Source organism: Streptococcus cuniculi, from assembly GCF_001921845.1.
In the GTDB taxonomy this organism is placed as follows: domain Bacteria; phylum Bacillota; class Bacilli; order Lactobacillales; family Streptococcaceae; genus Streptococcus; species Streptococcus cuniculi.
This window is the reverse complement of the sequence record NZ_MSJM01000001.1, coordinates 1-115,343: the sequence shown is the minus strand read 5'-3', so window position 1 is coordinate 115,343 and position 115,343 is coordinate 1. Positions and strand designations below refer to the sequence as shown.

At 42.9% G+C, this 115,343-nt stretch carries 110 protein-coding genes, 5 pseudogenes and 1 other annotated feature (1 of these 116 running past the window's edge); of the genes and pseudogenes, 109 read left to right on the top strand and 6 right to left on the bottom strand.

Annotated features, from left to right (window positions below; all coding sequences use genetic code 11):
• The 11 genes from atpD to BU202_RS00515 all read left to right on the top strand — a co-directional run.
• Window positions 1-1,321: the 3' portion of a F0F1 ATP synthase subunit beta gene (gene atpD, locus BU202_RS00565; RefSeq protein WP_075103863.1), read on the top strand. It extends 86 nt beyond the left edge of the window; 1,321 of the gene's 1,407 nt are visible here — the last part of the coding sequence; its start codon lies off the left edge, out of view; it ends in the stop codon at window positions 1,319-1,321.
• 9 nt (window positions 1,322-1,330) lie between these two features.
• Window positions 1,331-1,747 (top strand): F0F1 ATP synthase subunit epsilon, encoded by a 417-nt coding sequence (locus BU202_RS00560; protein WP_075103862.1) that lies wholly within the window; start codon window positions 1,331-1,333, stop codon window positions 1,745-1,747.
• A gap of 113 nt (window positions 1,748-1,860) precedes the next feature.
• Window positions 1,861-2,091 (top strand): DUF1146 family protein, encoded by a 231-nt coding sequence (locus BU202_RS00555; protein ID WP_075103861.1) that lies wholly within the window; start codon window positions 1,861-1,863, stop codon window positions 2,089-2,091.
• A gap of 77 nt (window positions 2,092-2,168) precedes the next feature.
• Entirely contained in the window at window positions 2,169-3,443 is a 1,275-nt protein-coding gene (gene murA, locus BU202_RS00550) for a UDP-N-acetylglucosamine 1-carboxyvinyltransferase (RefSeq protein WP_075103860.1), read from the top strand.
• Window positions 3,443-3,637: a DNA-directed RNA polymerase subunit beta gene (locus BU202_RS00545; protein ID WP_075103859.1), complete on the top strand. Its 195-nt coding sequence runs from the start codon at window positions 3,443-3,445 to the stop codon at window positions 3,635-3,637. Before murA ends, BU202_RS00545 begins: the two co-directional genes overlap by 1 nt.
• Window positions 3,638-3,667: 30 nt before the next feature.
• Entirely contained in the window at window positions 3,668-4,504 is an 837-nt protein-coding gene (locus tag BU202_RS00540; protein ID WP_075103858.1) for a DNA/RNA non-specific endonuclease, read from the top strand.
• A gap of 396 nt (window positions 4,505-4,900) precedes the next feature.
• Entirely contained in the window at window positions 4,901-5,947 is a 1,047-nt protein-coding gene (gene pheS, locus BU202_RS00535) for a phenylalanine--tRNA ligase subunit alpha (RefSeq protein WP_075104062.1), read from the top strand.
• A 9-nt stretch (window positions 5,948-5,956) separates the two neighbouring features.
• On the top strand, window positions 5,957-6,475 hold the full coding sequence (locus BU202_RS00530) for a GNAT family N-acetyltransferase (protein ID WP_075103857.1): 519 nt from the start codon (window positions 5,957-5,959) through the stop codon (window positions 6,473-6,475).
• A 9-nt stretch (window positions 6,476-6,484) separates the two neighbouring features.
• Window positions 6,485-8,887: a phenylalanine--tRNA ligase subunit beta gene (gene pheT, locus BU202_RS00525; RefSeq protein WP_075103856.1), complete on the top strand. Its 2,403-nt coding sequence runs from the start codon at window positions 6,485-6,487 to the stop codon at window positions 8,885-8,887.
• 5 nt (window positions 8,888-8,892) lie between these two features.
• A complete protein-coding gene (locus tag BU202_RS00520; RefSeq protein WP_075103855.1) occupies window positions 8,893-9,180 on the top strand; it encodes a DUF2087 domain-containing protein in 288 nt (95 codons plus the stop codon).
• A complete protein-coding gene (locus BU202_RS00515; protein WP_075103854.1) occupies window positions 9,155-9,586 on the top strand; it encodes a cytidine deaminase family protein in 432 nt (143 codons plus the stop codon). Before BU202_RS00520 ends, BU202_RS00515 begins: the two co-directional genes overlap by 26 nt.
• A gap of 142 nt (window positions 9,587-9,728) precedes the next feature.
• Here the strand turns inward: BU202_RS00515 and BU202_RS00510 are convergent, their stop codons facing one another.
• Window positions 9,729-10,031: a hypothetical protein gene (locus tag BU202_RS00510; protein WP_083605716.1), complete on the bottom strand. Its 303-nt coding sequence runs from the start codon at window positions 10,029-10,031 to the stop codon at window positions 9,729-9,731.
• Window positions 10,032-10,191: 160 nt separating this feature from the next.
• On the opposite strand from BU202_RS00510, the gene BU202_RS00505 reads away from it, so the two are divergent.
• From BU202_RS00505 to BU202_RS00465, 9 genes are all read left to right on the top strand, one after another.
• Window positions 10,192-10,935: a polyphosphate polymerase domain-containing protein gene (locus BU202_RS00505; RefSeq protein WP_075103852.1), complete on the top strand. Its 744-nt coding sequence runs from the start codon at window positions 10,192-10,194 to the stop codon at window positions 10,933-10,935.
• Window positions 10,916-11,599 (top strand): DUF4956 domain-containing protein, encoded by a 684-nt coding sequence (locus BU202_RS00500; RefSeq protein WP_075103851.1) that lies wholly within the window; start codon window positions 10,916-10,918, stop codon window positions 11,597-11,599. Before BU202_RS00505 ends, BU202_RS00500 begins: the two co-directional genes overlap by 20 nt.
• A 355-nt stretch (window positions 11,600-11,954) precedes the next feature.
• A complete protein-coding gene (locus tag BU202_RS00495) occupies window positions 11,955-12,959 on the top strand; it encodes a GA module-containing protein (protein ID WP_075103850.1) in 1,005 nt (334 codons plus the stop codon).
• Complete coding sequence (locus BU202_RS00490; RefSeq protein ID WP_075103849.1) at window positions 12,937-13,935, top strand: G5 domain-containing protein; 999 nt, start codon at window positions 12,937-12,939, stop codon at window positions 13,933-13,935. Before BU202_RS00495 ends, BU202_RS00490 begins: the two co-directional genes overlap by 23 nt.
• A gap of 199 nt (window positions 13,936-14,134) precedes the next feature.
• A complete protein-coding gene (locus BU202_RS00485; RefSeq protein ID WP_075103848.1) occupies window positions 14,135-15,406 on the top strand; it encodes an FtsX-like permease family protein in 1,272 nt (423 codons plus the stop codon).
• A gap of 21 nt (window positions 15,407-15,427) precedes the next feature.
• Window positions 15,428-16,795 carry an FtsX-like permease family protein gene (locus BU202_RS00480; protein WP_075103847.1) on the top strand — a complete coding sequence of 456 codons (1,368 nt, stop codon included), beginning with the start codon at window positions 15,428-15,430 and terminating at the stop codon, window positions 16,793-16,795.
• A gap of 11 nt (window positions 16,796-16,806) precedes the next feature.
• Entirely contained in the window at window positions 16,807-17,433 is a 627-nt protein-coding gene (locus tag BU202_RS00475) for an ABC transporter ATP-binding protein (RefSeq protein WP_075103846.1), read from the top strand.
• A gap of 266 nt (window positions 17,434-17,699) precedes the next feature.
• The gene (locus BU202_RS00470; RefSeq protein ID WP_075103845.1) at window positions 17,700-18,353 is read left to right on the top strand and encodes a response regulator transcription factor; all 654 of its coding nucleotides are present in this window, start codon (window positions 17,700-17,702) and stop codon (window positions 18,351-18,353) included.
• Window positions 18,353-19,714 carry a sensor histidine kinase gene (locus BU202_RS00465; protein WP_075103844.1) on the top strand — a complete coding sequence of 454 codons (1,362 nt, stop codon included), beginning with the start codon at window positions 18,353-18,355 and terminating at the stop codon, window positions 19,712-19,714. The genes BU202_RS00470 and BU202_RS00465 overlap by 1 nt, the downstream gene beginning before the upstream one ends.
• 80 nt (window positions 19,715-19,794) lie before the next feature.
• On the opposite strand, the gene BU202_RS00460 is transcribed toward BU202_RS00465, so the two are convergent.
• Complete coding sequence (locus tag BU202_RS00460; protein WP_075103843.1) at window positions 19,795-20,946, bottom strand: cobalamin-independent methionine synthase II family protein; 1,152 nt, start codon at window positions 20,944-20,946, stop codon at window positions 19,795-19,797.
• Window positions 20,947-21,150: 204 nt separating this feature from the next.
• Here BU202_RS00460 and BU202_RS00455 point away from each other — a divergent pair, with 204 nt between their 5' ends.
• A complete protein-coding gene (locus BU202_RS00455; RefSeq protein ID WP_075103842.1) occupies window positions 21,151-22,317 on the top strand; it encodes an MFS transporter in 1,167 nt (388 codons plus the stop codon).
• A gap of 1,137 nt (window positions 22,318-23,454) precedes the next feature.
• Here BU202_RS00455 and BU202_RS00450 read toward each other — a convergent pair.
• The gene (locus tag BU202_RS00450; protein ID WP_075098970.1) at window positions 23,455-23,625 is read right to left on the bottom strand and encodes a DUF3042 family protein; all 171 of its coding nucleotides are present in this window, start codon (window positions 23,623-23,625) and stop codon (window positions 23,455-23,457) included.
• A gap of 68 nt (window positions 23,626-23,693) precedes the next feature.
• On the opposite strand from BU202_RS00450, the gene miaA reads away from it, so the two are divergent.
• The 35 genes and pseudogenes from miaA (at window position 23,694) to BU202_RS00280 (ending at window position 57,621) form a co-directional block, all read left to right on the top strand.
• Window positions 23,694-24,584: a tRNA (adenosine(37)-N6)-dimethylallyltransferase MiaA gene (gene miaA, locus BU202_RS00445; RefSeq protein WP_075103841.1), complete on the top strand. Its 891-nt coding sequence runs from the start codon at window positions 23,694-23,696 to the stop codon at window positions 24,582-24,584.
• A complete protein-coding gene (gene hflX / locus BU202_RS00440) occupies window positions 24,581-25,831 on the top strand; it encodes a GTPase HflX (protein ID WP_075103840.1) in 1,251 nt (416 codons plus the stop codon). The genes miaA and hflX overlap by 4 nt, the downstream gene beginning before the upstream one ends.
• Window positions 25,818-26,444: a cystathionine beta-lyase gene (locus BU202_RS00435; protein ID WP_075103839.1), complete on the top strand. Its 627-nt coding sequence runs from the start codon at window positions 25,818-25,820 to the stop codon at window positions 26,442-26,444. The genes hflX and BU202_RS00435 overlap by 14 nt, the downstream gene beginning before the upstream one ends.
• Before the next feature lie 10 nt (window positions 26,445-26,454).
• Window positions 26,455-27,384: a ribonuclease Z gene (gene rnz / locus BU202_RS00430; RefSeq protein ID WP_075103838.1), complete on the top strand. Its 930-nt coding sequence runs from the start codon at window positions 26,455-26,457 to the stop codon at window positions 27,382-27,384.
• Window positions 27,381-28,136 (top strand): SDR family NAD(P)-dependent oxidoreductase, encoded by a 756-nt coding sequence (locus BU202_RS00425; protein WP_075103837.1) that lies wholly within the window; start codon window positions 27,381-27,383, stop codon window positions 28,134-28,136. The genes rnz and BU202_RS00425 overlap by 4 nt, the downstream gene beginning before the upstream one ends.
• 438 nt (window positions 28,137-28,574) lie before the next feature.
• On the top strand, window positions 28,575-30,122 hold the full coding sequence (gene cls, locus BU202_RS00420) for a cardiolipin synthase (RefSeq protein ID WP_075103836.1): 1,548 nt from the start codon (window positions 28,575-28,577) through the stop codon (window positions 30,120-30,122).
• 163 nt (window positions 30,123-30,285) lie between these two features.
• Window positions 30,286-30,642 carry a hypothetical protein gene (locus BU202_RS00415; protein WP_075103835.1) on the top strand — a complete coding sequence of 119 codons (357 nt, stop codon included), beginning with the start codon at window positions 30,286-30,288 and terminating at the stop codon, window positions 30,640-30,642.
• Between the two features lie 17 nt (window positions 30,643-30,659).
• Window positions 30,660-31,025, top strand: coding sequence for a hypothetical protein (locus BU202_RS00410; protein ID WP_075103834.1), 366 nt, complete (start codon window positions 30,660-30,662; stop codon window positions 31,023-31,025).
• Between the two features lie 92 nt (window positions 31,026-31,117).
• Window positions 31,118-31,831, top strand: a complete 714-nt coding sequence (locus tag BU202_RS00405) for a class I SAM-dependent methyltransferase (protein ID WP_075103833.1) — start codon at window positions 31,118-31,120, stop codon at window positions 31,829-31,831.
• A gap of 123 nt (window positions 31,832-31,954) precedes the next feature.
• Window positions 31,955-33,674 (top strand): annotated as a pseudogene (gene recJ / locus BU202_RS00400) (single-stranded-DNA-specific exonuclease RecJ); the annotation flags it as partial.
• Window positions 33,668-34,174 (top strand): single-stranded-DNA-specific exonuclease C-terminal domain-containing protein, encoded by a 507-nt coding sequence (locus tag BU202_RS10760; protein WP_482984223.1) that lies wholly within the window; start codon window positions 33,668-33,670, stop codon window positions 34,172-34,174. The pseudogene recJ and the gene BU202_RS10760, both read left to right, overlap by 7 nt.
• Before the next feature lie 147 nt (window positions 34,175-34,321).
• The gene (locus BU202_RS00395; RefSeq protein ID WP_075103831.1) at window positions 34,322-34,834 is read left to right on the top strand and encodes an adenine phosphoribosyltransferase; all 513 of its coding nucleotides are present in this window, start codon (window positions 34,322-34,324) and stop codon (window positions 34,832-34,834) included.
• A 90-nt stretch (window positions 34,835-34,924) separates the two neighbouring features.
• Complete coding sequence (gene metA / locus BU202_RS00390) at window positions 34,925-35,866, top strand: homoserine O-acetyltransferase MetA (RefSeq protein WP_075103830.1); 942 nt, start codon at window positions 34,925-34,927, stop codon at window positions 35,864-35,866.
• Between the two features lie 161 nt (window positions 35,867-36,027).
• Window positions 36,028-36,705 (top strand): DnaD domain-containing protein, encoded by a 678-nt coding sequence (locus tag BU202_RS00385; RefSeq protein WP_075103829.1) that lies wholly within the window; start codon window positions 36,028-36,030, stop codon window positions 36,703-36,705.
• 3 nt (window positions 36,706-36,708) lie between these two features.
• Window positions 36,709-37,395, top strand: coding sequence for a tRNA (adenine(22)-N(1))-methyltransferase (locus tag BU202_RS00380; protein WP_075103828.1), 687 nt, complete (start codon window positions 36,709-36,711; stop codon window positions 37,393-37,395).
• Complete coding sequence (locus BU202_RS00375; protein WP_075103827.1) at window positions 37,382-38,176, top strand: Nif3-like dinuclear metal center hexameric protein; 795 nt, start codon at window positions 37,382-37,384, stop codon at window positions 38,174-38,176. The genes BU202_RS00380 and BU202_RS00375 overlap by 14 nt, the downstream gene beginning before the upstream one ends.
• A 73-nt stretch (window positions 38,177-38,249) precedes the next feature.
• Complete coding sequence (rfbA, locus tag BU202_RS00370) at window positions 38,250-39,119, top strand: glucose-1-phosphate thymidylyltransferase RfbA (protein WP_075103826.1); 870 nt, start codon at window positions 38,250-38,252, stop codon at window positions 39,117-39,119.
• Window positions 39,119-39,712: a dTDP-4-dehydrorhamnose 3,5-epimerase family protein gene (locus tag BU202_RS00365; protein ID WP_075103825.1), complete on the top strand. Its 594-nt coding sequence runs from the start codon at window positions 39,119-39,121 to the stop codon at window positions 39,710-39,712. Before rfbA ends, BU202_RS00365 begins: the two co-directional genes overlap by 1 nt.
• Before the next feature lie 24 nt (window positions 39,713-39,736).
• Window positions 39,737-40,783 carry a dTDP-glucose 4,6-dehydratase gene (rfbB, locus tag BU202_RS00360; RefSeq protein WP_075103824.1) on the top strand — a complete coding sequence of 349 codons (1,047 nt, stop codon included), beginning with the start codon at window positions 39,737-39,739 and terminating at the stop codon, window positions 40,781-40,783.
• A 449-nt stretch (window positions 40,784-41,232) separates the two neighbouring features.
• A complete protein-coding gene (locus BU202_RS00355) occupies window positions 41,233-41,928 on the top strand; it encodes a glycosyltransferase family 2 protein (RefSeq protein WP_075103823.1) in 696 nt (231 codons plus the stop codon).
• A gap of 3 nt (window positions 41,929-41,931) precedes the next feature.
• The gene (locus tag BU202_RS00350; RefSeq protein WP_075103822.1) at window positions 41,932-42,276 is read left to right on the top strand and encodes a DUF2304 domain-containing protein; all 345 of its coding nucleotides are present in this window, start codon (window positions 41,932-41,934) and stop codon (window positions 42,274-42,276) included.
• The gene (locus BU202_RS00345) at window positions 42,260-43,546 is read left to right on the top strand and encodes a lipopolysaccharide biosynthesis protein (protein ID WP_208604240.1); all 1,287 of its coding nucleotides are present in this window, start codon (window positions 42,260-42,262) and stop codon (window positions 43,544-43,546) included. Before BU202_RS00350 ends, BU202_RS00345 begins: the two co-directional genes overlap by 17 nt.
• Window positions 43,527-44,315 (top strand): glycosyltransferase family A protein, encoded by a 789-nt coding sequence (locus BU202_RS00340; RefSeq protein ID WP_244148989.1) that lies wholly within the window; start codon window positions 43,527-43,529, stop codon window positions 44,313-44,315. The genes BU202_RS00345 and BU202_RS00340 overlap by 20 nt, the downstream gene beginning before the upstream one ends.
• Window positions 44,316-44,411: 96 nt before the next feature.
• Window positions 44,412-44,735: pseudogene (locus BU202_RS00335) on the top strand (glycosyltransferase family 2 protein); the annotation flags it as partial.
• 110 nt (window positions 44,736-44,845) lie between these two features.
• Window positions 44,846-45,697, top strand: coding sequence for a dTDP-4-dehydrorhamnose reductase (gene rfbD, locus BU202_RS00330; protein ID WP_075103820.1), 852 nt, complete (start codon window positions 44,846-44,848; stop codon window positions 45,695-45,697).
• 90 nt (window positions 45,698-45,787) lie between these two features.
• Window positions 45,788-46,936, top strand: coding sequence for a beta 1-4 rhamnosyltransferase Cps2T (gene cps2T / locus BU202_RS00325; RefSeq protein ID WP_075103819.1), 1,149 nt, complete (start codon window positions 45,788-45,790; stop codon window positions 46,934-46,936).
• On the top strand, window positions 46,933-47,868 hold the full coding sequence (locus BU202_RS00320) for a glycosyltransferase family 2 protein (protein ID WP_075103818.1): 936 nt from the start codon (window positions 46,933-46,935) through the stop codon (window positions 47,866-47,868). Before cps2T ends, BU202_RS00320 begins: the two co-directional genes overlap by 4 nt.
• Before the next feature lie 2 nt (window positions 47,869-47,870).
• Complete coding sequence (locus BU202_RS00315; RefSeq protein WP_075103817.1) at window positions 47,871-48,677, top strand: ABC transporter permease; 807 nt, start codon at window positions 47,871-47,873, stop codon at window positions 48,675-48,677.
• A complete protein-coding gene (locus BU202_RS00310) occupies window positions 48,677-49,879 on the top strand; it encodes an ABC transporter ATP-binding protein (protein ID WP_083605715.1) in 1,203 nt (400 codons plus the stop codon). The genes BU202_RS00315 and BU202_RS00310 overlap by 1 nt, the downstream gene beginning before the upstream one ends.
• 4 nt (window positions 49,880-49,883) lie before the next feature.
• Window positions 49,884-50,927, top strand: coding sequence for a LicD family protein (locus BU202_RS00305; protein ID WP_075103816.1), 1,044 nt, complete (start codon window positions 49,884-49,886; stop codon window positions 50,925-50,927).
• 9 nt (window positions 50,928-50,936) lie between these two features.
• Window positions 50,937-52,169 (top strand): rhamnosyltransferase WsaF family glycosyltransferase, encoded by a 1,233-nt coding sequence (locus BU202_RS00300; protein WP_075103815.1) that lies wholly within the window; start codon window positions 50,937-50,939, stop codon window positions 52,167-52,169.
• A complete protein-coding gene (locus tag BU202_RS00295; protein ID WP_075103814.1) occupies window positions 52,162-53,142 on the top strand; it encodes a glycosyltransferase family 2 protein in 981 nt (326 codons plus the stop codon). The genes BU202_RS00300 and BU202_RS00295 overlap by 8 nt, the downstream gene beginning before the upstream one ends.
• A 3-nt stretch (window positions 53,143-53,145) precedes the next feature.
• On the top strand, window positions 53,146-54,624 hold the full coding sequence (locus BU202_RS00290) for a DUF2142 domain-containing protein (protein WP_075103813.1): 1,479 nt from the start codon (window positions 53,146-53,148) through the stop codon (window positions 54,622-54,624).
• Window positions 54,625-54,641: 17 nt separating this feature from the next.
• Window positions 54,642-57,062: an LTA synthase family protein gene (locus BU202_RS00285; RefSeq protein WP_075103812.1), complete on the top strand. Its 2,421-nt coding sequence runs from the start codon at window positions 54,642-54,644 to the stop codon at window positions 57,060-57,062.
• 82 nt (window positions 57,063-57,144) lie between these two features.
• Window positions 57,145-57,621, top strand: coding sequence for an EbsA family protein (locus BU202_RS00280; RefSeq protein ID WP_075103811.1), 477 nt, complete (start codon window positions 57,145-57,147; stop codon window positions 57,619-57,621).
• Here the strand turns inward: BU202_RS00280 and BU202_RS00275 are convergent, their stop codons facing one another.
• Window positions 57,622-57,819 carry a ferredoxin gene (locus BU202_RS00275; RefSeq protein ID WP_075103810.1) on the bottom strand — a complete coding sequence of 66 codons (198 nt, stop codon included), beginning with the start codon at window positions 57,817-57,819 and terminating at the stop codon, window positions 57,622-57,624.
• A gap of 50 nt (window positions 57,820-57,869) precedes the next feature.
• Here BU202_RS00275 and BU202_RS00270 point away from each other — a divergent pair, with 50 nt between their 5' ends.
• The 5 genes from BU202_RS00270 (at window position 57,870) to rplT (ending at window position 60,398) form a co-directional block, all read left to right on the top strand.
• A complete protein-coding gene (locus BU202_RS00270; protein ID WP_075103809.1) occupies window positions 57,870-58,379 on the top strand; it encodes an SAG1386/EF1546 family surface-associated protein in 510 nt (169 codons plus the stop codon).
• A gap of 8 nt (window positions 58,380-58,387) precedes the next feature.
• Window positions 58,388-59,065: a (d)CMP kinase gene (gene cmk, locus BU202_RS00265; RefSeq protein ID WP_075103808.1), complete on the top strand. Its 678-nt coding sequence runs from the start codon at window positions 58,388-58,390 to the stop codon at window positions 59,063-59,065.
• A gap of 26 nt (window positions 59,066-59,091) precedes the next feature.
• Window positions 59,092-59,221 (top strand) — a sequence feature (ribosomal protein L20 leader region).
• 15 nt (window positions 59,222-59,236) lie between these two features.
• Window positions 59,237-59,767, top strand: a complete 531-nt coding sequence (gene infC, locus BU202_RS00260) for a translation initiation factor IF-3 (RefSeq protein ID WP_075098933.1) — start codon at window positions 59,237-59,239, stop codon at window positions 59,765-59,767.
• A gap of 26 nt (window positions 59,768-59,793) precedes the next feature.
• The gene (rpmI, locus tag BU202_RS00255) at window positions 59,794-59,994 is read left to right on the top strand and encodes a 50S ribosomal protein L35 (RefSeq protein WP_003025048.1); all 201 of its coding nucleotides are present in this window, start codon (window positions 59,794-59,796) and stop codon (window positions 59,992-59,994) included.
• A 44-nt stretch (window positions 59,995-60,038) separates the two neighbouring features.
• Window positions 60,039-60,398 (top strand): 50S ribosomal protein L20, encoded by a 360-nt coding sequence (gene rplT / locus BU202_RS00250; RefSeq protein ID WP_000124834.1) that lies wholly within the window; start codon window positions 60,039-60,041, stop codon window positions 60,396-60,398.
• A gap of 103 nt (window positions 60,399-60,501) precedes the next feature.
• Here rplT and BU202_RS00245 read toward each other — a convergent pair whose 3' ends face one another.
• On the bottom strand, window positions 60,502-62,676 hold the full coding sequence (locus tag BU202_RS00245; protein ID WP_425274618.1) for an LTA synthase family protein: 2,175 nt from the start codon (window positions 62,674-62,676) through the stop codon (window positions 60,502-60,504).
• Window positions 62,677-63,015: 339 nt separating this feature from the next.
• On the opposite strand from BU202_RS00245, the gene BU202_RS00240 reads away from it, so the two are divergent.
• The 9 genes from BU202_RS00240 to BU202_RS00200 all read left to right on the top strand — a co-directional run bounded on the left by BU202_RS00240 (window position 63,016) and on the right by BU202_RS00200 (window position 72,059).
• Window positions 63,016-64,179 carry a class I SAM-dependent rRNA methyltransferase gene (locus tag BU202_RS00240; RefSeq protein WP_075103807.1) on the top strand — a complete coding sequence of 388 codons (1,164 nt, stop codon included), beginning with the start codon at window positions 63,016-63,018 and terminating at the stop codon, window positions 64,177-64,179.
• The gene (aroD, locus tag BU202_RS00235; protein WP_075103806.1) at window positions 64,176-64,850 is read left to right on the top strand and encodes a type I 3-dehydroquinate dehydratase; all 675 of its coding nucleotides are present in this window, start codon (window positions 64,176-64,178) and stop codon (window positions 64,848-64,850) included. Before BU202_RS00240 ends, aroD (BU202_RS00235) begins: the two co-directional genes overlap by 4 nt.
• On the top strand, window positions 64,851-66,017 hold the full coding sequence (aroC, locus tag BU202_RS00230) for a chorismate synthase (RefSeq protein ID WP_075103805.1): 1,167 nt from the start codon (window positions 64,851-64,853) through the stop codon (window positions 66,015-66,017).
• Window positions 66,018-66,019: 2 nt separating this feature from the next.
• Complete coding sequence (locus BU202_RS00225; protein WP_075103804.1) at window positions 66,020-67,123, top strand: prephenate dehydrogenase; 1,104 nt, start codon at window positions 66,020-66,022, stop codon at window positions 67,121-67,123.
• A 9-nt stretch (window positions 67,124-67,132) separates the two neighbouring features.
• Window positions 67,133-67,471 carry a YlbF/YmcA family competence regulator gene (locus BU202_RS00220; RefSeq protein WP_075103803.1) on the top strand — a complete coding sequence of 113 codons (339 nt, stop codon included), beginning with the start codon at window positions 67,133-67,135 and terminating at the stop codon, window positions 67,469-67,471.
• 864 nt (window positions 67,472-68,335) lie between these two features.
• Window positions 68,336-69,307, top strand: coding sequence for an ABC transporter substrate-binding protein (locus BU202_RS00215; protein ID WP_075103802.1), 972 nt, complete (start codon window positions 68,336-68,338; stop codon window positions 69,305-69,307).
• Between the two features lie 21 nt (window positions 69,308-69,328).
• The gene (locus BU202_RS00210; protein WP_075103801.1) at window positions 69,329-70,303 is read left to right on the top strand and encodes an ABC transporter substrate-binding protein; all 975 of its coding nucleotides are present in this window, start codon (window positions 69,329-69,331) and stop codon (window positions 70,301-70,303) included.
• 45 nt (window positions 70,304-70,348) lie between these two features.
• A complete protein-coding gene (locus BU202_RS00205) occupies window positions 70,349-71,245 on the top strand; it encodes an ABC transporter permease (protein ID WP_075103800.1) in 897 nt (298 codons plus the stop codon).
• A 13-nt stretch (window positions 71,246-71,258) separates the two neighbouring features.
• Complete coding sequence (locus BU202_RS00200; RefSeq protein ID WP_075103799.1) at window positions 71,259-72,059, top strand: ABC transporter ATP-binding protein; 801 nt, start codon at window positions 71,259-71,261, stop codon at window positions 72,057-72,059.
• Window positions 72,060-72,322: 263 nt separating this feature from the next.
• Here the strand turns inward: BU202_RS00200 and BU202_RS00195 are convergent, their stop codons facing one another.
• Complete coding sequence (locus BU202_RS00195) at window positions 72,323-73,228, bottom strand: LysR family transcriptional regulator (RefSeq protein WP_075103798.1); 906 nt, start codon at window positions 73,226-73,228, stop codon at window positions 72,323-72,325.
• Between the two features lie 156 nt (window positions 73,229-73,384).
• On the opposite strand from BU202_RS00195, the gene BU202_RS00190 reads away from it, so the two are divergent.
• The 39 genes and pseudogenes from BU202_RS00190 to BU202_RS00010 all read left to right on the top strand — a co-directional run bounded on the left by BU202_RS00190 (window position 73,385) and on the right by BU202_RS00010 (window position 115,078).
• Complete coding sequence (locus BU202_RS00190) at window positions 73,385-74,221, top strand: sugar phosphate isomerase/epimerase family protein (RefSeq protein WP_075103797.1); 837 nt, start codon at window positions 73,385-73,387, stop codon at window positions 74,219-74,221.
• A gap of 26 nt (window positions 74,222-74,247) precedes the next feature.
• Window positions 74,248-75,105 carry an SDR family NAD(P)-dependent oxidoreductase gene (locus BU202_RS00185; protein ID WP_075103796.1) on the top strand — a complete coding sequence of 286 codons (858 nt, stop codon included), beginning with the start codon at window positions 74,248-74,250 and terminating at the stop codon, window positions 75,103-75,105.
• Window positions 75,106-75,132: 27 nt separating this feature from the next.
• Complete coding sequence (locus tag BU202_RS00180; RefSeq protein WP_075103795.1) at window positions 75,133-76,449, top strand: MFS transporter; 1,317 nt, start codon at window positions 75,133-75,135, stop codon at window positions 76,447-76,449.
• A gap of 132 nt (window positions 76,450-76,581) precedes the next feature.
• A complete protein-coding gene (locus BU202_RS00175) occupies window positions 76,582-77,787 on the top strand; it encodes an MFS transporter (protein ID WP_208604239.1) in 1,206 nt (401 codons plus the stop codon).
• A 17-nt stretch (window positions 77,788-77,804) separates the two neighbouring features.
• Window positions 77,805-78,692: a shikimate dehydrogenase gene (locus tag BU202_RS00170; protein ID WP_075103793.1), complete on the top strand. Its 888-nt coding sequence runs from the start codon at window positions 77,805-77,807 to the stop codon at window positions 78,690-78,692.
• 536 nt (window positions 78,693-79,228) lie between these two features.
• Entirely contained in the window at window positions 79,229-80,185 is a 957-nt protein-coding gene (locus BU202_RS00165; RefSeq protein WP_075103792.1) for an alpha/beta hydrolase, read from the top strand.
• Window positions 80,186-80,194: 9 nt separating this feature from the next.
• Entirely contained in the window at window positions 80,195-81,520 is a 1,326-nt protein-coding gene (locus BU202_RS00160; protein WP_244148988.1) for an SLC13 family permease, read from the top strand.
• 633 nt (window positions 81,521-82,153) lie between these two features.
• Window positions 82,154-82,927: a type I 3-dehydroquinate dehydratase gene (gene aroD, locus BU202_RS00155; protein WP_075103791.1), complete on the top strand. Its 774-nt coding sequence runs from the start codon at window positions 82,154-82,156 to the stop codon at window positions 82,925-82,927.
• Between the two features lie 3 nt (window positions 82,928-82,930).
• On the top strand, window positions 82,931-85,837 hold the full coding sequence (locus BU202_RS00150; RefSeq protein ID WP_075103790.1) for an oxidoreductase: 2,907 nt from the start codon (window positions 82,931-82,933) through the stop codon (window positions 85,835-85,837).
• 178 nt (window positions 85,838-86,015) lie between these two features.
• Complete coding sequence (gene aroA, locus BU202_RS00145; RefSeq protein WP_075103789.1) at window positions 86,016-87,302, top strand: 3-phosphoshikimate 1-carboxyvinyltransferase; 1,287 nt, start codon at window positions 86,016-86,018, stop codon at window positions 87,300-87,302.
• A 1-nt stretch (window position 87,303) separates the two neighbouring features.
• Window positions 87,304-87,795 (top strand): shikimate kinase, encoded by a 492-nt coding sequence (locus tag BU202_RS00140; protein ID WP_075103788.1) that lies wholly within the window; start codon window positions 87,304-87,306, stop codon window positions 87,793-87,795.
• Window positions 87,786-88,613, top strand: a complete 828-nt coding sequence (pheA, locus tag BU202_RS00135) for a prephenate dehydratase (RefSeq protein ID WP_075103787.1) — start codon at window positions 87,786-87,788, stop codon at window positions 88,611-88,613. The genes BU202_RS00140 and pheA overlap by 10 nt, the downstream gene beginning before the upstream one ends.
• A 13-nt stretch (window positions 88,614-88,626) precedes the next feature.
• A complete protein-coding gene (locus BU202_RS00130) occupies window positions 88,627-89,916 on the top strand; it encodes an LCP family protein (protein WP_075103786.1) in 1,290 nt (429 codons plus the stop codon).
• Window positions 89,917-90,251: 335 nt separating this feature from the next.
• Complete coding sequence (gene rlmD / locus BU202_RS00125) at window positions 90,252-91,622, top strand: 23S rRNA (uracil(1939)-C(5))-methyltransferase RlmD (protein WP_075103785.1); 1,371 nt, start codon at window positions 90,252-90,254, stop codon at window positions 91,620-91,622.
• 713 nt (window positions 91,623-92,335) lie between these two features.
• Window positions 92,336-93,319, top strand: coding sequence for a helix-turn-helix domain-containing protein (locus BU202_RS00120; protein WP_075103784.1), 984 nt, complete (start codon window positions 92,336-92,338; stop codon window positions 93,317-93,319).
• Between the two features lie 551 nt (window positions 93,320-93,870).
• Window positions 93,871-94,074: pseudogene (locus BU202_RS00115) on the top strand (cell filamentation protein Fic); the annotation flags it as partial.
• Between the two features lie 112 nt (window positions 94,075-94,186).
• Window positions 94,187-94,573: a barstar family protein gene (locus tag BU202_RS00110; protein WP_075103783.1), complete on the top strand. Its 387-nt coding sequence runs from the start codon at window positions 94,187-94,189 to the stop codon at window positions 94,571-94,573.
• An 8-nt stretch (window positions 94,574-94,581) separates the two neighbouring features.
• On the top strand, window positions 94,582-94,860 hold the full coding sequence (locus BU202_RS10500) for a hypothetical protein (RefSeq protein ID WP_167364724.1): 279 nt from the start codon (window positions 94,582-94,584) through the stop codon (window positions 94,858-94,860).
• A complete protein-coding gene (locus BU202_RS00105) occupies window positions 94,809-95,156 on the top strand; it encodes an SMI1/KNR4 family protein (protein ID WP_075103782.1) in 348 nt (115 codons plus the stop codon). Before BU202_RS10500 ends, BU202_RS00105 begins: the two co-directional genes overlap by 52 nt.
• 135 nt (window positions 95,157-95,291) lie before the next feature.
• Window positions 95,292-95,507: pseudogene (locus BU202_RS10800) on the top strand (RHS repeat-associated core domain-containing protein); the annotation flags it as partial.
• A 99-nt stretch (window positions 95,508-95,606) separates the two neighbouring features.
• Entirely contained in the window at window positions 95,607-96,770 is a 1,164-nt protein-coding gene (locus BU202_RS00095; RefSeq protein WP_075103781.1) for a pre-toxin TG domain-containing protein, read from the top strand.
• A gap of 15 nt (window positions 96,771-96,785) precedes the next feature.
• On the top strand, window positions 96,786-97,238 hold the full coding sequence (locus BU202_RS00090; RefSeq protein ID WP_142354753.1) for a hypothetical protein: 453 nt from the start codon (window positions 96,786-96,788) through the stop codon (window positions 97,236-97,238).
• Window positions 97,222-97,632, top strand: a complete 411-nt coding sequence (locus tag BU202_RS00085; protein WP_075103779.1) for a hypothetical protein — start codon at window positions 97,222-97,224, stop codon at window positions 97,630-97,632. Before BU202_RS00090 ends, BU202_RS00085 begins: the two co-directional genes overlap by 17 nt.
• A 311-nt stretch (window positions 97,633-97,943) precedes the next feature.
• Window positions 97,944-98,021: pseudogene (locus BU202_RS10750) on the top strand (ribonuclease domain-containing protein); the annotation flags it as partial.
• Window positions 98,022-98,033: 12 nt separating this feature from the next.
• Window positions 98,034-98,585 (top strand): hypothetical protein, encoded by a 552-nt coding sequence (locus tag BU202_RS00075; protein ID WP_075103778.1) that lies wholly within the window; start codon window positions 98,034-98,036, stop codon window positions 98,583-98,585.
• Window positions 98,586-98,624: 39 nt separating this feature from the next.
• On the top strand, window positions 98,625-99,047 hold the full coding sequence (locus tag BU202_RS00070; RefSeq protein ID WP_075103777.1) for a hypothetical protein: 423 nt from the start codon (window positions 98,625-98,627) through the stop codon (window positions 99,045-99,047).
• Between the two features lie 340 nt (window positions 99,048-99,387).
• On the top strand, window positions 99,388-99,549 hold the full coding sequence (locus BU202_RS10495; RefSeq protein ID WP_167364723.1) for a hypothetical protein: 162 nt from the start codon (window positions 99,388-99,390) through the stop codon (window positions 99,547-99,549).
• A 1-nt stretch (window position 99,550) separates the two neighbouring features.
• Complete coding sequence (locus tag BU202_RS00065; protein WP_083605713.1) at window positions 99,551-99,979, top strand: hypothetical protein; 429 nt, start codon at window positions 99,551-99,553, stop codon at window positions 99,977-99,979.
• Window positions 99,980-100,000: 21 nt separating this feature from the next.
• Window positions 100,001-100,609: a pre-toxin TG domain-containing protein gene (locus BU202_RS00060; protein ID WP_083605712.1), complete on the top strand. Its 609-nt coding sequence runs from the start codon at window positions 100,001-100,003 to the stop codon at window positions 100,607-100,609.
• A gap of 14 nt (window positions 100,610-100,623) precedes the next feature.
• Entirely contained in the window at window positions 100,624-101,013 is a 390-nt protein-coding gene (locus BU202_RS10745; RefSeq protein WP_075103775.1) for a YxiG family protein, read from the top strand.
• Between the two features lie 111 nt (window positions 101,014-101,124).
• Window positions 101,125-101,856: a TipC family immunity protein gene (locus BU202_RS00050; RefSeq protein ID WP_075103774.1), complete on the top strand. Its 732-nt coding sequence runs from the start codon at window positions 101,125-101,127 to the stop codon at window positions 101,854-101,856.
• 777 nt (window positions 101,857-102,633) lie between these two features.
• Window positions 102,634-108,276: a Tle-like phospholipase domain-containing protein gene (locus tag BU202_RS00045; protein WP_075103773.1), complete on the top strand. Its 5,643-nt coding sequence runs from the start codon at window positions 102,634-102,636 to the stop codon at window positions 108,274-108,276.
• Window positions 108,277-108,430: 154 nt separating this feature from the next.
• A complete protein-coding gene (locus BU202_RS00040) occupies window positions 108,431-108,916 on the top strand; it encodes a hypothetical protein (RefSeq protein WP_075103772.1) in 486 nt (161 codons plus the stop codon).
• A gap of 226 nt (window positions 108,917-109,142) precedes the next feature.
• On the top strand, window positions 109,143-110,840 hold the full coding sequence (locus BU202_RS00035) for an FAD-dependent oxidoreductase (protein WP_075103771.1): 1,698 nt from the start codon (window positions 109,143-109,145) through the stop codon (window positions 110,838-110,840).
• A 2-nt stretch (window positions 110,841-110,842) separates the two neighbouring features.
• The gene (locus tag BU202_RS00030; protein WP_075103770.1) at window positions 110,843-112,159 is read left to right on the top strand and encodes an APC family permease; all 1,317 of its coding nucleotides are present in this window, start codon (window positions 110,843-110,845) and stop codon (window positions 112,157-112,159) included.
• A 74-nt stretch (window positions 112,160-112,233) separates the two neighbouring features.
• Entirely contained in the window at window positions 112,234-113,493 is a 1,260-nt protein-coding gene (locus BU202_RS00025) for a YeeE/YedE family protein (protein ID WP_075103769.1), read from the top strand.
• A 100-nt stretch (window positions 113,494-113,593) separates the two neighbouring features.
• Entirely contained in the window at window positions 113,594-114,256 is a 663-nt protein-coding gene (locus BU202_RS00020) for an ArsR/SmtB family transcription factor (RefSeq protein WP_075103768.1), read from the top strand.
• Between the two features lie 12 nt (window positions 114,257-114,268).
• A complete protein-coding gene (locus tag BU202_RS00015; protein WP_075103767.1) occupies window positions 114,269-114,667 on the top strand; it encodes an HAD family hydrolase in 399 nt (132 codons plus the stop codon).
• Between the two features lie 12 nt (window positions 114,668-114,679).
• A complete protein-coding gene (locus tag BU202_RS00010) occupies window positions 114,680-115,078 on the top strand; it encodes an HAD family hydrolase (RefSeq protein ID WP_075103767.1) in 399 nt (132 codons plus the stop codon).
• The last annotated feature ends 265 nt before the right edge of the window (window positions 115,079-115,343 follow it).

The following is a 115,343-nucleotide window of genomic DNA, read 5'->3' as shown; positions in this document are numbered from 1 at the left end:
CGCACTTGTCGTTTATAAGAACGATGAATCAAAACAAAAAGTCGTGCTTGAAGTTGCTTTGGAGCTAGGTGATGGTGTCGTTCGGACCATTGCCATGGAGTCTACAGACGGCTTGACTCGTGGAATGGAAGTGCTAGACACTGGTCGTCCTATTTCGGTCCCTGTCGGAAAAGAGACCTTGGGTCGTGTCTTCAATGTCCTAGGGGACACCATTGACTTGGAAGCACCGTTTGACGAGGCAGTAGAACGCCAGCCGATTCATAAAAAAGCTCCTACATTTGATGAATTGTCAACCGCGACAGAAATTTTAGAAACAGGGATTAAAGTCATTGACCTTTTAGCCCCTTATTTGAAAGGTGGGAAGGTCGGACTCTTTGGTGGTGCGGGAGTTGGTAAAACCGTCCTTATCCAAGAGTTGATTCACAACATCGCGCAAGAACACGGTGGTATTTCAGTATTTACTGGTGTTGGAGAGCGGACACGTGAAGGAAATGACCTTTACTGGGAAATGAAAGAATCTGGCGTTATTGAAAAGACCGCCATGGTCTTTGGTCAGATGAATGAGCCACCGGGAGCTCGGATGCGGGTTGCTCTTACTGGTTTGACCATTGCGGAATACTTCCGTGATGTCGAAGGTCAGGATGTGCTCTTGTTTATCGATAATATCTTCCGTTTCACGCAGGCTGGTTCAGAAGTTTCTGCCCTCTTGGGTCGGATGCCGTCAGCCGTAGGATACCAGCCTACCCTAGCAACGGAAATGGGACAATTGCAGGAACGGATTACCTCTACTAAGAAAGGTTCTGTAACCTCTATCCAAGCGATTTACGTTCCAGCCGATGACTATACAGACCCAGCGCCAGCGACAGCCTTTGCGCATTTGGATTCGACAACCAACCTAGAGCGGAAATTGACCCAGTTGGGAATTTATCCAGCCGTGGATCCACTCGCTTCCAGCTCTCGTGCCTTGGCACCTGAAATCGTTGGTGAAGAACACTATGCGGTTGCAATGGAAGTGAAACGCGTACTGCAACGCTACCAAGAATTGCAGGATATCATTGCGATTTTGGGAATGGATGAATTGTCTGAAGAGGAAAAGACGCTGGTTGGTCGCGCTCGTCGGATTCAATTCTTCCTGTCACAAAACTTCAACGTTGCGGAGCAATTTACGGGTATGTCAGGTTCTTATGTACCTGTTGCTGAGACTGTGCGTGGCTTTAAGGAAATCTTGGATGGTAAGCATGACAAGTTACCAGAAGATGCCTTCCGTAATGTGGGTTCCATTGATGATGTGATTGCCAAAGCAGCCAAAATGGGATTTTAGAGGTGTTTTATGGCACAAATGACAGTACAAATTGTAACGCCAGACGGTATTCGTTATGATCACCATGCGGCTTTCGTACTGGTTCGGACGACAGAAGGTGAGCTGGGGATTTATCCAGGGCACGTCGAACTGATTGCCGTTTTGGCCATTGATGAAATCAAGGTTCGTCGGATTGATGATGAAAATCACGTAGACTGGATTGCGGTCAATGGTGGGATTATTGAAATCTCCAAGGATTTTATCACCATTGTTTCAGATTCGGCCGAGCGTGCACGCGATATTGATGTTAGCCGTGCGGAACGTGCGAAACTCCGTGCTGAAAAAGCGCTGGAAGAAGCACAAAGCGCTCGTAACATTGACATGGAAAAACGGGCAGCCATTGCATTGCAACGTGCGATTAACCGCATTCGTGTCGGAAATAAATAAGGGTAGGATAGCTACTCAAAATACAGATGATGAGAGGTTAGGAGATATTCTAGCCTCTTTTTGCCCTCGTCGTCAAACTACGACATTTTTGAAATTTTTGGTATAATAGAAACATGGTTTTATCATTCGTAACGATTTGTAGTCATCTCTTGTTTATCTACTTGGCCCACCATTTGCTACTATCAGTAGTGGATTGGTCGAAGTGGTTAAAGGGGACGGCGGACAATCAGAAACATATTCAACTCTTTATGCTCTTTTTAGCGATTGCCTTGGGCTACTTGGTATCGGCTTTCTTTTTGGACATTTTGTCCATCAGCCGAAACCTAGCGGAAGCCTTTCGCTAGAGCTAGTTAGAAACCTATCTCAGGCCTGTTTTTAAGAACGGTCTGTCAGAAAAATCGAATAGTTAAAGGAACAATCAATGGATAAAATTATTGTCAGAGGTGGAAAGACGCGCTTAGAAGGTCAAGTGGTGATTGAAGGAGCTAAGAATGCGGTCCTGCCCTTGTTAGCAGCCACTATTTTAGCAAGTGAGGGGCAGTCACGCTTGTCCAATGTGCCCATCTTATCAGATGTCTTTACCATGAATCATGTGGTGGGCGGTTTGGGTGCACAGGTTGCATTTCACCAAGAGGATAAGGAGATTGTGGTGGACGCTAGGGGGGAACTCGGTAGCGAAGCACCGTATAAATATGTCAATCAAATGCGAGCTTCTATCGTGGTGCTAGGTCCCATCTTGGCTCGCAATGGCTACGCCAAGGTTTCCATGCCTGGAGGCTGTACGATTGGCAGTCGACCGATTGATTTACACCTAAAAGGTCTGGAATCCATGGGGGCAAGCATTCACCAGCGAGCAGGCTATATTGAAGCACGGGCCGAGCGTTTGCACGGGGCTCATCTTTATATGGATTTTCCAAGCGTGGGTGCAACACAAAACTTGATGATGGCAGCGACCCTAGCTGAGGGAACCACCGTGATTGAAAATGCGGCGCGTGAACCAGAAATTGTGGATTTGGCTATTTTCCTCAATAAAATGGGAGCCAAGGTCAAGGGAGCAGGTACGGAGACGATTACGATTAAGGGCGTTTCTGTGCTACATGGTGCAGATCATCAGGTCGTTCAAGACCGTATCGAGGCAGGAACCTTTATGGTGGCGGCAGCTATGACAGGTGGCGATGTCCTTGTCAAGGATGCAATCTGGGAACACAATCGCCCCTTGATTTCCAAAATGCAGGAAATGGGTGTTGAGGTGACCGAGGAAGAAGAGGGCATTCGCATTCGTTCATCGGTTGAGAAATTGAAGCCTGTGACAGTTAAAACCTTGCCGCATCCAGGGTTTCCAACAGATATGCAGGCCCAATTTACAGCCCTTATGGCAGTAGCTAAGGGCGAATCAACCATGATTGAGACGGTCTTTGAGAATCGTTTCCAACATTTAGAAGAATTGCGCCGTATGGATTTGCACTCGGATATTCTGCGTGATACCGCGATTATCACAGGTGGAAATCCTCTTCAAGGAGCAGAAGTCATGTCAACGGACTTGAGAGCTAGTGCTGCCTTGATTCTAACAGGGTTAGTGGCAGAAGGTGTCACGACCGTAGGGAAATTGACCCATCTCGATCGTGGCTATTATCGTTTCCATGAAAAGCTGGCAGCTCTAGGAGCGGATATTGAACGCATCAAAGGAGAAGACTGATGGATCAGAAAGAAAATCTACGTTTTGTCGGTAATCAATTATTGTTGATTCTCTTTGTTGTTCTGTTAGCCCTGATTCTCTTTGCGATTGGTTTAATGGTCGGCTACGGTGTCATTGGTGATGGCGATAATGTCTGGGCGATTTTATCGGCAGAGAAATGGCAAGAATTGATTGGCAAATTTACAGGAAAGTAGGAGTATCCTACTTTTTTCAATAGGAGAACAATGGTAAGGAAAAAAACAAAAAAACAGAGCGTTGGCATTAGTCTGGCTAGTTTTCTAGCTACGCTGTTACTGGTGGCGGGAGGATATGTTGTCACAGAGCAACCTGCTCCAGTCTCAAATGAGCAAGTAGCAAGAATCAGTGACAATGGTCTAGCCCCTTCAGAGGACTTGGCGAGCTCGGTTCTGACCGACACGGTGCGAAAGCAGCTAGGTACAGATGTTGTCTATAATGGAGCAGGTGCCTTTATTGTCAACGGAAATCGGACCAATCTCGATGCTTCTGTGGCGAGTAAGCCCTATGCGGAAAATAAAACCAAGACTGCGCAAGGCAAGGTTGTTCCAACGGTAGGGAATGCTCTGTTAAGCAAGGCCACGCGCCAGTATCAAAAGCGGAAAGAAACAGGAAATGGCACTACCAGCTGGAAACCTGCTGGCTGGCATCAGGTAAAAATTTTGGAAGGTGAGTACAATCACGCCGTTGACAGGGGGCATGTGCTGGCCTATTCCTTGGTTGGTGGCTTGAAGGGTTACGATGCCTCTACCAGCAACCCTAAAAATATCGCTGTCCAGACGGCTTGGGCCAATCAAGCCAATCGTCAAGATGCGACAGGGCAAAACTATTTTGAAACGCAGGTGCGTAGAGCCTTGGATCAAAACAAACGGGTGCGGTATCGTGTAACCCTGATTTATCAGTCCGCAGAAGACTTGGTACCTGTCGGCAGTCATTTGGAAGCAAAAGCAGCGGACGGAAGTTTGGAGTTCAATGTCTTTGTCCCCAATGTCCAGCGGGGCTTAAGGATGGACTATCATAGCGGGGAGGTTCAGCTTACCCCGTAGGAGAGAATGGCAAAAGCTGGGCTCACGCTCAGTTTTTTTCTTTGTCTTCCAGCTGAAAAGGTGTGGTGATGGGTGCAGTTTGGAAATCTTGTTGGCGTTAGTCACTTTACTTGAAAATGCTGGTTCCTGTGTCCAAAGTCTGGGATAATTTCTTGCCAAATCCTGCTATTTTTGCTAGAATGGAAGTAATTGAATAGAAGTCTGCGAGACTAGTACATCTAGGGAAACTGTCCAGGGAGATGAGCCGTGACTGAAAGCTCATTCAGTGAAAATAGGTCGAATTCACTCGCACAAGGACTTAAAAATAAAGGTTTGCGACAGGCAAATGAAAACGGATGGTACCGCGTGACAACGCTCCGATTGGGTGTGGTCATGCGTTTTTATTTTGGAGGAAATATGTCAACAATTGAACAACAATTAGCGGAATTAAGACAATCAACGCTGGATGAATTGAAAAAGATTCGTCATGAAAATGCCAAAGACTTGCAGGACTTGCGGGTCGCTGTACTCGGGAAAAAAGGCTCTCTGACGGATTTACTAAAAGGCCTCAAAGACCTATCAAATGAGATGAAGCCAATCGTCGGCAAGCAGGTCAATGAGGTCCGCGATGTCTTGACCAAGGCTTTTGAAGAAACAGCAGCGCTGGTTGAGGCAGAAAAAATTAAGGCGCAACTTGCCCAAGAATCCATCGATGTGACCTTGCCAGGACGTGCGGTCAAACAAGGTTTTCGCCATGTCTTGACCCAGACCAGTGAGGAAATCGAGGATATCTTCCTCGGCATGGGCTTTCAAATTGTGGACGGCTTTGAGGTGGAAAAAGATTACTACAACTTTGAGCGCATGAACTTGCCGAAAGATCACCCAGCCCGTGATATGCAAGACACCTTCTACATCACAGAAGAAATCTTGATGCGGACTCACACCAGTCCCGTGCAAGCGCGGACCATGGACCAGCATGATTTTTCAAAAGGTGCTTTGAAGATGATTTCTCCAGGGCGGGTCTTCCGTCGGGATACAGACGATGCAACCCACAGCCACCAATTCCATCAGATTGAGGGCTTGGTTGTCGGGAAAAATGTTTCCATGGGGGACTTGAAAGGCACCCTTGAGATGATTATCAAGAAGATGTTTGGTGCTGACCGTCAGATTCGTCTCCGTCCTTCTTATTTCCCATTTACGGAGCCATCTGTTGAGGTGGATGTTTCTTGTTTCAAGTGCGGAGGAGAAGGCTGTAATGTCTGCAAGAAGACAGGCTGGATTGAAATCTTGGGTGCCGGAATGGTCCATCCTCATGTCCTTGAAATGAGTGGCATTGACCCAACTGAATACTCTGGCTTCGCCTTTGGACTTGGTCAGGAACGGATTGCTATGCTCCGTTATGGAATCAATGATATTCGCGGTTTCTACCAAGGAGATGTCCGCTTTTCTGAACAATTCAAGTAAGGTGCTATCATGATTCGCAGTGTTGAGAAACAGGAATTGCCCTTGCTTCGGGAAATGGCTATCAAGACTTTTCGGGAGACTTTCGGAGAATTTATCAAAGAGGCGGATTTGGACTATTTTTACACCCATGATCTGGCTCTTGAGACCTTGGAAAAAGAGTGGAGCCATCCCGAGTCTGCCTACTATTTTGTTCTCCATGATCATCAGCCCGTTGGGTTTTTGAAGGTCAATTGGGGTGAGGCACAGACCGAGCATGAATTGGAGAATGCCTTTGAAATTCAACGGATTTATGTCTTGAAATCCCACCAAGGTTATGGTTTGGGTAAGGCCTTGTTTGAATTTGCCCTTGAAAAAGCAGTAGCAGGTGGTTTTAGCTGGGCTTGGTTAGGTGTTTGGGAGAAGAATTTCAAGGCGCAGAAGTTTTATTTCAAGTATGGCTTTGAACGCTTTAGTGAGCACGAATATGTGACGGGAGAGACGGTGGATATTGACTGGCTCCTGAAAAAGCGGATAAATGAAGAAAAATGAGGAAGTAAGATGTTAGTAAGTTATAAATGGTTAAAAGAATTAGTGGACATTGAGGTGCCGAGTAAGGACTTGGCCGAGAAGATGTCAACGACAGGGATTGAGGTAGAAGGGGTTACCTCTCCAGCAGCTGGTCTGTCAAAAATCGTGGTTGGTGAAGTCCTGTCCTGCGAAGATGTGCCAGAGACACATCTCCATGTCTGCCAAGTGGATGTAGGTGAAGAAGCACCGCGCCAGATTGTCTGTGGCGCACCGAACGTCCGGGCGGGTATCAAGGTCATGGTGGCACTGCCTGGCGCACGCATTGCTGACAATTACAAGATTAAAAAAGGGAAAATCCGTGGTTTGGAGTCGCTCGGCATGATTTGCTCGCTCGGAGAGCTCGGGATTTCGGACTCTGTTATTCCAAAAGAATTTGCGGACGGCATTCAGATATTGCCAGCAGATGCGGTCAATGGCGATGAGGTATTCCCTTATCTTGATTTGGATGATGAAGTGATTGAGCTTTCGATTACGCCCAACCGTGCGGATGCACTTTCCATGCGGGGGGTGGCCCATGAAGTGGCTGCCATCTATGACAAGGCGGTGCAGTTCAAGGAATTTCCACTCGTTGAGGCAGAGAAAAAGGCTAGTGATGTGATAGAGGTTGCGATTGAGTCTGAAAAGGTTGCGACCTATCAGGCACGGGTGATTGAAAATGTCACCATCGCACCAAGTCCCCAGTGGTTACAAAATCTCTTGATGAATGCAGGGATTCGTCCGATTAACAATGTGGTCGATGTGACCAATTATATCCTCTTGTATTTCGGCCAACCCATGCACGCCTTTGACTTGGATAAATTTGATGGCAAGAAGATTGTAGCGCGTGATGCTAGAGACCATGAAACCTTGGTGACCTTGGACGAGGTGGAGCGTGAATTGGTCGCTGATGACATCGTTATCTCTGTTGCCGATAAGGCTGTAGCACTCGGTGGTGTTATGGGAGGCGCTGCGACAGAAATCGATGACCAGTCGAAAAATGTCGTCTTGGAAGCAGCTCTTTTTGATGGAAAATCCATCCGTAAAACCTCTGGTCGCTTGAATCTGCGTTCGGAATCCTCTTCTCGTTTTGAAAAAGGTGTCAACGTGGCAGATATTACAGTAGCGATTGACACGGCAGCTAGTATGATTGCAGACCTAGCAGGTGGTCAGGTCCTTGCAGATGTCGTTTCTGCGGGAGCAGTCGAAACGAGCCCAGTACCTGTTTCAGCTAGTCTGGACTATGTCAATCGTGCCTTGGGTACGAGCCTCGTCTATCGCGATATTGCAGATATTTTCCGCCGTTTGGGCATGGAAATTGCAGGTGATGAAGAGACCTTTACCGTTCAAGTGCCACGCCGCCGTTGGGATATTCGCATTCCAGCAGACTTGGTCGAGGAAATTGCACGTATCTATGGTTATGACAAGCTCCCAACAACCCTGCCCAAAGAAGACGGAACTGCGGGTGAATTGATAGCCAGCCAAACACTTCGCCGTCAGATACGAACAGTAGCTGAGGGGGCTGGTTTGAGTGAGATTATCACCTATGCGCTGACAACTCCTGAAAAAGCAATCGAGTTTAGCCTAACACCTACAACTGTTACCGAATTGATGTGGCCGATGACGGTGGATCGTTCTGCCCTTCGTCAAAATATGATTTCAGGCATGCTAGAAACGGTGGCCTACAATGTAGCGCGCAAACATAAAGATTTGGCCTTGTATGAAATCGGAAAAGTCTTTGAACAGACAGGTGACCCAAACCAAGACCTACCACAGGAAATCACCAAGTTTGCCTTTGTCTTGACAGGATTGGTGGCTGAAAAAGATTTCCAAACACCAGCCGTACCTGTTGATTTCTTCCATGCCAAAGGCATATTGGAAGCCTTGTTTGCCAAGTATTCGCTTGATGTCAGCTATGTAGCAACTAGTGACCTAGCAGCCCTTCATCCAGGTCGGACTGCGCAGATAGAACTGGATGGTCAGGTGATTGGTGTTGTCGGTCAGGTTCATCCTCAACTTGCAAAAGACTACGGTATTCCAGAAACCTATGTGGCAGAGGTGAATGTGGATGCGATTGAGGCGGCACTTTCTCCAGTCAAGCCATTTACAGAGATTTCTAAATTCCCAGCTGTTAGCCGAGATATTGCCCTCTTGGTGGATCGTGAGACCCAGCACCAAGCTATTCTTGATGCCATTGCTTCTGCCAATGTGAAGCGTCTGACCAAGGTGAGCCTCTTTGATATTTACACCGGTAGCAACATCGAGGCAGGCAAGAAATCCATGGCCTACAACTTGACCTTCCAAAATCCGAGCGATAGTTTGACCGATGAGGAAGTAGCTAAGTATATGGAAAAAATCTCTGCAGCTCTTGGTCAATTGGGAGCAGAAATTAGGTAAAACTCATGAATCCAGCAGACATTCAAGAAAAATATGTTAAGAATGGGCGATTGCTGACCATTCCTAGAAAAGAGAAGGCCAAATTGCAACTGTTTCGCTATTTTCAGGAAGAATTAGCAAAGCAGGGGCAAGAATTTACAGAAAAACAAATCAACGATTTTTTCAGGACTTACTATGATGACCCCGCGATTTTGCGGCGGTACTTGGTTGATTATGGTTTTTTAGAGCGTGATGCCTACGGTCAAACCTATACGATAGGAGAAAGAAATGGACATTTGGACGAGATTGTATGAAGTAGCTAAAGAGCAGTATGCACCTGAAGAAGTAACACCCTTTGTTTATGCCCATCATGTGGTGGCGGCTTTTGAAGCAGAAAATGGAGAGATTTTCACGGGCTTTTGTATGGAGGGAACGGCAGGCGTCTTTCATCTGTGCGCAGAACGTGCAGCTGCTTTTAACATGTACCAACAATCGGGGCAGACGACCATCAAGCGCATGATTGCTTTCCGTGACAAACCTCCGTATGGAGGTGGGTCAGGTATGCCTTGCGGTGCCTGTCGTGAATTTCTCATGCAACTATCGCGTGATAACAAAAATATGGAAATCATGCTCGACTATGACAAGCGTGAGATTGTGACCTTAAAAGATCTCATGCCTTACTGGTGGGGCGAAGAGCGCTATCAAGCAGATGAAGTATAGTCTTTTGAATGATTTGATACATCGTCTGCTGTTGATTTTCGAAGAGTATCAAGTACTGTCCATACCACCTAAGAAAAGTATCATAAAAGAAAGAACTTTTTCTTCAAACAAAAAAACTTGGAAATCCAAGTTTTTTGTTTTCTTATAATAAAAATAATTCAATCTTAATCTTCTCTGTCTCGCCGTATTTGGCGAGGAGTTGTTCGGCAATCTCGTCATAGAGTTCATGAATGACTGCGATTTTCTCTGGGAATTGCTTGCCGATGTAGTCGAACTTGCATTCAATGGTCAGAAATAACTCATGAAACAGTTGGTTGATGTGCTCTAGTTGGGCAATCAAGTCCTCATCATCTGTTAGAAAATCAGGGATTTCCTTGCGGTGATCGGCAAAGTCATCAATTTTTTTAACGGGAAAACAGCCGTATTCAAGGCAAAATTCGTACATGATACTTCCTCAATTCTTAAAATGTAAGTGGGTTACTTCACTATACCATGTTTGGTAGCAGAACCCAACTATTCTGTTTAAGATTTCTTTAATGAAACTTTCAGTTTTCTTTCATCTTTCTTTGGTACCCTAGTTTCATCAAGGATAAAGGAAGTGAGACATGAAAACGAGAATCGTCCAGAAACAATTTAGACGGAAAGAATCAAAGTATATTGTAGACAAAAAGGTATTTGCCCAGTTTGAACAGGAATTGCGCGCCTACATGGTGGCAGATGATTATGCCAAGTCCACCATTACCAATCTCTATTTTGATAATGAACAGTTTGACATGATTCAGGATGCCATCGAAAAGAAAAACGGTCGAGAAAAAGTGAGGATGCGGGTCTATGATGCCACACCGTCTCCAGATAGTCAGGCTTTTTTAGAAATCAAGAAAAAAGAAAACGGCATAGGGTTCAAGTACCGCCTGACCTCAACGCCGCTTGCAGTGATGAATTATGTGGAAAAAGGAACGGTGGATGAGGCCATTTGCGATGAAAAGGTGACATCTGAACTAGTAACCTTGCGGGAACGCTATGGTGCCATCAAGCCCAAAATGTATATCTACTATGACCGTGTGTCGTTCAAAGGAAAAGAGGATAGAGGGGTACGCGTAACGGTGGATCAGAATCTTCTGTATCGTGATGTCCATGTCGATGTGTTTGCAGGGAAATTTGGTGAGCCGTTGCTTAATCCCGATAAAGTCATCATGGAAATCAAGGTGCCAGAAGAGCAACCCGCTTGGTTGGTTGCGTTATTAGCCAAATACCAGATTGAAAAGCAATCTTTTTCAAAATATGGAACTGCCTATCGTCTAGCGCAGGCAAGTAGGGGAGGTGAGCGCCATGGAAACGCAGTTGTTTAGGAGTATTTTCACCAGCAGTACGACCAATGTCACGGTAGGACAGCTAGGGCTTAGTTTGGCTGTCAGTCTCATTCTGGGGCTGGTGCTTGCAGGGATTTACAAGTACAAGACTAGCTACACCAAGGAATTTGTGGTGACCTTGAGTCTGTTGCCCAGTTTGATTGCGGTCATCATCTTTTTAATCAATGGAAGCCTTGGTACCAGTGTCGCAGTTGCAGGAACCTTTAGTCTGATTCGTTTTCGTTCAGCAGCAGGGAGCTCAAAGGAGCTCTTGGCGGTCTTTATGGCGACAGCGATTGGTCTTGCGACGGGAATGGGGCATGTGACGCTAGCGATTGCAGTCACCCTCCTCTTGGGTTTGATGGTGCTGATATTAGAGAATACACGTTTTGCCCAAATCAATCAAGAGAGACGTTATCTGTTGATTAGCCTTCCGAAAGAGTATGAAAACCAAGGCTTTGTGGACCATCAATTGGGCAAGGTTTGCCAGCAGGTCGAATTGCTATCCGTCCAGTATAAGAAAAAGAAGGAGGTCCTGATCTTGGAGTATCAGGTGCTTCTGAATCGGAAGATGAGCGATCAGCAGTTGATGGATAGCTTACTTGCGGTAGAGCCTATCAGCATTCATCTCCACAAACAAGCTCCTAAGAAAAAATACCTATAGTTTCTAAAATACCTATCCTTCAGCTCATTCTGGGGGATTTTTTAAGTTTCATTTGTAGACGAAGTAAAGGCTTTCTGTGTTTTGTCTGTAGTTTGAGAGGAAAAATGAAGCCGAATCACTAGATAACAGAGTAATGTTTGTTATTTGTTCATAAAAATATTCAAACAGATAAAAAGGTTAGTTTTTTGTAAAAATATTGCTAAAATAAATAAAAAATGTTCGCCATTTATAAAACACAGGTATTTTAGGATTGATTTGTCACTCTTTCCCTTTTTATATATAATGGTGGTAAGAATCGGCTTAGATTGGCTATGTATCCTCATAGCTTGTCTTTAGAAAGGTAGAACCTATTATTATGAAAAAACAATTATATGCTGCAGCAGCAGTCGCAACCTTACTAGCACCACATGTTGTGCAGGCACAGCAAGCTGCTCCAAGTACAGGAGTTCAACAGCCAGATGCTCAATTGAAGGCGGAGCTTAACAGTCTCTATCAAAAGGTTAAGGAGTTAAGCGATTACGCAGTGACAGAGGCAAAACTAGCATATTACAAGCAACAAGTGGGAGCAGCGTATTTTACCGCTCTTGCCAAGGGAGAAAATCCAACTACGGTTAAAACCCAGCTAGAAGCAGCAACGAAAAAGCCGCTAGCTACTTTCAAGGCGGAAGTCGAAGAGGATTATGCAAAAGCTCGTGCGAATCTTATTTTTGGGGTAAAAAGTGTTTTACCACCTAAACTGGCTGAAGAGTTTAACAATTTTGCGAGCAACTCGTCCAAAACCATTATGGAGCTCCAAGCTTTTGGCAAACAGTTAATAGCCAAACAAGAAGAAGAGGCTAAGTTAGCAGAAGCTAAGAAACAGGCTATTGCAGAAATTGGTCAGATGAACGAACTACCAAATGCTATCAAAAATCAATATTATACCAAGGTCAACAATGCAACGACGATGGAAGCAATTGAGATGGTCAAGCAAGAAGCCGCGCAAGATGTAGCCACTCGGAAACAGATTGCAGCTAAAAAAGCAGAAGCTGAAAAGATACTGAAGTCAAAAAATGACTTAGATGTAGGTGAACGTTCAGATTATTTGACTCGTCTGGAGAATGCAGGGACAGAGTCAGAGATTGATAGTATTCTCAAGGAAGCTGAAGCTACTGCGGCAGCCAACAAAGTTGTCTTTGACAAGAGACAGAGCGTTTCTGATACGATTGAAAAATTGCGTTATTTACCTAAGGAACAGAAAGTAGACTTTAAAGGTCGCTTAGAACACTTGCAGACAGTGAATCAGCTAGAGGCTGTTTTGCAAAAAGCGAAAAAAGCAAATGTTCAAGCCTTGAAAGATGAAGAAAAAAGCAACACTTGAAAAAACAAAACGGATTTTAAGCGGTATTAAGCAGTTGCCAGAAGTGACAGATGAGTCCTTATACAAGGGTCAGATGGATGTTTGGAAGGAAGTTGGTCACCTGTTAGATGGCTATATGCAGTTCTTTGAAAGTTTGAATCCTGAAAAGGATGCGAACCTGACCGATGCTGAACTAGACCAACGTGTATCCCGCCTGTATGACGCGGTTCACTATGGAGAGATGGAATACATCGCGCGGGATTTGGAGCAGAAGCGTAAGGAATATCCAGATAATCAAGAGATGAGAGAGTTATTGAACAAGATGTTCTATACTACTTATGCAACGATTGAAACTGGTGGTAAAAATAGTGATTTTGTAGGATTTCTTAGGGACGATATTTATCCGAAGCAAAAGCGGTTCAACGAACTGTATCGTTCATTGTCCAGCAAACCGTGGACTCCACTTGTTCCAGCCAAACCAATTGCAAAACCAAGTGTGCCGCTAACTCCGCTCGTTCCAGCTCAACGAATCCAGAAGCCAGAAACACCAGAAACACCTGAGATTACCACTCATCAGGAAACACGTGAAGAAGCAGTTCCATACCAAACAATCACCAGAGAAAATGCGGACTTGCCAAAGGGTGAAAAACGCCTTGTCACAAAAGGTGAGGCAGGTGTACGGACAGTTGTTGAAGAAGTGAAAATGCAAGGGGAAGAACTTGTATTTCGTACGGTCATTTCAGATACCATCACCAAGCCCGCTATTGATGAAGTAGTGGAAATCGGTACCAAAGAAGTCAACAAGAAAGTTGCGAAAACACCAGCCCCAGACAAAAAAGGCGATGGAAAGACAGTCGCTGGCAAGAAAGGCCAACAAGCTCGAGGAAAGAACGGTCGCGTTTTACCAAGAACCAATGCAGTGCCTAGTCTCCTATCCTTTGTTGGAGTCGCTTTGGCAGGTCTGACAGGTTTGTTTGCCAAAAATCGTAAAAAATAATCTGACACAGAGGTTTTCCCAAAGAGAGTAGATAGTAAAATCTGCTCTCTTTTATCTGTCCGTAACAGATGTTTGAGTGGTGCGATGTCTAAGCAACATCGGAAGAACATAAAACGTAGAGAAAAAACAGAGGAGTGTTAGAGAAAGAAGATAGGCGTTTGATATACTGAAATTATATTAGGGAAAGGAAGGAGAACTCATGCATCCGTTTACTCGTGCGGTTCTGTACCTCAAGCGACATCCGATGAAAAGTGCCCTCTTGACAGGCTTGCTTTTCTGTATCAGTCTAGCTCTTAGTGTGGCAGTTGCCCTCAATACCAGCTTGACAATGGATATGAAGCGCTTATCAGACCAGCAATCCAAGCAGTTTTTGACAACATTACTGGAGGACGGTTCCTCCTCACCTGCTACAGCTTCTAGTCGAGCAGAGTTTGAAAAGATGATGTCGGAGTATGGGCTGGCTGCTCGCCACTTGATAGCAGAAGAAGTGACGGTCGCGTCTGATACATCAGAAGCCAGTAGATTGTACAGCTTGGTCAATCAGGATTTTTTTGAAAACAGCCAGCTACTAGAGAAACAAGCACCCCTTGAGACAGGTGCCTATCCAGCAAACAATAGTAGCGGACAGGCCTTGATTAGTCGCACGCTTGCGGACAAATACGGGCTGACTGTCGGAGATACCCTGCCCATTCGATTCAAAAATGGGGTGGCCTACGAGTTGCACATCGTTGGGATTTTTAAAAGCAGTTCGCTTCCAACTGTCTCAAAGGAAAGCCATTCTTTTGAAAATAATATTGTGACGACAAAAGAGACCATCGCACACGTCAACCCTGATTATCCTTACCATACCAGTATCTATGAAGCAAAAACACCCGCCCTGGCCTCACAAGCGCAGGCTGCTTTAGAAGCCAATCCAGAAATCCGTCAGGCCTATCAAATCAAGGCAAATTCGAACCTGCAAACACAGTTAAAAACGCTCCACAATCAGCAGCAGTTGTTGAAAGTCGTTGTATGGGGGACTCTCCTACTCACTCATCTCCTTCTTCTCTTTTTCCTCCATCTATGGATGAAAGGGCGGCAATTGGAAATCGGTATTTTACAATCCCTCGGTAAAAGCCGCCTCGAGATTGTCTGTCAATACCTAATCGAGGTGCTGGTTTTAGCTAGCATGACGCTGGTGCTCGCTCTTTGCATAACAGCTTTTGTCTTACCTTACGTGAGGGAGAGCCTGATGCGGGATATGCTGACGACCACCTATGCCAATGCAGATAATGGGGAATTTCTGCCAGCAGTCTTTTTAACCAATCACCATAGTCTGGAAAGCCTGATGGCGCATTCGGTAGGAGTAACGCTGCTAGATATCCTCGTCATTGTAGGGAGTGATTTGGCCTTATCGCTCGGTGCGGTATTGGTATCTTGTCTGGCCTTGCTGAAGTATCCGCCGAAAAAAATCTTTGCCACGATGTCTTAGAAGAAAGAGAAAGGAGACCCTATGTCATTTATCACGCGCGCTATGTATTATATAAGACGCAAAAAAACGAAAAATGTAGTGACCTTTTTACTATTTGCGACCGTTGCTAGTTTTTTAGTGGCTGTGCTCGCCTTATCCAATTCCATGTCAGGGGTTGCAGTGGAAAAGGGCAATGTTGCTCAAACCGTGACCTTATCGGCTAGTCATATCTTTGTCGGAGATGGGTATGGTTCAGGAGAATTATCTGAAAAAGCCATTCAAGAAATCGCCCATTATCCAGAGGTCGAGAACTATGTCTCATCTGTCTCTTCCTATACAGGATTAGAAGATGCGAAGCCTGTACCGATTGGTACTGTTGAAGGCGACTACCGTAAACCGGGGATTGAAAACGTTGTGAATGTGGAGGGAATTTCAGATAGTCACAAAGATAATCGCTTTGCAACAGGTATGCTGAAGCTAAAGAGCGGTCGGCATATTCAAAACGGGGACCGTCACAAGGTCATTGTCCATGAAGATTTTGCCAAGTACAATAAACTCAAGGTGGGCGACCATTTATCACTGGGACGAGACCCTTTACGTTATATTGGTCAAGATAAGACACCGATTAGCGCCGAAGTCATTGGGATTTTTCAAGGAAAGACCTTTAATCGGCCATACTATAGTGCTGAACTAGTGTCTAACACCCTGCTATCTGATACCTCTTTGTCAAGTGAACTCTTTGGCTATAAAGAAGGGGAAACCCTCTATAGCGAAGTCACCTATACCTTGAAAAAGTCTGTGGATACCAAAGAATTTATCACCAAGGTCAAGCAACAAGTCGGAAGTGTCAATTGGCAGAATTATCAGTTGACCGAACAAAATCCAGCTCTTAAATCCTACAACCGCAGTGTTCTTCTGCTCCAAAAAACAGTCAAGCGCCTCTTGGTGATTGCCATCATCATGAGTGCGGTCCTGCTGATTCTTTTGTTAGTGTTTACCATTCACGGACGAAAGCAGGAAAGCGGTGTACTCTTATCCCTAGGAAAATCCAAAATCGACATCGTTTCCCAGTACATGGTGGAGCACTTGGTCTTGCTTGTTCCAGCCCTTGCTGTAGCAGGCATCATAGGGCGCAATTTGGGGCAATTCTTTGCCAATCAAACGGTTGACTCTGTCGCAACAACAGTCCGTGGCGACATTATGAAGCAACTTGGAGGGTATCGTCTAGGTGCGGACAGTCAGACGGATTTGATTATGCAAACCGTTAAGCACTTCCAAGTACAGTTGACTACAGCAGAGCTGGTGAAGATGATGCTTCTTTGTACTGGCTTGATGGTGATAGGCATCCTCATCGCAAGTGTACCGATTATGCGTTCAAAACCCAAAGACATTTTAAACCATATTTCATAAGGAGAGGAAAAATGTTAGCAATCAAAGACTTATCCTATACCTATGCGGGTATGAGCCGACAGCAGATTTTTCAGAATTTGAATTATCAATTTGAAGAAGGGACCTTTTATTCCATTGTCGGGCATTCAGGCGCAGGAAAAACCACCCTGCTATCTCTGCTCGCAGGGCTAGATCAGCCGACATCCGGCCAACTCTTACTAAACGGTAAAGATGTGAGAGAAATCGGCTATCAGACCTATCGTCGTCACCATGTGTCTCTAGTCTTTCAAAATTACAACTTGCTGGACTATCTGACACCGCTAGAAAATATCCGTCTGGTCAATAAAAAGGCGGACCCCAAGGTCCTGCTTGATTTAGGCCTATCTCAAGAACAGATTAATCGCAACATTTTGCAACTATCAGGTGGACAACAACAGCGGGTTGCCATCGCTCGCTCCTTGGTGTCAGGAGCCAGTATCATGCTGCTAGATGAACCGACAGGCAATTTGGATGAAGAAATTGCGGTGGATATTGTCGAGCATCTGAAAACCATTGCCCACGAGGAAGGAAAATGCGTCATCATGGTAACCCATAGCAAGGCCTTGGCTGGTATGGCAGATGTCCAGTTGACGCTTAGAAATGGGCAATTTCGGTCATAATATAGTGAATTGAATCAAGGTTAGGACATCGTTCAGTCGCTTTGATGAACGCTAGTCCTATCTGTATACATAAATAGAAGCTAGAGAGACTATTCAGCTACCATTTTATACGGAAATTCGGATAATCAGCAAAGCAGGGAATCTGTACTTTATCTGTTTTTTTTGAGTAGTCGACAGACACTTTTCTGAAACTGGTGTATAATGAAGAGGGGTGTTGTTTCAAAAAACAGACAGGAAGACATTAAGATAGGAAAAGGAGAAAGATAATGTATAAGATTTTAGTGGTAGAAGATGATGTAACCATCAACCAAGTCATTTGCGAATTTTTAAAAGAACATGGGTATCAAGTAACATCTGTCATGGACGGTGGAGAGGCCTTGGAGTGCTTCGCGAAAGACAATTTTGACTTGATTATTTTGGATATCATGCTACCGACAGTCAACGGTCTTGATGTGTTGAAAAAAATCCGACTTCATTCTCAAGTTCCAGTCATGATGTTGACAGCTTTGGATGATGAATATACACAATTAGTCAGCTTTAACCATTTGATTAGCGATTATGTGACCAAACCATTTTCACCGCTCATCTTGGTCAAGCGGATTGAGAACATCTTGCGCCGTACAGCGACCTATTCTGAAATCGTGGTAGACGAACTCCGCGTTTCCTTGGAAGATTGTACGGTTTATTGGAAAGGGGAAAAAATGTCTCCTACAAAGACCGAGTACGAGTTGATTGAAACCTTGGCCAAACGCAAATACCATCTAGTCACGCGGGAGCAATTGATGGACGTCATTTGGGGTTATAGTGAGCTTGATACGCGGGTCTTGGACAACCATATCAAAAATATTCGCAAGAAAATTCCAGGAATTCCTTTGGTCACAATTACAGGGATGGGCTATCAACTAGGGAGAGATGAATAGTGAAAATCGCGAAACGACATTTTCTCTGGACCAGTAGTTTAATCTTTCTGGTCGTGACAGCCTTGCTGACGACCTTGTATTTTGTGATGCCGGTTTATTATCAATCTGTCAAAATCACCGAGGTCAAACAGGAATTCGACTATGTATCGAAAAGTTTGCAGGGAAAGTCCATATCGGATATTGAAGTCCTCTTAAAGCGATACGACCAAAAAAATAGTCGGATGTGGTTCAGCCTATCTGATAAAGAAGGCAGTATCTACTATCCCAAAGTGGAGGTCGAGGGTCTAGGCCAGCCGATTACCTTGGAACAGAACCCATTTTTTTCAGAAAATACAGAATGGGAGAAGATGAACGAGACCGTCTTGGATAAGGATGGGAAAATCTATACCCTAGAGGGGGAGTATTCTTTACAACCTATTTCAGATGCAAGTCAGATTTTATTTCATCTGTCACCGTATTTCCTCATTTTTTTCCTATGTTTAGGGACAGCTCTATCGTATATTTATAGTCGCGTTGCGACCAAGCGTCTCCAGCAGATTTCTGAAACCACACGCAAGATGGTCAGCCTCTCACCCGATGTAGCCTGTCAGGTGGAAGGACGAGATGAGATTGCAGATTTGGCCCAAGATGTCAACACGCTGTATGACAGTCTCTTGCGCAATATGGCCGCCCTGCGGCTTGAAAATGAGAAAGTGGCAGAAAGTGAGCGGAGCAAGGCAGAATTTTTACAGATGACTTCTCATGAATTAAAAACCCCCATCGCAGGCATGATGGGCATCGTCGATGGGATGATTTATGGCGTTGGAGAATTTAAAGACCGTGAGAAATGCTTAAAAAAATGCCGTGACATTTTAGAACACCAATCGCAATTGGTGCAATCGATTTTAGACATGTCTAAGTTAGAAATGCAGGTTGCAGATGGTTTGAATCAGAAGTTTTCCTTGTCGGATACCTTGATGGAACAGGTCGGTTTTTACCAGACCTTGGCGGAAGTTCAGGGCTATCGCTTTTCGGTAAAACTAGAGCCACTAGATGTAGAAGGCAACCAAACCTACCTTCTCAAAGCCATTAAGAACCTGCTGGATAATGCTTTTCATTATACCCGTGCAGGTGGAGCAATTGTACTCCGACTAGAGGGGCATCAGCTCATTGTTGAAAATGAAGCGGAAAAGTTGTTGACAAAAGAGCAGGTAGAGAAGATTTTCCAACCATTCTATCGGCCAGACTACAGCCGTAGTAGAAAAGACGGAGGGACTGGCTTGGGACTCTTTATCGTCCAGCAGATTTTGGACCAGCACCAGCTGACCTATCGTTTTGAAGCGGTTGAAGATAGATGGATGCGGTTTAGTATTTTCTTTTAGATGATAAAAAGCATAGAAACGAGGTTTCTATGCTTTTGTTGTAGAGCAAGGCTCCAAACAGGATTGTGCTATTTTAACTCTTATAGATTTGCCCAGAATTTGTCAGCAATTTCTTGGCCTTGTTTGATTTTGGCCCATTGTTCCGCTACAGACAGTTCATTTCCAGAATCACATGAGGCAAAGCCACATTGGTGGGAGAGGTAGAGGCGTTCTTTTGGAATGATGGTGCTAGCTTGCTCGAGCAATTGGTAGACACGCTCTTCGTCATCGAGGGTATTGGTCTTACTAGAGAGGAGACCTAAGACGATTTCAGCCTTGGAATCTTTGAGGCTTTCAAGCGCCTTCAAATCACCTGCCCGCTCGTCATCCCACTCAAGGAAGAAGCGGTCATAGTGTTGGTCACGCAGGAATTTCTGTGCAATGGCTTCATAGGTACCGCCTGCTGCATGGCGACTTTCGTAGTTTCCACGGCAATTGTGGGTCCAGACCGTCAAACCAAGCTCATGGGCAAAGTCAACGACTTCATTATTGAGGGCGACAAAGGCATCTGCCAAATCAGCCAGACCAGCATTTCCATCCGCAAAGAAGCTAGCAGGGTTGTTCTCGTCAAACAATTCCCAGAGACAGTCATCAAATTGGATAATGCTGCCACCTGCCGCCTTGTAGTCTTCGAGGAATTCTTTGTAGGCTTGGATAAGTCCTGCTTTTAAAGCATCGGCTGTTGGATAGACCTGACCTTCTCCATACAAGCCATCAAAGACCGCTAACTCGGTATAGGCATGGGCAGGCCCCCAAACGGTTAATTTGGTAGCTGTATCACCTGCCTCTGCTTGAACCAATTTGTAAATCTCGATAAAATGATGGTTCTTTCCAGAGAGGGGTTCAGTGATACGGATTCCGATGTCTTTTCGTGTCTCAAAATGCCCGCCGTCATGGTCTTTAAAGGTATAACCATGTTCAGCGATGTAGCGCTCAATTCCTTTAAGACCCCAGACAAAGTCAAGGTGCCACATGGATTTGGAATATTCACCGTCCGTCACGATGTCAATGCCCTTTTCTTTTTGTTCAGCGATGATAGTTTTGATGTCCTTGGTCTCTGTTTCTTGGTAGCCAGGGAAATCTTGGTAAAAAGGATAGCGGATGTCATCGCGGTGTTCAATCTGTGTCTTGTATGTCCGTAAATCTGCTGGACGTAAGAGGGAACCTACTAGTTGAAATCGTGATCTTGTCATATTCGTTCTCCATTTCTCGTTGATGTTCCTATTGTAGCGGATTTATCGATAAATGAAAAATAGTTATTTTGAAAGAAGTGATATAGTCAGAAACTATACCTAGGGAGAAATGTCTTGGTAGCGCTATCTTCTTCGCCTGAATTATGATATAATGGCGTGAGTATCATCAAAGACAAAACTCCCATTGAATAGAATGAGGTATCCATGAAGAAACAAACTTTTTTTATTGCACTCGGAATCGTGATGTTGGGCGCGGTGATGCGCGTGCCCATTACTGCCATTCCGCCTATTTTAACCGATATTGCGAGTAGCCTGGGTGTGTCGGTTAGTGAGTTGGGAATTCTCACTTCTATTCCCTTGCTGATGTTTGCCCTCTGCTCGTCTCTTGCTCCGAAATTGGCAAGTATGCTGGGCATGGAGCGCTTAATGGGTGGCGTCTTGTTCCTCATGGTGCTTGGTTCGCTGTTGCGGATTATCAATCTTCCGTTTTTATACCTAGGAACGATTGTGGTGGGGGCAACGATTGCGGTCATCAATGTACTCTTGCCTAGTATTGTAGCAGCGAATTTCCCGCAACGAATCGGTCTGTATACAACTCTCTACATAACAGTCATGGGGGTTACATCAACGCTTGCTTCCATGGTAGCAGTTCCGATTGTCTCTGCGACTTCTTGGCAATTTTTTATCCTCCTAGTGACGGGGCTCATCGGTCTTGCTTTTGTCTGCTGGCTCCCCAATATGAAAGAAAGTCATCGGGTGGAAGAAAAGGTGCAGGAGAAGACAACGGTGTCGCTTTGGAAGAACAAGGCGGCTGTGGTTTTTCTTGTCTTTAGTGGTCTTCAATCCATGCTCTTTTATACGGAGCTGACCTGGCTCCCGACCATGGCACAAACCGCAGGGCTAGAACAGGCACAGGCAGGATTTTTAGCAGGGATTTTTAGCTTGGTGAGTATTCCCATGTCCATGATTACGCCCGGCATCATCTCTCGCCTGAAGAAAGAACAGCGGGCTATTATGATGATTGGCCTATCGTGCTTGACCTTGTTGGGCTTGGTCTTGATATTATTTGCACCAGCTAGTTTTACCATGTGGCTGATGATTCATCTCTTCTTAGGAGTATCGGTCAGCGCCCTCTTCCCTTATATGATGCTGTCGCTATCGCTCAAAACCAGCAACAGTCAGGCAACAGCTCGCCTTTCTGGTATGGTGCAGACAGGTGGCTATCTCATTGCGGCGGTGGGGCCTGCAGCCTTGGGCTATAGCTATTCTGTAGCGGCCTCTTGGTTCCCCCTTGTCATCAGTCTCATCATCGTCACCCTTGCCATGATGGTGACGATTTACGTGATTGAAAAAGAAGATGTGATTGTGTAATCAAACAAAAAGAGAGTGGGAGTAGGGAGTGGGACAAAAATCGTGATTTCGTAGAAATCGATTTTGTAGTCCTCGCTCTCTAGTTTCTAGGCTCGGGTATCAACAGTCACTCCCCTGACTGTTGATATCCGCAAGTTGACTAGCTTCCACAATCGAGAATTGTGGAAGGTTGGAAATAAGGTTAGCGAAGAATTGTTCGCTAGCCTCTTCTAATAGAATGTTGATTTATCAACGTTTTACAAACCAGACAACTACTGCGTCAACCTGTTAAACCTATGAAACGTAACGAGGCAAGGACTTTTGTCCCAGCCTCTAGCCCGAACCTAGAAATAAAGGAGTGAGGCTAATCGAACTCTTACGAGTTATCGATTTCTGTCCCACTCTCTTTCTTTTCTTTGTCTGCTTGATGAGAACTGCGATTGATGACGCGTTTTTCCTTTAAAATATTACTATTTTGATATTTTCTTAGATAGTGTGGTCGTAAGTAACCTCCTCTTGGAACTTTTGTCTCAGGTTCATTTTTCAGAACGTAGATAAACTCAAAATTTATTTAAACAAGTTCTAATTATTTGAATGCGAGCTAAAATCTCGGAAAATAGACGAGCCGTCCTAGAAATACGCTTTCTTCGTCCGCCTCCCTAATTTTCTGTCGATTTTTTAACGCTCTTATATCATGATTATTTGAATGAATTTTGATACATCATCACTTTCGACTTGCCAATTTTCGCGAGCGGAGCGATCCTCATCAGACTTTTTCGCTGTGGTAAAAGTAGCGTCATGACCAGTCATGACGCTACTCGGAAATGTTGAGACCTTAGGCTCAACATTTATAGTGGATTGAGAAAGGGATAGGACAAGGCAAGGAGCTGCAGATAGAACTGGCGTTCATCAAAGCAACTTAACGATGTCCTAACCTTTATTCAATTCACTATAGGTATGGAATTCCGCAGGAAGTCGCTACAGTCCGCACCACCTAAGAAAAGGATTGCAAAAGAACTTTTTCGTCAATCTGAACAATGCTCCACTAGAGCATAACTCGCCTTCTTGTTTTTGAGCTCATGAAAAAATGCTCCACTGGAGCATAACTCGCTTTCTTGTTTTCAAGCTCATGAAAAAATACCCCACTGGGGTATTTTTTTAATGTGCGACGCGACGGCGTGCTGCTTTTTTCCGATTTTCTTCGATGAACGCTTCTTTCTTTTCTTCAGGTTCGATAATTGTTTTATGAATGGTAAAAATCGCACCTGCGGCAAGAGCAACTGTGCTAGCAACTCCTGTCAAGAAACCTTTTCCAAAACCTTTAGCCATAGTTGTTTCTCCTTTACTTGTGTTATAATAGATTGTAGCGAAAAAACAAAAAATTTTCAAGGAAAAAGATGAAAACAAAGATAATAGTAGTGGTGGGGCCTACTGCGGTAGGAAAAACAGCCCTAGGAATCGAGCTGGCACGGCAGTATAATGGTGAGATTATTAGTGGTGACAGCCAGCAAGTTTACAGGCAACTGGATATTGGAACAGCTAAGGCGACCAAGGAAGAGCAGAGCCTTGCGCCCCACCATTTGATTGATGTACGTGATGTGACAGAAGGCTATTCGGCCTATGATTTTGTAGCAGAGGCTAGTCGCTTGATCAAAGAGATAGCAGGCAAGGGCAAGCTGCCGATTATCGTGGGTGGTACGGGGCTCTACATTCAAAGTCTGCTCGAGGGCTATCATCTGGGCGGTCAGGTGGCACATGAAGAGGTTCTCGCCTATCGCAAGGAGCTAGACACCTTGTCAGATGAGGAGTTATTTGGGAAAATAGCAGAGCTGGGAATCGAGATTCCTCAAATCAACCGCCGGCGTGCCATGAGGCAGTTGGAGCTGGCACAGTTTGACCAAAACTTGGAAAATCAAGAACCACCCTATGAGGCCTTGGTGATTGGTCTATCTGATGACCGTGCTGTCCTCTATGAACGAATCAACCAGCGGGTGGACCAGATGATGGAAGCAGGCTTATTAGAAGAAGTCAAATGGCTCTATGAACATCATCCGACAGTCCAAGCCAGCTTGGGGATTGGCTACAAGGAGTTCTTTCCTTATTTCGCAGGTGAAGTGGCGCTTGAAGATGCTATTGAAAAGGTCAAACAACAGACCCGCCGCTTTGCCAAACGCCAATTGACCTGGTTTCGCAACCGCATGCAGGTGGCATTTCACATGGTGTCGGAACCAGATGTCAAGAATGAAATCAACCAACGCGTAGCGGACTTTCTAGGAGATAAATCATGATCGAAACAAGAAAAGAAGAAGAGCGGGTCTTGCTGATTGGGGTAGAACTACAGCAGACAGAAAACTTTGCCATGTCCATGGAGGAGCTTGCGAGCCTTGCTCAAACAGCTGGTGCGGTGGTAAAAGGAACCTACACCCAGAAGCGGGAAAAGTATGATAGCAAGACCTTTGTCGGCTCTGGTAAATTAGAAGAAATCAAGCTCATGGTTGAGGCTGATAACATTGATACTGTTGTGGTCAACAATCGCCTGACACCGCGCCAGAATGTGAATTTAGAGGAGATTTTAGGTGTCAAGGTCATTGACCGTATGCAGTTGATTTTGGATATTTTTGCCATGCGGGCCAGAAGCCATGAGGGCAAATTGCAGGTGCATTTGGCGCAGTTGAAATACATGCTGCCCCGCTTGATTGGCCAAGGAATCATGCTTAGCCGTCAGGCAGGTGGGATTGGTTCGCGCGGGCCAGGTGAGAGCCAGCTTGAGCTCAACCGTCGTAGCATTCGGAACCAGATTGCAGATATTGAACGTCAGTTGAAAGTGGTGGAGAAAAATCGGGCAACGGTGCGGGAGCGTAGGCTCCAGTCAGGCATTTTTAAAATCGGCTTGATTGGCTACACCAATGCGGGTAAGTCAACCATTCTGAATGCCCTGACCGACAAGCGCCAGTATGAAGCGGATGAACTCTTTGCGACCTTGGATGCAACGACCAAGCAGGTCCACTTGTCTGATACCTTTCAGGTGACGGTGACCGATACGGTTGGCTTTATCCAAGACTTGCCGACAGAGTTGATTTCTGCCTTTAAATCGACCTTAGAAGAATCGATGAATGTCGACTTGTTGCTCCACGTGATTGATGCTTCTGACCCCAATCACGCAGAACAGGAAGAAGTGGTCTTGAGCATTTTACAAGAGTTAGAGATGTTGGACATTCCCCGCCTCGCTCTTTATAATAAATTAGACAAGACGGATGACAGCTTTACACCGAGTCAATTTCCGCATGTCATGTTGTCTGCAAAAGACAAGGATGCCAAATCGCATATTCAGATGATGATTTTGGCTAAGATTAAGACCATGTTTGAACCCTTTGATATTCGAGTTCACTTAGCAGATACTTACAAGATTCATGACCTTGGACGGGTGGCTCTGATTGACAAGCGGTTTTACGAGGACGATGTCGAAATCATCAAGGGCTATATTGCCAAGGAACACAAGTGGAAATTAGAGGAGTTTTCGGATGGATTATATTGACTTAGCCTTGAAATACGGTGGCTTCACCAGTCTTGATAAGGTCTATCTGTCAGGGAAATTGCTTGATTTGACAGAGGAGCAGAAGCTCGCCTTTATTACGCCACCACCTTCCGTCATCAATGCCTATTTTGCAGAAATCTATCAAAAGCAGGGTCCGCAGGCTGCGACGGCTTATTATCTCGACTTGTCACGCCAGCTCCGTCTGTTTTGCGACTCTCCGTCCTTTGCAGAAGATAAGCCCTTTGTCCGCTTGAATTTATCTGGAAAGTCCTTTGGCTTTGCCTATCAAAATGAGGAAGAATTGGCGCGTGTCTTTGCAGAAAAAGAGGAAGACATCACTCCTGCCCTACTCTTTGAGATTGCACAGATTTTCCCGCAGTATAAGATTTTTGTGACAGATGGGAAGATACAGATGCGACCTGTAGCGGTTGATGAAGAGCGTCTTGAAGGTCTTGAAAGTGATTTTCTCTTGACCGAACTGGCTGAAAGTGCGGACTGGGTGCGGATTTCGGGCTTGAATCAAGAGGAGGTTGTAGAGGCTGCAAGTGCCTATCAGGGTCAAGCCTACTACGCTTGGTCAGGACGGACAGCGATAATCTATATTCAACAATAGAAAGAAGTATATGTATATTCAATTTTTAGGAACTGGAGCGGGTCAACCCTCCAAATCACGAAATGTGTCCAGTTTGGCACTGAAATTACTCGATGAAATCAATGAGGTCTGGCTCTTTGACTGTGGAGAGGGAACGCAGAATCGGATTTTAGAGACCAGTATTCGCCCACGAAAGATTAGCAAGATTTTCATTACCCACCTGCATGGGGATCATATCTTTGGACTGCCAGGCTTTTTATCCAGCCGTTCCTTTCAAGGAAATGAGGAGCAGACCGACATTGACATTTACGGACCGACAGGCATTCGTCAGTTCGTCTTGACCAGTCTGAAAGTATCTGGTTCGCGGCTACCGTATCGGATTCATTTTCATGAGTTTGAGGTGGAGGAGGTCGAAAAGGTACTAGAGACAGACAAATTCACGGTATTTGCAGACAAGTTAGATCATACGGTACCTTGTGTCGGCTATCGTGTCATGCAAAAGGATTTGGAAGGGACACTAGATGCAGAAGCGCTTCGTGCGGCGGGTGTACCATTTGGCCCCCTCTTTGGACGAATTAAAAATGGGGAAAATGTGGTCTTGGAAGATGGAACGGAAATTGTTGCCAGTGACTACGTGTCACCGCCACGTCCAGGGAAAATTGTGACCATTTTAGGGGATACGCGGAAATGCCATGCCAGTGTGCGGCTTGCGGTCAATGCGGATGTGTTGGTGCATGAGGCGACCTACGGCAAGGGGGATGAGGTCATTGCTCGCAAGCACGGGCATTCGACCAATATGGAGGCGGCTCTGGTCGCAAAAGATGCGGGTGTCAAGCGCCTGTTGCTCAACCATATTAGTCCGCGCTTTTTGTCCAAGGATGTGAGCCAGCTTCGGAGAGACGCAAGCAGGGTGTTTGAACATGTGCATATTGTCAAAGATTTAGAAGAGGTTGAAGTGTGAGAACGATTTTGATAACGGGCGCATCAGGTGGTCTGGTGCAAAAGATGGTACCGCTTTTGGCCGATGATTTTCTGGTTTTGTTGGGGCGTGATCAGGCAAAGCTGGAGCGTCTCTATGCGGGTCATGCCAATAAACTGATTTTAGATACCGATATTCGGGATGAAGCGGCCTTAAAAGAAATGCTGGGTCAGCTAGAGGAACGTGTCGGGACGATTGATATCTTGGTTAATAATGCAGGCTATGGTCGCTTTGCGGATTTTGAAGATTTTTTCAGTCAGGAAGTGCGGGAGATGTTTGAAATCAATACTTTCGCCCTGATGACCTTGTCCCGTTTGGTCGGTGAGCAGATGAAGCAGGTACAAAAAGGGCAAATTATCAACATCGTCAGCATGGCAGGTTTGATTGCCTCTAGCAAGTCATCGGTCTATTCAGCGACTAAATTTGCGGTCATCGGTTTTTCAAATGCCCTGCGTTTGGAACTAGCAGCGTATAATGTCGTGGTAACCACAGTCAATCCGGGTCCAATTGCGACAGCTTTCTTTGACCAGGCTGACCCAGATGGTGCCTATCTGAATTCTGTCAAGGCTTTCTTGTTGCAGCCTGATGATGTGGCTAAAAAGATTGTCGGAGTGATGGGAACGAGAAAACGAGAGCTCAACCTGCCTTGGACCTTGGCCTTGGCCTACAAATGCTATACTTTGTTTCCAACTTTAGCGGATTTTCTTGCGCGAACGGTTTTTAATTATAAATAATCAATAGTATGGATGAATTGAATTCGGGCTAAAAGCTCGCTGACAATCATGGTGGGGTTAGAGTTACCAAATATTGGTCACAGTAGGCATCTGATTGTTGCTTTCACAACAATCTAGTTGCCTTTGTGGGGGTCTCACGACGAAGCCTAGAGGCTTTCTGTTCGGCCGCCTATTTTGTCTAGGAGTTGCTTAACGCCCTCATATCTTATGAAATTGAATTCGGACTAAAAATGCTGGAAAAAAGAGACGCAGGTGTTCCAACTTTAGTTGGTTACAGCTGGGGCTCCCTTTAGGGATAGATTGCCTTGTGTTCATCGAACACATCGTCAATCTCCTATTTTGCTGTAGCTGTTACGAGCTTGCTCGTTTTACAGATACGGATGCCCTAGGGGTATACTTTGCTCTTTACGTCCTTTGTATCTTATGAAAGGAGATGACATGAAAAAGCTATGGCGTTTGATTTATAGTCGTACCTTTATTGTACTTTTACTGATTGCGGTGACGGTTGGGGCGGTGTTATGGACCGTCACTTCGGCGACAGTCTTAGCCCCTGCCCTCCTCTCTGTGCTACAAATCTTTTCGATTATCGTAGCGATTTCGGTCATTAACCGACCGATGAATACGAGTTTTAAGCTGACTTGGATTATCTTTATTATTGGGATTCCTATCTTTGGCGCTCTTTTTTACTTTATCTTGCAGTCCAATATCGAAACCAGACGCTATCGCAAGACCTTTAAGCGACAAAGTTTGCTCTTGCGCCAGTATGGGCACACCTCGCACAAGGTCTTAAATGCACTAGCAGAGCAGGATAAGGATCAGTTAAAACTCGCCCATTATATGAATCAATATGTCGGCTACGCCCTGCATTCCAATACAGATGCTACCTATTTTTCTTCTGGCGAAGCGAAATTTGAGGCCTTGTTGAATGAATTGCGCAAGGCAGAAAAATACATCTTCATGGAGTATTTTATCGTTGATTTTGGCTACATGTGGGATTCGATTTTGGAGATTTTAAAGGAAAAAACAGCTCAGGGAGTGGAAGTCCGTTTCATGTATGACGGGACCAATTCCTTGACCCTCCTGCCTTACAATTATTACAAGACCTTGCGAACATACGGTATCAAGGCCAAGGTCTTTTCACAGATTATCCCAGCCTTGTCAACGGTTCAAAACAATCGTGACCACCGAAAGATTGCGGTGATTGATGGGAAAGTAGCCTTTACAGGCGGTGTCAATATTGCAGACGAATACATCAACCGCAAAGAACGCTTTGGCTACTGGAAAGATGCGGCCATTATGATTAAGGGAGAAGCAGTTGCTAATTTCACCCTCATGTTCTTGCAGATGTGGAATTTCAATGAAAAAACGCAAAACAATGACTTGAAATATCTGAAAGAACACCATGACCAGGAAAAAGCTGTCATTGACTCGGAAGGCTTTTTCTTGCCGTATGGTGAAAGTCCTTTTGACGGAGACGAGGTGGCCAAACGCGTCTGTCTCGATATGATTCAGTCGGCCACCAAGTATATCTATATCATGACCCCTTATCTGGTCTTGGACGATGAGATGTTGGACAATCTGACTTACGCAGCCAAGCGCGGGGTGACGGTTCGCCTCTTGTTGCCACACATCTATGATAAGCAGTCAGCCTATCTGGCAGCGCGCACAGATTTTCCGACCTATCTGGAAGCAGGGATTGAGATTTACGAATACACGCCAGGATTTGTTCATTCAAAGGTCGTCCTCGTTGATGACAAAAAAGCGACGGTCGGCACGGTCAACATGGACTTCCGCAGTTTCTATCTCAATTTTGAATGCGGGCTTTACATCTACAAACACCGCCAAGTCCTAGCCGATATTCACAAGGATTTTGAAGAATCCTTTGCCCAGTCAGAGAGAATTACGCTGATCAACTTCGCGCGGACCTATCCGTGGTACAAGCGCTTTGCTGGTGCGCTCATGAAGATTGTTGCACCGCTTTTATAAACGAAAACAGTTCTTCATTGAGGAACTGTTTTATGATTGAAAATACATTCTTTTCCATCATAAAACACTTGCAAAACGTGGGGGAAGTGCTATACTAGATATAGTATTTCCTTTAATAAGCAAGGGGATGCATCGTTTGATTTGCTAGAAGGAGGCAAGCATCATGAACAAGCAAGTGCGAAATATATTTGTCATCGTTTTATCCATCATTTTCCTTGTCCTACTGGGAATGGTCATGCAGGTTCCAAGCGGGAAGATGATAGCAGTCCTAGCCTGCAGTTTGGCAGTCAATGGGCTTGTCTTATGGTCGGCTGTGCGGTCTTCTTCCTCTAATCAAGCCCGAGGAGAGCTACCTTATTTTGGAGAATTTGTCAAAAAAACATGGCCTTTCTTGGCTCTAGCCCTTGTCCTGATTGGTTGGAATATTCTCCATCAAGGGGACATCTTTACGAGATTTTTCTATGTCGTGGTGGTCTGCTTGGTCTATACGACTGGTTTTATCAAAACGGCTAAACGATAGAAATGGAGAAAAAGAATATGGAAAAACAATTGCAAAAAGGAAATTGGATGGTGGTATTGCTGAACTTAGCTCTCCTTTTGGTGTGGGTTTTTGGGAAAAAATTTGCTTTTGCTTGGCTACCTATTTTCGCTTTGGCAGTATTTTTAGTGACATTGGTTATCACTATTCAGGCTTATCGCCTGCTGAAAGCGCAGCAACAGACGTATCGGGTACCGACTTACCAAAAATGGACGGTTGGGATAATGTCTGTTGCAACCATCCTTTTTCTTGCCTATGCCCTTTATGCGGGAGAATCACTGACAGAGTCCCCATTGATTTTTTTGGCAGAAATAGTGATGTTAGCTTACCCTGCAAGACTAGGTTATGAGAAGCAAGAACGTTAGTCTACGGTACTTCTAGAGAGGATAGTATACGATTTTCCCGCGTTTGTGGGATTTTTTAGCGAGCAATCTATTTCATTACAAGGGAGGTTTTCATGGATATAAAGGCTTATCAAGCTCATATTGAGCAGCCGTGGGGCAAGATTTATTACCAGATTTTATTTGAGCTGTTAAAGGATGTGAGGGGAAAGAAGGTGCTCGATTTTGGCAGTGGATTTGGCTATGTCGCTCAATTTCTAGTCAGACACAATCAGGTTTTAGCGATTGAACCAAATGCGGAGATGATTGAGGAACGTGTGCTAGACTTAGATTCTCCATATGAGCAAAAACAAGGTAGTTTAGAGCTCTTAGAGGCGCTACCTCCTGCGTCTTTTGATGTCATTGTTTGCCATAATGTCTTAGAATACGTGGATGAACCAGCTTTGTATATACGTGCTTTTCATCGGATGCTGAAAGAAGATGGACAGCTTTCGCTTGTGAAACATAACGAAGTTGGGCGTATCATGCAGACTGCTGTGTTTGAATGTGATATTCCCAAAACGATGCGACTTTTGGCAGGAGAACGCTATCAAAGTCATTCCATGGGGCAAGCCAGGTTCTATGAAATCGATGAGGTGATAAGCGCAGATGACTTTTTGTTGGAGCATTACCAAGGACTTCGTGTCTTTTATGGCTTGCAACCAAACAGTGTAAAAATGGATCCTAACTGGCTTGAGGATATGACGCAGCTAGAGTTAGCTGTTGCAAACCAATCTCCTTATCGAGATATGGCAGCCTTTCAACATCTTTGGTTGAGGAAGAAGAAGTAGGTGCTTGCTATTTCTCCTGTTTGGTGTGGCTCCTTTTTCGTGATATAATGGTAGGTAGACATCATACTCATTTGAACGTGTCATTAAATGGGGAGCTGTTCAAAGGGTATAAGGAGAATAATAGTGATACAATCAACGTATGAGTGGACCTTGGTTCCAACGATTTCAGATGAAACATTTGTAAAAGCAGCTAAAAAAGAGGGCTTGGACTTGGCTGCTGCTCAACTCCTCTATACACGGGGGATTCAGACAGCAGAAGCTCTCAAGAATTTTTTGCAGCCTAGTTTAGACGATTTGCACGATCCTTATTTGCTCCATGGCATGAAGGAGGCCGTGGAGCGGATTCGCCTTGCGATTGAACAAAATGAACAAATCTTGATTTATGGAGATTACGATGCTGACGGGATGACCTCTGCCTCCATTGTCAAAGAAGCCTTGGAAGAATTAGGGGCGGAGTGCTTGGTTTATTTGCCCAATCGGTTTACAGACGGTTATGGGCCCAATCAGTCGGTGTACAAATATTTTATTGAACAGCAAGGGGTGTCCTTGATTGTCACGGTGGATAATGGCGTTGCAGGACATGAAGCGATTGACTATGCCCAAAGTGTGGGCGTCGATGTGATTGTGACAGACCACCATTCGCTGCCCGAAACACTACCAAATGCCTATACGATTGTTCACCCAGAACATCCAGACGGAGACTATCCTTTTCCTCATCTGGCAGGTTGTGGTGTGGCCTTTAAACTAGCGTGTGCCTTATTGGAAACGGTGCAGGTGGAGTGGCTCGACTTGGTGGCAATTGGTACGATTGCGGACATGGTCAGCCTGACAGATGAAAATCGCATCTTGGTCAAGTATGGCCTATCCATGCTCAAGCAGACAGAGCGGATTGGCTTGCAGGAGCTGATGACCTTAGCCGAGATTCGTCCCGAAAGTCTGACGGAAGAAACGGTCGGTTTTCAAGTAGCACCGCGTTTAAATGCCTTGGGACGTCTCGATGATCCCAATCCTGCCATCGACTTACTGACAGGGTTTGACGAGGAAGAAGCACAGGCCATTGCTCAGATGGTCGACCGTAAAAATACAGAACGTAAAGAGATTGTCCAAGCGATTTATGACGAAGCAAGGACCATGATTGACAAGGAAAAACCTGTTCAGGTCTTAGCAAAAGCTGGCTGGAATCCAGGCGTTCTGGGCATTGTTGCAGGGCGGTTGCTGGAGGAGTTACAACAGCCGATTATTGTCTTGTCTATCGAGGAGGGAAGAGCCAAGGGCTCTGCTCGTTCCGTTGCTGCTATCGATATTTTTGAAGCCTTGAAAGAACACCAAGAGTTATTTATTGCCTTTGGAGGGCATGCGGGCGCTGCGGGCATGACCTTGGAAGTGGACAAGTTAGAGGCGCTTTCTGACACCTTGTCGGCCTATATTTTGGAGAATGGCTTGGATCAGGTTCGTAAGGGTGAACTCTTGCTGGATGAGGAATTGGACTTAGAAGAGTTGACCCTTGACACCTTAAAATCGTTTGAAAGTCTCGCACCTTATGGCATGGACCATAAAAAACCAGTCTTTTATATCAAGGATTTTCAGGTCGAATCTGCACGAACCATGGGGCAACAAAATGCCCACCTCAAGTTCCGCATCAGTAAAGGACAGGCTAGTTTTGATGTAGTGGCCTTTGGGCTCGGCCATCTCGCGCTTGAAATTTCACAGAGCAAGCAGTTGGAATTGGCGGTCAGTCTATCGGTCAATCAATGGAATGGGCAAACAGCTCTGCAATTGATGCTCGTTGACTTGCGGGTTCAAGGTGTCCAGCTCTACAATCTGCGCAGTAAGCAAATGACCTTCCCAGAGCATCTTGTCGTGGTGGACTTTGCTCAAGCATTACCAGAGGTGACGGGGCAGCAAGCAATTGGGATTGCGACAGTGCCCGATGATGTACAAGTCTTAAAGGATTTCTTGCAGGCACACGATTTTCAAGCCATCTATTTCAAAAATGATATTGCCACCCCCTACTATTTGGACGGCTATGGCAGTAGAGAGCAATTCGCACGCCTATACAAGACCATTTACCAGTTTAAGGAATTTGACGTGCGGTACAAATTAAAGGAGCTTGCAGTCTATCTCAAGATAAAAGAGTCTCTCTTGATTAAGATGATTCAAATTTTCCAAGAATTAGGCTTTGTCACGATTACAGACGGGGTCATGACGGTGAATAAGGAAGCAGAAAAACGCGAGATTAGCGAAAGCAGCATTTACCAACAACTGAAGCGACAGGTGGCAGAGCAAGAGCTACTGGCGCTTGGTACCGTTCAGGAAATGTATGACTACCTTATGGAAAACTAGTCTGAAAACCCAGTCCCTAAAATCTCCCAAATCTGGAAAAACATGATATAATAAAGAGTAATGCTCTTTACAAATCATCTGCTGATGTCCTTTGGCATAGTGATGTTTGAGAGTATGAGAATAGAACAATGATAAAGTGAGAATACGATGAATTTAAAAGATTATATTGCTTCGATTGAAAATTATCCGCAAGAAGGAATTACCTTCCGTGATATTAGCCCCTTGATGGCCGATGGAAATGCCTACAGCTATGCGGTTCGTGAGATTGTGCAGTATGCGACGGATAAAAAGATTGACATGATTGTAGGACCTGAAGCGCGTGGCTTTATCGTGGGCTGTCCAGTTGCTTTTGAATTGGGCATTGGCTTTGCCCCTGTTCGTAAGCCGGGCAAATTACCGCGCGAAGTGATTTCAGCGGACTATGAAAAAGAATACGGTGTAGACACCCTTACCATGCATTCAGATGCCATCAAACCTGGACAGCGTGTCTTGATTGTCGATGACTTGCTTGCAACAGGTGGAACTGTCAAAGCAACCATTGAAATGATCGAACGCTTGGGCGGTATTGTAGCAGGCTGTGCCTTCTTGATTGAATTGGATGACTTGAAAGGTCGCGAAGCGATTGGCGATTACGATTACAAGGTCTTGATGCACTACTAATTATAGTTTGAAACTATAAGAATCCCTATTTTTATTCTAATTGAACGGCATAGCCTCCTGTTATATAATGTAAAAAAGGAGGAGTGAACGATGCCGATTAAGTTAGAAAAATCCTTACCCGCTGTTGAACAATTAAAAGCAGAGAATATCTTTGTCATGGACGATGACCGTGCCAGTCACCAAGATATTCGCCCCTTAAATATCTTAATTTTAAATCTTATGCCGCAGAAGATTGTGACCGAAACGCAGTTGTTGCGCCTCTTGGCCAACACTCCTTTGCAGTTGGAAATCGACTTTCTCTACATGACCAGTCACCGTTCCAAGACGACCCAGGCGGCTCACATGGAGAAATTCTACCATACTTTTGAGGAGGTCAAGGACCGGTATTTTGACGGCTTGATTGTCACGGGAGCGCCTGTTGAAAATCTAGCCTTTGAAGAGGTGGATTACTGGGAAGAGTTGCTTGCAGTCTTTCAATGGGCAAAGAGTCATGTCTACTCAACGCTCCATATCTGTTGGGGAGCGCAGGCGGGACTCTATGCCCGCTACGGAATTGAAAAGCACAGCCTGCCTCGGAAGCTGTCAGGGGTCTATTGTCAGGAAGTAGTCGATGACCGTAATCCTTTAATGCGAGGCTTTGATGATGAATTTCGCTCACCCCATTCGCGCCATACGGATATAAAAGTGACAGATATTGAGCATTTGGACAATCTTCATGTCTTAGCGCAGGGGGCAGAAGTAGGGCTTTCTATTGTGGCAAGTAGTGATTTGCGTGAGGTGTATAGTTTTGGGCATTTGGAGTACGACCGTGACACACTTGCCAAAGAGTACGAACGGGACTGCCTAGCTGGCCTAAATCCTGCTCTTCCCGAGCATTATTTTAAGGGAAATGACCCGACAGCTCGTCCAGCCCTGTCATGGAATTTACCAGCAGCCCAGTTTTTCACCAACTGGATCAACTATGCTGTATATCAGGAAACGCCGTACGACTGGAAAATCTTTGAGCAGTCAGCCTTGTCAGCCAGCCTATAATCGTCTATAAGCCTCAACATCTGATGGACTTTCATGCTGGAGAATGCGCTTAAAATAGCAGGAAATGCCCCGCTCTCTGGTCGCTAGGGTCAGAAACAACTGTTCAGCAAGGTGAGTGAGCAAGGTCAACAATTGATTTGTGACGAGGAGAAAGAGGAACGATGAATTATTTACAGCAGTTTCAGAAAGGCTATCTGGTCTTGCCACCAGATTTGCTCTTTCATTTTAAGGACTTATTTCCCTCAGCTGATGACTATGTCGTTTGGCAATTCTTCTTTTATCAACATACCAGCAATATCGAAGGGCTAGCGCCTAGCCAGATTGCTCAGGCTTGCGGTAAGACCATTTCTGAAATCAATCGCTCAATTGAACACTTGCAAGAAGCAGGATTGCTGGATTTTAAAACCATCAATCTCTCTGGAGAAATCGAGATGATTTTTGATGCCTCACCTGCCTTGGAAAAGCTAGATGCTCTCTTACAGCCTAAGAAATCAGAAGAGGAAGCGCGGCCAATTTCCTATGATTTGAAGCAATTAGTGGCGGATTTTGAAGCAGAATTGGGCAGGTTGCTCTCTCCGCTTGAGATTGAAGATTTGCAAAAAACGCTGAAGGATGATCAGACAGCGCCGGAGTTGGTGCGAGAAGCCTTGCGGGAAGCTGTATTTAATAACAAAACAAATTGGAAGTATATCCAGGCTATTTTACGAAATTGGCGTCGTGAAGGAATCACGACAGTGGCACAGGTAGAGGCAAAGCGGGCGGAGCGAGAAGGTCAGCAACCTCGAAATGTCAAAGCGTCAACGGATTTCTTGGAAGCTATGGATTATTGGAAAGAGTAGAACATGAATCAGAAAATCTCAAAACGATTGGAAATGGTGGCGCAGTTTGTGCCACAAGATGCTCGTTTGGTAGATGTAGGGAGTGACCATGCTTATCTCCCTCTTTTTTTGGTAGAAAAGGGTGTGATTTCCTATGCCATTGCAGGGGAAGTTGTCCAAGGTCCCTACCAATCAGCCCTGCAAAATGTAGCGGATTCCCGCTATAAGGACCGCATTGAGGTTCGCTTGGCAAATGGCTTAGCAGCCTTTAGTGAGGTTGACCAGATGACAACAATCACGATTGCTGGTATGGGCGGACGATTGATTGCTGACATCCTAGAAGCTGGAAAAGACAGGCTCGGTCAGATTGAACGGCTCATTTTACAGCCCAATAACCGTGAAGATGATGTGCGGACATGGCTAGAAGCACATGATTTTCAGTTAATTGCTGAAAGTATCTTAGAAGAACATGGCAAGTTCTATGAGATTTTAGTTGCAGAGCAAGGCAAGCAATCCTTAACTGTTCAGGAAAAGCGTTTTGGACCGCATCTCTTGAAGGAAACGTCCCCAGTCTTTCAGAAAAAATGGCAGAAGGAAGCAGAGAAATTACAGTTCGCCCTCGCACAGATTCCTGAAGAGCGTGAGCTAGAACGCGCCCGCCTACAAGAAAAGATTCAGCACATCAAGGAGGTACTCGATGTTAGCAAGTAAAGTCATTGAACGGTATCAGGCTTTTTGTCCTCCGAGCCTGTCTATGGAAGGCGATGTATCAGGCCTTCAGATTGGTACCTTGCAGAAGGACATTCAGACCGTTATGGTAGCGCTCGATATTCGGGAAACCACAGTCGCAGAAGCGATTGAAAAAAAGGTGGATTTGATCATTGTCAAGCATGCACCGATTTTTCGTCCCATTAAGGATTTGGTGGCAGATAACTTGCAGACGAAAATCTATCTGGACTTGATTCAGCATGATATTGCAGTCTATGTCAGCCATACGGATATTGATGTGGTGACAGGTGGTCTAAATGATTGGTTTTGTGAAGCCTTGGACATCACAGATACAGACTATCTTCACGAAACGCAGGTAGGTCAAGGCATCGGTCGCATTGGAACTGTGGAGCCGCAGACCTTGGAAGAGTTGGCGCTCAAGGTGAAGAAAGTCTTTGGCTTAGATGCTGTTCGCCTCGTAACTTATGGGCATCAGGCCCAGCAATATGTGGAGCGCGTTGCACTCTGCGGAGGAAGTGGCGACAGTTTCTACAAGGATGCACTGGCAAAAGGGGCAGATGTCTACATTACAGGAGATATTTACTACCATACGGGGCAAGAAATGCTGACCCAGGGCTTACTAGCGATTGATCCGGGACATCACATCGAAGTGTTGTTTGTGGAGAAAATTGCCCAACAATTAAAAGAATGGAAAAAAGAGGAGAACTGGGACATCACGATTGAGGCCTCAACTGTGTCGACCAATCCATTTCGTCATCTATAGACCGAGCAACAGGTGACAGTTCGACTTAAAAATGGTAAAATAAAGCAAATAAGATTGAAAGGTTTTTGCAACTATGAAAGGTATAATTCTTGCAGGAGGTTCTGGGACACGTTTGTACCCATTGACCCGTGCTGCATCCAAACAATTGATGCCCATTTACGATAAACCAATGGTTTATTATCCCTTGTCAACTCTCATGTTGGCAGGTATCAAGGACATCTTAATCATCTCCACACCGACAGACCTACCTCGTTTTGAGGAAATGTTGGGAGATGGCTCTGAACTTGGTATTTCGCTTTCTTATGCAGTTCAACCAAGTCCGGACGGTCTTGCGCAAGCCTTTATTATTGGGGAAGAGTTCATCGGTGATGACCATGTTGCCCTCATCTTAGGGGACAACATTTATCACGGAAATGGCTTGACCAAGATGCTTCAACGCGCCGCAAGCAAGGAAAAGGGAGCGACTGTCTTTGGTTATCAAGTAAAAGACCCAGAACGCTTTGGTGTCGTGGAATTTGATGCAGACATGAATGCTGTCTCAATCGAAGAAAAACCAGAAACACCAAAATCCAATTTTGCGGTGACAGGGCTTTATTTCTACGACAATGATGTCGTTGAGATTGCCAAAAACATCAAACCATCTCCTCGTGGTGAACTAGAAATTACTGATGTTAACAAGGCGTACTTGGAGCGTGGTGACTTGTCTGTCGAGTTGATGGGACGCGGTTTTGCTTGGCTTGATACAGGTACGCATGAGAGCTTGTTAGAAGCAGCCCAGTACATCGAAACCGTGCAACGCTTACAGAACGTTCAAGTGGCAAACCTTGAAGAAATTGCCTACCGCATGGGCTACATTACCAAAGAGCAGGTCTATGAACTCGCTCAACCACTGAAGAAAAATGAATACGGACAATACTTGCTCCGTCTGATTGGAGAGGCTTAATGACTGAACAATTTTTTGATAAAGAGCTAGCTTGTCGCGAAATTGAGGCAATTCCAGGATTATTAGAGTTTGATATTCCTGTCCGCGGTGACAACCGTGGCTGGTTTAAAGAAAATTTTCAAAAGGAAAAAATGGTGCCGTTAGGCTTTCCAGAGAGCTTTTTTGCAGAAGGAAAATTGCAAAACAACGTCAGCTTTTCCCGCAAACATGTCTTGCGTGGGCTTCATGCAGAGCCGTGGGATAAGTATATTTCTGTTGCAGATGGCGGAAAAGTGCTGGGCTCTTGGGTGGATTTGCGCGAGGGCGATACCTTTGGCAATGTCTATCAAACAGAGATTGATGCCAGCAAGGGCATCTTTGTGCCGCGCGGTGTTGCAAATGGGTTCCAAGTCTTGTCAGATACCGTAGCCTATAGCTACTTGGTCAATGACTACTGGGCCTTGGAATTAAAACCCAAATACGCCTTTGTCAACTATGCTGACCCAAGTTTGGGAATCGAATGGGAAAACCTTGAAGCAGCAGAAGTATCGGAAGCAGATAAAAATCACCCAATGCTCAAGGATGTTAAACCATTGAGAAAAGAAGATTTATAAACTATCATCATTATCGGAGAAATCATGTCTGAATTTAAAAATATCATCGTTACAGGTGGAGCTGGCTTTATCGGCTCAAACTTTGTGCATTATGTCTATAACAATCATCCAGATGTCCATGTGACGGTCTTGGATAAGTTAACCTACGCTGGAAACCGTGCGAATCTGACTGAGATTCTTGGGGATCGTGTCGAACTAGTCGTCGGCGATATTGCAGACGCTGAATTGGTGGACAAACTAGCAGCAAAAGCAGATGCTATTGTTCACTATGCGGCTGAAAGCCACAATGATAACTCGCTCAACGATCCAAGTCCCTTTATCCATACCAACTTTATCGGGACCTACACCCTTTTAGAAGCGGCTCGTAAATACGATATTCGCTTCCACCATGTCTCAACAGACGAAGTTTACGGAGATCTTCCGCTTCGTGAAGATTTGCCAGGAAACGGAGAAGGTCCAGGTGAGAAATTCACCGCTGAAACCAAGTACAACCCAAGCTCGCCTTACTCATCAACCAAGGCAGCTTCTGACTTGATTGTCAAGGCCTGGGTGCGTTCATTTGGTGTCAAAGCAACGATTTCCAACTGTTCAAACAACTACGGTCCATACCAACACATTGAAAAATTCATCCCACGTCAGATTACCAATATCTTGAGCGGTATCAAGCCAAAATTGTACGGCGAAGGCAAAAACGTCCGTGACTGGATTCACACCAACGACCATTCATCAGGTGTCTGGACGATTTTGACAAAAGGACAAATCGGTGAAACCTACCTCATCGGTGCTGACGGTGAGAAGAACAACAAGGAAGTCTTGGAATTGATTCTAGAGAAAATGGGTCAACCAGCTGATGCCTATGACCACGTGACAGACCGTGCAGGTCACGATTTACGCTATGCGATTGACGCAAGCAAGCTCCGTGACGAACTCGGTTGGAAACCAGAGTTTACCAACTTTGAAGCAGGTCTTGAAGAAACCATCAAATGGTACACAGACAATGCTGACTGGTGGCAGGCAGAAAAAGAAGCCGTTGAAGCCAACTACGCCAAGACGCAGAAGGTCATTAAATAATCACAAATCTGCCAATCAGTATATTGTGAATTCCTTTCTTTAATAGTGGAACGTGATAAACCAAACATGTGGTTGAGCAAAGGCAGGTAGATATCTACAAGACGGATGCTGATAGTAAAATCGTGTCGCTTCGCTATTTTAATCCATTTAGTGCGGAGACTTAGGATAAGATGTAACTCGAAGTGCAGGTATTTAGAGATGCCTATCTTACTGTTGAAGACGTAATTACCTCCCTATTTTGGCCTTAGTAAGAGACTCTGCTGTTGCCTAGAACTCTAACTTAAAGATATGCAACTTAGGAACTGAAATGGGTGAGGAAGCATAGTTGTAGCAAAATAAACACTCAAATGGTTTTGCTAATTGTAGTTTTTTTATGTTTACATCTGATTTTGCAAAAATTTATCTACTATAGTATAATGAATCTATATTAATTTTAAGGAGTTAGCGTAGTGAAGTCTTCAGATTTACTCATCATCATTCCTGCGTATAATGAGGAAGGATCGATTGAGCAAGTTGTTAGTAATCTTATCACCCATTATCCTGAATATGATTATGTAATTATAAACGATGGATCTAAGGATCGTACATCAGAAATTTGCCACCAAAACGGGTTTAATATCATTGATTTGCCTGTAAACTTAGGTTTAACAGGTGCGTTTCAGACAGGTCTAAAGTATGCGTATGAACATCAGTATCAAAAAGCAGTACAATTTGATGCTGACGGGCAACATTTACCAGAGTATATAGCAGCACTTGACATGAAGATGGATGAAGGGTATGATCTTGTCATTGGTTCTCGATTTGTAAAGGAAAAACGAGAAAATTCCATGAGAATGTTGGGAAATAGTTTGATTAGTGCTGCTATCAAGTTAACGACTGGCAAAACTATCAATGACCCGACTTCAGGAATGCGTATGTTTTCTGAAGGATTAATCAAAGAATTTGCACTAAATGTAAACTATGGCCCAGAACCAGATACAGTATCATATCTTATTCGAAATGGTGCAAGAGTTGCTGAGGAGCAAGTCTATATGCAGGAGCGTCAAGCAGGAGAAAGCTACTTGACGCTCTCGCGCTCTATTCACTATATGACTCATATGTTTGTATCTATCTTATTGATTCAAAAGTTTAGAAAGAGAGGCTAAAAGATGACAATTTGGTTTCAAGTAGTATTGATTGTTGTCTCTGTTTTGACTTGCGCTTTTATTTTGAAAAATATCCGTAAATCTCATGTGCAGATTTCGGATGCTCTTTTTTGGGTGTTTTTCTCGCTAATTTTGCTTGTTTTTAGTATTTTTCCACAGCTAGCAGAAATCTTATCTAGAGCTTTGGGTATTGTTTCAGCAGTGAATTTTATCTTTCTTTTCATGATTTTCTTACTCTTAATCAATCAGTTTCAATTGACTATTCGACTGTCAAAGTTGGATTCAAAATTTAAAGATTTAGTCCAAGTAATGGCACTAAGAGGCAGAACTTATGAAGATGAGGAGTAATCCTACGGATAAGTCCATTTATATTTGGAACTTACTTGGCAATTTAGCAGCGGCAGGGGTATCAGTGTTATATCTTTTGCTTGTCACACGATTAACTTCTGATCAGGTTGCAGACCAATTTAGTTTAGCCATTTCTATTGGAAATTTATGGGTAATTATCGGACTTTTTCAGGTACGTAATTATCAAGGAACGGACATCAGTCAGCATTATTCCTTCACTAGTTATTTTTTTTCACGATTATGGACAATAGGAATAATGCTCGGGACGATTATCCCCTATCTTTATATAATTCATTATGACATGTCTGTTTTTCCATTATCAATTCTATTATTTATTATTTTGTATAGAGCAAGCGATGCCCTATCAGATGTATTTCAAGGCTTATTTCAACAAAATGGTAGATTAGACATTGCAGGAAAGTCCATGTTTTTTCGCTATATTCTGAGTGTATTAATTGTATGGGTTGGGCTGCTACAGACAAAATCTTTACTTGTATCACTAGTGGCACTAGCAGTATTCAACATTCTGTTCATTTTATACTATGATTATCGTTATTCCAAGTGCTTTGTAGAAATTGACTGGCAATGTTTAGGCGATAAAACATACAGGCAACAAAGTCTCCAAATTTTGAAGCAGTGCTTTTCTCTATTTTTTTATGGATTTTTATTGAACCAAATTTTTAACGAGCCTAGATTAGTTATTGCAGATGGCTTGAGGTTAGGAATTTTAGAAGATGGTTTGCAGAGAGATTATAGCATTCTCTTTATGCCTGTTTTTTTTATGAGTTTATGTGTATTAGTGATACGTCCCTTGATTACTCAAATTGCTGTTTTTTGGCAGGAAAGGAATATGGAACAATTTGATAAAATTGTCAAAAAAATATTACTGGTTTTAAGTGGGATTGGTCTTTTAGTTATTGGTTTGACTTTTTTGATTGGTCCAGAGGTAATGACACTTATTTTTGGAGTTGATTTACATTCTTATCGATTTACATTAACGATACTTGTTTTTTCAGGGTTTCTTTATGCATTATCGGTAGTGTTTGAAAATATTCTCATTATCTTTCGTAAACATTCAAGGCTGTTTTTGGTTTATATCCTCATGTTTGTATGTTCTAAATGGCTAACTTTTTCTCAAGTAATGGAGAAGGGACTATTAGGAGCAGCCATGAGTTTTATGATGACAATGATGATTTATGTAATAGGAACGTATGTCATCTTTTACTATTTCAAGAAAAAAGGAGAAAAGAATGGAGATGGCTTGGGATAAACACACTTTTGTGATTTGTGCCTATGGAGATAGTCCTTATCTGGAAGAGTGTATACAATCACTCATCCATCAATCACTACAGACAAACATCATCTTATATACCTCCACACCTAGTTCAAATATAGAAAAACTATGTAGACAGTATCAAATCTCTTGTTATACTGGCCAAGGAGGAGGGATTGGAAAAGATTGGAATTCTGCCCTTTCTTTTGTAAAGACAGATTATGCCACAATTGCCCATCAAGATGATTATTATCACAAGGATTATGCAAAATATATTTTTGAAAGTAGCCAGAAATATAAAGATTCCTTACTTCTATATTCCGATTATTTTGAAGAAAAAGCCGATAAAAAGATTGCGAGAACTCTGAATCTAAAGATTAAAAATCTGATGCTAAAGACTCTATCTATTTTTCCGAGTAGTCCTTTTTGGCGAAAAAGAGTTCTTGCCTTTGGAAATGCAATCTGCTGTCCTGCGGTTACTTATCATTTAACCAAGCTAAAAGATTTTCGGTTTGATGAAACATTAAAAGGTAATCTTGACTGGGTAGCTTGGTATAAGATTGCAGATTACAAAGGATACTTTACGTTTGTAGATAAAGAACTCATGTGTCATAGGATACATGAAGGTTCAGAAACATCTAAAACAATTGAAGATAACACCAGAACGACAGAAGATTTTGAAACCTTATGTTTATTTTGGCCAACATGGTTCGCAAAGTTTCTTATGAAATTTTATATCAAGAGCCAGAAAACAAATTATCAGTAATAATTATTTACAAAAAGTAGAACACGGTTTCCCGTTCAACAATTGTCCCCTATTACAATGAGTAAAAAACATTCCTTGTTTTTTTGAAGCAGTAGAGAAAGCCACTATCCACTCGGTAAAATGCTAGGCCTTGCCATTGATGGTATTACAAGCCTAAGTGTCAAACCCTTGCGTTTTCTCACTGGTTTAGGGGTGCTCACCTCTCTTGTTTCCTTCTTCTTTATTCTATGGACTATTTTTCGGTACTTTTTTGGCTTTACTGTATCAGGCTGGGCTAGTACCGTCATCATTGTAGCCTTTATTGGTGGCATTCAGCTTATCTCTACCGGTATTATTGGGGAGTACATTGGAAAAATTTACCTAGAAACCAAAAAACGCCCTCGTTATATCATTGATAAACGAACAGATGATTCACACTAGACTGTAACTTACCTTGCTCTTTAGTTACTATTAAATTATCTAACATCAAATAAGGCACTTCTCTATTTTTTTGGTATAATAAAACAAGAAATGCAGAAAAGGAGTCAATCATGATTTTAATTACAGGTAGTAATGGTCAATTAGGAACAGAGCTACGTCATCTTTTGGATGAACGTGGTGTTGAATATGTCGCCGCAGATGTGGCAGAAATGGATATTACCAACGCGGAAAAAGTAGCGGCATTCTTTGAAGAAGTAAAACCGAGCATCGTCTATCACTGCGCAGCTTACACAGCGGTGGATATGGCGGAAGATGAAGGAAAAGAATTGAACTATGCCATTAACGTGACAGGCTCTGAAAATATTGCCAAAGCTGCCGAGCAGTACGGAGCAACCTTGGTTTATATTTCAACGGACTATGTGTTTAATGGAGAGTTGCCAGTTGGTCAAGAATGGCAGGTAGATGATCAGCCAGATCCGCAATCCGAATACGGTTGCACCAAGCGCTTGGGTGAAGAAGCAGTGGAAAAATACGCCAGCAAGTTCTATACGGTACGCACCGCTTGGGTATTTGGAAATTACGGGAAAAACTTTGTCTTTACCATGCAAAATCTGGCACAAACTCGCGATACCTTGACCGTTGTCAATGACCAGCATGGCCGCCCAACTTGGACGCGTACTCTGGCAGAATTTATGGTTCACTTGGTCGACACCAAGCAAGCATTTGGTTACTACCATTTGTCAAATGATGCGAAAGAAGATACGACTTGGTTTGACTTTGCGACAGAGATTTTGAAAGATACCGATACCAAGGTATTGCCAGTTGATTCAAGTCAATTCCCAGCTAAGGCCAAGCGCCCATTTAACTCAACCATGAGTTTGGAAAAAGCCAAAGCAACAGGTTTTACCATTCCGACTTGGCAAGAGGCCTTGGAAGCATTTTATCAGCAAGAAAAGAAATAGTGAAAGCGAGTTCTTCTCGCTTTTTCTATGTTTTTCATCTGTAATTATGGTATAATTATCTGATTACACTTTTTTAGAGTTTAGGATATTATGAGACACGTTTTTATTATTGGCAGTCGTGGATTGCCAGCCAAGTACGGCGGCTTTGAGACGTTTGTGGAGCAGTTGGTCAGCCGTCAAATCAGCACGAATATCCAGTATCATGTGGCCTGTTTGTCAGACCAATCTCATCATGAGCACAGCGATTACAAGGGGGTAGACTGTTTTACCATCAATCCTCCCAAATTGGGACCAGCGCGCGTGATTGCTTATGATATGATGGCGATTAGCTACGCCCTTTCCCTGATAAAAAAAGAGCAGCTAGAAGAGCCGATTTTCTATATTTTGGGAAATACCATCGGTGCCTTTATTGCGCCCTTTGCTAAGAGAATTCATGCAGTAGGTGGTCAACTGTTTGTCAATCCAGACGGTCTTGAGTGGAAGCGCAGCAAGTGGGCACGACCTGTACAAAGCTATCTTAAGTATTCTGAGAAGCTGATGAGCCGCCATGCGGATTTGGTGGTAACAGACAACGAGGGGATTGAGGACTATATCCGTCAAGTCTACCCGTGGTCCAAGACGACCTATATTGCTTACGGGACAGATTTAGCGCCAACCAGCTTGACCAAGGACAGCCCTGACGTACGTGCCTTTTTTGACCGTTTTCAGTTGGTGGAAAAAGACTATTACCTAGTCGTTGGGCGCTTTGTTCCAGAAAACAACTATGCGACCATTATTCGGGAATTTATGGCGTCTCACACTTCGAGAAAATTGGTCATTATCTGTAACCATGAGGGGGCGGCTTATTTTGAAACCTTGAAAGCTGATACCAGATTTGATACAGATGAGCGAATCTTGTTTGTAGGAACCGTCTATCAGCAAGAATTGCTGAAATACATTCGCCAAGAAGCACGGGCCTATCTCCACGGACACGAGGTCGGAGGGACCAATCCAGGCTTACTGGAGGCGCTTGCTCAAACCAATGAAAACTTGATTTTGGGTGTTGATTTCAACCAAAAAGTAGCGGCGGATACCGCCCATTATTGGACCAAGCAAGAGGGGAATTTAGCGAATTTGCTAGATGATATCGACCGTCAAGAGGAAAATCAAGCTCTGGGTCAAGCAGCAAAAAAACGCATGGAAACTCACTATACATGGGCGAAAATTGTCGGCCAGTATGAGGACTTATTTTTACGATGAAAGTACATATCTTACTATCCACCTACAATGGTGAACGATTTTTAGCTGAACAAATTGATAGCATCCGAAAGCAGACCTTTCAGGACTGGACCCTGTTGATTCGCGATGACGGATCAAGCGACGGGACACGGCAGATTATCAGGGACTATTGTCTAAAAGACGAGCGGATTTTCTTCATCAATCCAGATGATAGGATAAATCTCGGTGTGATTGGGAGTTTTCATACCCTCTTGCAGCATGAAGCGGCAGATTATTATTTCTTTAGCGATCAAGACGATGTCTGGCTTGAGCAGAAGTTAGAGTTGCAACTAGCTGCCGCAAAGGCTTATCCAGCAGATAAGCCCTTGTTGGTTTATACTGATTTGAAAGTGGTAGGGCAGGATTTGAGTATCATGCATGAGAGCATGATTCAAACCCAGTCCGACCATGCCAACACCCAATTGGTGCAGGAATTGACGGAAAATACAGTCACTGGTGGCGTAGCCATGATCAATCACAGCTTAGCGGAGCTTTGGACTGGTCGAGAAGAATATGACTTGCTCATGCACGATTGGTACTTGGCACTTGTAGCTTCTGCTCTTGGTAATCTCGTCTACATCGATGAGCCAACAGAACTCTATCGTCAGCATGAAGCCAACGTCTTGGGGGCACGAACGCTTAAAAAACGGATGCGCAACTGGATTCGTCCACAAGTGCTATTTGCCAAATATTGGAAGCTGATCAAAGATAGCCAAAGGCAGGCGAAAAATCTCTTAGCCCTGCCCTTAACAGCTACAGACAGAGCACTAGTAGAGAACTTTGTCACCATCATGGAAGTGCCATTTGCAGAGCGTCTCAAGCGCCTGCGCACCTATGGCTATCGGAAAAACAAGGGTTTCCATACCCTAGTCTTTACCAGCCTCATTCTGACAAAATTTGCCTATAAGGAGTAAACATGGATTTATTTGATAAAAAAAATGTTATTTTATTAAAAGAAATGGTAAAAACGGACTTTAAGCTTCGTTATCAAGGGAGTGTGATTGGTCATTTATGGTCTATCTTGAAGCCTCTTTTATTATTTACTATTATGTATTTGGTATTTGTGCGCTTTTTGCGTTTTGATGATGGAACTCCCCACTATGCAGTGAGTTTGTTGCTCGGTATGGTAACTTGGAACTTCTTTACGGAAGCGACCAATATGGGGATGTTATCTATAGCATCTCGTGGAGATTTATTGAGGAAAATCAATTTTCCGAAGGAAATTATTGTCTTTTCTTCCATTATCAATGCCTCGATTAACTATTTTATCAATTTGTTGGTTGTATTTATTTTTTCAATCATCAATGGTGTAGCACCAAGCTTACAGGTATTGGTGATTATCCCTTTATTTCTTGAATTATTACTGTTTGCCACAGGGATTGCCTTTATTTTATCAACATTTTTTGTCAAATACCGTGATATTGGCCCTATTTGGGAAGTTATCTTACAAGCTGGAATGTACTCAACACCGATTATTTATTCTATAACTTATATTATTCAAAGGGGGCATATGACTGTTGCAAAAATCATGATGATGAATCCTTTAGCTCAAATTATTCAAGAATTGAGACATTTTATTGTCTATTCTGGAGCAACGATTTCAAGCGATATCTTTGAGAATAAATTATTACTAACTATCCCCTACATACTATCTATTTTAGTCTTTGTATTTGGATATATATTGTTTAAACAAAAATCTAAGAAATTTGCGGAGATTCTATAATGACAGAGAAACAAATTGCTTTAAAAGTAGAACATGTGAACAAGTCTTTTCGCTTACCAACAGAATCTACTCAAAGTCTGCGAACTAGTCTAGTGAATTACTTTAGAGGAATTAAAGGATATAAGGAACAACATGTATTAGAAGATATTTCTTTCGAAGTTGAAAAAGGAGACTTTTTTGGGATTATTGGGCGCAACGGTTCAGGGAAATCGACCCTTTTAAAAGTGATTTCTCAAATCTATGCACCAGAGTCTGGAAAAGTTACTGTAAATGGTACTTTAGTTCCCTTCATTGAGCTTGGGGTAGGATTTAATCCAGAATTGACAGGTCGTGAAAATATTTATTTAAACGGTGCTTTGCTAGGCTTCTCTAGGGAAGAGATTACAGGTATGTATGATGACATTGTAGAATTTGCAGAACTAGAAGAATTCATGGATCAAAAGTTGAAAAATTATTCTAGCGGGATGCAGGTACGTTTGGCTTTCTCCATTGCCATTAAAGCTCAAGGAGATATTCTTATTTTAGATGAAGTATTAGCAGTTGGAGATGAAGCTTTCCAGAGGAAATGTTTTGATTACTTCCGGCAACTCAAAGAAGAAAAGAAGACAGTCATACTTGTTACTCATTCGATGGACTCTGCTAAGAAATTTTGTAATAAGGCAATCATGTTAGAAGATGGGAAAGTTGTCTTAAACAGTTCGCCAGACGAGGTTGCTAATTATTACACGATGAAAAATTTAGAGAGTCGTAATCAGGATGAGCAACAGGATAATGATATTGATAAGCCTTGGATTAAAATAGATTTACTCTCTAAGACTGTCTTATCTAGTCAGGATATATTGAAAGCCAGAATTTCTTACTATACACCGGAAGATGTTCCTGTTAGTTTTGGAATTTCTTTGATTGACGAAAACACAGATAAAACTTCTTCTGTTATTAATGATGGTATTTACGATGAGGATAAAAAGTGGGAAATCACCTCTAAGAAAAAGGGGATTCACTCTTTTGATTATGAGCTGCCACTATCTGATTTTAATAATCGAAATTTTGAATTGACAGCTTCTTTGTTCCAATTTGATGAACAGTATAAGGAGTTCATTCCTTATGCATTTATAGAAAAAGAAGACATTGTCCACTTTGCTATTCGTGGTGAAAAACATGATAATGGATTGTTAAAATTGAAGGGAAACTGGGAGAGATAAGGAAATGGATCCTATTCAGAAAAAAATGTTTCAAGTATATGAGGAAGTGAAACGAATTTGTGATGAGAATAATTTACGCTATTTTGCAGCAGGTGGAACTAAAATTGGAGCTGTATTATGGCAAGGGATTATTCCATGGGATGATGATATAGACCTTGTTATGCCAATCAATGATTTAGAAAAATTGGTGGATATCATTCAGAATTCAGAGTGTCAAGATATTGCAGTTTTTGATGGTCTAACAGCGTTACATTCTGATATTTTAGGAATCAAAGTCTATGATACTCATTCTATGTTTACCTCTAATAATTTGCTGAATAGACCAGATTCATTTACAGGTATTTTTGTTGATATATTTCCGTTAATAGGTGCGCCGAATGGAGATATTTATCCATTTATTGAAGATATATACGAAGTCGGAGATGAGTTATATCGTCAGCGATTATTTGGGACAGATGAGTTAATGATTTCTCAATATATAGAAAGAATGCAAGATATACTTCATCGCTATTCTTTTGACGAAGCTGAGACGATTTTAAATGCTGCTAATCCAGTTGGAGAGCATTATCCGAAAGATGAATTTTTAGATTATCAATATTTTCCTTTTGAAACAAGTCAAATCCCAGTCTCAAAACAGTATGATAGTCATTTGAAACAACAATACGGTTTCTATACGAAAGATTGGCCTGAGGAGAAAAGGCAGCATTTACATCAAGAATTTGCCTTGGTAGATACTGAAAAAACTGTTGATTTTTATCGATATACTATTGAAACAAGTCCTATCCGAAATTATATGGAAAAACTATGGACTATTAAATCAGAACTCGAAAAATCAGTCTTTGATATTGACGATAGTAGAAAACTAACGGAAGAAAAATATAGACGGTTGGAAAAAGAAAAGGAAAAGTTAGAGGCTGAAATGGAAGTTATGGTAGAGACGTTGAAAGAATTGGAGTCTCGTCATCTATCTCTATTAAATTCCAAAAGTTGGAAAATAACACGACCATTGAGAGCTATTACAAATTTTATTCAATCTAAACGAAAGTAAAGAACTAATATGATAGATAAATTAATAAACTCTTATAGAAACGAAGGTGCTAGAGCTACCTTAAGGAAAATATGTCATAAGTTAAAACATACTAGGCAGGCTTCAGGAGCTACGCCATCAAAAATTGACATGTCAAGTATTCCTATCATGCCTCAACTTGAGGATTTGATGAAGGCAGATTATATTCATCATCCTTATATGAGGCCTGAAAAATTAGACAAAAAATTATTGAATATAGCCTGGGTAACACCTCCTGTTGGGCCTGGAGGAGGTGGTCATACAACAATTTCTCGATTTGTAAGGTATTTGCAATCTCAGGGACATCGATTGACCTTCTATATTTACCGGAATAATACTATTCCTCAATCAGCTAAAGAGGCTCAGGATATTTTTGAACGTTCTTACAACCTAAATGTTCCTGTGAAAGAACTAGAAGATTTTCAAGATGAGGATGTTGTTTTTGCGACCAGCTGGGAGACAGCCTATGCTGTCTTTAATTTGACTGGGAACCATTTGCATAAATTCTATTTTGTTCAAGACTTTGAACCAATATTTTATGGGGTAGGCTCTCGTTATAAATTAGCAGAAGCCACCTATAAATTTGGATTTTATGGGATTACAGCAGGAGCTTGGCTTCCTGATAAACTCAAAGAATATGGTATGGAAGCAGATTATTTTGATTTTGGGGCAGATATTGATGTCTATAGGCCGAGAACTCCGATTTTGAAAAAGAAAAAAATTTCCTTCTATGCCCGTGCTCATACAGAACGACGGGGATTTGAATTAGGTGTCATGGCTTTAAAAATCTTCAAAGAGAAACATCCCGAATATGAGATTGAGTTTTTCGGACAAGATATGTCAAACTACGACATTCCTTTTGAGTTTACAGATAGAGGCATTTTAAACAAACAAGAATTGGCTGATATTTACCACGAAAGTGTAGCTTGCTTGGTTCTTTCTTTAACGAATGTTTCTCTTCTCCCACTTGAACTTTTAGTAGCTGGATGTGTGCCAGTTATGAATACAGGAGATAATAATACTAAGGTATTAGGTGAAAATGAAGATATTGTCTATGCGGAGGCTTATCCTGTTGACTTGGCTGCTAAGTTGTGTGAGGTTGTGGAAAGACAAGACATCAATGAACATGCAGAAAAGATGAATCAAAAATACAAAGGAACTTCTTGGGAAGCAAGCTATAAAAAAGTAGAAGAGATTATTTTACGCGAGGTAACTCATGGCTAAGGCGAATAAAGCGACGGTATTTATCCCTGTTTACAACGGAGAGCATGATCATTTAGAAGAGACCTTAGAGGCACTTTATCGACAAAAGACCGATTTTGCTTGGGATGTGTTCATAACAGACTCAGGTTCTAAGGATAATTCCGTAGAAATCATTGAACGTTTTGCCGAGAAATATGGCAATATTCGATTGAAAAAAATTGCCAAAGAAGAGTATTCCCACGGAGGAACGCGTCAGATGGCTGCTGAGATTTCTTCAGGTGAAATCATGGTCTATCTAAGTCAAGATGCAGTCCCTTATAATGAAAATTGGTTAACAGAAATGGTTGCTCCATTTACTTTAAATCCTAATATAGTAGGAGTAGTGGCGCGCCAGAAACCTCGTTTAACTTGTTTTCCAGCTATGAAATATGATATTGAAGCAGTATTTCGTGAGCAGGGAGTTGAAGATGCTCTGACACTCTGGACACGCTCTGATGAAGCCTTAAAAGGAACCTACACCAAAGAGTCCTTTTATAGTGATGTATGCTCGGCAGCTCCTCGTGATTTTTTGGTCAGTAAAATTGGTTACAGGCAGGTAGCCTATTCCGAAGATTATGAGTATGGGAAAGATATTTTAGACGCTGGCTATATCAAGGTTTACAATGCAAAAGCGATTGTAGAACATTCCAATGATGTTCTACTAAACCAATATAAGAAACGAATTTTTGATGAGATGTATCATATCCGCATAAATAGCGGAACCACTACCTCTATATCAATTGCAACGCTAGTTTTAAACACTCTCAAAGGAAGTTGGAAAGATTCCTGGAAAATTTGTAGAGATCGAGATTTTTCATGGAAACGAAAACTATATTGGTTGTTTGTGAATCCCTTATTTCATTTGGAAAAATGGAGAGGAGTGCGTTTAGCGAATAAAGTGGATGTGACTGCTGATATTCGTCAATATTCATTAGAAAGGAATCAGGAGAGATAAAGTATGACTATAAATTTGAAAAAGATAATTAGTATACTTTTGGGGCTGTCTATTGTTCTTCTAGCTCAGCTTGCCTTACCTATTTTGTTTGAATTGAAAATTGGTCTTCGATTCTGGATTGTTGTTTTGGGAGTCGTTATGACTCTGTTAGTGACAAATTTTCAAGAACCATCGAAACTCGCCAGAAATGCATTTGTACTTATTTTATTTGTGGGAAGTTCGATTGCGCTTATTAAACCTGTTCAGTATGGTTTAGATGAGGAGTCCCATCTTGCAAATGCTATTGGTTTGTCGGATAGTTTCTTTTTTAAGTATTCAGATGAAAGATTAGAAGATTATGAGTCTGTATTTCTTCATGATGGCATACGAAATCAGAAATATTACCGTGGAGATGATTATTGGTATAGTGTTGAACACAAAAAAAGCAGCATAAAAGGGCAGCCTAAGGCTTTCGATAATCCAGCTTTCCTACCAGGTTCGATTGGATGGAATTTAGGACGTTTATTGTCTAACAAAGTATATGTCTCCTATTATTTAGGGCGTATTTTTCATGTATTGGCATTTGCTTGTCTAGTCTATGCAGCGATTAAACTTAGCAAAGTCTATCAAGAAATGATTTATCTGATGGGGACACTTCCCTCAACCATGTATATTGTGTCTAACTATCACTATGATTACTTATATTATGGAGCATCTTTACTAATCATTGCCCTATTGACCAATATTTTATCTGGAAAAACGATCATCACAAAAAAGATAGTATTATGCTATCAAGGATTGACAAGTTTATTTATCTTTTCAAAATTTCCTTTAGTATTGGTTGGAAACCTGATTGCTGTTTTACCGAATAAGTATTATGACTCGAAGAAAACAAGATATTTTTCTTTTTGTATATTTAGTTTGAACTTTTTATTTGCCTTACTCTATTCAGGAATTATTCCGTTGTTTTCATCTGCTAATCCTGTTACGGGAAGTAGTCCGGGATTATTCTATTTTGTTAAGCATCCCTTGCCAATTATTAGAACAATGCTTAGCATGCCAGCAGTTATCGTGAATAATTATATGACCCATCCCTTGCAGTATGTTTCGCACCAATCAGATGTCCTAATTTCTATCACGACTTTAGTAGTATTTAGCTTGGTGACTATAATTGTTTTGCAGACTTCGTTTAGACTTAGCAAAAAGTTTATTGTTTGGAGCATTCTTACATTGCTAGCTGTTACCTTCCTAATTATCTATGCGATTACAGGCGATCCGAGAGTTTATAGTCCAGGAAATATCTTGGTTGGGGGTGTTCAGGGGCGCTATTATTATTTCATGATTTTAATGGCACCTATTCTGTTTGGCCATTTTATTCACCAAACCTTTAAGCCGCAAAAATTTTCAGTTCAACAGTCAAATTTATTTCTTACTTTTTTGCAATATTGTATTGTTTATTTGAATATATTTACGATTAGTATCGGATTATATACTCAAATATAATCAGAAATGGTGTGTATATGTCAATAAAATATAAATGGATGTATCTTGTGATTTATGTAGCTTTTTATAGTCTTATTTTTCATGAGTTGAATGCCAGTTTTGGAACGAACTTAGAATTATCTAATCCAGTTATTTGTATTACGGGAATTTTGTTTTTAGTAATTGCCTATCAGCTTTGTGTTAAAATAAATATATATACCTTTGTTCATATTGTAGTATTATATGCTATCCATCTAGTATTAGATTACTGGATGAAAATGACTTTTAACTTGAACGTAGAAGAATTTTATTGGAGTAATTTTGAAGATAATGGTTTAATTCAAGATAATGGTCTTATATTTACAGCGCTTTTTGTTGCCATTTGTTTAGGCTATAGGATTTTTCGACAACAGTATAAAGGAAATATTTATTATCCCCTGCATACGGGGAGTTATGAGATATTATTAAGTCAGTTTTTTACTTATTTCATTATGACTGGAAGTCAAATGGCTTTAGTCATTAGGGAGAATAGCTATCTAAAACTTTATAATGATACAGGAAACTTGAATCCAAAGAATCTATTTATATATAGTATGATGGCATATGTACTGTGTTCAGCCTTGTCTTATTGCTTTATTCAAGCTGGTAAAGCTGTCAAAAATAAAAGAGCAAATTTTGCTCTCTTGTTAATATCAAGTATTTTGTTAGCAGGAATTTTTAATTATACAGTGCAAGCAGGGTTAAGTGACAAAGGGGATTGGTTTGGGACATATTTAGTTCCTGGTGCAACGTTCTTTCAAATTATGATATTTAGCTTGTTATTTATTGGTATTTATGGAATCACCAATCAATACATAATCGGAACGTTACTCAATATTACCTTAGGTACATTAATTAGTATTGTCAATAGTTTAAAATTTTCAATTAGACATGAGCCATTTTTGCCAGCCGATTTGACATGGTGGAAAGAGATAGGAACTGTTGCTCGATTTGCAAATATTAATCTTGGCTTTGCAATTAGTATATTTGTGATAGCTACTACTGTCATTATCTTCTTTTTCTATAGATTTCGAATTTTGTCGAATAAATTATTTAAATATAGAATACAACAAGTAACAATTATTTTACTGGTTGTAGGCTTCTTTATAGGGATAACAAATGTAGTTTCGCATTCTAGAGAATTGAAGAAATCGGGAAATATTCCTCTGCTTTCTTCAATGGATAATTTACAAAATCTTCATTGGTTAGAAATTTATTTTGGTTTGTCAGCTAATTCTCGCTTTCAGTCCGTAAGCTATATTTGGTTTAAACAATTGACACGCGAGAATATGGAAATGCCATCTCATTATTCAAAACAAGAGATGGAAAAAATAATTAAAAAATATAAATCATTAGCAGAACTGATGAATAATGATAGAACATCCAATATCTCCGATCAAACAGTAATTTATATTTTAAGTGAGAGTTTTTCAGATCCAAGAAGGTTGGATGGAATTCAATCTACGAAGGATATTTTACCAAATATATCAACTATTTTAGATACATATACAAGTGGTTTGATGAAATCTGACGGTTATGGCGGAGGAACCGCTAATATGGAATTTCAAACTTTAACAGGACTACCTAAATATAACCTTAGTCCGTATGTATCTATTATGAACACAGAATTAGCTCCTAATTTAAATGTATTTCCTAGTATTAGTAACCATTTTGAAGATAGAATCGTAGTGCACTTGGCGAGTGGAAATAATTATTCTAGGAGATCTATGTATGCGCAGTTGGGATTTGAGACTCAGATTTTTTTAGAAGAAAAAACAAATGATAAAGATATTAAAAATGTAGGAGCAAACCCTAGTGATGAATCAACCTATATGAAGGTCTTAAGTGAGTTATCTACTTCGAAAAATCAATTTTTTTCAGTCTTAACAATGCAGAATCATAGTCCATGGTACTATTATGAGCCAGAGGAGTTAATTGTAACTGGCGAACATTTTACTGATGTTGAGTCTAGTAATCTATTGAGTTATTCCCGTTTACTTTATCAGACAGACCAAGCAACAAAAGTATTTTTAGATGAACTATCTAAGATAGACAAAAGAATCACAGTAGTATTTTACGGTGATCATTTGTCAGGTATATATCCTAAATCAACATTTGCAAAAAGTCCAGATAACCAATCTTTGACAGATTATTTTATTTGGAGTAATTTTGAAACCTCCAAGTTAGATTATCCACTGGTAAATTCTAGTGATTTCACAGCTTTGTTATTAGAGCAGACTAATGCTAAAGTTTCGCCTTATTATGCTTTGCTAACGGAGGTATTACACAAAGCCAGTGTAGATAAAAAAGAGCTTGACGAGGAGGGCAAGCAGATTGCAGAGGACTTGAAATTAATTCAATATGATTTAGTAGCAGGGAAAGGGTATCTCCCAAAAGAGTTTTTTGAAATTCCTAAATAGATATATGCAATTTACACAATAGAATAGCATAGCTATTCTATTTTTTCTCGTTTTATGCTAAAATGGTAGGAGGAGGAGCGAAATGATTAAGATATTTGGTCGGATTCGATATCACTGGCAGCCAGAATTGTCCTGGTCCATTATTTATTGGTCCTTGGCAATTACTCCGGCTTTTCTTGCCTTATCTCTCATATTAGAAAAGTTGCGAATATCTGATACCATTATTCAGCTATTTGTCCTGGTCATTATTATGTTTGGGATTGGTTGGCATCGGTATTTTGTTATCGATGAGGAGTATTTACGAATTGCTTCGGCAAATCCCTTTGCCTCAAAAAAGGTCCGGATAGACACAATTTCTAAGATTGAAGTTACCTATCTATTCGTGAAAATTTTTTCGACCGATATGCCAGAGGGAAAAGTCTATTATATCCGCAAGTGGCCGAAAAAGTATTTTGTCAATGCGCTAGCCCTCAATACCCATTTTCAAGGGGAAATTGTCTTGACGGATCATCTGGTCACGCAGGACTATTTTGAAGAATATTATGCGAATAAAGACTAACTAGTCGACAGAAATCGCTTTTGTAGGACAGGATTTTGCTGCTAATAGGGCGTCTGTTCGGTCAGATAGTGTCATAGTGGATGCTTGGTGGTCATCGGCAAATAGGACAATGCCGTCATCATCGTAGTCAAAGACATCTGACATTGTTTGGCACAGTCCGCAAGCGATACATTTTTCTGGATAAAGTGTAATGTTCATATTAGTATTGTAATGAGATTTTATAAAAAAAACAAGGAGAAAGATTATTCATGTCACAAGAACCATGGAATGAGGAAATTTATCAATCTACTGAAAGTAGAAGAAGCCGATTAGCAAAAGGTAGCTCTAGTACTAGAGTGCTTAGTATATTAGCGGTACTGTTCTTATTTATTGTGATTATTACCACCATTGCGATGGTCTATCTCTCTCATGGGGGTAGCAAGACAGATGCCACTCAAGAATTCTACAATAGCAACAGTACAGCGGCTGCAGCAAGTAGCACTAAGGCAGATGCTTCTACAGCAAGTACAAGTAGTCAGCCGTCAGAATCATCCGCTCCTACAAGTGAACCAAGCAGCAGTAGTGCGGAAGACACAACGCAATCTTCTACAGCAGTCGCGGGTGAAACCATTGCTGTTCAGGCAGGTGAAGGACGTGACATGATTGCAGCTCGTGCAGGTATTTCTCCTCAAGAGTTGGAACGTCTAAATCCGGATAAAATGACAGGCCCTGGTGGCACTTGGTGGGCAAACCCAGGTGACCTCGTTAAAATTAAGTAAGAGGAACTATGAAATCAATTCAAATCGCCATTGATGGTCCTGCATCAAGTGGTAAGAGTACGGTTGCGAAGATTATCGCTAAACAATTCGGTTATACCTATTTGGACACGGGTGCCATGTATCGGGCAGCGACCTATCTGGCCTTGCAACATCAGGTAGAGCAAGAAGATAGTAGCGCGATTATGGCCCTGCTGGATCAATTTCCTATCAGCTTTGGTCGCAATGAAAAGGGAGAACAATTGGTCTTTGTTGGCGATGTCGATATCACCCATGCCATTCGTGAAAATCAAGTGACCAACAATGTGTCCTGGGTGTCGGCCCTTGCTCCCATTCGTGAGAAATTGGTTGACTTGCAACGCAAGATTGCAGCTCAAGGTGGCATTGTCATGGATGGACGTGATATTGGGACGGTTGTGCTTCCTGAAGCGGAGTTAAAGATTTTCCTTATTGCATCCGTTGAAGAACGAGCACTTCGTCGCTTTAAGGAAAATAAGGAAAAAGGGATTCCGACTGACTTGGAACGCTTGAAAGAAGAAATTGCCCTGCGTGACCATAAGGACAGTACACGAGCTGTTTCTCCTCTAAAAGCGGCAGATGATGCCATCACCTTTGACACGACTGGTGTATCCATTGAGGGTGTTGTTGCATTTATTTCTAAAAAAGCAAAAGAAATTCTTGACAAGTAAAAAAAGTATTGGTATACTATTAACATTGAGAAAAGCAGAAGTGAGAGCTTCTCGCCTTGCGACTAACGTTGTCTGGCTCTACGTGTTAAATTTTCTTCGGAAAGATAATGATGTAGTGGTGGACTTGTGTTAGCAAGTCCACTTTGTTTTTCTCGAAAAAAATAAAATGAGGTGAAAGCCATAGCAAAGCAAGATTTGTTCATCAATGATGAAATTCGTGTGCGTGAAGTTCGTCTTATCGGTCTCGAGGGTGAACAGTTAGGAATTAAACCGCTCAACGAAGCCCAAGCGATAGCTGATAGTGCTAACGTTGATTTAGTGTTGATTCAACCGCAAGCTAAACCACCTGTTGCGAAAATCATGGACTACGGTAAGTTCAAATTTGAGTATCAGAAAAAACAAAAAGAGCAACGTAAAAAACAAAGCGTTGTGACGGTCAAGGAAGTGCGTCTCAGTCCGACGATTGATAAGGGAGACTTCGATACAAAACTTCGTAATGCCCGTAAGTTCCTTGAAAAAGGGAACAAAGTAAAGGTATCCATCCGTTTCAAAGGACGTATGATTACCCATAAAGAAGTTGGAGCAAAGGTCTTGGCAGAATTTGCTGAAGCAACGCAAGACATTGCGATTATTGAGCAAAGAGCTAAGATGGATGGACGTCAAATGTTCATGCAACTGGCGCCAGCTTCAGAGAAAAAATAAGCTTACTAAGCAAAAGGAGAATTAAAATGCCAAAACAAAAAACTCACCGCGCATCAGCTAAACGTTTCAAACGTACAGGTTCTGGTGGATTGAAACGCTTCCGCGCTTATACTTCACACCGTTTCCACGGTAAAACTAAAAAACAACGTCGTCACCTTCGTAAAGCAGCAATGGTACATTCAGGTGACTTCAAACGTATCAAAGCAATGCTTACAGGACTTAAATAAGTCGAACTACTAGAAATTAGAGAATTATTCGGAGGAAAATATAAATGGCACGTGTTAAAGGTGGCGTTGTATCACGCAAACGCCGTAAACGTATTTTAAAATTAGCTAAAGGTTACTATGGTGCAAAACACATCTTGTTCCGTACTGCAAAAGAACAAGTAATGAACTCTTACTACTATGCATACCGTGACCGTCGTCAGAAAAAACGTGATTTCCGTAAATTGTGGATCACTCGTATCAACGCGGCTGCTCGCATGAATGGTCTTTCATACTCACAATTGATGCATGGTTTGAAATTGGCTGAAATCGAAGTAAACCGTAAAATGTTGGCTGACCTTGCAGTAAACGATGCAGCTGCTTTCACAGCACTTGCAGACGCTGCAAAAGCAAAACTTGGTAAATAATCATCTAAAAGGTAGAGCAATCTACCTTTTTTTTTCTACCTTTGGTGTCGAGACGCTTGACTAGGACAGAAAGAAAAGCAGCTGGGCTTTGTGCCCAACTGCTTTATTCTTTTTTAGTGGTAGAGGTTGAAGTCGATGTAGAGCTTTCGCTCGTGCTTGAGGCCTGTGTAGCTTCATGCAGAATGCGATAGCTTGGAGCTTGGAATAGATCAACCGTGGATTGTTCACCATTTTTGCTATAGAGGCTAGTTGACTGGTCTCCTAGTTCTGACTCAAGAGCCAGTTGCGCCTTGAGGGAATCAATATAGGAGAAATCCTTAGTGTTTACTACAGGAAGACCATTGTCTAAGAAACGAATCAAATCCCCTGTCTGAATGGCATCGCTAGCGGCCAACTGATTTTTGACGCTGGTCCGGATAGCCTCTACTTTTTTCAGAGTTGCTTCATCAGGGTTGGTAATTTCTTCCCCTGTTTGCGTGTTGTAGAGTTTACCACCATAGCTGGTGTATTCTGGAGTAATGAAGGTGCCGGGAGTCCGCAAGGCTACAATCTGTTTGTTGTCTTTAGAAAGCAAATCCTGCCCGACTTGCAGGTATTTTTTAGCGTCAATCCCTAGGAGATGCTCTAGTGTAGGAAGAGCGTCAATTTCTCCACCGAAAGTATTGATGATTCGTCCCTTGTTCATTCCTGGGACCACAATCATGTAGGGAACACGTTGGAGCATGGCATTGTCATAATCTGACCATGTTTCAGGATTGGCACCGAGTAAAGGTGCTAAGCTCGGATTGCGGGAGTTTGAAATACCATAGTGGTCTCCGTAAAGGACAATGATGGATTTTTCATAGAGGCCTGTTGCTTTTAAATAGTCAAAGAAGGCCTTGATAGAAGCATCCAAATAGTTAGCGGTAGCAAAATAGCCGTTGATGGTCTCATCCTTGGTATCGGCTAGTGGGAATCCCGTTTCATCGCCTGTGAGGCTGGTTGTATAGGGATAGTGGTTTGAAACGGTAATAAACTTGGTGTAAAAAGGCTGTTGCAAATGCTCAAAGTATTGGATAGAGTCTGCGAACATGACCTTATCATTTAAGCCGTATTCAAAGGAATTTTCCGAAGTGGTTTCGGTAAAGTAGGACTTATCAAAGAAGTAATTGTAACCCCATTGTTTATAAGTGTTATTGCGATTCCAGAAACCAGCAGCGTTTCCATGAAAGACAGCTGAAGTATAGCCTGCTTCTTGAGAGAGGATGTGAGGTGCTGCTTGCTGGGTGTTGCTTCCGCCATATTGAACCATGAAGGACCCTTGGTTGAGTCCAAAGAGGGAGGTTTCAATCATGGTTTCCGCATCCGAGGTTTTCCCTGCCTTTACTTGGTTGAAAAAGTTGGAAAAGGCAAAGGTGGAGTTGGAGTGGTAGAGAGAGTTGAGGAAAGGCGTGACCTCATACTCTTTTCCTTCGACATTGAGCTTGTAGTCAATGACGAATTGCTGTAGACTTTCCAAATGGAGATAGATGACATTGCGCCCTTTTGCGAGACCAAAGTATTCATCATTTGGCTTGGCATACTGCTCGGAGACATATTGCTGAACAGGCACCAAGTCTTCGGCTGTTGCTTCTGAACGATCCTTGTGGACATTGTAGGTCTGATATGCGTTGTAGCCTAGGAAAGAGGGAAGGCCCAAGGCACGGACGATATAGGTATTGGAAAAGCCGCGTGACAAGAGCTCCGGTCGATCAATTTCTGCGAGAAACAGATTGATAGAAAAGAGCAGAATAGAGAGGGCGGTAACCGCAAAACTGGATCGCTTATTAAAAGGTTGCGGATCAACAGGGATTTTTTTCTTGACATAAAGATAGGCCATCCCAATGAAATCGATGACATACATCAAATCCCAGACCCTCAAGGCCTTGAGGGTTGTTTGGAACAAGCCTGCAGCAACGCTCGAGCTCGCCATCATGGTTGAAATCGAGATGTAGTCCGAAAACTCTCTAAAGTAGAGGGTATTTGAAAATAGCCATAAGAATAATAAGAAGTAGAGAAGTAAGGCTGTTCGGTAAAACCACTTGGTCGATTTGACGTAGAGGGCAAGGCCGATAAAGAGGAGACCGACAGGAAGTGGATTGATAAAGAGGATAAAGTTCTGATAAAAACCCTTAGTATCTAAATTAAAATCAATGAGGTAAGCCCACAGTGTCTTTCCCCAGTAGAGTGTGACCAAAATGAGGATAAAGCCCATTCTAGAACGTAACATTTTTGATAACAGATAACGATTTTTGTTCACAAGAGCTTCCTTTCTAGTAATTGTACATTTCACAAAATCTTAGTCCATTATACCATATTTTTAAAATATTCCTTAGTAAGAGAAGTTTTTTACACGGAAAGGTGTTTAAAAGTAGATTTTTGATACTTTCTTGACTAGTATGGCGGAGTTTCAATTGCTAATGTTAGTTCGTGAATGCTTAGTCAGAACAAGGTTATTTGTTTGCGTGGCAAGTAATCGTTTGTAAACAATCAACAATCGTAGCAGATAAGAGCTTGAAAATCGTTTTTTTCGTACCTTTAGCATGTAAATAGGATAAGTTTTTTTGAGATATCATGCAAAATTTGTTATAATCAAGTTATGATAGAATTGACAGTAAGCCCCATTGTAGAGCGAAAAATAAAGCAGGGAATCTGTGTGCTGGAGGCACGTGATTTTCCTCATCTTGGGGTAGAAAACGCCCTCGTTCATTTGGTCAATCACCAAGGACAGTTTATAGGGCAAGCCTACCTTTCTGCGCAAAACAAGGGGGTAGGGTGGTTTATTTCGAGAAAGAAAGAGCCAATAAATCAGGATTTTATGCAAGCCTTGCTGTTGGAAGCAAGACAAAAGCGACAATCCTATGAACATTCGCCTCTAACAACAGCCTACCGCTTGTTTAATCAAGATGGCGATGGCTTTGGTGGTGTCACCATTGACCGTTATCAGGATTATGCGGTCTTTTCGTGGTATAATGAATATATCTATTCCATTAAGGATGAGATTGTGGCAGCCTTTCAGGCAGTTTATCCAGATGTTCTAGGAGCTTATGAAAAGATTCGCTTTAAGGGACTGGACTATGAATCAGCTTACCTTTATGGTGATGAAGCGCCTGAAGAATTGACAGTTTTTGAAAATGGGGTGGCCTATCAGGTCTTTTTGAACAATGGCTTGATGACAGGGATTTTCCTTGACCAACACGAAGTGCGAGGAGCACTAGTCGATGGACTCGCTGCTGGAAAAAGTCTCTTGAATATGTTTTCTTACACAGCTGCTTTTTCAGTTGCTGCTGCAATGGGTGGAGCTCGTGAGACTACCTCTGTAGACTTGGCCAAACGGTCAAAAGAATTGTCAGAAGCCCATTTTCAGGCAAATGGGTTAGCAGTCGACCAGCATCGCTTTATCGTGATGGATGTCTTTGAGTATTTTAAATATGCCAAACGCAAAGGCTTGACCTATGATGTGATTGTCCTTGACCCGCCAAGTTTTGCGCGGAACAAAAAACAGACCTTTTCTGTAGCCAAGGATTACCATCAGTTGATTGCCCAATCCATAGAGATTTTAAGTCCTAAAGGAATCATCATTGCATCAACGAATGCTTCCAATGTTCCGATTGAAAAATTTAAAAAAGAAATTGAAAAGGGATTCGGTCGCTGTAAGCACCGCTATCTCGAGACCTATCGCTTGCCGAGCGATTTTGTGTCCAATCAAAAAGATGAAAGTAGTAATTACCTCAAGGTCTTTACGATACAGGTAGAAAAATGAAAATTGTAGTTCCCATCATGCCTCGCAGTCTCGAGGACGTTGCCAATATAGATTTAGACCGATTAGCAGCTGCCGATCTCATTGAGTGGCGGGCTGACTTTCTTCCCAAGGAGGAAATCTTGACCGTTGCGCCAGCTGTTTTTGAAAAATTTGTGGGTCGAGAAGTGATTTTTACACTACGAATGAGCCGTGAAGGTGGACATATTGAGTTAACAAACGAGGAATATATCCATTTATTAAAAGAAATTGCAAGTCTCTACCAGCCTGAATTTATCGATTTTGAATATTATTCGCACAAAGAAGTCTTTGAGGAAATGCTGGACTTTCCAAACTTGGTCTTGAGTTACCATAATTTTGAAGAAACCCCTGAAAATTATATGGAAATCATGTCTGAATTGACCAGTTTGTCCCCTGCCGTTGTCAAGATGGCCGTGATGGCACAGACAGAGCAGGATGTCCTTGATGTCATGAACTATACCCGTGGCTTTAAGACGCTGAATGCGGAGCAGGCCTATGCGACCATGTCTATGGGACATTTAGGAAAATTATCGCGTGTGGCAGGTGTGATTACAGGCTCTTGCTGGACCTTTGCAAGCCTTGATGAGGCTAGTGCCCCAGGGCAAATTGCCTTGTCGGCTGTTCACAAAATCTTGAATATCTTGGAGGAGTAAATGCGTTATTTAACAGCGGGTGAATCTCATGGACCGCGCTTGACTGCGATTATCGAAGGTGTCCCAGCAGGCTTGACCTTGACAGCAGCAGACATCAATGCGGATTTGAAACGCCGCCAGGGTGGTTATGGTCGCGGTGCTAGAATGCAGATTGAAACAGACCAAGTAGAAATCACTTCTGGTGTACGACATGGCAAGACTACAGGAGCTCCCATCACGCTTCACGTCATCAATAAGGACTATCAAAAATGGTTGGATATTATGGCGGTAGAAGACATTGAGGATCGCTTAAAGAGCAAACGCAGAATCACCCATCCCCGACCAGGACATGCGGACTTGGTTGGTGGCATCAAGTATCGTTTTGATGATTTGCGTAATTCCCTAGAGCGCTCGAGCGCGCGTGAGACAACGATGCGGGTGGCGGTCGGTGCAGTGGCGAAGCGCTTGCTGGCAGAACTAGATATTGACATTGCTAATCATGTCGTTGTCTTTGGTGGTAAAGAAATCGATGTTCCAGAAGGGCTGACAGTAGCAGACATTCGGATGCGTGCCAGTCAATCTGAAGTTTCGATTGTCAATCCAGAACGTGAGGAAGAAATCAAGGACTATATTGACCAAATCAAGCGTGACGGAGATACCATCGGTGGGATTGTTGAGACCATTGTCGGCGGTGTGCCAGTCGGGCTTGGTTCCTATGTTCAATGGGACCGCAAGCTGGATGCGAAAATGGCTCAAGCTGTCGTATCCATCAATGCCTTTAAGGGGGTGGAATTCGGTCTAGGATTTCAAGCGGGCTACCGTAAAGGCAGTCAGGTCATGGATGAAATCGTCTGGTCAAAAGAGACAGGTTATCGCAGATCCAGCAATAACCTCGGTGGCTTTGAAGGAGGCATGACCAATGGCGAACCCATTATCGTTCGCGGAGTGATGAAGCCGATTCCAACACTCTATAAACCCTTGATGTCTGTTGATATTGAGACGCATGAGCCTTATAAGGCAACGGTGGAGCGATCAGATCCTACGGCTTTACCTGCGGCGGGTGTCGTCATGGAAGCAGTCGTAGCTACTGTTCTTGCGACAGAAATCATGGAGAAATTCTCGGCAGACAACATGGAAGAACTAAGAGAAGCTGTTGAGCAGCACAGGAGATTTGTGAAAGAATTTTAAACATGACAAAGACCATTTATATCGTAGGTTTGGGTTTGATTGGAAGTTCGCTAGCCTTGGGGATTCGTAGGGATCATCCAGAGTATCGAATCGTCGGCTACAATCGTGGCGAGCAGTCTCGAATGATTGCCTTGGAGCATGGAATTGTGGATGAGGCAACAGACAATCTAAGCCAGTTTGCAGCAGAAGCAGATATGATTTTTCTCTGTGTGCCCATTCAGCAGACCATCCGTTTTTTAGAGGAATTGTCCAACTTGCCTCTGAAAGAAGGGGTGCTTGTGACCGATGCCGGGTCGACCAAGGAAGCCATTGTGGAGGCGGCAGAGACCTACCTGTCTGCACGGAACATTCACTTTATCGGTGGCCATCCCATGGCGGGGAGCCATAAGACAGGTGCCATTGCAGCCGATGTCAACTTGTTTGAGAATGCCTACTACATTCTCACCCCCAGTCGTCTGACCCAGGCGGATGCGATTCCGCGCTTGAAAGAGGTGCTTTCAGGCCTTCATGCACGTTTTGTTGAGATTGATGCGGCAGAGCATGACCGTGTGACCAGCCAGATTTCGCATTTTCCTCACATTTTAGCTTCCAGTCTGATGAATCAGGCAGGCGATTATCGGAAAGACCATCCCTTTACCCAGCATTTTGCGGCGGGAGGTTTCAGAGATATGACGAGGATTGCAGAGAGTGAGCCAGGCATGTGGACCAGTATTCTCATGACCAATCGGGCGAGTATTGTCGAGCGCTTGGCAGAGTTTGGTGAGCGTCTAAAAGACATCCAGCAGTTGATAGAAGCAGGCGATGAGGAGGCCATCTGGCAGTTTTTTGATCAAGGGCGTCGGATTCGCAAGGAAATGGAAATCCATAAGCGAGCTGGGGTGGATAGTTTCTATGACCTTTTCATCAATATCCCCGACCAAGAAGATACGATTTTGACCATTCTTGAGTTGCTTCGGGGGATTTCGGTCGTGAATATCCGTATCAACGAGGACAATCGGGCGGACATTCATGGTATTTTACAGATTACGTTTAAAAATAAAGAGGACTTGGAGCGGGCTGAACGGATTATTCGTGATCAGACCAGCTATCAGGTTTTCGTAGATTAGGAGACAACTATGGCACAAAATATCTATGATATTGCAAATGAATTGGAACGCAGCATTCGTCAGCTACCCGAATACAGGGCAGTTGAAGCCGCAAAGGTTTCGATTGAAGAAAATCCAGAAGCTAAAGAAATTTTGGGAAACTATGTCGCTTTCCAGCGTGAGGTGCAACATCAATTACAGGCAGGTCAGATGCCAGAAGACGATTTGCAGCAACGCTTGCAGGACTTTAACCAAAAGATTCAGGCGAATCCCTTATTGACAGAATACTTCCACAAACAGCAACAACTGTCTGTTTATATCGCGGATTTGGAAAAAATCATTTTTAAACCCTTGAATGAATTGTTATAGAAAATATGAGAGGCGGATTTTGTCCGCCTCAAAACGTAGATAGATTTAAAATCTATTTAAACAAGTAAAAAAGTTCTACTCACTCAACATTCGATTTCCAATTTTCGCGAGCGAAGCGAGCCTCATCAGCTACTTTTCGCTGTGGTAAAAGTATCGTCATTACTGATAGTGACGATACTCGGAAATGTTGAGACCCTAGGCTCAACATCTCAACATTTAGGTATGGAATTCCGCAGGAAGTCGCTACCGTCCGCACCACCTAAGAAAAGTAGCGCAAAAGAATTTTTTCTTCAATCTGAGGCGGATTTTGTCCGCCTTTTGAGTGTCCTGTCAGCAGGTTCGTTAAAAAAATTGAAAAATCTGACAATTTATGTATAAAAATTCTTGACAAGTGGATAAAAATGTTTTATTATTTTAATAACCTTAAAGAAATGAGAAATGGAGAACTACGATATGTTATTGAGTTGTCATGTAACATCAACCAATCATACATATTTCTACAGCTACTTTAGATAGTGTTTGTAGACATGGTAACATGGATACAAACACGGGAACGTTACGTTTGTATCTATGTGGCTGTGGTAGTTTTGACGATGCCTACATAGATGATAGATCTAGAGGGCACGTCAAGTCAGTCTGTTTTCATTTTACAGTTTGAATTGAGGGACCGTTTAGATGTATCTAAGGCGGTCCCGTTTTTGTAGTCCAGACCTGGCAGGTCACTATGTATTGGAGAGGAAGGAGGGGACGCCCGACTTGCTCAATGTCAGAAATAGGATGAGGATGTTGGCTCATTTTAAGGTCGTTGCTTTCTAGCATCTGGCTAGGAAAACTACATATTTATAAATAAAGGAGATATCTAACATGGGGTTTAAACAGTTTTTTACAGGTTCAGTAGCCGTTCTTTCAGCACTAGCACTCGTTGCGTGCAGTTCAGGAGAAAAATCAGCATCAACAGATGGTGACAATGTAAAGGTTGGCATTATCCAATACGCAGAGCACGATGCCTTGTCATCTGCTCGGAAAGGCTTCTTAGAAGCTCTTGATAAGGCGGGCTACACCGAAGGAAAAAATCTAACCGTTGACTACCAAAATGCTCAAGGAGATCAGGCAAATCTGCAAACCATGGTCGAACAATTAGCAGGAAAAAATAATGTGAACTTTGCGATTGCAACCCCTGCTGCCCAAGCCTTGTTAAGTGCGGATAGTGACACACCGTCAGTCTTTACAGCAGTGACTGATCCAGTAGAAGCTGGCTTGGTTGATTCTTTGAAATCTCCAGGTGGTAGCATGACAGGCTCAACAGATGCGACGGATGTGGCAGGACAGATTGAGATGTTGGTTAAGGTTGTACCAACTGCTAAGACCTTCGGAATTTTCTACAATTCAAGCGAGGTCAATTCAGAAGTTCAGGCCAAGGAAGCAAAGAAATTGCTGGAAGACAAGGGCATGAAAGTCGTGATTAAAACTGTGACGACCACTAATGATGTGCAACAAGCAGTTACCTCACTAGCTGGTCAAGTGGATGCCATTTACCTGCCGACTGATAATACAGTTGCTTCGACAGCTTCTACTATCGGAGATGTCCTCATGAAAGCGAAAGTGCCAGCTATGGGGAGCGATGAAGCAGTCTTAGAAGCGACCCTCTTTACTTACGGTGTGGACTACCATGCAATTGGTGTCCAAGCGGGTGAATTAGCCGTTAGCATCTTAAAAGGGGAGAAGCCAGCTGACTTGGCAGTCAAAACACCTGAAACAGCTGCCGTTGCCGTCAATGAAGAAATGGCAAAAGCAGTTGGTATTGATCCAGCAACGATTAAAGAATTAGGAAAATAAGTGATATGGGAGAAAACGTCTATGAGTAAAATCGGAAAATATTTGCGGAATGTGTCTATCATTGGCCTTAGTGCCCTTGCTCTAACAGCTTGTTCGTCATCAGACAGTAAGGAAGGAAATAGTGATACTGTAAAAGTCGGGATTTTGCAGTATATGGAACATGATTCGCTTGCTGCAGCCCGTAAAGGATTCGAGGCTGAATTGGCGGAAAATGGCTACAAGGACGGAGAAAAGATTCGCCTTGACTACCAAAATGCTCAAGGGGATCAAGCCAATCTCCAAACCATTTCAGAGCAATTAGTGGGAGACAATGACATTATTCTAGCGATTGCAACGCCAGCCGCTCAAAGTTTGGCTACCATTTCAACCGATACACCAGTCCTCTTTACAGCGGTGACCGATCCGCTATCTGCTGATTTGGTGAGCTCTATCAAGGAGCCAGGAGGCATGCTGACAGGAACGAGCGACCAAGCACCGATTGAAAAGCAGATTGACCTGCTGGGTCAAGCAGTACCGAATGCGAAAACGGTTGGTATCCTGTATACTACGAGCGAACGCAATTCAGAAGTGCAGGTGGAGGAAGCCAAACCGTTGCTAGAAAAAGCAGGCTACAAGGTGGTGGTCAAAGGGATTTCTAATACCAATGAAGTGCAGGATGCAGCGACCAGCTTGATGAAATCGGTGGATGCAGTCTTTATTCCGACAGACAATACGGTTGCATCAACCATGACTATGATTGGGGAGTTGTCTGTGCAGTACAAGGTACCAGTCATTGGTGGATCAACTGACATGGTCGATGAAGGAGGCTTGTTGACCTTTGGAACCAACTATGAAGCCCTGGGTCGTCAAACTGCTAGAATGGCCATTAAGATAATCGAGGGGGCAGATCCTGCTAAGACAGCAGTCGAATACCCAGAAACGGTTAACCTACATGTGAACGAAGAAATGGCTAAAAAACTAGGCATTGATACCTCAAAACTTTCTGTATCAAACTAAACTACACGGGAGTAGAAGACTACTCCCCTATCAAAGGAGAACATTGTGGATCTTATATTATCAAGTATATCGCAAGGCCTATTGTGGTCGGTGATGGCGATTGGCGTTTATTTAACATTTCGGATTTTAGACATTGCTGATTTGACAGCAGAAGGGGCCTACCCTTTAGGAGCAGCGGTTTGTGCTACAGGGATTGTCAATGGCGTAAATCCATTGCTGGCAACCCTTCTTGCTTTCGTGGGTGGGATGTTTGCTGGCCTTATTTCAGGCTTGCTGCATACCAAGATGAAAATTCCAGCGCTCTTAACAGGGATTGTGACCTTGACAGGGCTCTATTCGATTAACTTAAAAATCCTCGGCAAGGCTAATGTCGCGCTTTTACGCCAACAGACCTTGGTGACCCAATTGCAAAAAATGGGTTTGACTAAGACCTATGCGGTTTTGATCATCGGTGCGGTATTTGTCACGGTGGTGATTGTCTTATTGACCTTATTGTTAAATACACAGGTTGGTCTGGCTCTTCGTTCAACAGGGGATAATATTCCGATGAGTGAGGCGAACGGTATCAATGTTGATAATATGAAAATCTATGGTTACATGCTCTCCAATGGCTTGATTGCGCTCTGCGGAGCTCTCTTGACGCAAAACAATGGTTATGCTGACTTGAACTCTGGAACAGGAACCATCGTTATCGGTCTAGCCTCTGTCATCATTGCAGAAGTAATCTTGCGTAACCTACGAATCGGCTGGCGTTTGGCTTCTATCGTGATCGGTTCGGTTGTCTATCGCTTGATTATCCTAGCGATTCTTGAAATTCCGGGCATGGATGCCGACTTGGTGAAATTGTTCTCTGCGACTCTGCTTGCGGTGGTGCTCTTTGTGCCAGAATTGCAGAAAAAATTGCAGATTCGCAAGCCAAATCTATCAGAAAAATCAGCTTAGGAGGGATGAGACAATGACAACAATTTTATCAATTCAAGAGATTCATAAGACCTTCGAAGCGGGAACCATCAATGAAAACCATGTCTTGCGGGGCATGAATTTGGACGTACAAGAAGGGGATTTCATCTCAATTATCGGAGGAAACGGTGCTGGGAAGTCTACCTTGATGAACAGTCTTGCAGGGGCTTTGACCGTTGATTCGGGAGATATTTTGCTGGAAGGAAAATCCATCAAACATGTGCCAGCAGCAAAACGGGCGCGTGAGATTAGCCGTGTGTTCCAAGACCCGAAAATGGGAACCGCTTCGCGTTTGACCATTGAAGAAAATATGGCCGTTGCCTATCGCCGTGGTCTTGCTCGTGGATTGAGCTGGGGTGTCAAAGACAGCGAGCGCAAGATTTTTAAAGAAGCGCTGAAAGAATTGGGCTTGGGACTTGAGAATCGCATGAAGGTGGACACCCAATTTTTATCAGGTGGTCAGCGTCAGGCTTTGACCCTCTTAATGGCTTCTCTGGTGAAACCAAAGGTCTTGCTCCTAGATGAGCATACGGCTGCCCTTGATCCAAAGACCAGTGATATGGTGATGAAGTTGACCAAGAAAATCGTTGAGAAAGACAAGTTAACTGCCTTGATGATTACCCACAATATGGAAAATGCGATTGAATATGGCAATCGTCTGGTCATGCTTCACCAAGGTCGCATCGTCGTTGACGTACGCGGTGAAGAAAAAGCCAATCTAACGGTTCAAGACTTGATGGATCTATTCCATAAAAATAGCGGACAGAAATTGACAGACGATGAAATGATGCTCTAATAAAATGAAAAAAGCCCATCAAGTGGGCTTTTTTCATTTGAAGCATGAGTTCTTTTTTGATACTTTTACCACAGCGAAAAGTATCTGATGAGGCTCGCTCCGCTCGCGAAAATCGGCAAATCGAATGTTCAGCTAGCAGGGTTTTTTATGTCATGAGAGAGGGCTGGGAAGTAGTGTTTAATTGAAAAACGCAGATTGTAAAAATCCTTTTGTCAAACTCATAATCAACGTCCTGTTTCCCAGAAGATTTCGCTTAGCCGTCTTTATACAATATCCCCTAGCTCCATAGAAGACGTGGTGATGAAGTCGATAAAGTTTTTCAGGTCATTGGAGAGGGATTTATCCTTGCGATAGGCGGCGTAGTAGATGCGGGCATCTTTGAGCTCATCGATTTCAATTACTTCGATATCCTCAATGCTACTTAAGAAATCAAATTTAGGGATAATGGCTAGTCCAAACCCTTGGGCGACAAGGCCTGCCACGGTTTCGTCTTCGCTAACTTCAAAGGCGATTTGAGGTTTTTCTGTAAATGACTGATAGAGTTGCTCAATGACGGGGCGGACGCCGCTGCGTTTGGAAAACCAGACTTGAGGAAAAATGAGGGTATCTTCTACTGTCACGGTTTCTTGCTTAGAGAGAGGGTGTTGTTTGGGAACAATCAGGACTAAATCCTGAGAGAAGATAGGAATATAGGAAATGGTCGGATAGTCATCTAGTCTGGAGCAAAAGGCAAGGTCGTATTTATCGTGGATTAAGCCTTCAATCATATCGTGGGACATGCCGCTATCATTATGAAAATCAAAGATGGCATCGGTTTCGGGGTAGGCTTCAATGAACTTTCGTACGAGTTGCGGGACAGCCTTTCGCCCGAGAACGCGTAGAAGGGTCAGGTGAATATTGGGCTTATTGGTGTAGCGGCGCTGTAAATTTTGCACACCAGAGTCCAAAATCGCCAGTGATGATTGGACCGTGGTGTAAAATTCTTTTCCCTGTTCGGTTAAGATGACATTTCGTCCCTGCTTGGTGAAAAGAGGCACTTGGACCTCTTCTTCCAACATAGAGATGGCATGGCTCAGAGTGGGTTGGGTAATGTGTAAGCTCTTTGCGGCATCGGTATAATGCTCTAGGTCGGCCAATGTTAAAAAATAACGGAGATGTTGTAAGTTCATAAGCCATCCTTCCTTCTTTCTAATTACCCCCATTATAGCAAAATATATAAATTTTTTCTATCAATTCTTGTGAAAAAATTCATTTGTATTTTGTGTTTCCTAGTTCTATAATAAAAACTATAGAAAGTGAAAAAATTAACAAAGGGGGACACAAAGATGTCACATATTTCACCGATTACGATTAGTTCTTGGACGTTGGGCGATCAATGTCGCTTTGAGGACCGTGTGAAGGCTGCAAAAGAGGCAGGTTATGAAGCGATTGGTTTGCGGGCTGAAACCTATGTGGATGCCTTGAATGAGGGTTTGACAGATCAAGAGATTCTAGCTATACTTGAAAAATATCAAATCGTTGTTTCAGAAGTAGAATACATCGTACAATGGGCAGAAGCGCAGAGAAGCTATGAGCAAAAATACAAAGAACAAATATGTTTCCACATGTGTCGTCTCTTTAATGTCGGTCATATCAACTGCGGGTTGATGGAAAACTATTCTGTCGAATACACAGCTCAAAAGTTAAAAGAATTGTGCCAACGCGCAGGTGATTTGATTATCGGAGTGGAGCCGATGCCTTATAGCGGTTTGCCAACCTTTGACAAGGCTTATGCAGTTGTAAAAGAATCAGGTGCAGACAATGCGATGCTCATCCTTGATACCTGGCATTGGGTGCGGGCAGATCAGCCTTACAGAGCTTTGACGCCTGAAGAAGCAGCAAAAGTCATTTCTATCCAAATCAACGATGCCTACGAGCGTCCATACGCAGCCTCTATCCTTCGTGATGAGTCCATGCATGACCGCTTGGCACCAGGAACAGGAGCTAAAGACACAGCTGGCTTCCTCAAGATGGTCAAAGAAGCAGGGATTTCACCAAAAGTTGTCGGTGTAGAAGTGATTTCGGATGCGATTTTAGCAAAAGGACTCGCAGAAGCGAGTCAATACACCTTTGAACATACGAAAAACGTCTTGGCGCAAGTATGGCCAGAATTATTACCATAACTAAAACGAGAAGAAGGAGAAACAATATGTCAGATAATTGGTTGGGTCTTAGTGGAAAAACAGCTGTCGTAACAGGAGCTGTTGGTGGAATGGGGAAAACCATTGTACAGGAGTTTGCAAAACAAGGGACCAACGTTGTACTACTTGATATTCGTGAAGATGCCTTGAAAGAATACGCCCAAGAGATTGCAACAGAGTACGGCGTGAAAACCTTGGCTGTTGCGACCAATTCGACCGTCGAAGCGGATGTGGACCGCGCAGTAGAATTGGCAGTCGAAACATTTGGTCAAGTGGATATTTTGGTCAATACAGCTGCCATGCTTCGGGCTTGTCCGCTTGAAGATTTGCCGCTTGAAGAATGGCGTCAGACAGTTGACATTAATTTGACAGGGTATTTCTTGGTATCCCAACGCTTCGGTCGTCAGTTTATCAAGCAAGGAAAAGGAAATATGGTGCATATTTCAACCATTGCCTCCGTCTTTCCAGAAACTTATTCGGCAGCATACAGCTCTACCAAAGCAGGTGTCAATATGATGTCACGCCAGATGGCGGCAGAATGGGGACAATTTGGTGTACGTAGCAACTGTATCCAACCATGCTTTGTGAAAACACCATTATCAGAAGCCTTCTATGCTGATCCAGTAGTCGAAGAAGGACGCAAGGCTCTTACAGCCAATAAACGGATTGGAAATACCATGGATATTGCCAATGCTGTCTTGTACCTTGCAAGTGATCGTTCAGATTATACCAATGGACATGAGCTACGTGTTGAGGGTGGATTTGGCATCATGATGGGAGACCAGACACCAAAACCTGGTGGCCGTCGCGAGTATGCCATCAAGGAGCATGAGGCTTACCTAGAGCGTTTAAAAGGAAACAACTAATATCTTATTGAAGGGATTATGACGTAAATGTTTAAGAATAATAAATACAACTTTTCAGCAATGTTGCTATGGATGGCTTACTTCTGTCATGGAATCCAGGCACTCACGATTTCTCAAAATGCTAAATTCTTTGCAGTCAAATGGAATTTAATCAGCGCTGTTGATTTGTCAGATCCAGACAAAATGAAGATTGCTACGGCTGCTGTTTTGGGCGCGATTGCTTGGACAGGAATCGGAAAAATCTCCTTCCTTGTCTTTTCAGGCCCCTTGTCTGATAGAATTGGACGCAAGCCATTGATTGTGGCAGGATTGCTTGGATATGTCTTGATGTTTGGTGCTTTCTTGTTTGCGACAGATATCTTTGTTGCGAAGATTCTTGGATTTGTAGGGGGAGCGATGACATCCTTGTTCGATGGCGCTATCAACCCAGCCTTGTTTGAAATGTACCCCGAAAACAAAGCAACAGCTTCTGTCTTAAGCAAGGCCTTGATTTCCATTTCTTCTATTTTGTATCCATTATTTGTCGCTTTCCTTGTAACCAATAACCTCAATCCACAAATTGGGATTATCTTGCCATTCGTTTTGAGCTTACTGGTCTTGGTAGGGGTCATCTTTGCCCACTTCCCAGATGCGGATTTGCAAAAGGCAGAGAAATTGTCTCCGTCAGAAGCGATTCGTCAATTGGAAGCACGTCAAAGTGCTGCTGGCGGTGGTGCAACGACTGGTCTTGTCAAGAAAAATGAAGGAAAATTTGCAATTGATGGGGTGATTTTACCACTCTTTGCCTTGACCATTTATTCTAATTTCTACCTCTTCCAACAAGCCTCAAAAATCTACGCGCAAAATGTGCTCAATATGTCTGAAACGGCAGCCGCATCGGTGACCTCACTCTATCAATTGGGTGGGTTAGTAGCAACCATTGTCTTTTCATTGATGATGGCGCGTGGTATTCGTGATATTGCGATTTTGGTGGTTAGTCCAATCTTTGCAGGATTGGCAGGCTTGGTCGTCTTCCTTGCGCCAAGCCCAACTACCCTAACGATTGCAGGGATTGTCGTTGGTTTCTGTTCAGCGGGCGGTTTGCTCCAAATGGGAAATGCGGTCTTGAACCAGTTCTTTGATACCAACAAAGGTCGTAACACAAGTATTTACTACTTTGTAATGGCGCTTGGTTCTTACATCGTGCCGCAGTTGGCAGCCAGCTTGATTGCGTCAGGAAAAGCAGAGATTATCATGGTGATTGTAGCCGTAACAGGTATTGCTTCAGCAGCCTTGATGTTGTTTGCTGGAACACGCTACCGTCATATCTTTGGAGTATCCATTTTCTCAAACTCTAAAAAATAAACAGATGACAGCTAAAAGCAGAAACTCCGACAAGTAGGGATTGGTTGGGGCTTCTGCTTCCTGTCGTCTCACGCAACGGATTATCTGTTTGTCATTATACTGATTTGGAATGAGAGGGGAAGTAAGATTCCTGTGAGTAAAAACAAATATATACCGACCATCAGTAGTTTATATGTAAACTATATCTTTCAAGGAATTGCAACGATTATCGTGTCACAAAATATGTCTGTGCTCCGTGAGAACTGGGGAGCGAGTATCAGTCAGATTACCTTGGTGATCAGTGCGATTGGGCTAGGACGTATTTTAAGTATCAATGCGGCCGGGGTGATTTCCGATACCCTTGGGCGCAGACGTGCGGTTCTATTGGGGATTATCTCCTATATCATTTTCTTTATCGGCTTGCTCCTTGCGCCGAATTACATCGTGGCCTTCATCATTTCAATCTTTGCTGGATTTGGAAATGCCTTTTTGGATACCAGTACCTATCCAGTCGTTGTTGAAGCCTTTGAGAGCCGCAATAGCAATAGTGCCTTGAGTGTATTAAACAAGGCCTTTATCTCCATGGGACAGTTTGTGTTCCCAATTATTACGAGCTTCATTTTAAAAAATGGTCATTACTTCGGTTGGACCTTTATCGTATCTGCTGTCTGCATGATCTTGAATTTGGTCGTTTCTCTCAAACTCCCATTTCCAGCAGTCGAGAAAAAGCCAGATGTTGAGGTACAATCAACTGTAGATGTTGAGCCAGTCGCTCGTCGCAAACAGGCGAATTTTAGGGTGGAGGGACTAGCCTTACTCATCTTTTCCTTCGTATCTGTTTCGCTCTTTAACATCTATATCACTTGGATTCCATCCTTTGCCCAGCAGGCGATTGGAATGGCAGAAGCAGATAGTCTGGTCTTGGTGAGTGCCTATAGTATCTTCTCCTTTATCTCGGTCTTTCTGACTTCCTTTATTGTCAATCGCGGAATCAATGTTCCTGTCTTCATGATTGGGTGTACAACGATGACGGGGCTTGCCCTGCTCTTGATGATTCTCGTTCCCAATCTCTATACGGTCATGTTTTCCACCTTTGTGGTCGGCTTTTTTGCCGCAGGAGGAATCTGGCAATTGGGGCTTGCCATTTTGCTCGAATTTTTCCCATTCAAGCGCGGCTTGATTACCAGCTACTATTCGCTTGCGACTTCGATTGCAGTCATGGGGATTCCCTATTTGACTGGAATTTTAGCAGAACACAATTTAAATAATGTGTTCATCTTGATTATCAGTTTAGCCTTTCTAGGCTCCGTTTGTTTATTCATTGTACATAAACGTTACCAAACCATTTTTTACAAATAATAGAAAGAGGTATTCACATGTCAGAACGTTTGTCAGGACACACCTTATTAGTTAGTTTAATTGCGACTCCAATCCGCCATAGTCTCTCACCAAAAATGCACAATGAGGCATACGCTAAATTGGGTCTAGACTATGCTTACTTGGCTTTTGAAGTTGGAAATGAAGAATTAGCAGATGCTGTACAAGGTATCCGTGCCTTGGGCATCCGTGGTTCAAACGTTTCAATGCCAAACAAGCAGGCCATTATTCCTTACTTGGATGAATTATCACCAGCAGCAGAATTGGTCGGTGCGGTCAATACCGTTGTTAACAAAGATGGCAAGGGGCACTTGGTAGGCCATTGTACAGATGGTACTGGTGCGGTTCGTGCCTTGGCAGCAGAAGGAGTTGATGTCAAAGACCAAGTGATTACCTTGGCAGGTGCTGGTGGAGCTGGAACAGCGATTGCGATTCAGCTCGGTCTTGATGGCGCAAAAGAAGTCCGTATTTTCAATATCAAGGATAAATGCTATGAAAATGCGGAACAAACAGTTGAGAAATTAAACACTCGTACGCAGACCAAAGCAACCTTGAACGATTTAGAAGATACAGAGGCCTTCTATCAATCCATTGCGGAAAGCTCAATCTTTATCGATGCAACTGGGGTTGGTATGAAACCATTGGAAGGTCAAAAATTGATTAATGACCCAGCTGTTATTCGTCCAGACCTCGTGGTCTTTGATGTGGTCTACAGCCCAGCAGAAACAGAATTGCTCCGCTTTGCTAAAGAACATGGGGCGAAAAAAGCCATCAATGGTATCGGTATGATGATTTACCAAGGGGCAGAGGCCTTCAAGCTCCATACAGGAGAAGACATGCCAGTTGATTACATCCGCGAACTCTTCTTCGGTGATGATGCCAAATAAAGAACAGTTTAGGTTGTTTCAGATGAAAGAGGCTGGGACAAAAGTCCCTTGCCTCATTACGTTTCATAGGTTTAACAGGTTGACGTATATCAATAGAGTCAGGGGAGTGACTATTGATACCTGAGCCTAGAAATCCGAAAGCGAGGCTTGTCGGGCTTGTAAAACATTGATAAAACAATATTCTATTAGAAGAGGCTAGCGAACGATTCTTCGCTAGCCTTATTTCCAACCTTCCATAATTCTCGATTGTGGAAGCAAGTCAACCTTGCGGATATCAACAGTCAGGGGAGTGACTGTTGATACCCGAACCTAGAAATAAAGGAGTGAGGATAATCGAACTCTTACGAGTTATCGATTTCTGTCCCACTCCCTTTTTCTGTATCCAGAAAAAAGATTGATTTTTCAAGAGGCGCAGTTATATGTATAAAGAAAATCTATGAATACGCTTTTAAAATTTTATGGAAAAACTATGTGAAAAAAGTATCAATCTCATGATAAAATAAGAGTGAACAAGAATAGAAGAGAGGGAGAACCGTATGAAATTACATTCTTTTCCAGGTTATGAGCACCATTTATTGAGCAATATAGCGGATGGTAGCGAGGAAACCTTGCGCCACAAGAAATTGCAGGGGGAGGCCATGATGCGCTATGAATTGCCAGATGGAATGACCATGGAGAATCGATTGATTCCAGGACCAGAAGAAGGGCAGGAGTTAAAGATTCGCGTCTTTACACCAGCTGGGTTAGCTGAAAAGGCACCGATGATTCTGGATATTCATGGTGGTGCCTTTGTAGCAGGAAGTGTCGACTTGGATAATGCTCGGTGTATTGCCTTAGCAGAGCGTGTCCCAGCCATTGTTGTGTCAGTTGAATACCGCCTATGTGGGGCAACAGGCTATGCCTTTCCAGTTCCATTAGAAGATTGTCATGCGGCGTATATGTATCTCTATCATCATGCAGATGAGTTTGGTGGAGATTGTGAAAAACTGGGCCTACATGGCTCGAGTGCAGGAGGGACGATTGCAGAAGGTTTAGCACTCTACTTGCGGGACCGCAATGAGCCTACCCCGGCGCTGACAGTCTTAAACTGTGCGATCTTTGATACCGCAATTGAAGAGACCTATTCATTCCAACAATTGAGCCAGTTAAGAATGGGCCCAGACAAGAAAGCGCTTGGGGCAGAAGCAGCCTATCTAGGTGGCTACAATGGTCAGCAACCATCTTATTATGCCTTTCCTAGTTTCTGCCATGATGTAGGTGGCTTGGGGCCAACGATGATTATCGCTGGTGAATACGATACCCTGCGCGATACAGCAATTGATTATAGCCAACGTCTCTTGCGGGCAGGTGTTCCTTGTGAACTCTTTGTCGCACCACGCTTAGGACATTGCTTTACAGCTGCTCCTCATCCTTATACTGATTTGGTGCATGACTTGATGGCTTGGTCTTTCAAGCGTGAGTTTGGTCTCTTAGAAGAATTACGAAAAAGTTAGGAGGAAGAAATGATGAGTCCTGCAATTCTTGCCTTAATCATGCTTGCGATTGTTGTCGCATGTATTGTCTCCAATAAAGTTCCCATGAATTTTGTCATGTTCATCGTACCGGTTGTGTTTGGCTTACTCATGGGCTATGATATTTTGCAATTGAGTGGCTTTATCCTTGCGCAGATCAATACCATGATGGCTCAAACGGGTTATATGCTGCTCTTTGGTCTGATTTATTTTACCATGGTTACTGAAACTGGGATGTTTGATACCCTGATCAGTGCGGTCATGAAAAAATTAGGACATCGCTTAAATATCATCGGAGTGATGGTGTTGACAACGGTCTTAGGTGCTATTGCCTATCTGACCGCTAATATGTCCACTACCTATCTCATCGTCTTTCCGATTATGATTCCGCTCTATAAGAAATTCCAATTGGATCGCAGGGCGGCCTTTATCATCTGTCAAACAGCGATTGCAGCCATGTGTTGGTTACCTTGGGGAATTGGTCTGGTCATGTCTGCTACCATGGCGGGAACAGATGCCGAGTCCTTAGCCCAAGCATCGATTCCATGGGGCTTGTGTTTCCTTCCAGCCATCGTCTTGCAATATGTTTACTTTGCTTACCGTCATAAGAAGCAATACCAACGTTTGGGCTTGCCAGAGGGAGAAACTCTGGAGGCCTCAACTAAAATGGAAGAAAAACCAAATGCACGACCAGCCTTTTTTGCTATCAATCTAGCGATTTTTGTGCTCGTCATCGTCTGCCTAGCCTACTTCAAATTGCCTTCTTATCTGGTCTTTGTCGCAGCTTCGATTGTCACAGCTCTCATCAACTATCCAAAAGATTTTGGCAACATCTGGAATAAGGCTGGTGGAACCTTCTTCAATGTGTTGTTGATGCTGATTGCCATCTGTTTTTACCTTGCGATTTTTAATGCGGCGCCAGAAGATGGTAGTCGGATGTCAATGGTCGCTTCGCTGGCTCAATTGTTAGAAACAGTATTTCCAGCCTTTCTCATCCGCTATATCCACATTATTTTCTTGTTACTAGCGGTTCCGATTATTTATTTTGTACCCTATCAGCTTTATAATGCCTTTTATCCACTCTTTATTTCCATCGGAGCAAGTTTTGGGCTGTCACCGATTGCCATCATCGCACCATTTGTATGTAATTTGGCCTTGGCAACCAGTGTCACTCCGATGAATTCATCCACCTATGTGGGAGCGACCCTCTGTGAGATTGAAGTGAATGATTTTACTAGATACGGAGCGAAGGTCATGATGGTGACCAATGTGATTGTCGTCTTGACAGCCTTGCTGTGCGGTCTATTGACGTTTTAAAAAATACTATAGCGAATGGAATAAAGGTTAGGACATCGTTAAGTCGCTTTGATGAACGCTAGTTCTATCTGTAGCTCCTTGCCTTGTCCTATTCCTTTCTCAATTCACTATATAAGCATAAGCGAGTTCGGGAGAGGCTGGAACAAAAGTCCCTTACCTCGTTATGTTTCATAGTTTTAACAGTTTGGCGCAGTAGTTGTCTGGTTTGTAAAACGTTGATAAATCAACATTTTATTAGAAGAGGCTAGCGAACAATTCTTCGCTAGCCTTATTTCCAACCTTCCACAATTCTCGATTGTGGAAGCTAGTCAACTTGCGGATATCAACAGTCAGGGGAGTGACTGTTGATACCCGAGCCCAGAAACTAGAGAGCGAGGACAGTCAGAGGAGTGACTGTTGATACCCGAGCCTAGAAACTAGAGAGCGAGGACTACAAAATCGATTTCTTCGAAATCACGATTGAGTCCCACTCCCTCTTTTTAGTATTCTCTGATCCGAGACTCCCATTTTCAGATGAAAAGCGAAGTCCAAAACATAGACGAAATCTATTGATCGGCAAAATATATCTATTAGATTTGGCAGGTAGGATTTGGTATAATTTTAAGTGAATATTATCACAAAAAGGTGGTTGACATGAAAGATAATTTTAACTATGTAACGGTTGGAGATGTCACATTTGGCAAGGGAAGACCAAAGATTATTGTGCCTTTAGTGGGCAAAACCGCAGAGGAGATTCTTGCTGCAGCGGCACAAGCAAAGACCTTGGACTGCGATGTGATTGAGTGGCGCATCGACTTTTACGAGGATGTGACGAATCCAGCAAAAGTAGCGGAGCTTTCGCATCGAGTTCGAGAAGCAGCAGGAAAACCTGTTCTTGTCACCTTCCGTACGGCTAAAGAGGGCGGTGTCCTAGAGATTTCAGATGAGCTCTACTTTGAAATTTACCGTGCTGTCTTAGAAAATGGCCATGCAGATTTGATGGACGTTGAACTCTTCATGCCAGAAAAAGAAGTGGCAGAAATCATCGCCCTTGCAAATGCAAAAGGTGTTAAGATTGTCATGTGTAACCATGACTTTGATGCCACACCTGCTAAGGATGAGATTGTCCGTAGATTGCGCCTCATGGAAGAAAAAAATGCGGACATCTGTAAGATTGCGGTCATGCCTCAATCCAACCAAGATGTCTTGACCCTTCTTCAAGCAACCGCTGAAGTCTATGAAACAGCTAGTCGTCCCTTGATTACCATGTCAATGGGAGCGCTTGGTATGGTCAGCCGTGTCAGCGGTGAGGTCTTTGGTTCTTCAGCGACCTTTGGGGCAGCAGCACAGGCTTCTGCTCCTGGACAAGTACCAGTGACCGTTTTGCGCGAGATACTATCGACTTTAAAATTAACAGACGAGGAATAATACATGACAAAAAAACTTTTTGAAACCGTTCGACTAGCTTCTGGAGTAGAACTCAAGAATAGAGTGGTCGTGTCTCCAATGACCACCCAGTCCGCTTATTTTGACGGAAGTATGACAGAAGAATTGATTCGCTACTACGCCCATCGTGCTGGCGAGGTCGGTGCTGTTATCGTCGAATCTGCCTTCGTGGAAAATTATGGGCGTGGTTTTTACGGTGCGGTCGGAATTGATAAGGACGATAAGATTGAGGGCTTGGCTCGTCTGGCAAAGGCTATTCAAGACAAGGGTTCAAAAGCCTTCATTCAGATTTATCACGCAGGTCGGATGGCCTTCCCAGAAATGAACGAAGGGAAAAATCCCGTTTCTGCTTCTGCAGTAGCAGCTCTTCGTCCCAATGCACCTGTGCCAACAGAGATGACGCACCGTGAGATTTTAGACATGATTGATGCCTTTGCAGAAGGGGTTCGTCGTGCCATTCGAGCAGGTTTTGATGGTGTTGAATTGCACGGTGCCAATACCTATCTAATCCAACAATTTTTCTCTCCGCATTCAAACCGTCGTGAAGATGCCTGGGGTGGCAGCAGAGAAAAACGGGTAAAATTCCCAGTTGAGGTTGTGAAGGCCGCAAAACGTGTCATCGAAGAAGAAGGGGCAGAAAATTTTGTACTCGGCTACCGCTTCTCACCAGAAGAGTTAGAAGAGCCTGGTATTCGCTTTGAAGATACCATGTACCTCTTGAATACCTTGGCAGAATACGACTTGGATTATGTTCATTTCTCAATGGGAATCTACACTCGTAATTCGATTGTGAATGTCAATGATCCAGAAATGCTCATCACCAAGTTCCTTGCAGAGCGTTCTGAAAAACTAGCTCAAATTCCTGTCATGGGTGTCGGAGGCATTCTTCAAAAGGCAGATGCTGAAGGTGCTTTAGAGGCAGGTTATGATTTACTAGCTGTCGCGAAAGGCTTCTTGACAGAGCCAGACTGGGTGAGCGTCATCCGTGAAGGTAAGGAAGTTCGTCCATTTGCAGATATTCATGACCGTGAAGAATTGGTCATTCCAACGCCTTTGTGGCAATTTATGGATGATACCTTCTTCTTGGTCAAAGACATTGAGGCAGAGAAGAAAAAACAAGCCCGTTTGGCAGAATTGATGAGTCAGGATTTAGCCTTTACTCCTGGTCAATACCACGTAACCGCGCATGGTCACAATAGTGAATTGCCGATGGTCGTGACCTTTGATGAGACGCGCATTACAGCCATTGAAATTGATAGTGGCGGTGAGTCAGCAGGTCTTTCTGACTTGGTATTTGAACGGATGCCAAAACAAATCATTGAGTTCCAAACCCTCAATGTCGATGCTGTTTCAGGTGCATCATCAACCAGTCAAGGGGTTATTGATGGAGTGGCAGAAGCAGCTCTTCAAGCTAGCGGTCAAGATGCAGTGGATGTATTGAAAGCCCGTCAAAAACCAGTCATCGAACGCTCAACGCAAGTTATCGAAGAAGAAGTGGACGTGGTTGTCGTTGGTGGTGGTGCAGCAGGGATTGCTGCGGCTCTTCGGGCAGATGAACTTGGCTTGTCAGTCGCTCTCGTTGAAAAACTTAGCTTTATCGGTGGTGCCATCTCCGTTTCAGGTGGAAATCAGGTCGTCATGGGTTCTCGTCTCCAACACGAATCAGGTGTGCTGGATGATACGCCTCAACTGATGATTGAAGACTTCCTTGAAAATGGAAACCATAAAAATGTCATGGAACTCCTTGAACTCTTGGCCAACAATGTCGGTCAGGCAACGGATTGGGTTCATGATTATGTTGGAGTAGAGTATGACATGGCAGGTGGCTTGCACGTTCTTGCTGAATACCGTAAGAATCGTGAATTGGCGTATGCCCATGGTGGTCACGGATTTGCGGCCTCTGTTCGTGCGAAAATGGCTGCTTCATCTGTCAACTTATTGCTCCAAACCAAGGCTGAAAAACTCTTGACAGATGGCCAAGGTCGTGTGACAGGTCTCGTTGCGGTTGAAGAAAATGGGACAACTCACCGCATTTCTTCAAAAGCAGTGATTCTTACAACAGGTGGTTATGGAAACAACAAGGCCATGCTTTCAGATGAATTGAAAGATGTCTTGTTCTACGGAACACGCTCCTCTATGGGAGAAGGTGTGCAGATGGCGCAAGCGCCAGATGTCAATGCGGCAACCCTGATGATGGATCTCGGAAAAATCTATCCAAATGGTGTCGAAGTTTCACCTGGTACAGCCAAATCAACCATCGGCGGAAACATTGCGGTGCTTCGCGAAAATGGCCTCTTGGTCAATACAAATGGTCAACGTGTGGTCAATGAACGCGCAAGTAACCACGACATTCTTGATGTCTTGATGGAACAAGACGCCAAAGTCCTCTATCTCTTACTCGACCAGTATCACTTCTCTATCTTCCGCAAGGAAATTGCAGAAGGTGGTATTTCAGAGAAGGAAGTAGAAGAATGGTTGGCAAGTAATGGTAGTAAGACCCCGTACCTCTTCCATGCTGATACGCTAGAAGAATTGGCAGATTTAGCAGGTATGGATACCCATGCTCTTGTAAATACTGTTGAGCGCTTCAACAGCTTTGTCGCAAATGGAAAAGATGAAGATTTCAACCGTCAAATTGAATTTCTTCAAGTTCCAGTTGGTGAAGGTCCATACTACATGATTGAGCAAAAACCACGTTTTGCAACAACCATGGGAGGTCTAGTCGTCAACGACAGACTAGAGGTGATGAACCAAGATGGTCAAGCGATTGCAGGCCTCTATGCTGCCGGTGAAGTAGTCGGTGGTGTCATGGGAACAGACTCTCCGTCTGGTGCTAACAATGCTTGGGCTCTGACATCAGGAAAACTAGCCGCAGAGCAACTTGCAAACTAATTCAATATGAAAAAAGAGTTTGGGATGAGGTCTCAAGCTCTTTTTCGATAGCAATAGGCTTAGATATCCGATAACTAGAGGGGCAAAAAACGAATCATTACAAGATGAATGTGTTTTCAAGACGGAAGCAGGCTGGTAATTTATGGTATAATAGGAAAAATAGGGAAGGGATCAAATCATGCAGTTAAGAACAAATGTAGACAGACTAGCAGGAAGATTGCGCGTGCCAGGTGATAAGTCCATCAGTCACCGCTCGATTATGTTTGGTAGCCTAGCCCAAGGTGTGACCAAGGTCTACGGCATTTTACGCGGAGAAGATGTTTTATCCACCATGCAGGTCTTCCGTGAGCTGGGAGTGAAAATTGAGGACAAGGGTGATGTCGTTGAGATTCACGGTGTGGGCTTTAACGGCTTACAAGCTCCCACCAAGCCCCTTGATATGGGCAATTCTGGAACGTCTATTCGTCTGATTTCAGGGGTTCTAGCAGGTCAGGACTTTGAAGTGGAGATGTTTGGAGATGACAGTCTTTCAAAACGCCCAATGGACCGGGTAACGATTCCTTTGCGTCAAATGGGAGTGAGCATTTCTGGGCAAACCGAGCGCGATTTGCCACCTTTGACCATGAAAGGGACAAAGGACTTGCAGCCGATTCAGTATTCTCTACCTGTCGCTTCAGCCCAGGTCAAATCAGCTCTCATTTTTGCAGCCTTACAGGCCCAAGGTGAGTCTGTTATTATTGAAAAAGAATTGACCCGTAACCATACAGAAGACATGATTCGTCAGTTTGGCGGTGAGATTAGCATAAATGGCAAGGAAATCCGCATTAGCGGTGGCCAAACCTTTACAGGCCAAGAAGTGCAGGTACCAGGAGATATCTCAAGTGCCGCTTTTTGGCTCGTTGCAGGTCTTATCGTCCCCAATGCCAAGATGGTACTTGAGAATGTCGGCATTACCGAAACCAGAGCAGGGATTTTAGAGGTCATTGAAGCGATGGGTGGCAAGTTGACCCTCAGTCAGGTGGACGAGCTTGCCAAATCAGCGACCATTACGGTTGAAACCTCCGACTTAAAAGGGACAGAAATTGGTGGTGAGCTGATTCCACGCTTGATTGATGAATTGCCAATCATTGCCCTTCTTGCTACGCAGGCACATGGCACTACTATTATCCGTGATGCAGAAGAGCTCAAGGTCAAGGAAACTGACCGCATTCAGGTGGTGGCTGATGCTCTCAACAGCATGGGGGCAGACATTACGCCGACCGAGGACGGCATGATTATTAAAGGCAAAACACCGCTTCATGGCGCTAATGTCAACACTTTTGGTGACCACCGCATCGGCATGATGACAGCGATTGCCAGTCTTTTGGTCAAAGAAGGCGAGGTGCACTTGGAGCGGGCAGAAGCAATCAACACTAGCTATCCAAGTTTCTTTGAGGATTTACAAGGATTAATAGGAGAGAAGTAGTATGGCAATTATTTTACTAGGCTTTATGGGAGCAGGAAAGACAACAGTTTCCCAGCATATCAAGCGTCCTTTTTATGATATGGATACCATCATCGAAGAAAAAATTGGCATGTCCATCTCTGACTTTTTTGCGCAAGAAGGCGAAGCTGCCTTTCGGAAAATTGAGTCAGAAACCCTCGAAGAACTATTGCAATTGGAGGGGGACATCGTTATCTCAACCGGTGGCGGTGTGGTCATCTCGGAAAGAAATCGTGACCTTCTTCGCCAAAATCGCAAGTACAATGTCCTTCTAGCTGCATCCTTTGAGGTCTTATATGAGCGGATTAAAGAGGATAAAGTCTTCCAACGTCCCCTCTTTTTGAACAATTCAAAAGAAGATTTCCACGGTATTTATGAACGTCGTATGATGCTCTATGAGGGATTGTCTGATTTGGTGATTAATACAGACAACCGTACGCCAGAAGAAGTAGCAAGGATTATTCAATGTATATAGCATTTTTAGGGCCACGGGGCTCCTTTACCCATCAGGTGGCACAGCAGGCCTTTCCGCAGGCAGAATTGGTCTCCTACGACACGATTACAGAGGTCATGAAAGCCGTTGAGCAACATGCGGTTGACTATTCCGTTATTCCAGTTGAAAATTCGATTGAAGGTAGTGTCCATGAGACCATCGACTACCTCTTTCATCAGGCAGAATTGCGTGCAGTGGCAGAAGTTGTCCAGCCGATTTTTCAGCAGTTGATGGCGCCGTCTCATTCAACAGACATCCAAGTGATTTACTCGCATCCACAGGCCTTGGCCCAAGGAAAAAAATATATCGATACGCATTATCCGCAGGCTCGACTTGAAGCAACAGCCAGCACGGCCTACGCAGCCCGTTTTGTGGCAAACAACCCGGACCAGCCCTTTGCAGCGATTGCTCCCCATGCCGCGGCTCAAGAATACGGTCTTGAGATTGTCGCACAAGACATTCAGGAGATGAGTCAGAATTTCACCCGTTTTTGGGTCTTGGGAAACGAGGAACAGATGTTGCCCCTGACATCCACAAGCAGAAAATGTTCGCTCGCTCTAACACTGCCAGACAACCTACCGGGGGCTCTTTATAAGGCCATGTCAGTATTTGCGTGGCGGGGAATTGATTTGACCAAGATTGAAAGCAGACCCTTGAAAACGGCTTTGGGAGAATATTTCTTTATTCTCGATGCAGTCAATACCAGTCCAGAATTATTGGACCATGCCTTAAAAGAATTGACAAGTCTAGGGATTTCTTATAAGATTTTAGGAGACTATTTTATTTATCAGGCTCAATGAAAAGGGAAGTACAATGACAAGATATGAGAGTAACCTCACCCATCATGAGGAACTACGATTAGATTATTTACGAAAAAATATTCATTATTTAAATGATAGGGAACAAAGAGAACTGGCCTACCTAGAGCGCAAATTAACTGGCGATGTCGTTCGATCATCACGACCAGCCCCTCGCAGAAGCCGACCAGTAGAGCTAGAAGACTGGGCAGAAGAAGCAGAGGATTTTCGTGACCTAGAACTGGAATCGGAAGAGGGAATTCTCCCTGCTTATCCTCGCCAGCAAAAGAAAAAGTCAAAGGCGCGTCCCATCAAGCAACCTAAGATTCGTAAAAAGAAAAAGGGGCGAATCAAGCGTTTCATTATGCTCCTCTTACTAGGAGTTGTCTTGCTGCTGGGGGCTTTGGGCTTCATGTTTGTCAAAGGGATGAATGGCGTTGAAACCAAGGCCACTCCAGAAACCTTTAACGGTCAAGCCGCCAAGAATGGGGTGAATATCCTTATTCTGGGAACAGATGGACGGGCTGGGGAGACTTCAGACATGACGCGGACAGACTCGATCATGGTTTTAAATGTTAATAATAAGGACAAAAAAGCCAAGCTCGTTAGCTTCATGCGTGATACCTTGATTGATATGGATGGGGCAGATTACAAACTGAATCTAGCTTACACATTTGGAGAGCAAAACGGTCATAAGGGTGCTGAAAATATCCGTGAGGTCTTAAAAGATAATTTTGACATTGATATCCAGTATTATGCTATGGTGGATTTTTCAACCTTTGCGACAGCTATTGACACTCTCTTTCCTGAAGGGGTGACAATTGATGCTAAGTTTGGAACCGTAAATGGACAACAGGTGTCATCGGTTGATGTTCCGGATGATTTACATATGGAAAATGGCTTGGTGCCTAACCAGACGATTCCAGTCGGTGTCCAACAAATGAATGGTGCAACCCTGCTCAACTATGCTCGCTTCCGTAAAGATGACGAGTCAGATTATGGACGTACCAAACGTCAACAGCAGGTGATTGCAGCTATTTTGACACAGGCTAAAAATCCGCTCAAGCTCTTTGCAGGAGCAGAAGCACTCGGAAAAGTCTATGCCCTCACTTCGACCAATATTCCACAAAGGTTTCTTATAACGAACGGGCCATTTATCCTATTGGATGCTAAAAATGGCGTTGAACAGACAACGATTCCGGCATTTGGTGATTGGATCGACGAGTATGATATCTATGGTGGCTTAGGAATCAAGATTGACTTTGAAAAATACCAAAAACGCTTGAGTGAATTGGGCTTGCGCTGATGTCCTCTTTGCTAAAATATGCTATAATGAAGAGCCTGAGACAAAAGTACCCGACCTCCTTATTTTTATAATTTGAGCAGCTTGACGTATATCAATAGTCAGGGGAGTGACTATTGATACCTGAGCCTAGAAATCCGAAAGCGAGGCTTGTCGGGCTTGTAAAACATTGATAAATCAATGTTCTACAAGCCACGTCAACCTTGCGGGGGTGGGACAACGAAATCGAACTCTTACGAGTTATCGATTTCTGTCCCACTCCCTTTTATTGCTATTCGCCAATATGAAGCCTGTATATCAGAGTGATGAAAAGATGCCTGTAAAATAGAAAGAGATAGATAATGAAAAAGAACGATATTGTAGAAGTAGAGATTGTGGATTTGAGTCATGAGGGGCTAGGAGTTGCAAAGGTAGACGGTTTGGTCTTTTTTGTGGAAAATGCCCTGCCGGGTGAGATGATTTCCATGCGCGTGCTAAAAGTTAATAAAAAGATCGGCTACGGTAAAGTGGAAGAACGCTTGACAAGTTCGCCTGAACGCAATGAAGCGATTGACGTAGCTTATTTACGGAGCGGAATTGCCGATTTAGGACATTTGAAGTATGAGGCGCAGTTGGCCTTTAAAACCAAGCAGGTCAAGGATAGCCTGTATAAGATTGCAGGTATCAAGGATATGGAGGTGCCACTCACATTGGGAATGGACCAGCCCTTTGCCTACCGCAACAAGGCACAAGTTCCTGTCCGCCGTGTCCATGGCCAGCTAGAAACAGGCTTTTTCCGTAAAAACTCCCACGATTTGATGCCGATTGAGGATTTTTATATCCAACATCCTGAAATTGACCAAGTGATTGTGGCCGTGCGTGATTTGCTACGCCGTTTTGACCTCAAACCCTATGATGAGAAGGAAAAATCCGGGCTTATTCGCAATATCATTGTCCGCCGTGGGCATTACACAGGGGAAATCATGGTGGTCTTTGTGACCACTCGTCCCAAAATCTTTCGCATTGAGCAGGTGATAGAGTTGTTGGTGGCGCAGTTCCCGCAGATTAGCTCCATCATGCAAAACATCAATGACCGTGACACCAATGTCATCTTTGGACCAGACTTTCGCCTGCTATACGGCAAGGAGTATATCTGTGACCAAATGCTAGGTACCACCTTTGAAATTTCAGCGCCGTCCTTCTATCAAGTTAATACGGAGATGGCAGAAAAGCTCTACCAGACAGCGATTGAGTTTGCGGATGTCAAGTCAGACGACATCGTGGTCGATGCTTACTCTGGAATTGGCACGATTGGACTATCCTTTGCCAAGCACGTAAAAGCTGTCTATGGTGTCGAAGTCGTGCCTCAAGCGGTGGAAAATAGCCAGCGCAATGCAGCCTTAAACGGTATCACGAATGCCCATTATGTCTGTGATTCGGCTGAAAAGGCCATGGCCAACTGGGTCAAAGAAGGCATCAAAGCAAATGTCATTGTCGTTGACCCACCGCGCAAAGGCTTGACAGAGAGCTTTATTAAGGCAAGCAGCCAGATGAATCCAGACAAGATTGTCTATGTCTCCTGCAATGTCGCAACCCTCGCCCGCGACCTCACACTCTACCAAGAACTAGGCTACCAACTCAGCAACATCCAGCCTGTTGATCTCTTTCCTCAAACGCATCATGTTGAGTGTGTTGGTTTGCTAGTCAAGGAGCGAAGCGACGGCGAATAGCATTTACTTCCGCCCATGCGATAGCTGTCCAAGAGTTAGGAGCATGGCGATGTAGCGATTGGAGACAGGGAACCGCTGAATGCGTCGTTCTACTGTCAAAAACAAAGGTCTAAAACTGTATAAAAGGCTTGAAATTAAGGGATTTCAAAGACTGTCTTGGTTTGGACAGATGTGCAGAATCCCTTTTTTAGACCGTTTGACAACAGTTTTGACCACAAAGTTCAAGCAGAGCTGATCAAGAGAGCAAATCTTACGCCAGAGGGAAAGAGACGGGAAACAGTTGTCATCAGCATGCGATTTTCGACATGTTTTTTGGACACTGTAAGGATATTTATAGAAGAGTCTATTGGAATAACAGGGGAAAAATAAATTTGTATGGAGCTGTGTATCTAGGGTTTTAAAGAAAAAAGGAACATCGATGCACAACTTGCTGATGTGCAGATTGAACTGATTAATGTTTCTGGTGATGAGATGCAATAGAAAGGATTGGTGCAGAGATTGTAAACCTTCGTGAAGAGAGACAGGATATTCTGACAATGGCGGCAAAAAGAAAGGACATTCAGCTAAAGATGTAGGGGGGTGTCCCACTCCCATGAGTCAACAAAAAATGGTTTAGCAACTCTCGGTTGACACATTGCAAGGCGCTGTTTGTTGGCTTGCAACCGTTAAAAATACTATAATGGTGGTATAAAATCACCACGGAGGTAATGACAATGATTTTAGCAGATAAAATAATACGATTCAGAAAGAAAAACGGTTGGTCACAGGAAGAACTTGCTGAAAAGATGGAGGTTTCTCGTCAGGCCGTTTCCAAATGGGAAGCAGCCCAGACCACACCTGATTTGGGAAAGATTCTTCAGCTTAGTAATTTGTTTGGGGTGACAACCGATTATTTATTGAAAGACGAACTTGAAGATGAGGAATTTATAGATAGTGTAGATGAGACTATAATTCGAAAGATTACTCTTGCAGAGGCAAACGAATATCTGAAACAGCGGAAAGATGCCTCGGTTAAGATAGCGATTGCTACATTTTTGTGTATCATTTGTGCCATTCCTTTGTTTCTTTTAATCGCAATAAGTGAGCTGACTCCATTCCCGATTGCCGACAACACTGCAATTGGAATCGGCGTGATTTCGATTTTTCCCATTGTAGCGATTGCAGTCTATATGTTCATTCGTGTTGGGTTTAAGAACGCTCCATACCAATTTTTAGATAAAGAACCCTTTGGAACGGAGTATGGTGTTACCGGACTTGTAAGAGATAGACAGAATACTTATCACAGTACATATGTGAAATATAATTATATCGGAGCTTGTGGTTGTATTTTGGCACCTATCCCCCTGTTGTGTGGTACATTTTCAGAAAACGGACTTTTAACAATGCTTATGCTTTGCATTACCATGCTTATTGTGGGAATTAGTGTGATGTTTTTTATTGTTGCAGGTGTTAGATGGTCAAGTATGCAAAGGCTTCTAAAAGAAGGTGATTTTTCTAATAAAAGAAAAGGAAAAAACAAAATAACCGAAGCAATAGGGGCGGCATATTGGCTGATAACGACTGCAATTTATCTTGGATGGAGTTTTTTGACTAACGATTGGCATATTACTTGGGTAACATGGCTAATAGCAGGGATTCTATTTGGGGTAGTAGATATTATTTGTAATCTTGTAATTGACAAGCAAGATGAAAAGTAAACTTCCAGTTTGACGAGCTAAATCACAAGCAGCATGGCGGCGTAGCGATTGGAGACAGGGAACCGCCGAGGCAGTTAGTTTGCTCGTAAAATTCTAAAAACCTTTGAACGAAAGGGATAGTGAAAAGCCTTGGAACCAAGGCTTTTTCTTGTATAGTAGAAGTATCCGATTGAGAGTTGTAGTAGTAGGTTTTATAGTGAAGAACTATCTAAATTTGTTTCCAGTGACCCATGGCGGGTATGTAGATTTCCATAGAATAGGAGTTTGTGGGAATAAACGCACCCTCTTTATAAATGTAAATCCAGAAAGGTTTGGTCTAGGGATTTTCGAATGTAACGGAGTGGAGTGAAGAGGTAGAAGCATTATCACACAAAGCATGTCTGATGAGTCAACAAGAGTGGGAACATTTCAGTTATGTTTCTTTAAGGAGTTTAACTCACGGTGATTGAGAGGTTATATGTTTGTATTGTTCTGATAAATGACCTATTGTTCCGAACTATGGTATAATCAGATATGAAAGTGAGAAATGATATGAATGATATGACTGTTATTCAAGCCGCCTTATTGTGGGGTATTTAGAATTGATGAAGGCTGGCTATCCGCCGATTGATATTAAATTTACAGATCGCCTTGCCTACTATCAAGCGTTTGATACTTATCATTCAAAAGGTGATTTGTCTGCAATGGAAGATTTATTTGCTAAATATGTTAATGAGAGATTAGAAACTTGTCTGGGCATCTTGGGAGTTGAATAGTATAATCCCAAAACCAACCCAATCTTTTTGGGAATGGGGCTATCTCGTGGTAGTGATGGGAGTGTGTATTATAGCTCTAAGCATTATCAAACATTTGTAAAGGTAGAGTAGTATGAATATTTTTAAAACAATTAGCATGGTTGAAAAAAAGGAAATTATTTTTAATATTCCGGAAAAAGCTTGTATACTTACCCTAAATGGCAAGTTGCTACAAGACAAAGATAGTGCTATAAACTATATATGTCAATCTTTCCACATTGAGAGAAAAGTGACGAATTGGGCAGGTTTAAGAGATGTTTTGAGTGATTCTTATTGGATAAAAAATGATATTACTTATGTATTTTTTACTAATCAGCAATGGATTTTTAATAGTAACTCGGATTTTAGACAGATCCTATTGTCAATCCTCTTTGATACAGTTGAGTGGTGGGATGGAGATGTTGAAAAATATGTTGTTGGCGGAGAAAAAAAGTCATTTAACGTTTACTTAGTTGATTGAACAGGAAAATGTATTATAGAGTAGTTGCTGCTAGAGGAGCCGGGATTGATGCTACAGCTAGAACACGCCAGCATACTGATACTCTTCCAGATGAATTTATTGATCGATTTACAACACGCAATGGAGCTCCTGTAACTTGGGGAGAAACTGTTGAGTTACGAGTTGGGAAACAAATATCCTCTTTCCGAACAGGAAATCCTTATGGAGCTTATAATTTAGAACGGAAAATTAGTTTATGTCAATTATTACATTTGAGCATTCTTTCTTTACCTATCCACAACAAATAAAAAGTTTGATATCTGAAGGTCTTGTTGATTTTGGCGCTTGGTATTTGATGAATGATGAACAAACTAGTAGAAGATTTGAGGGACTTCAGACTAGATATCCCGATCGCAGATTGTATCCATTTGCTAAAAGAGATGATAATGATGATATTGCTTGCTTTGACGGAAGTGATAATACTACAGTTCATGTTATTCATGATTTTGCAAATTCGGGCTGGGAACAAAAAGAAATTTTCCCAAATATTGATGCTTGGTTGGAATATGCTGAGGAGTGTAATTTACAAAATGAGAGTAGTTAATTCATAATAAAATAGTGATTATAATAAGAAAACCACCTTTAGCTACGATGACAACAATCGCTTGACCAAGCAGGTTCTGTCACAGGCTTGACGAAAGATGGTGAGCTAGCTGCTTAAAGTAGCTACAAACTCTACGGTTCAACTAAGACCACGACAGATGAGACGGGTAACCCTTATGCCTATAATGGCGAGGCGCGAGATGGTACAGGACTTGACTATTTACGGGCAAGGTATTATGATAGTCATGCGGGTACCTTCCTCACAGAAGACAGCTACCAAGGTCAAGAGACCGACCCACTTAGCCAGAACCGCTATGCCTATGTCCGTAACAACCCAGTTAACTACACTGACCCAAGTGGGCATAGATTTGTACTCTCCACCATGGGAGGGGGACGCAAACAATCTCCGATTGCATCTGCTTTCACAGCTGGCATAAAGAGCTTCGCCTCTATGCTTGTGGCACCAATTAGGGCAGCTGTTCAGTTTGCGTCAGTTAGTATCAAAGCAGCGACAGCCACTGTCCGCTATACGATGGTGAAAGCTCATTCACACCACTATACAGATACGCAAAAAGCGAAGATTAGGAGTGACTACCTAGCAGCTGTCGGAGCAAAAGTGGCTTTCAAGATTCGTGAAGCAGGAAATCTCGCAGTAAACTGGGGCAAAGCACTCCAACAAACGATGCGACATGTGTGTGACCCGAAAACGACCAAGGCACGAGATAAAGGGTCAACTCTTAAACCTATTAGCTTTGGAGGTGGAGGAGTTGCCAGCTGGAATGGTACTTCTAGTACAAGTAACCAACCTCAATCTAAAGGAAAAGATGATAGTAAGAGAAAGCAATTAACTGATAGTGAGCTTCAAGCTCTCATCAAAAAAGCTCAAGCGGGAGATATGTCTGCGGTACATGCTCTAGCTGGGAACTTTAATATCAGTGATGGGGTTGGAACCTATAACCGGACGAAAGCTCAGATAGCAGCTGATAATCAACATGCTTGGGATACCACAGTTAAAGCTGCTAAGACACTTGTTGGTGAAGTAACTGGTTGGTATAATGCCAAGCGTTTATGGACTGGAAAAGACCCTGTGACAGGAGAAGATGCAAATCGTTGGTGGGCAGGCGTAGGACTTGCCTTGGATGGTGTTGGCTATTTGCTTCCAATTGCTAAATTAGGAAAACTTGTCAAGGGAGGTAAAGTCACCGCAACAGCAGCTAAAACGATTGATACAGTAGACGATGTTAGTGATGCAGTGAAAGCAGTTGATGTTGTGGATGATGTGAGTGACACCTCAAGAGCTTTCAAAGCTGCGGATGCAGTTAATGATGGGAAGAAAGCTCTCACTGGTCAAGAAGTAGTCGATGAATTTGTAAAGGGGCTAGATGACATGACAATTGGTAGTGGTAGACGAAATTATCGTTCATCAGGTGGATACAATCAAGCAGTAAAAGATTTTGATTCGTTAAAACTTTCAAATGTTGAAACAAGAATAATAGATAAAGGTAATCTAAAAGTAGGAACTTTACCAGATGGTACAAAGGTTGTAGTCAGAGATTTTAGTTCGAGTGGAAAAGGAGCCACTTTAGAGTTTCAATTGAAACAAAAAGTGCAGTAACCTATGAAATTCGATATGGCAAATAGCTTATTACAAGGAAAGGTACATAAAATGGGAAGTTTATTTCAAACTATAGAAAAACATATTCCTATAGCAGAATCTATTTTGGCAGATAACTACTATCTCTCATTTGAATTTGGAGAGGAAGGTGCTGTTGCCTATTTAGCTGGAGAGTCGGCAAATTTTGTAAAAATTGAATTTGGATTATGTGATTACTGCCGAATAACAAATGTCAGTTTGAAAATTACAAAATATATTGTCGATATGGGATTAAAATATAATTTATATAAAGTTGAAAATAGTCAATTACATAGATATTTAACTGACCGTTCTTTTGGAATATCTGATTTATATGAAACAGATCATTATAGGTTAGTAGCTAATAATGCGATATTAGATATTATTATTGACAAAACAAATGATGTATATATTACTGAAGGGGGATATAAATATGGTCTGGTGGAGTGATATAGCAGACAATAAAATTCCTCTGGATTGGTATCAGCTATACACGAAATTGGATAAAGCTAATCATCTTACAGTCACTTTAAAAGGGATAAAAGATGCGAAAAAAAGCTTTTCTATTGAATTTTCTAGTGTCTATTACTTTGAAATAATAAGTGAAAGTTGGTCAATGAATGGCGGAGATTTTGTGAATAATTTTGAAGGTCGACCAGTAATTGATGATGTCGTACTTGTTGAAATTCATGATGGTCAATTTGGAAATTCTATCCTTTCTAATATGACAAAGGAGGAAAAAGAATCGTTACATCATGTTTTTGTAATTGGGATAAATTTTACAGTTGAAATTCTTTGTCATAATTATCCAGAAATAATAGAGTTAATCAACGGTAAAAGCTAGATTGCTATAGTTGTTCATTTTTATTATAAAACTAGTAGTTCTCGCCTAAGATGATGCCCAAGATGCATCGAAAGCTGTTAAATAGATTTCGTAGTGCTGTAGGCGATTGAGCTAGTCAATGAAGCAAAATAATAGCGATTATGCGACCGCAAGTACCCAGTATTATGATGGTATTACGTTAGGTGTTTATACAAGGGCAATAGGATATATAATAATATGCCCAAAAATCCAGGAGATCAAAAATTACCAGATGGTCCTATATATAGGGAGTATGATATTTATCCTAATATTAAAGGGAAAATCGTGGATTAGAACGGATTATCATTGGAGACGATGGTTCGGTTTGGTATACGGACAATCATTATAAGTCATTTACTAGAGTTAAATAAGGAAGGAGTATTATGAGCAAATTAAAAGAACTCATGCTTATCTTTCGAAAACAGAATATACGCATAGAAGACGGATTAACGAAAAATGAAATTCAGGAGTTAGAAAATCTATATCATGTTACTTTTCCAAAAGAATGGATTGATTTTTACAGTCAACTTTTACCTATTGGGGTAGACTTTTATAACTGGCGAGACAGGAGTGTAGAAAATATTCAATTTATAAAAGAAGTCTTTTTACAACCTTATGAAGATGTCCTAGCTTGTTATGAAGAGATTGAATGGAACAGTATTTGGGGGGAAGAACCACAAAATTTACAAGATAAATGGGTAAAAATTAACTCTCTTTTAGAAAAAGCAGCTCGCTTGATCCCCATCTATGGACATCGATATTTACCTATTATGGAAACAACTGCGCCCGTTTTATCTATTCATGATATTGATATCATTTGCTATGGTGAAAATCTACTTGATTACTTTTTTGTAGAGTTTGGATTAAAAAAACAGAAAGATATACGTTTTGAACAAGTGGTACATGTTCCATTTTGGATGGATGAATTGTATTAGCTGGAGCCTTTTGATGACAATATAATATAAGGAACACAAATGGATAACTTTTCTTTAGAAATTATTTGGCGGGATGAATGTGAAGATTTAATAGAATTAAAAATTGAAGTCGCAACAGAATTTGTGACTATGTATCAATATTGTTATATTTCCTCAGTAGAGTTGATAAATAATATGAGAAGTATTCGTCTGCATCTAGAAAAACAGAGCAAGACCAGTATCACCTTTGGACAGATGACTGGACAGTATACACCAAGTTTTTCCATGTTATTATACCCCAAAAAAGCCAATGATGACATGCTTGTGGAATTGGATTTGGAAATTGCGGACAATGATGAGCGAAAGCACCGTTGCCAATTATACGTAAAATCCAAGGCAGATTTTTGGAGGAGTTTTTCAATCAATGTAGAAGAAATGGTCGGAAAGAATACTCTATCCAAAAGCACGCTTTTTCCGTATTAAAGATAAAAGTTTACGATAATCCTTGAAATTATGGCGTATTAAGATTAGTATTGTGAATAATACAAATTTAAAAGTATTCCTGTAATGAGATAAAGGTCGGTTTTGCTTAGGAAGGGTAGATAGTCTAATTTGGGCTCATTGTAGACTGCTCTACTACTATAAAGAACGCAACTATGTCAACGACATCAATCGGGAACATACCAGAGTCCTTCAAACCTATGACCATGACCTGAAAGCTCGGGAGACCTATAGCTATGGCCATGGTAGAAACTCGTACCTCAATCACCAAACAAATGAAACCTACCAGTATCTGACTAACCAAGCAGGTTCAGTCACAGGCTTGACGAAAGATGGTGCGTTAGCTGCTTCAAGTAGCTACAAACTCTATGGTTCAACCAAGACCACGACAGATGAGACAGGCAATTTGTTAGATATTAATGAAAATATTGTTAATAGCCGTTCATCAGCAGGGCATATTCCTTGGAATAATGGAGGGAAATAATGTGGAAATTAAATCAAAAATAGAAGCGATAAACAATACTAATTATTGGGATGCTCAAATTCTAGATATTAGAGCCAATTATTTTGGAGACGAGGTGACTATCTATATTGAATGTGATTCAGATGAGCGTGACACATATTGCTGGGAATTAAAATATCTAAGATGTGCAAGCGTTAGCTATGAAACTGATGCTGGACATTTTGTAGCTGGAAGTAGTGACAAAGTTTTGTGGAGATATGAAGATGTAAAGAATCTACGAGCTGGGCAACTTTATGGTTATACAGGACATACAATTACACTAATGGAGCACAATGAATTTCTAATCAGATGTAAAGCAATATTGTCGCTCATTACAATGGATATCGTTTGCCAAGATATTGAGATTTCTAAGGTTTTAATTGCAGACCAAGGTTTTTTCTGGAACAATTAATACCAACTTGATGCTAAATTTATTAGCAAATCTTTCTATGAGATATTAGGATACAATCAATCTGCTTATCGTTTATGGACTGGAAAAGACCCTGTGACAGGGGATAAAGCCAATAGATGGTTAGCATTTGGAGGACTTGCCTTTGATGGGGTTGGCTATTTATTTCCAATTGCCAAATTAGGGAAAGTTGGCAAGGGAGGCAAAGTCGCCGCAACAGCAGCTAGAATGATTGATACAGTAGACGATGTTAGTGATGCAACTACGGCTTATAGAGCTTCTAAGGGTCTGAAAGCTGCGGATACTGTTGATGATGTATCGGATATAAGTAGAGTCTATACAAAGGTAAATCTACGTAATATTGCAGATGATGTTGCAGAGAGCCTTAGCGGAAGTGTATCGAATTTAAAAAACGGATATAAAGTAGAGGTGCCGAATGGGAATAAACCAATTATTATAAGAATAATGGATCAAGGAAGTGGTGGTAGGACTGCTCCATATTTTAGAGTTAGCATTGATGGTAAAGGTTCGTTAGACTTAAATGGGAACCTATCGTCATTACGACAATTTACACATATAGATATTTCTGATGGTTCTGCTGACCAAATTGTTCATATTATAAAAAAAATATAGGGGTAATTAATAACATGCATAATGTACAAGGACTACTTGAGTCGTTTTTTGAATCGAAGGTCACTCAGTTTGAATGCGACTTATTTAAAAATCGGGTATCCATCCAATGTCAAACTACCGAATATAGTGAGCATCAGATTGCATTGAGTGATGTATCTTGTCTCTATTTTATAAATAATGATACAGATCATCGCCTCAACATTCTTGAGTTTGATGATGATGACTATGTAGAACTAACCAGTATATATATTCTAGACGATTCGGTAAGGTTTCATTTATTATCAGAAGAAACTTGGGTAAATTCGTATAGAGGCTACGGGAATATCTTAATAGAATTGTGGAGCAAGATTCTGATTATAGAGTCAAAAACGATTACCATTGACGGTATAGATTATAGGATATAATATATGACCAAAGATTTTTTCAAAGTGTGACTATGAAACTCACTACATCGAACTTTATTGGTCATCTGGCACGACATAAGTCAGATTATAAGTAAATAGAAAGGTGACTAGATGAAAAAGAAAACGATGAGAAGGCTGGTTTATATAGTTGCCATTCCGCTTCTACTTATTTGTTTCTATAAAGTGTACTTGCATGTAGAACGTGACCGACAATATCAATCGCTAGATAATGTCTTTAAAGAGATGAACTATGCGTCAGTCCATTCGGAAGGTCTTGTAAAGCTCCCTAATTTAAGTATTGCCTTAGATAGTAGCCAAGCGTATAGAAAGCCAGATAGAATTAAAGGCTTACCAATAAAAAATACATTAGTACAAGAAGATGAAATCATAGCAGCCTATGTAGGACTTAATAATGTATTGTTTTTAGAATATGGAAAGCAACTATCTCCAAATATATTTTTATATATAAATTGGTACTATAAGGATAGTAAATTGACGGAGAGTGTAGAGATTGCTAATTCAGATACCTCCTGGGCGTTTGCGACTGCTACTTATGATATAGAAGATGAAGCTTTTAAACAAACAAATAATTTGGCAGAAACTCTAAAAAGACAATACGGTTTCAGCTCCTCCAAAGGCCTGCCAAGTTTGCAGCTGACGGATACCAAGGAAGTGTTAGAGTATCTAAAACCTTATGGGCTAGACGCCAATTGGATTCGTGCAAAGTCAGACTATATGCTAAATGATGTCGTTCTCAAACGCTGGTTTGACAAAGGCAGTCAACGCTATTCTTTTGACAACTTAGGAGATGTTAAGATAGAACGGTTGGATATATTTCAGTAATGCCAAGCGTAGGTAAGCTACCTTAATATCCGAATATATAAGAAAGTCCAGATTGATATTTACATCAATCTGGACTTTTAATTTGTCTTGCTCCATAGGGTGCGAAACTGGGCTTAAAGCCATATAATAAGAATGTATATATAAAAAAGTCTTGACATCAAGGCTTTTTCTTTGCTCAAATTTTAAAATTGACGGAAGGGAGTTTGGTTCTAGCATTCGGTTTCTGTTCGTTTGTATTTTCTCACAAAAAAATTCTTTATCAACATCAAAGTAGTTGACTGGGTAATCAAATGATTATATAATGGTAGTATAATCAATTGATTACTATTTATTGTCCTATTTACCTATTAGATAAGATTCAAAGAGGTAAGTAGATAGTCAGTAGTCAGCATTGCACAATTGGGCTTGTTAGCCTTGATAAATCAAGAGAGGAAAGAGTAGCACAATGATGGAAAAACAGAAGATCAGCTCCTTTTATGAGAGTAGGACTTTCCATTGTCGAAAATGCGGAAACAAGGTTGTGACCGTTGCAGGAGTCCTAGATCGTAGAACAAGGTTTTGTAGCGCCCTTTGTAGTAGACGTTATTGGCGGCATTCAGAAAAATATAAAAAAGCCAAGGTGGAAGGCCGTGCTTGCAGTATGTGACAGGATGCTGTAATCCAGCAGCAGTTGGCGATAGGGAGTGAGGATAATCGGGATGTTGTCTAACGATTTTATCTTACTCCCCTTTTTCAAGTCTAAAAACAGAGAAACAAAAATGATACGGAGGAATAACGATGAATCATTCTAAGAAGCGTTTTAATTGGTACGCGCTGAAACAGACATTTTCCATTCGGAAATTGTACTTTGGAGCAGCGAGTATTGCGGTGGGAAGCCTCCTTTGCTTTGGTGGTGTTGAAGCAAGGGCTGATGAGGTCGGAAATCATAATGCGAATCTGACTGCCTCTACTGGAAGTGTCTCCCCCTTAACGAGTGAGGATGCCCTCAAAATTGCGAGAGGAAAAATCACGCTGGAGGGTAATATCGTAGATCGAACCTTGTACCAGCAGCCACCTCTTGATCCAGACCAAGATGATGATCAGGATGGCTTGACCAATAAAGAAGAACTCTATGTCTACGAGGTAGAGGGTAAGAAATATTATGGTTATCATAGTCATCCCAAGTTAGCAGATACGGATGGTGATGGATGGTTGGATGGTGAAGAGGCAAAACAACGCCAGACAAATCCACGAAAATGGGAAGACATTACGGCTCGTGAAGCCGTCCTATTTATGGAATTGGTTTACCGAGATGATGCTTATATCCGTCAAGTTCTTGATCCGACTCTTTACACGATTGATCGCTATCAAGGGCGTAAAGAGTATGAGATTATGCATAAAGAATTAGCTCCATTTTGGACTGTGAAAGAGACCTATCATGAGGCTAATGGTTTTGATGCGGTATTATTTGAAAACCGATTCAACAGGGAAAAGTATGGGGAAGCTCCAGGAGACTACTTAGACGATAAGAAACTCCAAGTCCTTGCCATTAGAGGGACCGCAGGGGCTGAAGATGTGAGAGACGATGCGAAGATTGCCTTTGGACTCAATCCTAATCAGGCTCAGTCCGTCATTAATTTACTCAAGAAATTAAATGATGAAAAAAAGGTGGACAATCTCTACCTCACGGGTCATTCTCTAGGAGGTTATTTAGTCCAGCGTGGCATGGTTGAAGCTCATGACAAGGGCTATTCCTGGATTCGGAAAGGCTATACCTTTAATGCACCGAAGATTTCAGGTAATATTTTCAATGGGCTAAACAGCGTTGCGAAAAGAGGAGATAAACTCACAGAAGCTGGAAAGGTCACGCATTATGTCGTTTCCAATGATAATGTCACGTTTTGGACTGGCAATTTTAAACATTCCATCAATGTCGGTCGTACGCAGGAGGGGCACGGTTCTAGAAGTTATTTCGAGGATCGGATTTCAAGAGAGTTTCCAGGATTTGTGAATGGGAAAAAGGGCAGTTTGGCAGGTACAGGGTATCAAGATGAGTGGCTTTACCATTTGAATTTTACTGCAAAAGAGGATGACTCAACACGCTATCAACCGACTACTAAGGAGGAGCCGATTGTTCTGCCAGTTGGTTCATCGCTACCAGCAAGTCTGCCAAATTCAGAGGAGATGATAACCAATCGGCAGGATCTTCCACAGTCTGACACCTATCTCTATTGGGATTTGACCACCTTGCCAGATTCTAGCACAACAGGAAGTAGGACCGCGACGCTGATTATAGAATATCCAGATCGGTCGAAGGATTTTATTGAAGTACCGATTACCTTCGTTGAGCCTACCAAGCCAGTTGAAGTCCCAGAAGATAGTACAGAGCCAGTTCAGACAAACCCAACGGATTCAAGTCCCGCTACTGAAAATCAACCCGATAACCCAGAAGCAGGCACCTCTGCCACTCCAGCGTCATCTGATAATTCCGAAGCAACGAATCCAGCACCTGATTCGGATACCCCTGCTACAACAGAGCCAGATTCAGAACTACCAACAGAGCCAGAGGGAGAAATTCCAGATGAATCACCTGAACCAGTAACTCCGACTGAGGAGGACAATTCGGCTGAATCATCAAATTCTGAAACTAGTCAAGCTGATTCAAGTGTAGCTGAACCGTCAGATACTGATGAAGCCAAACTAGAGGAATCATCTGACAAAGAAACCGAGACATCAGAACCTGATTCGGATAAAAAAGAGCCTGAAACTACAGAGCCAGAAGTTGATGAGGCCAAGCCTGCACCAGCAGAGCCTGATTCAGAATTACCAACCGAGCCAGAGGGAGAGCAGCCTGTTGAATCACCTGAACCAGTAACTCCAACCGAGGAAAATAATTCGACTAACACAGATGATAAGCCTGACTCTGCGACCGATGAGCCAAATTCTTCGGAAGTACCTGACAAAGAGCCCGAAGTATCAGAACCAGATACAGTTATAGAAGGTTCAGAATCTGAAACTACAGAGCCAGAAGTTGATGAGAATCAACCTGCACCAGCAGAGTCTGATTCAGAACTGCCAACCGAGTCAGAGGGAGAAACTCCAGTTGAATCACCTGAACCAGTAACTCCGACCGAGGAAGGCAGTTCGAATCACACAGAAGATAAACCTGCCCCTGCGACTGATGAGCCAGCAAGTCCAACAGAGGAAACAAACTCTCCCGAATCGTCTAACTCGGAAACTGGTCAGACTGATTCCAATGTAGCTGAACCGTCAGATACTGATGAAGCCAAGCCAGAGGAATTATCTGACAAAGAAACCGAGACATCAGAACCTGATTCGGATAAAAAAGAGCCTGAAACTACAGAGCCAGAAGTCGATGAGGACAAACCCGCTCCAACCGAGCCCGAGGGAGAGAGGCCAGTTGAGTCACCTGAACCAGTAACTCCGACCGAGGAACCAGCAAGTCCAACAGAGGAAACAAAGTCTCCCGAATCGTCTAACTCGGAAACTGGTCAAGCTGATTCCAATGTAGCTGAACCGTCAGATACTGATGAAGCCAAGCCAGAGGAATCATCTGACAAAGAACCGGAAACATCAGAACCAACTACAGTTACAGAAGCCCCAGAATCTGAAACTACAGAGCCAGAAGTCGATGAGGATAAACCCGCTCCAACAGAGCCAGATTCAGAATTACCAACCGATTCAGAGGGAGAGAAGCCTGATGAGTCAACTGAACCGGTAACTCCGACCGATGAGGACAATTCGGCTGGCGCAGAGGATAAACCTGCTCCTGCGACTGATGAGCCAGCAAGTCCAACAGAGGGAACAAACTCTCCCGAATCGTCTAACTCGGAAACTGGTCAGGCTGATTCCAATGTAGCTGAACCGTCAGATACTGATGAAGCCGAGCCAGAGGAATCTTCTGACAAAGAAAACGAGACATCAGAACCAGATTCGGATAAAAAAGAATCTGAAACTACAGAGCCAGAAGTTGATGAGAACCAGCCTGCACCATCAGAGCCAGATTCAGACTTGCCAACAGAGCCCGAGGGAGAGAAGCCAGTTGAGTCACCTGAACCAGTAACTCCGACCGAGGAAAATAATTCGACTGACACAGAAGATAAAACAGACCCTGCGACTGATGAGCCAAATTCTTCTGCGGTACCTGACAAAGAATCCGAAGTATCAGAACCAGATACAGTTATAGAAGGTTCAGAATCTGAAACTACAGAGCCAGAAGTTGATGAGAATCAACCTGCACCAGCAGAGTCTGATTCAGAACTGCCAACCGAGTCAGAGGGAGAAACTCCAGTTGAATCACCTGAACCAGTAACTCCGACCGAGGAAGGCAGTTCGAATCACACAGAAGATAAACCTGCCCCTGCGACTGATGAGCCAGCAAGTCCAACAGAGGAAACAAACTCTCCCGAATCGTCTAACTCGGAAACTGGTCAGACTGATTCCAATGTAGCTGAACCGTCAAATTCTGAAACTAGTCAAGCTGATTCAAGTGTAGCTGAACCGTCAGATTCTGATGAAGCCAAGCCAGAGGAATCATCTGACAAAGATAACGATTCTTCGGAATCTGACTCGGACAAGCCTGAACCAGTAAATCCGGATGAGAAACCAGCTTCTACCGAACCATCAGATAAAGAAAACGAGACATCAGAACCTGATTCGGATAAAAAAGAGCCTGAAACTTCAGAGCCAGAAGTCAATGAGGACAAACCCGCTCCAACAGAGCCAGATTCAGAACTACCAACAGAGCCAGAGGGAGAGCAGCCAGTTGAGTCACCTGAACCAGTAACTCCGACTGAGGAAGACAGTTCGACTAACACAGAGGATAAATCTGCCTCTGCGACCGATGAGGCAGCAAGTCCAACAGAGGAAACAAACTCTCCCGAATCGTCTAACTCGGAAACTGGTCAAGCTGATTCAAGTGTAGCTGAACCGTCAGATTCTGATGAAGCCAAGCCAGAGGAATCATCTGACAAAGATAACAATTCTTCGGAATCTGACTCTGACAAGCCTGCACCATCAGAGCCAGATTCAGAATTACCAACCGATTCAGAGGGAGAGCAGCCAGTTGAATCACCTGAACCAGTAACTCCAACCGAGGAAAATAATTCGACTAACACAGAGGATAAACCTGACTCTGCGACCGAGGAACCAGCAAGTCCAACAGAGGAAACAAACTCTCCCGAATCGTCTAACTCGGAAACTGGTCAAGCTGATTCAAGTGTAGCTGAACCGTCAGATACTGATGAAGCCAAGCCAGAGGAATCATCTGACAAAGATAACGATTCTTCGGAATCTGACTCGGACAATCCTGCACCAGCAGAAACTGATTCGGATAAAAAAGAGCCTGAAACTACAGAGCCAGAAGTCGACTCGGACAAGCCTGCACCAGCAGAGTCTGATTCAGAACTGCCAACCGAGTCAGAGGGAGAAACTCCAGATGAATCACCTGAACCGGTAATTCCGACCGATGGGGATAATTCTACTGACACAGAAGATAAAACTGACCCTACGACTGAAGAACCAGTTCCTATCGCACCAGCAGAAACTGATTCGGATAAAAAAGAATCTGAAACTACAGAGCCAGAGGTCGATGAGGCCAAACCCGCTCCAACCGAGCCAGAGGGAGAAACTCCAGATGAATCACCTGAACCGGTAACTCCGACCGAGGAAAATAATTCGACTGACACAGAAGATAAAACAGCCCCTGCGACCGATGAGCCAGCAAGTCCAACAGAGGAAACAAACTCTCCCGAATCGTCTAACTCGGAAACTGGTCAGGCTGATTCCAATGTAGCTGAACCGTCAGATACTGATGAAGCCAAGCCAGAGGAATCATCTGACAAAGATAACGATTCTTCGGAATCTAACTCGGCCAAGCCGGAGCCAGTAAGTCCGGATGAGAAACCAGCTTCTACCGAACCATCTGACAAAGAACCCGAAGTATCAGATTCAGATAAAGTTACAGAAGAATCAGAGTCTGAAACTGGAAAAGATGATTCAGTTGGAGACAGCTTACCAAATTCTCCTGCACCATCACAATCTGTCCAGCCTTCCCAAACGGGGACATCTGATGGGAAATTGGATACCAACAAGTCTGCTGATACAGATACCCAGTCGCAAGAAAGACCTCCACTAGCAGGGGGTGGATTAAAAACGCCGCACGATTGGGGGAATACAAAATTCAAGGAAGCTCCTCGTGTCAGCCTCTCTACTGGCTCTATGGGCAATTTAACAGCGCCTAATCGCGCGGGTAGCTCAGATACGGGAGAAGTAGAAGCGAGTCTGGGTGCTCAAGGAAGCCAAAATAAAAGGTTGCCTGATACAGGCAGTACCTCCCCTCTACCAATAGCAGGGCTTATGCTCCTCGTTGCTAGCCTATTAGGGATTCCAAGGCGGAAGAAGGATAGATGTGCAGAGTGAGGCATCCATAGGCGGGGCATTTCTCAAAACATCTCCAGTAGATTGTAAACACTCAATGCTACTTCACATTCGCATATATAAATCCTATCTGATTGTCTGTCAGATAGGATTTTTTACGCTGAAGAGGATAGGTTCTGCAAGGTATCATTAAAATATGTGGGAAATGGAATGCGAGCAGTCATCGATTGCTCCGAGCTATGGTATAATGGGAGGAGAATATACATGTCGCATAGGCGAAGAACAGAAGAAAATAATTGTAGGCAAATTGGTTATAGGGAAACGAAACAGCATAAACACATATATGAATGATTCTACTCTAAACCATGATAAGCGGTTAAAGTTGAAGGAGCACTACCGGGAAGGAGCGAATTATTTCTCTGCCATTCACTCTTTATCTATTTTAGATAAGCCAATCTCATTAGATGAAGCAAGAAGGATGTCTCCGTTTTATGCTCCTCAGGGGTATAGCTATATGAGAAATTACCCCGAGCTTCATAGCTATCTCACAAAGGCTACGTATGCCACATTTGAAATCAATCCCTCTGAAAGTTTAGAGCTGTTGGGCTTGTTTACCAAGGATATAGTTGAACAGTTTCAACAAGAAATTGTAACCCCGCGTTTTTTAGAGAAATTCATATAGACTTGAAATGGCTGAAAGACCTTGTCAGAAAGAACTGGCAAGGTCTTTTTGTTTCGCACTTACCCCGTGCTGTTTTTAGTCTTGGCTGTTCAAATTGTGCCTGTTGCGTAGCTGATTAGGAAGGAAATAAAAAAGATGGGGTATGTTTATTTGAAAACGTTGACAAACATTCAATTGAATGTTAAAATAAGTTTGAAAAAAATATCACAAACTACGGAGGATGAAAATGACGAAAAAATATATTGTCGTCGGTGGTGTCGCAGGAGGGGCTTCTGTTGCGGCTAGACTGCGCCGAATCGATGAACATGTTCCGATTCAAATCTACGATAAGGGATATGACGTTTCCTTTTCAAATTGTTGCTTGCCCAACTATTTTAGCGGAGAAGTAGCAGACATTGAGGATTTGATCTTTTATAACCCAGCTAGTCTAAAACAGACCTACAACCTAGACGTCAAGGTCCGTCATGAAGTGGTGAAGATTCTTTCAGACCAGCATAAGGTAGTGGTGAAAAATCTGGAAACTGGTGAAGAGTTCGAAGACAGTTACGATGCTTTGATTCTATCACCTGGAGCAAGGGCAATCTTGCCACGCTCTATCAAAGGAATTGACAGTGCTCATGTCTTTAGTCTGAAAAATGTGTCTGATGTGCGAGCGATTGACCAGCATTTGACAGTAGCCGATGCAGCAGAGGTTGTTGTAGTTGGGGGTGGCTTTATCGGTGTAGAAGTCGCTGAATGCTTGAAAAAAGCTGGTAAAACTGTTCACCTAGTCGAAGCAAGTTCGCAAATCATGACGCCTTTTGATGAGGACATGGTGCAGATGTTACACAAAGAACTCCTAGATAATGGTGTCAACCTCATCTTGGAAGATGCGGTAGAAGAGATTACAGCAGATAGCGTACGTCTTTCTAGCGGCAAAACCCTACCTGCGCAAGCAGTGATTATGGCAATTGGTGTCACACCTGATGTAGAGTTTGCAGTTGCATCTGGCATTCAATTGGGTGAAACAGGAGCGATTGCGGTTGATGCGACCTATCAGACCAATTTACCAGATGTCTATGCGATTGGAGATGCGATTGAAGTGACCAATCGTCAGACAGGCAAGAAAATGCGTCTGCCATTAGCAGGTCCTGCCCAGAAGCAGGCCCGGAATCTCGCTGATGCCCTATCTGGTCAACCACAACCGAATCGTGGTGTGATTGGTTCGTCTTGTATCCGCATCTTTGGTTTGAATGCGGCAGCAACTGGTCTCAATGAAAAGAGCTGTCAAACTCAAGGAATCGATTATCGTGTTGCCCTCGTGATTCCCAATGACCGTGTCGGTCTCATGCCAGAGGCTTCGCCAATGCACTTCAAACTTATCTATGAATATCCGACTGGAAAGGTTCTTGGAGCCCAGGCAATCAGCAAGGGAAATCCTGTCAAAAATATCAATGTCATTGCCACAGTCATCAGCATGGGTGGCTATCTAGAAGATTTGAAAGACTTGGAATTGTGTTATGCGCCAGCCTTTTCTACGGCTAAGGATGTCGTGAATTTTGCAGGAATCGTTGGTTTGAACTACTTACATGGTGTCTATGAGCAAGTACCTGTCACCAGCGTTCGCAGTTTGGTTGAACAGGGCGAATTTATCCTCGATGTTCGTGGGAAAGAGGCCTTTGACGCTGCTCATGTCAAGGGTGCAGTCAATATTCCGCTCGATGAAATTCGCATGCGCTTAGATGAAATTCCCAAAGACAGACCAGTTTACATTCATTGCCGGACTTCTTGGAATAGCTACTATGCCATCTGCGCCTTAAAAGGATATGGATATGATAATATCATCAATATCCAAGGATCTTTCTTGATGCTTAGCTACTACGAGTATTTCAAAGATCAGACGACAGGGCGCGACTCGATTGTCACAGGCTACAATTTTGATTAGTTATGTCAAAGGGATTATCGAAATTAGACGTGATTGCCCTCGTGATTGGGGCTGTGATTGGTTGGGGTTCCTTCTACCTGCCGGGCAATAAATTTTTACCAGAAGCAGGAGTGATCAATACTGCTATTGGTTTTGTGGTTGGAGGCATTTTAATCTATGCCATTCAAGTTGGCTACCATACGATGATGTTTCATCACCATGAGCAAGGAGGCGAATTCTCCTATACGCTGGTTCATCTAGGAAAGAAACACGGATTTGCTGTTGGTTGGGCGTTGAGCTTTTGTTACCTAACGCTGATTTCCTTAAATGCGACAGCTGTTGTCCTAGTGTTGAAAGAAGTCTTGGGAACTGTTTCCTACGGCTATCTCTACACGATTGCAGGCTATCCTGTTTACCTGTCAGAGATTGGCATCGGGATGGGCATTATCTATTTCTTTTACTGGATTAACAAGCGCGGTTTAGTCCTGTCGATGACCTTTCAAAAAATCTTGATTCTCTGTCTGGTGGCGACGGTCGTCGTCTTGAGTATCTGGATGTTTTTCCATGGAAATAAGCAGCAGTTCTACGCATCTTATGTCGCACATTATCAGCTTGATTTGGCAGCGATTATCAGGGTGGTCGCCATTATCCCTTTCTTATTTGTTGGCTTTGATATTGTCCCACAGGTGATGACGGATTTGGGCTTTTCCATCAAGGCGGCGACCAAGGTGACTCTGCTTGCGACAACAGTTGGTGTCTTGATTTATAACTTGTTGAATCTGATGACGGCGCTGGCCTATGCACCTGTTCAGGCTAAAAACCTAGCCTGGGCGAGTGGTAGTGCAGTCTTGACCTATGCAGGCTGGTTTGGCTTTGGAGCTCTTTGTATCGCCTTGTTTGCGGCAGTTGTAGGTGGGATTAACGGCTTTCTGATTGCAAGTAGCCGGGTGGTCTCCTCGCTTGCTCTTTATGAGTTGTTGCCGAGTCGCTATGCACAACAAAATCAACACCAAGTAGCAGAGCAGGCCTTGAAATTTGTATCGTTGATAGCAGCCATGCTCTTATTCCTAGGACGTGAGGTCATCTTGTATATTGTCGATTTATCAAGTCTCATGGCGGCAGTCACCTATGCTTACGTCTGCTTTATTAGCGCTAGACTGGCTAAAAGTCCAGTCGATAAACGATTGAGCCAGTTAGGCGTTGTCATTAGCTTCTTCTTTATCGGATTACTTCTAGTACCAGGTTCTCCTAGTCAACTAGGTGGCATTTCGATGGGGATTTTATTAGGTTGGATATTGCTGGGGCTCTTGTACTTTAGAGTGGCTGGCAATCGGAAATAATACGCATCAAATAGATTACACATAGAAATTGTTGGTGTGTATGCAGTAGAAAAGAAAAATTTAGGAGAATGAAAATGAAAAATCTCGAACGTACGGTCGGAATAGTAGGGATTGTTGCAATCTTACTTTTCGGGCATTATTACCTGTCTTCAGACATGCTGTTTTTCCGGCTAGTGATTGGTGCGGGTCTGGGGTATACCCTTAGTCGTGGCTACACAGGATTTGCCGGTAGTGTTAATCGTGCCTATCGGACAGGTTCGACCCGCCTCATGCGGACCATGATGATGATGTTCTTCATCACGTGCTTGTTGAGTAGCGCCTTCTTGTTTAATGTCGATGCCTCTACCTATGATTTGTGGGTGAACCCCATCAACTGGGGCTTGTTGCTCGGAGGAATTCTCTTTGGCTTTGGAATGACCTTCTCATCTTGCTGTGCTTCAGGTGTATTGACAGACTTGGTTACTGCGCTTCCTAGAGGCTTGCTGACTCTCATCTTCTTCTGTTTAGGTGTCTTTATCGGATTTCCTATCCAAAACAGTGCTTCTTGGATTCAAAAATCTTGGGTAAGTAGTGAGACCGGCGAAAAATTATATGGTGGAGTTTACTTGCCTGACCTCTTTAAGTTTGACGGCTTGGATGGTTACCTAGGTGCGCTCGTGTTGACAGGTATCTTGTGTCTCATCGTGATTTGGATGGCCTATCGTTATGAAGCTCGTCGCAAACAAGAGGGAACCTACTCTGGTCATTTTGGTGAAAAAATCCAAGACATGGAAGTTGCAGAAGCAGCTGAAGCGCCTGTAACAGCAGATGATTGGTATGACCGCCTCTTTGTCAAAGCATGGTCTTTACGGACAGCAGCAGTTGTACTTGCCATTCTCTTTACTCTCCTAATGGGGATTACTAAGGCTGGATGGGGTGCAAGTACACCTTACGGTCTTTGGTTTGGACAGGTCTTGCTCTTGTTTGGTGTAGATGCTAGTAGTCTTGCAAACTTCACTCTCATGCCAGAAGAAGCCTTTACTACACCATTTTTACAACATCCAATCAGCGTTCAAAACCTCGGTATTGTTCTTGGAACAGTTGTCTTCTTGTTGACTTCAGGAACCTTTACCAAGGTCTGCAAATCTGAACTACGGATTACAGGTAAGCAATCATTCTTCTATATCCTCGGAGGATTCCTCATGGGATTTGGAACACGTTTGGCAAATGGATGTAACGTAGGAGCTCTCTTTACACCGATTGCCAACTTCTCTCTATCTGGATGGGTCTTCCTCATCTTCCTTGTGAGCGGTGGTATTCTTGGAAATATGGCTGCTAAGAAATTTGACGTATAAGCATTTGGGTCCTTGCTTTTTCAGGAAAGTAAGGGCTTTTTTCATTCAGATAAAAAAAGATATGGTATAATCAATACTGAAGAATGAATGGAAAAGAGGAATGTCAAGGACTTTGGTAGATAGTAGACAGTACATGGATCAGATTTTCAAGGAATACGTACGCATCGGAAAAGCACTATCCAGTGAAAAACGGTTAGAAATCCTACACAGGCTTATTCATGGGCCGAAATCCGTAGAGCAGCTGGCTCGAATGACAGATATGACCATTGCCAATACCTCTCGGCATCTCCAAGTGTTAAAAGAAGCTAGTCTGGTGACCCTGCAAAAAGAGGGGAAATATGTCTGGTACCGTGTCTCATCTGAAATGGTTGAGCATTTGTTGCGCGATATTCACCAGATTAGCGAGGAGCAATCACCGATGTTGAGCTTTATTGAGCAGCAATTCATTGCGACCGATGATCAGATTAAGACCATTGACTTGGCAGAAGCTAAAAATAAGGTCTTTGCCCGCCAGGCCCAACTAGTCGATTTGCGCTCTGAAGTGGAATTTGAAATCGATCACGTGGAGGGGGCGCTCAATATCCCCTATGCCGTGTTAGAGGATAATTTGGAAAAACTGGACAAGGATAAGACGATTATCTTATATTGTCGAGGCTTGTTTTGTACCTATGCCAATCAAGCAGCCGCGGTTTTAAATCGCAGTGGCTTTGAGGCTTACAGTGTCAACGGAACCCATTTTGATTGGAGACGTGAAACAAAATAGTGGGAGAAGAGGGTGTTAAACTGGATATTTTTTGATGTTGGCTCTACCTTGGTGGATGAAACAGCGGCTTATCAGCGATTTGCGCATCGATGTGCCATGACCTTAGCCTCTCATGGAAAACAGGTGACTGGGGCAGAATTTTTTGCCAAAATGCAAGAAGTGGCTGCGCTTGGAGAAGCTCCAATCAGAAATGCTTGGGCTTGGTATGGCTTGCCAGATGAGCTGCGCCCTCGGTGGAGTCATGAGGGGGAAACCCTCTATCCTGACGTCCTTCAAACGCTCGAGTATCTAAGTCAGTCCTACAGTCTCGGCATTATTGCCAATCAAGCAGCCGCGGTTTTAAATCGCAGTGGCTTTGAGGCTTACAGTGTCAACGGAACCCATTTTGATTGGAGACGTGAAACAAAATAGTGGGAGAAGAGGGTGTTAAACTGGATATTTTTTGATGTTGGCTCTACCTTGGTGGATGAAACAGCGGCTTATCAGCGATTTGCGCATCGATGTGCCATGACCTTAGCCTCTCATGGAAAACAGGTGACTGGGGCAGAATTTTTTGCCAAAATGCAAGAAGTGGCTGCGCTTGGAGAAGCTCCAATCAGAAATGCTTGGGCTTGGTATGGCTTGCCAGATGAGCTGCGCCCTCGGTGGAGTCATGAGGGGGAAACCCTCTATCCTGACGTCCTTCAAACGCTCGAGTATCTAAGTCAGTCCTACAGTCTCGGCATTATTGCCAATCAAGCAGCCGCGGTTTTAAATCGCAGTGGCTTTGAGGCTTACAGTGTCAACGGAACCCATTTTGATTGGAGACGTGAAACAAAATAGTGGGAGAAGAGGGTGTTAAACTGGATATTTTTTGATGTCGGCTCCACCCTGGTGGATGAAACAGCGGCTTATCAGCGATTTGCGCATCGATGTGCCATGACCTTAGCCTCTCATGGAAAACAGGTGATTTGATTGAACAATCATGACCACCCGTCTAACGGGTGGTTTGAACCGGGGCTATAAGCCCACATTCCCAGCCAGCGCCTAAAGACGCTGGCTTTCACTTTGTTCAAGCCTCACTGCTCTTGACTCGTCACCAGCCTCT

Excerpts from the sequence above, each read along its gene's own strand:
- pheS (WP_075104062.1), top strand. The coding sequence starts at position 4,901 with ATGTCAACAATTGAACAACAATTAGCGGAATTAAGACAATCAACGCTG.
- BU202_RS00105 (WP_075103782.1), top strand. The coding sequence starts at position 94,809 with ATGTCAATTATTACATTTGAGCATTCTTTCTTTACCTATCCACAACAA.
- BU202_RS00190 (WP_075103797.1), top strand. The coding sequence starts at position 73,385 with ATGTCACATATTTCACCGATTACGATTAGTTCTTGGACGTTGGGCGAT.
- BU202_RS00045 (WP_075103773.1), top strand. The coding sequence starts at position 102,634 with ATGAATCATTCTAAGAAGCGTTTTAATTGGTACGCGCTGAAACAGACA.
- BU202_RS00275 (WP_075103810.1), bottom strand. The coding sequence starts at position 57,819 with ATGAACATTACACTTTATCCAGAAAAATGTATCGCTTGCGGACTGTGC.
- BU202_RS00165 (WP_075103792.1), top strand. The coding sequence starts at position 79,229 with ATGAAATTACATTCTTTTCCAGGTTATGAGCACCATTTATTGAGCAAT.
- BU202_RS00540 (WP_075103858.1), top strand. The coding sequence starts at position 3,668 with ATGGTAAGGAAAAAAACAAAAAAACAGAGCGTTGGCATTAGTCTGGCT.
- aroD (WP_075103806.1), top strand. The coding sequence starts at position 64,176 with ATGAAAATTGTAGTTCCCATCATGCCTCGCAGTCTCGAGGACGTTGCC.
- BU202_RS00270 (WP_075103809.1), top strand. The coding sequence starts at position 57,870 with ATGTCACAAGAACCATGGAATGAGGAAATTTATCAATCTACTGAAAGT.
- rnz (WP_075103838.1), top strand. The coding sequence starts at position 26,455 with ATGTATATTCAATTTTTAGGAACTGGAGCGGGTCAACCCTCCAAATCA.
- rfbD (WP_075103820.1), top strand. The coding sequence starts at position 44,846 with ATGATTTTAATTACAGGTAGTAATGGTCAATTAGGAACAGAGCTACGT.
- BU202_RS00490 (WP_075103849.1), top strand. The coding sequence starts at position 12,937 with ATGAAGAAAAAAGCAACACTTGAAAAAACAAAACGGATTTTAAGCGGT.
- BU202_RS00410 (WP_075103834.1), top strand. The coding sequence starts at position 30,660 with ATGGAAAAACAATTGCAAAAAGGAAATTGGATGGTGGTATTGCTGAAC.
- BU202_RS00340 (WP_244148989.1), top strand. The coding sequence starts at position 43,527 with ATGGAGATGGCTTGGGATAAACACACTTTTGTGATTTGTGCCTATGGA.
- rplT (WP_000124834.1), top strand. The coding sequence starts at position 60,039 with ATGGCACGTGTTAAAGGTGGCGTTGTATCACGCAAACGCCGTAAACGT.
- BU202_RS00350 (WP_075103822.1), top strand. The coding sequence starts at position 41,932 with ATGACAATTTGGTTTCAAGTAGTATTGATTGTTGTCTCTGTTTTGACT.
- BU202_RS00310 (WP_083605715.1), top strand. The coding sequence starts at position 48,677 with ATGACAGAGAAACAAATTGCTTTAAAAGTAGAACATGTGAACAAGTCT.
- BU202_RS00460 (WP_075103843.1), bottom strand. The coding sequence starts at position 20,946 with ATGACAAGATCACGATTTCAACTAGTAGGTTCCCTCTTACGTCCAGCA.
- BU202_RS00515 (WP_075103854.1), top strand. The coding sequence starts at position 9,155 with ATGGACATTTGGACGAGATTGTATGAAGTAGCTAAAGAGCAGTATGCA.
- BU202_RS00195 (WP_075103798.1), bottom strand. The coding sequence starts at position 73,228 with ATGAACTTACAACATCTCCGTTATTTTTTAACATTGGCCGACCTAGAG.
- BU202_RS00415 (WP_075103835.1), top strand. The coding sequence starts at position 30,286 with ATGAACAAGCAAGTGCGAAATATATTTGTCATCGTTTTATCCATCATT.
- BU202_RS00225 (WP_075103804.1), top strand. The coding sequence starts at position 66,020 with ATGACAAAGACCATTTATATCGTAGGTTTGGGTTTGATTGGAAGTTCG.
- rfbB (WP_075103824.1), top strand. The coding sequence starts at position 39,737 with ATGTCTGAATTTAAAAATATCATCGTTACAGGTGGAGCTGGCTTTATC.
- BU202_RS00285 (WP_075103812.1), top strand. The coding sequence starts at position 54,642 with ATGTCAATAAAATATAAATGGATGTATCTTGTGATTTATGTAGCTTTT.
- BU202_RS00240 (WP_075103807.1), top strand. The coding sequence starts at position 63,016 with ATGATAGAATTGACAGTAAGCCCCATTGTAGAGCGAAAAATAAAGCAG.
- BU202_RS00500 (WP_075103851.1), top strand. The coding sequence starts at position 10,916 with ATGGAAACGCAGTTGTTTAGGAGTATTTTCACCAGCAGTACGACCAAT.
- BU202_RS00030 (WP_075103770.1), top strand. The coding sequence starts at position 110,843 with ATGTCAAAGGGATTATCGAAATTAGACGTGATTGCCCTCGTGATTGGG.
- BU202_RS10760 (WP_482984223.1), top strand. The coding sequence starts at position 33,668 with ATGACCTTCCCAGAGCATCTTGTCGTGGTGGACTTTGCTCAAGCATTA.
- cmk (WP_075103808.1), top strand. The coding sequence starts at position 58,388 with ATGAAATCAATTCAAATCGCCATTGATGGTCCTGCATCAAGTGGTAAG.
- cps2T (WP_075103819.1), top strand. The coding sequence starts at position 45,788 with ATGAGACACGTTTTTATTATTGGCAGTCGTGGATTGCCAGCCAAGTAC.
- BU202_RS00555 (WP_075103861.1), top strand. The coding sequence starts at position 1,861 with ATGGTTTTATCATTCGTAACGATTTGTAGTCATCTCTTGTTTATCTAC.
- BU202_RS00365 (WP_075103825.1), top strand. The coding sequence starts at position 39,119 with ATGACTGAACAATTTTTTGATAAAGAGCTAGCTTGTCGCGAAATTGAG.
- BU202_RS00480 (WP_075103847.1), top strand. The coding sequence starts at position 15,428 with ATGTCATTTATCACGCGCGCTATGTATTATATAAGACGCAAAAAAACG.
- BU202_RS00200 (WP_075103799.1), top strand. The coding sequence starts at position 71,259 with ATGACAACAATTTTATCAATTCAAGAGATTCATAAGACCTTCGAAGCG.
- BU202_RS00180 (WP_075103795.1), top strand. The coding sequence starts at position 75,133 with ATGTTTAAGAATAATAAATACAACTTTTCAGCAATGTTGCTATGGATG.
- BU202_RS00050 (WP_075103774.1), top strand. The coding sequence starts at position 101,125 with ATGAAAAAGAAAACGATGAGAAGGCTGGTTTATATAGTTGCCATTCCG.
- BU202_RS00455 (WP_075103842.1), top strand. The coding sequence starts at position 21,151 with ATGAAGAAACAAACTTTTTTTATTGCACTCGGAATCGTGATGTTGGGC.
- BU202_RS00185 (WP_075103796.1), top strand. The coding sequence starts at position 74,248 with ATGTCAGATAATTGGTTGGGTCTTAGTGGAAAAACAGCTGTCGTAACA.
- aroA (WP_075103789.1), top strand. The coding sequence starts at position 86,016 with ATGCAGTTAAGAACAAATGTAGACAGACTAGCAGGAAGATTGCGCGTG.
- BU202_RS00545 (WP_075103859.1), top strand. The coding sequence starts at position 3,443 with ATGGATCAGAAAGAAAATCTACGTTTTGTCGGTAATCAATTATTGTTG.
- BU202_RS00385 (WP_075103829.1), top strand. The coding sequence starts at position 36,028 with ATGAATTATTTACAGCAGTTTCAGAAAGGCTATCTGGTCTTGCCACCA.
- BU202_RS00120 (WP_075103784.1), top strand. The coding sequence starts at position 92,336 with ATGATTTTAGCAGATAAAATAATACGATTCAGAAAGAAAAACGGTTGG.
- murA (WP_075103860.1), top strand. The coding sequence starts at position 2,169 with ATGGATAAAATTATTGTCAGAGGTGGAAAGACGCGCTTAGAAGGTCAA.
- BU202_RS00090 (WP_142354753.1), top strand. The coding sequence starts at position 96,786 with ATGGCAAATAGCTTATTACAAGGAAAGGTACATAAAATGGGAAGTTTA.
- BU202_RS00140 (WP_075103788.1), top strand. The coding sequence starts at position 87,304 with ATGGCAATTATTTTACTAGGCTTTATGGGAGCAGGAAAGACAACAGTT.
- BU202_RS00130 (WP_075103786.1), top strand. The coding sequence starts at position 88,627 with ATGACAAGATATGAGAGTAACCTCACCCATCATGAGGAACTACGATTA.
- BU202_RS00475 (WP_075103846.1), top strand. The coding sequence starts at position 16,807 with ATGTTAGCAATCAAAGACTTATCCTATACCTATGCGGGTATGAGCCGA.
- cls (WP_075103836.1), top strand. The coding sequence starts at position 28,575 with ATGAAAAAGCTATGGCGTTTGATTTATAGTCGTACCTTTATTGTACTT.
- hflX (WP_075103840.1), top strand. The coding sequence starts at position 24,581 with ATGATCGAAACAAGAAAAGAAGAAGAGCGGGTCTTGCTGATTGGGGTA.
- BU202_RS00215 (WP_075103802.1), top strand. The coding sequence starts at position 68,336 with ATGGGGTTTAAACAGTTTTTTACAGGTTCAGTAGCCGTTCTTTCAGCA.
- BU202_RS00150 (WP_075103790.1), top strand. The coding sequence starts at position 82,931 with ATGACAAAAAAACTTTTTGAAACCGTTCGACTAGCTTCTGGAGTAGAA.
- BU202_RS00170 (WP_075103793.1), top strand. The coding sequence starts at position 77,805 with ATGTCAGAACGTTTGTCAGGACACACCTTATTAGTTAGTTTAATTGCG.
- BU202_RS00530 (WP_075103857.1), top strand. The coding sequence starts at position 5,957 with ATGATTCGCAGTGTTGAGAAACAGGAATTGCCCTTGCTTCGGGAAATG.
- aroD (WP_075103791.1), top strand. The coding sequence starts at position 82,154 with ATGAAAGATAATTTTAACTATGTAACGGTTGGAGATGTCACATTTGGC.
- BU202_RS00345 (WP_208604240.1), top strand. The coding sequence starts at position 42,260 with ATGAAGATGAGGAGTAATCCTACGGATAAGTCCATTTATATTTGGAAC.
- BU202_RS00085 (WP_075103779.1), top strand. The coding sequence starts at position 97,222 with ATGGTCTGGTGGAGTGATATAGCAGACAATAAAATTCCTCTGGATTGG.
- BU202_RS00025 (WP_075103769.1), top strand. The coding sequence starts at position 112,234 with ATGAAAAATCTCGAACGTACGGTCGGAATAGTAGGGATTGTTGCAATC.
- pheT (WP_075103856.1), top strand. The coding sequence starts at position 6,485 with ATGTTAGTAAGTTATAAATGGTTAAAAGAATTAGTGGACATTGAGGTG.
- BU202_RS00375 (WP_075103827.1), top strand. The coding sequence starts at position 37,382 with ATGTTAGCAAGTAAAGTCATTGAACGGTATCAGGCTTTTTGTCCTCCG.
- pheA (WP_075103787.1), top strand. The coding sequence starts at position 87,786 with ATGTATATAGCATTTTTAGGGCCACGGGGCTCCTTTACCCATCAGGTG.
- BU202_RS00380 (WP_075103828.1), top strand. The coding sequence starts at position 36,709 with ATGAATCAGAAAATCTCAAAACGATTGGAAATGGTGGCGCAGTTTGTG.
- BU202_RS00075 (WP_075103778.1), top strand. The coding sequence starts at position 98,034 with ATGAGCAAATTAAAAGAACTCATGCTTATCTTTCGAAAACAGAATATA.
- BU202_RS00520 (WP_075103855.1), top strand. The coding sequence starts at position 8,893 with ATGAATCCAGCAGACATTCAAGAAAAATATGTTAAGAATGGGCGATTG.
- BU202_RS10745 (WP_075103775.1), top strand. The coding sequence starts at position 100,624 with ATGCATAATGTACAAGGACTACTTGAGTCGTTTTTTGAATCGAAGGTC.
- BU202_RS00450 (WP_075098970.1), bottom strand. The coding sequence starts at position 23,625 with ATGGCTAAAGGTTTTGGAAAAGGTTTCTTGACAGGAGTTGCTAGCACA.
- BU202_RS00485 (WP_075103848.1), top strand. The coding sequence starts at position 14,135 with ATGCATCCGTTTACTCGTGCGGTTCTGTACCTCAAGCGACATCCGATG.
- BU202_RS00040 (WP_075103772.1), top strand. The coding sequence starts at position 108,431 with ATGTGGGAAATGGAATGCGAGCAGTCATCGATTGCTCCGAGCTATGGT.
- BU202_RS00315 (WP_075103817.1), top strand. The coding sequence starts at position 47,871 with ATGGATTTATTTGATAAAAAAAATGTTATTTTATTAAAAGAAATGGTA.
- BU202_RS00305 (WP_075103816.1), top strand. The coding sequence starts at position 49,884 with ATGGATCCTATTCAGAAAAAAATGTTTCAAGTATATGAGGAAGTGAAA.
- BU202_RS00300 (WP_075103815.1), top strand. The coding sequence starts at position 50,937 with ATGATAGATAAATTAATAAACTCTTATAGAAACGAAGGTGCTAGAGCT.
- BU202_RS00280 (WP_075103811.1), top strand. The coding sequence starts at position 57,145 with ATGATTAAGATATTTGGTCGGATTCGATATCACTGGCAGCCAGAATTG.
- BU202_RS00405 (WP_075103833.1), top strand. The coding sequence starts at position 31,118 with ATGGATATAAAGGCTTATCAAGCTCATATTGAGCAGCCGTGGGGCAAG.
- BU202_RS00320 (WP_075103818.1), top strand. The coding sequence starts at position 46,933 with ATGAAAGTACATATCTTACTATCCACCTACAATGGTGAACGATTTTTA.
- BU202_RS00210 (WP_075103801.1), top strand. The coding sequence starts at position 69,329 with ATGAGTAAAATCGGAAAATATTTGCGGAATGTGTCTATCATTGGCCTT.
- metA (WP_075103830.1), top strand. The coding sequence starts at position 34,925 with ATGCCGATTAAGTTAGAAAAATCCTTACCCGCTGTTGAACAATTAAAA.
- BU202_RS00110 (WP_075103783.1), top strand. The coding sequence starts at position 94,187 with ATGAATATTTTTAAAACAATTAGCATGGTTGAAAAAAAGGAAATTATT.
- BU202_RS00470 (WP_075103845.1), top strand. The coding sequence starts at position 17,700 with ATGTATAAGATTTTAGTGGTAGAAGATGATGTAACCATCAACCAAGTC.
- BU202_RS00495 (WP_075103850.1), top strand. The coding sequence starts at position 11,955 with ATGAAAAAACAATTATATGCTGCAGCAGCAGTCGCAACCTTACTAGCA.
- rfbA (WP_075103826.1), top strand. The coding sequence starts at position 38,250 with ATGAAAGGTATAATTCTTGCAGGAGGTTCTGGGACACGTTTGTACCCA.
- BU202_RS00295 (WP_075103814.1), top strand. The coding sequence starts at position 52,162 with ATGGCTAAGGCGAATAAAGCGACGGTATTTATCCCTGTTTACAACGGA.
- BU202_RS00035 (WP_075103771.1), top strand. The coding sequence starts at position 109,143 with ATGACGAAAAAATATATTGTCGTCGGTGGTGTCGCAGGAGGGGCTTCT.
- BU202_RS00395 (WP_075103831.1), top strand. The coding sequence starts at position 34,322 with ATGAATTTAAAAGATTATATTGCTTCGATTGAAAATTATCCGCAAGAA.
- BU202_RS00070 (WP_075103777.1), top strand. The coding sequence starts at position 98,625 with ATGGATAACTTTTCTTTAGAAATTATTTGGCGGGATGAATGTGAAGAT.
- BU202_RS00560 (WP_075103862.1), top strand. The coding sequence starts at position 1,331 with ATGGCACAAATGACAGTACAAATTGTAACGCCAGACGGTATTCGTTAT.
- BU202_RS00290 (WP_075103813.1), top strand. The coding sequence starts at position 53,146 with ATGACTATAAATTTGAAAAAGATAATTAGTATACTTTTGGGGCTGTCT.
- BU202_RS00020 (WP_075103768.1), top strand. The coding sequence starts at position 113,594 with ATGTCAAGGACTTTGGTAGATAGTAGACAGTACATGGATCAGATTTTC.
- BU202_RS00160 (WP_244148988.1), top strand. The coding sequence starts at position 80,195 with ATGATGAGTCCTGCAATTCTTGCCTTAATCATGCTTGCGATTGTTGTC.
- aroC (WP_075103805.1), top strand. The coding sequence starts at position 64,851 with ATGCGTTATTTAACAGCGGGTGAATCTCATGGACCGCGCTTGACTGCG.
- miaA (WP_075103841.1), top strand. The coding sequence starts at position 23,694 with ATGAAAACAAAGATAATAGTAGTGGTGGGGCCTACTGCGGTAGGAAAA.
- BU202_RS00095 (WP_075103781.1), top strand. The coding sequence starts at position 95,607 with ATGCTTGTGGCACCAATTAGGGCAGCTGTTCAGTTTGCGTCAGTTAGT.
- rpmI (WP_003025048.1), top strand. The coding sequence starts at position 59,794 with ATGCCAAAACAAAAAACTCACCGCGCATCAGCTAAACGTTTCAAACGT.
- BU202_RS10500 (WP_167364724.1), top strand. The coding sequence starts at position 94,582 with ATGTATTATAGAGTAGTTGCTGCTAGAGGAGCCGGGATTGATGCTACA.
- BU202_RS00510 (WP_083605716.1), bottom strand. The coding sequence starts at position 10,031 with ATGTACGAATTTTGCCTTGAATACGGCTGTTTTCCCGTTAAAAAAATT.
- BU202_RS00505 (WP_075103852.1), top strand. The coding sequence starts at position 10,192 with ATGAAAACGAGAATCGTCCAGAAACAATTTAGACGGAAAGAATCAAAG.
- BU202_RS00435 (WP_075103839.1), top strand. The coding sequence starts at position 25,818 with ATGGATTATATTGACTTAGCCTTGAAATACGGTGGCTTCACCAGTCTT.
- BU202_RS00220 (WP_075103803.1), top strand. The coding sequence starts at position 67,133 with ATGGCACAAAATATCTATGATATTGCAAATGAATTGGAACGCAGCATT.